103 protein-coding genes, 3 pseudogenes and 1 riboswitch (2 of these 107 only partly in view) are annotated in these 115343 nt (G+C 54.0%); of the genes and pseudogenes, 19 read left to right on the forward strand and 87 right to left on the reverse strand.

Going from position 1 to position 115343, the window contains the following annotated elements:
* Positions 1-153, reverse strand: partial view of a tRNA (uridine(34)/cytosine(34)/5-carboxymethylaminomethyluridine(34)-2'-O)-methyltransferase TrmL gene (gene trmL / locus FLT43_RS09345; protein ID WP_087445141.1) — the beginning only. 315 nt of this gene lie to the left of the window's left edge; the window shows 153 of its 468 coding nt (coding positions 1-153); its start codon is at positions 151-153; the stop codon falls past the left edge of the window.
* A 142-nt stretch (positions 154-295) separates the two neighbouring features.
* Here trmL and FLT43_RS09350 point away from each other — a divergent pair, with 142 nt between their 5' ends.
* Positions 296-1015 carry a response regulator transcription factor gene (locus FLT43_RS09350; protein ID WP_087445446.1) on the forward strand — a complete coding sequence of 240 codons (720 nt, stop codon included), beginning with the start codon at positions 296-298 and terminating at the stop codon, positions 1013-1015.
* 201 nt (positions 1016-1216) lie between these two features.
* Here FLT43_RS09350 and FLT43_RS09355 read toward each other — a convergent pair whose 3' ends face one another.
* The 3 genes from FLT43_RS09355 to murQ are packed head-to-tail and all read right to left on the reverse strand — an operon-like array spanning position 1217 to position 4391.
* Positions 1217-2614: a PTS transporter subunit EIIC gene (locus FLT43_RS09355; protein ID WP_087445140.1), complete on the reverse strand. Its 1398-nt coding sequence runs from the start codon at positions 2612-2614 to the stop codon at positions 1217-1219.
* A gap of 14 nt (positions 2615-2628) precedes the next feature.
* Positions 2629-3483, reverse strand: a complete 855-nt coding sequence (locus tag FLT43_RS09360; RefSeq protein WP_087445139.1) for a MurR/RpiR family transcriptional regulator — start codon at positions 3481-3483, stop codon at positions 2629-2631.
* Between the two features lie 2 nt (positions 3484-3485).
* Entirely contained in the window at positions 3486-4391 is a 906-nt protein-coding gene (gene murQ / locus FLT43_RS09365) for an N-acetylmuramic acid 6-phosphate etherase (RefSeq protein ID WP_087445138.1), read from the reverse strand.
* A 384-nt stretch (positions 4392-4775) separates the two neighbouring features.
* On the opposite strand from murQ, the gene FLT43_RS09370 reads away from it, so the two are divergent.
* Positions 4776-6026, forward strand: coding sequence for a lytic polysaccharide monooxygenase (locus tag FLT43_RS09370; protein ID WP_087445137.1), 1251 nt, complete (start codon positions 4776-4778; stop codon positions 6024-6026).
* Between the two features lie 138 nt (positions 6027-6164).
* Here the strand turns inward: FLT43_RS09370 and serC are convergent, their stop codons facing one another.
* The 20 genes from serC to liaF form a co-directional block, all read right to left on the reverse strand.
* A complete protein-coding gene (gene serC, locus FLT43_RS09375; protein WP_087445136.1) occupies positions 6165-7259 on the reverse strand; it encodes a 3-phosphoserine/phosphohydroxythreonine transaminase in 1095 nt (364 codons plus the stop codon).
* A 662-nt stretch (positions 7260-7921) separates the two neighbouring features.
* The gene (locus FLT43_RS09380; RefSeq protein ID WP_087445135.1) at positions 7922-11434 is read right to left on the reverse strand and encodes a discoidin domain-containing protein; all 3513 of its coding nucleotides are present in this window, start codon (positions 11432-11434) and stop codon (positions 7922-7924) included.
* Positions 11435-11712: 278 nt separating this feature from the next.
* Positions 11713-12375 carry a hypothetical protein gene (locus FLT43_RS09385; RefSeq protein ID WP_087445445.1) on the reverse strand — a complete coding sequence of 221 codons (663 nt, stop codon included), beginning with the start codon at positions 12373-12375 and terminating at the stop codon, positions 11713-11715.
* 65 nt (positions 12376-12440) lie between these two features.
* Entirely contained in the window at positions 12441-13820 is a 1380-nt protein-coding gene (locus tag FLT43_RS09390; protein ID WP_244194401.1) for an alpha/beta hydrolase, read from the reverse strand.
* Positions 13821-13858: 38 nt separating this feature from the next.
* Positions 13859-15205 (reverse strand): alpha/beta hydrolase, encoded by a 1347-nt coding sequence (locus FLT43_RS09395; RefSeq protein ID WP_087445134.1) that lies wholly within the window; start codon positions 15203-15205, stop codon positions 13859-13861.
* Between the two features lie 206 nt (positions 15206-15411).
* Positions 15412-16326, reverse strand: a complete 915-nt coding sequence (locus FLT43_RS09400) for a LacI family DNA-binding transcriptional regulator (protein ID WP_087445133.1) — start codon at positions 16324-16326, stop codon at positions 15412-15414.
* A 222-nt stretch (positions 16327-16548) separates the two neighbouring features.
* Positions 16549-17382, reverse strand: coding sequence for a sugar ABC transporter permease (locus FLT43_RS09405; protein ID WP_087445132.1), 834 nt, complete (start codon positions 17380-17382; stop codon positions 16549-16551).
* Positions 17383-18699 carry a sugar ABC transporter permease gene (locus tag FLT43_RS09410; protein WP_087445131.1) on the reverse strand — a complete coding sequence of 439 codons (1317 nt, stop codon included), beginning with the start codon at positions 18697-18699 and terminating at the stop codon, positions 17383-17385.
* Positions 18700-18831: 132 nt separating this feature from the next.
* On the reverse strand, positions 18832-20121 hold the full coding sequence (locus FLT43_RS09415; protein WP_087445130.1) for a sugar ABC transporter substrate-binding protein: 1290 nt from the start codon (positions 20119-20121) through the stop codon (positions 18832-18834).
* Between the two features lie 198 nt (positions 20122-20319).
* Positions 20320-21744: a type I glutamate--ammonia ligase gene (gene glnA / locus FLT43_RS09420; protein ID WP_087445443.1), complete on the reverse strand. Its 1425-nt coding sequence runs from the start codon at positions 21742-21744 to the stop codon at positions 20320-20322.
* A gap of 1228 nt (positions 21745-22972) precedes the next feature.
* On the reverse strand, positions 22973-24034 hold the full coding sequence (aroF, locus tag FLT43_RS09425; protein ID WP_087445128.1) for a 3-deoxy-7-phosphoheptulonate synthase: 1062 nt from the start codon (positions 24032-24034) through the stop codon (positions 22973-22975).
* A gap of 325 nt (positions 24035-24359) precedes the next feature.
* Positions 24360-24542 (reverse strand): hypothetical protein, encoded by a 183-nt coding sequence (locus FLT43_RS09430; protein WP_115057839.1) that lies wholly within the window; start codon positions 24540-24542, stop codon positions 24360-24362.
* Positions 24543-24638: 96 nt separating this feature from the next.
* Positions 24639-25589 (reverse strand): 4-hydroxy-3-methylbut-2-enyl diphosphate reductase, encoded by a 951-nt coding sequence (locus tag FLT43_RS09435; protein WP_087445127.1) that lies wholly within the window; start codon positions 25587-25589, stop codon positions 24639-24641.
* 48 nt (positions 25590-25637) lie between these two features.
* The gene (locus FLT43_RS09440) at positions 25638-27104 is read right to left on the reverse strand and encodes a sensor histidine kinase (RefSeq protein WP_087445126.1); all 1467 of its coding nucleotides are present in this window, start codon (positions 27102-27104) and stop codon (positions 25638-25640) included.
* The gene (locus tag FLT43_RS09445) at positions 27104-27793 is read right to left on the reverse strand and encodes a response regulator transcription factor (protein ID WP_087445125.1); all 690 of its coding nucleotides are present in this window, start codon (positions 27791-27793) and stop codon (positions 27104-27106) included. The genes FLT43_RS09440 and FLT43_RS09445 overlap by 1 nt, the downstream gene beginning before the upstream one ends.
* 181 nt (positions 27794-27974) lie before the next feature.
* Positions 27975-29621: a S1C family serine protease gene (locus tag FLT43_RS09450; protein WP_087445124.1), complete on the reverse strand. Its 1647-nt coding sequence runs from the start codon at positions 29619-29621 to the stop codon at positions 27975-27977.
* A 243-nt stretch (positions 29622-29864) separates the two neighbouring features.
* The gene (locus FLT43_RS09455; RefSeq protein WP_087445123.1) at positions 29865-30281 is read right to left on the reverse strand and encodes a YugN family protein; all 417 of its coding nucleotides are present in this window, start codon (positions 30279-30281) and stop codon (positions 29865-29867) included.
* 36 nt (positions 30282-30317) lie between these two features.
* The gene (locus FLT43_RS09460) at positions 30318-30971 is read right to left on the reverse strand and encodes a response regulator (protein WP_147834006.1); all 654 of its coding nucleotides are present in this window, start codon (positions 30969-30971) and stop codon (positions 30318-30320) included.
* Positions 30972-30985: 14 nt separating this feature from the next.
* Positions 30986-32119 (reverse strand): HAMP domain-containing sensor histidine kinase, encoded by a 1134-nt coding sequence (locus FLT43_RS09465; RefSeq protein WP_087445121.1) that lies wholly within the window; start codon positions 32117-32119, stop codon positions 30986-30988.
* A gap of 3 nt (positions 32120-32122) precedes the next feature.
* Entirely contained in the window at positions 32123-33088 is a 966-nt protein-coding gene (liaF, locus tag FLT43_RS09470) for a cell wall-active antibiotics response protein LiaF (RefSeq protein ID WP_087445120.1), read from the reverse strand.
* A gap of 299 nt (positions 33089-33387) precedes the next feature.
* Between liaF and FLT43_RS09475 the strand changes: the two genes are divergently transcribed.
* Genes FLT43_RS09475 through FLT43_RS09485 form a run of 3 tightly spaced genes read left to right on the forward strand, consistent with a single transcriptional unit; the run spans position 33388 to position 35267 of the window.
* Positions 33388-33768, forward strand: a complete 381-nt coding sequence (locus tag FLT43_RS09475; protein WP_087445119.1) for a GntR family transcriptional regulator — start codon at positions 33388-33390, stop codon at positions 33766-33768.
* A complete protein-coding gene (locus tag FLT43_RS09480) occupies positions 33765-34622 on the forward strand; it encodes an ABC transporter ATP-binding protein (RefSeq protein ID WP_087445118.1) in 858 nt (285 codons plus the stop codon). Before FLT43_RS09475 ends, FLT43_RS09480 begins: the two co-directional genes overlap by 4 nt.
* A complete protein-coding gene (locus tag FLT43_RS09485; RefSeq protein WP_087445117.1) occupies positions 34623-35267 on the forward strand; it encodes an ABC-2 transporter permease in 645 nt (214 codons plus the stop codon).
* A 91-nt stretch (positions 35268-35358) separates the two neighbouring features.
* On the opposite strand, the gene FLT43_RS09490 is transcribed toward FLT43_RS09485, so the two are convergent.
* From FLT43_RS09490 to FLT43_RS09550, 12 genes are all read right to left on the reverse strand, one after another.
* Positions 35359-35673: a hypothetical protein gene (locus FLT43_RS09490; RefSeq protein WP_087445116.1), complete on the reverse strand. Its 315-nt coding sequence runs from the start codon at positions 35671-35673 to the stop codon at positions 35359-35361.
* A 111-nt stretch (positions 35674-35784) separates the two neighbouring features.
* Entirely contained in the window at positions 35785-36681 is an 897-nt protein-coding gene (locus FLT43_RS09495) for a 3D domain-containing protein (RefSeq protein WP_174818232.1), read from the reverse strand.
* 118 nt (positions 36682-36799) lie between these two features.
* Complete coding sequence (locus tag FLT43_RS09500; protein WP_087445115.1) at positions 36800-37969, reverse strand: FtsW/RodA/SpoVE family cell cycle protein; 1170 nt, start codon at positions 37967-37969, stop codon at positions 36800-36802.
* 63 nt (positions 37970-38032) lie between these two features.
* Positions 38033-39004 (reverse strand): LCP family protein, encoded by a 972-nt coding sequence (locus FLT43_RS09505; protein WP_087445114.1) that lies wholly within the window; start codon positions 39002-39004, stop codon positions 38033-38035.
* On the reverse strand, positions 38991-39533 hold the full coding sequence (locus FLT43_RS09510; RefSeq protein WP_087445113.1) for an FG-GAP repeat domain-containing protein: 543 nt from the start codon (positions 39531-39533) through the stop codon (positions 38991-38993). The genes FLT43_RS09505 and FLT43_RS09510 overlap by 14 nt, the downstream gene beginning before the upstream one ends.
* A 76-nt stretch (positions 39534-39609) precedes the next feature.
* A complete protein-coding gene (locus FLT43_RS09515; RefSeq protein ID WP_087445112.1) occupies positions 39610-41004 on the reverse strand; it encodes a HAMP domain-containing sensor histidine kinase in 1395 nt (464 codons plus the stop codon).
* Between the two features lie 4 nt (positions 41005-41008).
* The gene (locus tag FLT43_RS09520) at positions 41009-41713 is read right to left on the reverse strand and encodes a response regulator transcription factor (RefSeq protein ID WP_087445111.1); all 705 of its coding nucleotides are present in this window, start codon (positions 41711-41713) and stop codon (positions 41009-41011) included.
* Between the two features lie 275 nt (positions 41714-41988).
* Positions 41989-43449, reverse strand: coding sequence for an ammonium transporter (locus FLT43_RS09525; RefSeq protein ID WP_087445110.1), 1461 nt, complete (start codon positions 43447-43449; stop codon positions 41989-41991).
* Positions 43450-43674: 225 nt separating this feature from the next.
* On the reverse strand, positions 43675-45891 hold the full coding sequence (locus tag FLT43_RS09530; RefSeq protein ID WP_087445109.1) for a M1 family metallopeptidase: 2217 nt from the start codon (positions 45889-45891) through the stop codon (positions 43675-43677).
* A gap of 634 nt (positions 45892-46525) precedes the next feature.
* Positions 46526-48481 (reverse strand): threonine--tRNA ligase, encoded by a 1956-nt coding sequence (gene thrS / locus FLT43_RS09540; protein WP_087445108.1) that lies wholly within the window; start codon positions 48479-48481, stop codon positions 46526-46528.
* A 489-nt stretch (positions 48482-48970) separates the two neighbouring features.
* Positions 48971-49888, reverse strand: a complete 918-nt coding sequence (ytxC, locus tag FLT43_RS09545) for a putative sporulation protein YtxC (RefSeq protein ID WP_087445107.1) — start codon at positions 49886-49888, stop codon at positions 48971-48973.
* Between the two features lie 1120 nt (positions 49889-51008).
* The gene (locus FLT43_RS09550) at positions 51009-51830 is read right to left on the reverse strand and encodes an AAC(3) family N-acetyltransferase (RefSeq protein WP_087445106.1); all 822 of its coding nucleotides are present in this window, start codon (positions 51828-51830) and stop codon (positions 51009-51011) included.
* 280 nt (positions 51831-52110) lie between these two features.
* Here FLT43_RS09550 and FLT43_RS09555 point away from each other — a divergent pair, with 280 nt between their 5' ends.
* The 6 genes and pseudogenes from FLT43_RS09555 to FLT43_RS30065 all read left to right on the forward strand — a co-directional run.
* Positions 52111-52788 carry a response regulator transcription factor gene (locus tag FLT43_RS09555; RefSeq protein ID WP_087445105.1) on the forward strand — a complete coding sequence of 226 codons (678 nt, stop codon included), beginning with the start codon at positions 52111-52113 and terminating at the stop codon, positions 52786-52788.
* A 34-nt stretch (positions 52789-52822) separates the two neighbouring features.
* Entirely contained in the window at positions 52823-54262 is a 1440-nt protein-coding gene (locus FLT43_RS09560) for a sensor histidine kinase (RefSeq protein ID WP_087445104.1), read from the forward strand.
* Positions 54263-54335: 73 nt separating this feature from the next.
* The gene (locus tag FLT43_RS09565; RefSeq protein ID WP_087445103.1) at positions 54336-55154 is read left to right on the forward strand and encodes a DUF3919 family protein; all 819 of its coding nucleotides are present in this window, start codon (positions 54336-54338) and stop codon (positions 55152-55154) included.
* Positions 55151-56194 (forward strand): ABC transporter substrate-binding protein, encoded by a 1044-nt coding sequence (locus FLT43_RS09570; protein ID WP_087445102.1) that lies wholly within the window; start codon positions 55151-55153, stop codon positions 56192-56194. The genes FLT43_RS09565 and FLT43_RS09570 overlap by 4 nt, the downstream gene beginning before the upstream one ends.
* Positions 56195-56197: 3 nt before the next feature.
* Positions 56198-57541: an MFS transporter gene (pgtP, locus tag FLT43_RS09575; RefSeq protein WP_087445101.1), complete on the forward strand. Its 1344-nt coding sequence runs from the start codon at positions 56198-56200 to the stop codon at positions 57539-57541.
* A 615-nt stretch (positions 57542-58156) separates the two neighbouring features.
* Positions 58157-58384: pseudogene (locus FLT43_RS30065) on the forward strand (IS5/IS1182 family transposase); the annotation flags it as partial.
* Here the strand turns inward: FLT43_RS30065 and mqnC are convergent.
* The 4 genes from mqnC to metA form a co-directional block, all read right to left on the reverse strand.
* Positions 58381-59520 (reverse strand): cyclic dehypoxanthinyl futalosine synthase, encoded by a 1140-nt coding sequence (gene mqnC, locus FLT43_RS09585; protein WP_087445441.1) that lies wholly within the window; start codon positions 59518-59520, stop codon positions 58381-58383. The pseudogene FLT43_RS30065 and the gene mqnC sit on opposite strands and share 4 nt — an antisense overlap.
* 304 nt (positions 59521-59824) lie before the next feature.
* On the reverse strand, positions 59825-61009 hold the full coding sequence (locus FLT43_RS09590; RefSeq protein ID WP_087445099.1) for a trans-sulfuration enzyme family protein: 1185 nt from the start codon (positions 61007-61009) through the stop codon (positions 59825-59827).
* On the reverse strand, positions 61006-62190 hold the full coding sequence (locus FLT43_RS09595) for an aminotransferase class I/II-fold pyridoxal phosphate-dependent enzyme (protein ID WP_087445098.1): 1185 nt from the start codon (positions 62188-62190) through the stop codon (positions 61006-61008). Before FLT43_RS09595 ends, FLT43_RS09590 begins: the two co-directional genes overlap by 4 nt.
* Complete coding sequence (gene metA / locus FLT43_RS09600; protein WP_087445097.1) at positions 62190-63131, reverse strand: homoserine O-acetyltransferase MetA; 942 nt, start codon at positions 63129-63131, stop codon at positions 62190-62192. Before metA ends, FLT43_RS09595 begins: the two co-directional genes overlap by 1 nt.
* A gap of 117 nt (positions 63132-63248) precedes the next feature.
* A riboswitch (SAM riboswitch) is annotated at positions 63249-63401 on the reverse strand.
* Between the two features lie 504 nt (positions 63402-63905).
* Between metA and corA the strand changes: the two genes are divergently transcribed.
* Complete coding sequence (gene corA / locus FLT43_RS09605; protein ID WP_087445096.1) at positions 63906-64841, forward strand: magnesium/cobalt transporter CorA; 936 nt, start codon at positions 63906-63908, stop codon at positions 64839-64841.
* 97 nt (positions 64842-64938) lie between these two features.
* Here corA and FLT43_RS09610 read toward each other — a convergent pair whose 3' ends face one another.
* A complete protein-coding gene (locus tag FLT43_RS09610; RefSeq protein WP_087445095.1) occupies positions 64939-66000 on the reverse strand; it encodes an HRDC domain-containing protein in 1062 nt (353 codons plus the stop codon).
* A 226-nt stretch (positions 66001-66226) separates the two neighbouring features.
* Here FLT43_RS09610 and FLT43_RS09615 point away from each other — a divergent pair, with 226 nt between their 5' ends.
* On the forward strand, positions 66227-66523 hold the full coding sequence (locus FLT43_RS09615) for a DUF3055 domain-containing protein (protein WP_087445094.1): 297 nt from the start codon (positions 66227-66229) through the stop codon (positions 66521-66523).
* Positions 66524-66552: 29 nt separating this feature from the next.
* Here the strand turns inward: FLT43_RS09615 and FLT43_RS09620 are convergent, their stop codons facing one another.
* The 16 genes from FLT43_RS09620 to FLT43_RS09695 form a co-directional block, all read right to left on the reverse strand.
* Positions 66553-67713, reverse strand: coding sequence for a phosphodiester glycosidase family protein (locus tag FLT43_RS09620; RefSeq protein WP_087445440.1), 1161 nt, complete (start codon positions 67711-67713; stop codon positions 66553-66555).
* Between the two features lie 132 nt (positions 67714-67845).
* Positions 67846-68745, reverse strand: a complete 900-nt coding sequence (locus FLT43_RS09625; RefSeq protein WP_087445439.1) for a 5'-3' exonuclease — start codon at positions 68743-68745, stop codon at positions 67846-67848.
* Between the two features lie 203 nt (positions 68746-68948).
* Positions 68949-69323, reverse strand: a complete 375-nt coding sequence (locus FLT43_RS09630) for an arsenate reductase family protein (RefSeq protein WP_373994938.1) — start codon at positions 69321-69323, stop codon at positions 68949-68951.
* Positions 69324-69454: 131 nt separating this feature from the next.
* Positions 69455-70438, reverse strand: a complete 984-nt coding sequence (locus FLT43_RS09635) for an RluA family pseudouridine synthase (protein WP_087445092.1) — start codon at positions 70436-70438, stop codon at positions 69455-69457.
* Positions 70425-71015: a cob(I)yrinic acid a,c-diamide adenosyltransferase gene (locus tag FLT43_RS09640; protein ID WP_087445091.1), complete on the reverse strand. Its 591-nt coding sequence runs from the start codon at positions 71013-71015 to the stop codon at positions 70425-70427. Before FLT43_RS09640 ends, FLT43_RS09635 begins: the two co-directional genes overlap by 14 nt.
* An 83-nt stretch (positions 71016-71098) precedes the next feature.
* On the reverse strand, positions 71099-71689 hold the full coding sequence (locus FLT43_RS09645) for a bifunctional adenosylcobinamide kinase/adenosylcobinamide-phosphate guanylyltransferase (protein WP_244194399.1): 591 nt from the start codon (positions 71687-71689) through the stop codon (positions 71099-71101).
* Positions 71690-71712: 23 nt separating this feature from the next.
* A complete protein-coding gene (locus FLT43_RS09650; RefSeq protein ID WP_244194398.1) occupies positions 71713-72261 on the reverse strand; it encodes a hypothetical protein in 549 nt (182 codons plus the stop codon).
* A gap of 99 nt (positions 72262-72360) precedes the next feature.
* On the reverse strand, positions 72361-72519 hold the full coding sequence (locus FLT43_RS30070) for an aspartyl-phosphate phosphatase Spo0E family protein (protein ID WP_255321635.1): 159 nt from the start codon (positions 72517-72519) through the stop codon (positions 72361-72363).
* Positions 72520-72770: 251 nt separating this feature from the next.
* The gene (locus FLT43_RS09660; protein WP_087445087.1) at positions 72771-73979 is read right to left on the reverse strand and encodes an aminotransferase class I/II-fold pyridoxal phosphate-dependent enzyme; all 1209 of its coding nucleotides are present in this window, start codon (positions 73977-73979) and stop codon (positions 72771-72773) included.
* 13 nt (positions 73980-73992) lie between these two features.
* A complete protein-coding gene (locus tag FLT43_RS09665) occupies positions 73993-74493 on the reverse strand; it encodes an Lrp/AsnC family transcriptional regulator (protein WP_087445086.1) in 501 nt (166 codons plus the stop codon).
* A gap of 173 nt (positions 74494-74666) precedes the next feature.
* On the reverse strand, positions 74667-75119 hold the full coding sequence (locus tag FLT43_RS09670; RefSeq protein WP_087445085.1) for a spore coat protein: 453 nt from the start codon (positions 75117-75119) through the stop codon (positions 74667-74669).
* A gap of 25 nt (positions 75120-75144) precedes the next feature.
* Positions 75145-75411 carry a hypothetical protein gene (locus FLT43_RS09675; RefSeq protein ID WP_087445084.1) on the reverse strand — a complete coding sequence of 89 codons (267 nt, stop codon included), beginning with the start codon at positions 75409-75411 and terminating at the stop codon, positions 75145-75147.
* A gap of 307 nt (positions 75412-75718) precedes the next feature.
* Positions 75719-76921, reverse strand: a complete 1203-nt coding sequence (locus FLT43_RS09680; RefSeq protein WP_087445083.1) for an MFS transporter — start codon at positions 76919-76921, stop codon at positions 75719-75721.
* Between the two features lie 82 nt (positions 76922-77003).
* Positions 77004-77537 (reverse strand): hypothetical protein, encoded by a 534-nt coding sequence (locus FLT43_RS09685; RefSeq protein ID WP_087445082.1) that lies wholly within the window; start codon positions 77535-77537, stop codon positions 77004-77006.
* A gap of 165 nt (positions 77538-77702) precedes the next feature.
* Positions 77703-78122 carry a DUF350 domain-containing protein gene (locus FLT43_RS09690; protein ID WP_087445081.1) on the reverse strand — a complete coding sequence of 140 codons (420 nt, stop codon included), beginning with the start codon at positions 78120-78122 and terminating at the stop codon, positions 77703-77705.
* 28 nt (positions 78123-78150) lie between these two features.
* Entirely contained in the window at positions 78151-80508 is a 2358-nt protein-coding gene (locus FLT43_RS09695; protein WP_087445080.1) for an endonuclease MutS2, read from the reverse strand.
* Positions 80509-80659: 151 nt separating this feature from the next.
* On the opposite strand from FLT43_RS09695, the gene FLT43_RS09700 reads away from it, so the two are divergent.
* Positions 80660-81013: a phage holin family protein gene (locus FLT43_RS09700; protein WP_087445079.1), complete on the forward strand. Its 354-nt coding sequence runs from the start codon at positions 80660-80662 to the stop codon at positions 81011-81013.
* A 137-nt stretch (positions 81014-81150) separates the two neighbouring features.
* On the forward strand, positions 81151-81522 hold the full coding sequence (locus tag FLT43_RS09705; protein WP_164776603.1) for a cupredoxin domain-containing protein: 372 nt from the start codon (positions 81151-81153) through the stop codon (positions 81520-81522).
* A gap of 112 nt (positions 81523-81634) precedes the next feature.
* Here the strand turns inward: FLT43_RS09705 and FLT43_RS09710 are convergent, their stop codons facing one another.
* The 4 genes from FLT43_RS09710 to pheS all read right to left on the reverse strand — a co-directional run bounded on the left by FLT43_RS09710 (position 81635) and on the right by pheS (position 89161).
* Positions 81635-82246 carry a CvpA family protein gene (locus FLT43_RS09710; protein WP_087445078.1) on the reverse strand — a complete coding sequence of 204 codons (612 nt, stop codon included), beginning with the start codon at positions 82244-82246 and terminating at the stop codon, positions 81635-81637.
* A gap of 55 nt (positions 82247-82301) precedes the next feature.
* Positions 82302-85316: a cell division protein ZapA gene (gene zapA / locus FLT43_RS09715; protein WP_087445077.1), complete on the reverse strand. Its 3015-nt coding sequence runs from the start codon at positions 85314-85316 to the stop codon at positions 82302-82304.
* 329 nt (positions 85317-85645) lie between these two features.
* Positions 85646-88084: a phenylalanine--tRNA ligase subunit beta gene (gene pheT / locus FLT43_RS09720; RefSeq protein WP_087445076.1), complete on the reverse strand. Its 2439-nt coding sequence runs from the start codon at positions 88082-88084 to the stop codon at positions 85646-85648.
* 42 nt (positions 88085-88126) lie between these two features.
* Complete coding sequence (gene pheS / locus FLT43_RS09725) at positions 88127-89161, reverse strand: phenylalanine--tRNA ligase subunit alpha (RefSeq protein WP_087445075.1); 1035 nt, start codon at positions 89159-89161, stop codon at positions 88127-88129.
* 702 nt (positions 89162-89863) lie between these two features.
* On the opposite strand from pheS, the gene gap reads away from it, so the two are divergent.
* Together gap and ppdK are read left to right on the forward strand one after the other, a co-directional pair.
* Positions 89864-90904: a type I glyceraldehyde-3-phosphate dehydrogenase gene (gene gap, locus FLT43_RS09730; protein ID WP_087445074.1), complete on the forward strand. Its 1041-nt coding sequence runs from the start codon at positions 89864-89866 to the stop codon at positions 90902-90904.
* A 136-nt stretch (positions 90905-91040) separates the two neighbouring features.
* Complete coding sequence (gene ppdK, locus FLT43_RS09740) at positions 91041-93719, forward strand: pyruvate, phosphate dikinase (protein ID WP_087445073.1); 2679 nt, start codon at positions 91041-91043, stop codon at positions 93717-93719.
* 163 nt (positions 93720-93882) lie between these two features.
* Here the strand turns inward: ppdK and FLT43_RS09745 are convergent, their stop codons facing one another.
* Positions 93883-94368, reverse strand: a complete 486-nt coding sequence (locus FLT43_RS09745) for a hypothetical protein (protein WP_087445072.1) — start codon at positions 94366-94368, stop codon at positions 93883-93885.
* Between the two features lie 183 nt (positions 94369-94551).
* Here FLT43_RS09745 and FLT43_RS09750 point away from each other — a divergent pair, with 183 nt between their 5' ends.
* Both FLT43_RS09750 and FLT43_RS09755 read left to right on the forward strand, forming a co-directional pair.
* Complete coding sequence (locus FLT43_RS09750; RefSeq protein WP_087445071.1) at positions 94552-95934, forward strand: chymotrypsin family serine protease; 1383 nt, start codon at positions 94552-94554, stop codon at positions 95932-95934.
* A 276-nt stretch (positions 95935-96210) separates the two neighbouring features.
* The gene (locus tag FLT43_RS09755; RefSeq protein ID WP_244194396.1) at positions 96211-97542 is read left to right on the forward strand and encodes an NCS2 family permease; all 1332 of its coding nucleotides are present in this window, start codon (positions 96211-96213) and stop codon (positions 97540-97542) included.
* Between the two features lie 141 nt (positions 97543-97683).
* Here the strand turns inward: FLT43_RS09755 and FLT43_RS30075 are convergent, their stop codons facing one another.
* The 25 genes and pseudogenes from FLT43_RS30075 to FLT43_RS09860 all read right to left on the reverse strand — a co-directional run.
* Complete coding sequence (locus tag FLT43_RS30075; protein WP_244194395.1) at positions 97684-98121, reverse strand: MFS transporter; 438 nt, start codon at positions 98119-98121, stop codon at positions 97684-97686.
* A gap of 26 nt (positions 98122-98147) precedes the next feature.
* On the reverse strand, positions 98148-98501 hold the full coding sequence (locus FLT43_RS30080) for an MFS transporter (RefSeq protein WP_244194394.1): 354 nt from the start codon (positions 98499-98501) through the stop codon (positions 98148-98150).
* An 8-nt stretch (positions 98502-98509) separates the two neighbouring features.
* Positions 98510-99047, reverse strand: a pseudogene (locus tag FLT43_RS30820) (MFS transporter).
* A 158-nt stretch (positions 99048-99205) separates the two neighbouring features.
* Positions 99206-99385, reverse strand: coding sequence for an S-layer homology domain-containing protein (locus tag FLT43_RS30495; protein WP_087445070.1), 180 nt, complete (start codon positions 99383-99385; stop codon positions 99206-99208).
* Positions 99386-99421: 36 nt separating this feature from the next.
* Positions 99422-99839 (reverse strand): annotated as a pseudogene (locus FLT43_RS30825) (glycoside hydrolase family 25 protein); the annotation flags it as partial.
* Positions 99835-99972 carry a GH25 family lysozyme gene (locus FLT43_RS30830; RefSeq protein ID WP_115057836.1) on the reverse strand — a complete coding sequence of 46 codons (138 nt, stop codon included), beginning with the start codon at positions 99970-99972 and terminating at the stop codon, positions 99835-99837. The pseudogene FLT43_RS30825 and the gene FLT43_RS30830, both read right to left, overlap by 5 nt.
* Before the next feature lie 71 nt (positions 99973-100043).
* On the reverse strand, positions 100044-100181 hold the full coding sequence (locus FLT43_RS29305; protein ID WP_164776458.1) for a class I SAM-dependent methyltransferase: 138 nt from the start codon (positions 100179-100181) through the stop codon (positions 100044-100046).
* Positions 100181-100519 carry a hypothetical protein gene (locus tag FLT43_RS09780; RefSeq protein ID WP_087445068.1) on the reverse strand — a complete coding sequence of 113 codons (339 nt, stop codon included), beginning with the start codon at positions 100517-100519 and terminating at the stop codon, positions 100181-100183. Before FLT43_RS09780 ends, FLT43_RS29305 begins: the two co-directional genes overlap by 1 nt.
* Positions 100520-100531: 12 nt before the next feature.
* The gene (locus FLT43_RS09785) at positions 100532-104188 is read right to left on the reverse strand and encodes a pyocin knob domain-containing protein (RefSeq protein WP_087445067.1); all 3657 of its coding nucleotides are present in this window, start codon (positions 104186-104188) and stop codon (positions 100532-100534) included.
* A complete protein-coding gene (locus tag FLT43_RS09790) occupies positions 104189-104473 on the reverse strand; it encodes a ketopantoate hydroxymethyltransferase (RefSeq protein WP_087445066.1) in 285 nt (94 codons plus the stop codon).
* Positions 104470-105057 (reverse strand): putative phage tail protein, encoded by a 588-nt coding sequence (locus FLT43_RS09795; protein ID WP_087445065.1) that lies wholly within the window; start codon positions 105055-105057, stop codon positions 104470-104472. Before FLT43_RS09795 ends, FLT43_RS09790 begins: the two co-directional genes overlap by 4 nt.
* Positions 105047-106159, reverse strand: coding sequence for a baseplate J/gp47 family protein (locus tag FLT43_RS09800; protein ID WP_087445064.1), 1113 nt, complete (start codon positions 106157-106159; stop codon positions 105047-105049). Before FLT43_RS09800 ends, FLT43_RS09795 begins: the two co-directional genes overlap by 11 nt.
* Complete coding sequence (locus FLT43_RS09805; protein WP_087445063.1) at positions 106152-106565, reverse strand: DUF2634 domain-containing protein; 414 nt, start codon at positions 106563-106565, stop codon at positions 106152-106154. The genes FLT43_RS09800 and FLT43_RS09805 overlap by 8 nt, the downstream gene beginning before the upstream one ends.
* A complete protein-coding gene (locus tag FLT43_RS09810; protein ID WP_087445062.1) occupies positions 106562-106861 on the reverse strand; it encodes a DUF2577 domain-containing protein in 300 nt (99 codons plus the stop codon). Before FLT43_RS09810 ends, FLT43_RS09805 begins: the two co-directional genes overlap by 4 nt.
* A 2-nt stretch (positions 106862-106863) precedes the next feature.
* Positions 106864-107832, reverse strand: a complete 969-nt coding sequence (locus FLT43_RS09815) for an XkdQ/YqbQ family protein (RefSeq protein WP_087445061.1) — start codon at positions 107830-107832, stop codon at positions 106864-106866.
* Positions 107833-107843: 11 nt separating this feature from the next.
* Complete coding sequence (locus tag FLT43_RS09820; RefSeq protein WP_087445060.1) at positions 107844-108515, reverse strand: LysM peptidoglycan-binding domain-containing protein; 672 nt, start codon at positions 108513-108515, stop codon at positions 107844-107846.
* On the reverse strand, positions 108515-110545 hold the full coding sequence (locus tag FLT43_RS09825; RefSeq protein ID WP_087445059.1) for a phage tail protein: 2031 nt from the start codon (positions 110543-110545) through the stop codon (positions 108515-108517). Before FLT43_RS09825 ends, FLT43_RS09820 begins: the two co-directional genes overlap by 1 nt.
* Before the next feature lie 264 nt (positions 110546-110809).
* On the reverse strand, positions 110810-111232 hold the full coding sequence (locus FLT43_RS09830; RefSeq protein ID WP_087445058.1) for a phage tail assembly chaperone: 423 nt from the start codon (positions 111230-111232) through the stop codon (positions 110810-110812).
* A gap of 30 nt (positions 111233-111262) precedes the next feature.
* Entirely contained in the window at positions 111263-111721 is a 459-nt protein-coding gene (locus FLT43_RS09835; RefSeq protein ID WP_087445057.1) for a phage tail tube protein, read from the reverse strand.
* Position 111722: 1 nt separating this feature from the next.
* Positions 111723-113039 (reverse strand): phage tail sheath family protein, encoded by a 1317-nt coding sequence (locus FLT43_RS09840; protein WP_087445056.1) that lies wholly within the window; start codon positions 113037-113039, stop codon positions 111723-111725.
* Positions 113039-113212: a hypothetical protein gene (locus FLT43_RS29310; RefSeq protein WP_164776460.1), complete on the reverse strand. Its 174-nt coding sequence runs from the start codon at positions 113210-113212 to the stop codon at positions 113039-113041. The genes FLT43_RS09840 and FLT43_RS29310 overlap by 1 nt, the downstream gene beginning before the upstream one ends.
* On the reverse strand, positions 113202-113633 hold the full coding sequence (locus tag FLT43_RS09845; protein WP_087445055.1) for a phage tail terminator family protein: 432 nt from the start codon (positions 113631-113633) through the stop codon (positions 113202-113204). Before FLT43_RS09845 ends, FLT43_RS29310 begins: the two co-directional genes overlap by 11 nt.
* A 352-nt stretch (positions 113634-113985) precedes the next feature.
* Positions 113986-114126 (reverse strand): XkdX family protein, encoded by a 141-nt coding sequence (locus tag FLT43_RS09850; protein WP_087445054.1) that lies wholly within the window; start codon positions 114124-114126, stop codon positions 113986-113988.
* Positions 114123-114683 carry an XkdW family protein gene (locus tag FLT43_RS09855; protein ID WP_087445053.1) on the reverse strand — a complete coding sequence of 187 codons (561 nt, stop codon included), beginning with the start codon at positions 114681-114683 and terminating at the stop codon, positions 114123-114125. Before FLT43_RS09855 ends, FLT43_RS09850 begins: the two co-directional genes overlap by 4 nt.
* A gap of 13 nt (positions 114684-114696) precedes the next feature.
* Positions 114697-115343, reverse strand: partial view of a hypothetical protein gene (locus FLT43_RS09860; RefSeq protein ID WP_087445052.1) — the 3' end only. Its footprint extends 2026 nt past the window's final position; only the last 647 of its 2673 coding nucleotides appear in the window; its start codon lies off the right edge, out of view; its stop codon occupies positions 114697-114699.

The raw sequence follows: 115343 nt of genomic DNA on the forward strand, positions 1-115343 counted from the left end.
ATCCAGACCGGCACGCTTCAACGTCGCGTCATCCGTCCGGAAGCCCAGCGGCCGCACAAGATGCAGGTGGGTGCCTGTCGCGGCACAGGTGCGGGCGATGTTGCCGGTATTGGCCGGAATTTCCGGTTCCACAAGCACGATATGCAGTGCCATTCTGTTCACCTCACATTCTGAACTCATTATACAACATCATGCCAAAAATCGCGATTTAACATCCCGTTTACGTTTGTTTAATATAACGCTGACGTTCCCCTTGCATAATAGAAGCAGAATGTAATCGATGGGAGGGAAAGTTATGAAGTCCAAAATACTTGTCGTTGACGATGAGCCATCCATCTCTACCCTCATTGAATATAATCTGAAGCTGGCCGGTTACGAGGTCATGTGTGTCTACGATGGAGAAGCGGTATTCGACGTGCTTCCCGCCTTCCGGCCCGATCTGATCGTGCTGGACCGCATGCTGCCCAAGAGCAGCGGCCTGGAAGTATGCCGCAAGCTGCGCGAGCGGAGCAATATGGTGCCGGTCATCATGCTTACCGCCATGCAGGAGGTCGGAGACAAGATCGACGGGCTGAACAACGGGGCCGACGACTATATGACGAAGCCCTTCTCTCCGCAGGAGCTGATCTCCCGTATTCAGGCGGTCATGCGCCGCATCCGTTCCTTGCCGCTGCATGACGACGGCCAGGTCTATCAGATCGGACCGCTCACCGTCATGGCCGATCAGCGGGAAGTGAAGCTGGACGAGCGCTCCATCGAGCTGACGCCGAAGGAATTCGAGCTGCTCGTCTTCCTGTGCCGGCACCGCGGCAAAGTGCTGAGCCGGCAGCAGCTTCTGCAGGGCGTCTGGGACTATCATTTTCTCGGGGATACCCGTATCGTCGACGTCCATATCAGCCACCTGCGCGACAAGCTCGAAAAGAATGCGCGCAATCCCGAATATATTATGACGATCCGCAACGTCGGCTATAAGCTGACCGAGCCAGCCCGGCGCCACCTCGCCGTGGAAGGATAACCCTCTTCCCCTTTCCTATACCGTTATGGCGTGCCCGCTGTTCTCCGGAACAAGCGGGTTTATCGCGTATCGGATAAAAAATAGCGCGGATCGCTTCGATTCAATCGCGATTATATCCGCGCGGGGAACGCTATAGCTCATATTGATGCGTTGGTTGGCACCCGCAACAGCACTGATAGAGCTGCCGGGCTTGATGCATCGTCACTTGAATTGTCCTGCCATCGTTTCTTTAAATCCAAAAAAATACGTAAATAAAAACCCGCAGCCGTAAGCTGTCAAAATACCTGCTGCATAGCCGAACATTCCATTCAACCCGCCGTCTATAAGCGGAAATAAAGACAAACCGGCGACTCCAATCGATATGGAAGCGACCTGGAAATAGGCGATAACAGCTCCGCCAACGCCTGCCCCTAAGCAAGCCGTCAAAAATGGCCGCCCCAATGGTAAGGTGACACCGTATAACAATGGTTCTCCAATACCTAGAAAGCCTACCGGCAAAGCTCCGAGAATCGCTCGTTTCAAGGTTTTTTTCCTAGTTCTAGCGAGGATGGCTAGTGCAGCCCCCACTTGACCTGCCCCGCCCATAGCCTGAATGGTAAAAAGCGGGTCATTGCCCGTCTGATTAATAAGCTCCAAGTGAAAAGGGAAAAATCCTTGGTGCAATCCGGTTGCTAGCAAAGGCAGGAATGACGCTCCCAGAATAAAGCCGGCTGCAATTCCGCCAACATCTAATAAGCCCATTAATAGCTGCGTGATCCCCTTGGCAATAAATCCTCCTACGGGCATAAAAACGAAATAGGTCAACAACCCGGTAATGAAGAGTGTAGTCGTTGGCGTAACAATAATATCTAAAGAAGCCGGCACTTTTTTTCGGATTTGCTTCTCGATATAGGACATGAGAGCAACCGAGAGAAGAACGCTCACGATTCCCCCGTTGCCTGGAACGAGTTTTTCTCCGAATACAGAAATGTCTGCAATCGCCGGATTAATAATTAGCCCGCCTGCGATCGCACCCAGGACGGGAGTTCCCCCAAATTCTTTTGCCGTGTTAAGACCTACCAAAATAGCTAAATAAGTAAATAAAACGCCCCCAATTGCTTGTAAAATCAAAATAAACGTATGTTGCGTAAAATCGATTCCCAGTGCCGTGTTTAAAATTTGTGGAACCGCTTTCGAAATACCGTTAATTAAGCCGCATGCGACAAGCGCAGGAATAATGGGAACGAATATATTGGCTAACCGGCGAATAAATTGTTGGAGCGGATTCTTATGTTTCTTGCGAAAATTTTCTTTGTTTTGTTTGGAAATTTCTTTAATATCGATATCTTCTTCATTTTCTTCTCCATCATTTTTATAAATTTTATCAAGCTCTTCCCGGACATGATTTACTTTACCCGGCCCGATAATGATTTGAAGAGTATCTTCTTGTACCACTCCTGCCACGCCTTCAAGCTGCTTTAAAGCATCGATATCAACCTTTTCTTCGTCAATTACCTTAATTCTTAACCGGGTCATACAATTAAAAAAGGATTCGATATTGCTCTTACCGCCTACCGTCTTATATATTTCACCAGCTAATTGCTTATATTGATCAGCCATCGGCTTCTCCTCCCTTATAAGCTGTCTTTAAATTCCCTGACGATAGTTCTGCTGTTATCAATTGCTTTAATGGAATCGTGGTAATACGTCGATACATAGGAGAAAAACAAGATGTCCATGACAAGCATTTGTGATATTCGTGATATGGTAGCGGCAGTTCTAAAAATCGGCTCCTCTGTAGAAGTTGAATATAAAGAAACATCGGCCATTTTGGAGAGCGGGTTTTTTGAAAACTTTGTCAATGAAATGACCTGGATTCCTTTGTTTTTTGCTATTTCCGCTAGTCTTGTAACTTCTTTCGTTTCTCCTGAAAAGGAAATCGCGAACAATAAATCATTTTTATCCGCATTGGAGATGACACTTGACAACAAATGAGTGTCAGATAAAGAAGTGGAGTCCTTATTTATTTTGGTCCACTTCTGCATCGCATCTAACGCCACCACATAAGATGCGCCGATGCCATAAAAATGAATCCTTTTTGCTTCGTGCATGAGCCGGATCACTTGTTCACACTTTTTCTCGTCTACTAATTTTTTTGTTTGCTCCAGTATGGAATAGGTATTGTTCGATATTTTAGAAATGATATCGCCGACAGATTCGCCTTTAGACACTTCACGGTACTCAACCGACTCCGGCTCCTTGCTCTCGCTTGCGATTAAAATCTTCAGTTCTTGCCAACCGGATAATCCCATCGCCTTGGATAAACGAACGACGCCGGCGCTGCTTGATTGCGTCGCTTCCCCAACCTCTTTCGCGGTCATATGAATCACTTCTTCGGGATGATTAATGATGTAGTCCGCTATTTTTCTTTCAGAAGGGGAAAACTGGTGCAAAATTTGTTTAATTAACGTAATACCGCCATATCCCACAATTATTCGGCTCCTTCCTCCAGCGCCTTTCGAATATGCCCTGCATGCTTTTCTAAATATTTACTGGCTTCCTCATAAGTTACTTGTTTCTTGTGCATGACAATCGCAGCTTTCACTTCGCCGTTGGCTTGTTCAAAAATCTGTTGTGCTTTCTCTTTGGACAACCCTGTAATCGTTTGAATAATCCCGATCGCTCGATGACGCAGTTTTTCGTTGCTGACATGAACGTCGACCATTAAATTCTCATACACTTTTCCAAGCTGAATCATCGTACCCGTTGAAATCATATTCAACACCATTTTATGTGCCGTTGCTGCTTTCATCCTTGTCGAACCGGTTAACACCTCGGGACCTGTCTCTGTCTCAATCCGGATATTTGCTGTATCACCAGCGATTGAATTCGAATTGGCTGTCAGCGCAATCGTTAAGGCCCCAATTTCATTGGCATACGCAAGAGCTGCCAACACATAAGGGGTTCTGCCGCTTGCTGTAATGCCAATCACGCTATCCTCCGGCTTGAGATCGATTTGTTTCAAATCTTCTACGGCAGCATCTTCACAGTCTTCCGCTCCTTCCCCGGCTCGAACAAATGCATTCTTCCCTCCGGCAATAATACCGATGACCTCATCATAAGAAGCGCTAAAGGTTGGAGGACATTCAACGGAATCAATAATTCCCAGTCTTCCGCTTGTTCCCGCTCCAATATAGATTAGGCGGCCGCCTTTTTTTCTTCGTTTCACGATTTCCTCTATGGCCATAGCGATATTTCCCAGCTCTTTCTCAACAGATAAAGCCACTTTTTTATCTTCTTCATTGATTAACTTGACGATTTCAATGGGATGTAAAGAATCCAGATTCATCGTTTTTTCATTTCGCATTTCCGTACATAATCGATCAAGATGTGTCAAAATTTCACCCTCCCAGCGCGGAAATAATATTTCGTGTTTAATTAATATTTCCGTTATTACGTTTAATAAGGAAATAATAATTCATAAACATTTAAATGTCAACAAGATATTCCTTCCCTATAGTCCCACTTCCCCGTAGCGCGCCTAATTCCTCGCTTTTCCTTTCCATCAGGCATAAGACATAAATCGACAAAAAATCCTGAAAGTTCAGGATGATCGAGGGATTGATTCGACAAAAGCGCTGCTTCATCTATCCGGCCTGGTACTATGGGAATCTCTCAAAATGGTTTCATATGTTTATATGAAATCAGACTAATGATCGATAGAATTAAATCGCTTATATCTTTACACTAGTGTCAATACCTAACAAAGGAGTTGACACCAATGGCAAGACAAATCGGCAGCACTCTGCTGTCCAAAGTATCCCCGCTGTTCACCGCATTCGGGCTTATCGTGCTCGGACTGGCTGCAAGCGCCATCTTCGCGGACAGCGCATCGGCCCACGGCTACATCGAATCTCCGGCCAGCCGTGCCTATCAGTGCAAGCTGGGCATGAACACCAATTGCGGACAGGTTCAGTATGAACCGCAAAGTGTGGAAGCCAAAGGCAACTTCCCGGTAAGCGGACCGGCGGACGGCCATATTGCCGGCGGCGGCATCTTCGCCCCGCTGGATGAGCAGTCGGCCGATCGGTGGAACAAGGTCAAAATGCAAGGCGGAACGAATACGTTCCAATGGCATCTGACCGCACCGCATGCGACATCGGAATGGAAATACTATATTACGAAAAAAGACTGGGATCCGAATAAACCGCTCACTCGCGCGGATCTGGATCCGGTACCGTTCTGCACGATTCAGGACGGCGGCAAAAAACCGCCGGCAACCGTCACGCATGAATGCAGCGTGCCGACTGATCGCAGCGGCTATCATCTGATTCTCGGCGTCTGGGAGATCGCGGACACCGGCAATGCGTTCTATCAAGTGATTGACGTCGATCTGGTCAATGACGGTTCGGAAATCGAGCTGCCGGCAGCGCCGGGCCAGCTCGCGGCTTCAGCGCGGACCGAGACGTCGATTACACTGTCCTGGACCTCTTCTTCTTCGGTGAACGGAATAAAGGCATATGAAGTATTCCGTAACGGCGCTTCTGTGGGACAGACGACCGGAACATCGTATCGCGATGCCGGACTGACTCCGGATACAACCTATACGTATACCGTTCGGGCCATCGATCGGGCCGGCAATCTCTCCCCATTGTCTGCGCCGCTCGTTGCTGCGACGCTGCCGCAGGACAATAACGGCGGAGGCAGTGAAGGCGGGAACGGCGGGGAAGAAGGCGGCACCGAGCCTCCACAGACCGGCGATACGACCTGGAAGTCCGACGCTATCTACACCCGCGGCGACCGCGTACTCTACGATGGCTTGGAATACGAAGCCCAATATTGGACGCAGAACAATCGGCCTGACGTATCGGAGGCGTGGAAGCTGGTCAGCAACGTCATCCTCGATTGGAGCAAGGATAGAGCCTACACCGGCGGAGACAAGGTGAAGCATAACGGCGCTGTCTACCAGGCACGCTGGTGGACCCGCGGCGAGGAGCCGGGCGGCGCCGATGTGTGGCAGGCGGTGAAGTAGACATCCAGAGAGCCCGTTCAAGGCGATGCTTTGAACGGGCTCTTTTGGCTTATTGCATGATAAGCGAACATCGCGAGTACCTTGCGCTACACACAACGCCCCGCGAGCAAACCTCGCGGGGCGTCATTAACGTATAGTTTATCCGTTCTTCTGTTGGAATTGCTTCATGAACTGCGCCAACGCCTCGCAGCTCGCATAAGGCACCGCATTGTAGATCGAGGCGCGCAGGCCGCCGACGCTGCGGTGTCCCTTCAGACCGACGAAGCCCGCTTCCCCGGCTTCCTTGATGAACGCCTTCTCCAGCTCCTCATCCGCGAGCCGGAAGGTGACGTTCATTATCGAGCGGCTGTCACGCGCCGCGCAGCCGCGGTAGAAATCGCCGCTGTTGTCGATGACGCCGTACAGCAGCTCCGCCTTCGCCTGATTGTCCCGCTCGACCTGCTGCAACCCGCCGCGTTCCTTGATCCATTGCAGCACCAGGTTCACCATATAGATGGAGAAGGAGGATGGCGTATTATATAAGGAATTATTTTTATAATGAATGCTGTAACGAAGCATGGACGGAATCGTCGCAGGGCTGTTCGCCAGCAGCTCTTCCTTGGCGATGGCGACCGTAACGCCGGACGGACCGAGATTTTTCTGCGCGCCCGCGTAGATCATCCCGAACTTCGACACATCGATTGGACGGCACAAAATGTCGCTCGACATATCGGCGATAAGAGGCACCGCGCCTGTATCCGGGTAAGCGGCGAACTGCGTTCCCCCAATCGTCTCATTGGAAGTCAGGTGAACATAGGCGGCATTCGCCGGAACGATAATCTCCTCCGGTGCCGGCATGCGCATGAAGCCGTCGGATTCGGTCGAGGCGATGACGCGGGTCTCGCCGATAAGCTCCGCTTCCTTGATCGCCTTGCTGGCCCAGCTTCCGGTATGAACGTAAGCGCCCACCTTGCCATCGGCGAGCAGGTTCATCGGCACCATAGCGAACTGCGTACTCGCCCCTCCCTGCAAGAACAACACGTCGTAGCCTTCCGGAATATGAAGCAGTTCCTTCAATAATTGCTTGGCTTCATTGTGAACCTGTTCGTAGACGGCGCCGCGATGCGACATTTCCATGATGGACATGCCATGGCCCCGGAAATCGATGAATTCGGACTGAGCCCGCTCCAATACTTCCAATGGCAAAGCTGCCGGACCGGCATTGAAATTGTACGCGCGTTGATGTTGTTCCATCCGTTTCTCCCACCTTCGTGTTCTTGTCTATCAATATTTTATCGATAATCATAGCAGTAATTGAAGTTCGCTTCAAGGAGGTAACGCAAAAAAGTCTGTGCTCATCAGGCATGCTGCGCCATTAAAAACCCCCGCATCCTTCAGGCTGTTGAGAAAGTCCAAAGGATTATTGGGCACTTTATCAGGACTTGTCTCTCAGAGAAAAATTTTATCTGATCGAAGTGCCTGAAAACTGTACAATGAAATGTCTATCCGATAGGCGAAGTCCTCAAAACTGCACGGTTTCTCAAGACACGTTGATTCGGTAGGCAAAATCCTGCACAAATACAGCAATTCGGTAGGGACGACTTCACCAGAAAGGGAATCTTGTAAAACTGCAGCAATTTCACCCGTTTCTCTTCGACTTAGCTCAAAAGGGCCTAAAATGATGTAGCTGTGCAGCAATTCCTCGAAATGTGGACTCATTGAGCCGAAATTCCTGTAAAATAGCAGCAATTCCCTCCACACGTGAAAACCCCAGGAGATTATGATGTCTCCAGAAGGCGCTGACGCTCTGAATGCCAAGTTTCGATTAGGTACTCACCCCTCCGAAAAAAAAAGGGGGTTTCCAACAGCCTGATCCTTCCTGGACACGGGGACTGTACGGCCGTTCACTCGGCCTATTATTGCATCTGAGCGCGCTGCAGCAGATCCTGCATCGGGCGAAGATCGCGCGTCGCGTCATAAGGATAGCGGTTCAACACTTGCAGCAGCAGCTCGCGCAGGCGCTCCGGCTTCTTCAAGCGCGGGAGCAATTGCTCCATCAGGCCGATGAGCCGCTTATATTCCTGGATATGATCCGGCGCGTACACCTCGAACTCGTAGATGGAGTATCCGAAGACCGTCGCCCGCTTCACGCCCTGGAATTTGACATAGCGCGCCGTCTTCGTATCGAAGGTCACGATGTCCAATTTCCCTTGGGACGTAATTACTCCTCCATCGCCGGATACATTCGTCCAGTTCTTTTGGTCATCGGAGACGAGAAGCTGATACTTCTCCGCGCCCGCCTGCCACTTAATAATGACTTTATTGATCTCTGTCGGCTGGCCCAAGTCTACAAGGAGCCAGGCGTCATCCACATAGGCACTGGACCATCTGGAGTTGATCGAGACGACTCCGTCTACCGCCATATCTGCCGAATAATACGGGAACTCGGTTGCGGAGGACTCGGCCGCTTGATGGAGCGCCTTATTGTCCGCATAGAGCAGCTCAATCGGCTTATTGTACATCATGACATTGTCAAGCACCCCCCGGAACGCATTCGTCTCGCTGCCAATGCGAAGCGCCGGGAGCACGAGCGTATGCAGACGAGGGTACGCATTCTCAAGCCGCTCCACGTACTCATCCACATTGACGAACAGCGTTACGCCCTTATTGTCGCCTTTCAGTAAAATATGTGTCCACTTGTCTTCCGGCACAACATAATCGAACGTGCTGTCATAATGCTCCTTCGTGAACCCGAGCTTGCCTGTCTTGCCCTGCTTGAGCTTCAGCGTTCCGGCCGGAGACTCCATCAGGATCGCATCATCCGGGTTCCCCCGATCCGGCCTCACCCACATCGAGAGCGTCCAGCCGAACCCCAAAGCTTCTATCGGCGTTTCGATATAGCTGGTTCCGCCCTTCAAGCGCACTCCCTGCTCGTATTTCCCTTCCGCCACCTCCACATTGACCCCTTTCCCGTCGAAGCCGTTGCCCGAACTGTCCTTGAACTGGTCCTCGAACAGGTATTGAATAACCTGGTTCTCCCCGTTATCGACCTGAAGCTTGTGGGACAAATTCGCCTTCGGCGCGTCCCCGATCGCCTCCGCCCGCTTCATATAGCGATCGAAAGATCGGTCGTCCCGCGTGCCGGTCCACATTTTCTCCGCGACGACCTGGATTCCGGGCAGCATCCGCTCATGCGAGTCGTCCATCGACAGCCCGTTGGCGTCCGACACATCGTTCCACAAGGCGAACATCCCGCCCTTGACCTGCGGATGCCCGAACGGCAGCGTCGTATTCTCCCACTTGATCGGCTCCCATTCATTGTATAGGAACTGGGAATTCAAATAGTCTCCATATAGGGTAGGCACGATATACATATAAATATTTTGGACGTTCAGCACGTCATATCCGAGATCGGCCGCCTGCTGCGGCGCCCCGTACGGCTCATACCAGATATCCATCGTCGCTTCATTGCTGATCGGCGTCGTCCCGTTGTATTGCGTCAATCCGCCCCATAGATGCGGGTGCTTGCCTTTGTCGTTGATATGCTTAACAAGCGTATCCATGTACCAACGGAAGCGCTCCACATCCGGGCCCCAATATTCATCAGTGCCGATATGCACTTCCGGACCGACGAAGGTCGGATCGCTTCCATCCAAATATTCGTTGAACAGATTTTTCACGAACTCCACGGTTTCCGGCTTGGAAATGTCGAGGGCGTGATCATTCCCCAGCCCGGGATTATAGGAAGTGAAGGCGCGGGAATGCCCGGGCGTGTCAATCTCCGGGATGACGTTGACTCCGTAATCCATGCCCAGAAGCTGGAGCTCCTTGAATTCCTGCTTCGTATAATGCCCGTTCGGGCTGGCCAATCCTGGATACGTAGTGCTTTCCAGCCGGTACGCCGCCCTCGTTCCGTCCGCGAACGGGGTGCCGACATCATCGTTCAAATGAATTTGGAACATGTTCATTTTGTACCAGGACAGCAGCTTCACATAGCTTCTCAGGAAATCGATCGTGTAAAATTTGCGCGCCACGTCGATCATGAGGCCCCGCTTCTCATACTTCGGATAATCTCTCGCTTCTCCGCGGGGTATCGTTAGGTCGGGATGCTGCTTCAGGATCTGAAGCGCGGTTCTCGTGCCGAAGAACGCCCCTGTCCCCGAAGACGAGATGATCGACACGTATTCGCCGGCCTGAAAAAGGTTGCCTTCTTCGCCCAGCCAATCTAACGACGGATCCAGCGACAAGTACAGATCGCCCGTCTGCGGCTGGCCATACACAATCTCAAGCTCATATCCCGTCAGATCCGCCACATGCTCACGCGTCAGCTCCGCCGCCTTGCACAGCACCGCTTCGTCTTGCGGGCGAACGACAATGCGCGACGACGACGTCAACGTATAATTCCCCGACCCGCCATACCATTCCCGTAAGGACGGGATGACATCCGGCTCCGCATTGCGATCCGGGGTCTGCTTGTATTGACCCGGGACCGTAACCGCAATATTATCCGACAGCACCTTCCGGTTCGGATCGCTCAGATCCTCCACCTGCACAATCACATTCACTTTGGCATCGACCAATGGCGTGCGGATATGACCTTCGCGATCGATGACCGGCAGCCGATCGCTGCCATACACGCTGGCGCGGTACCCTTCCGGCACTTCGGCCGCGGACCAATCCAGTTCGGTCTGTCCGGCCTGCACCGTCAACGTCGCCGCGATCCGGTCTGCGATAGATTGCAAGTCATCCAATTGGTACACCTCGAATTCATAGAAGGAGTAGCCGTACAGGATGCCTTCGACAGGCGCCCGCTTCACACCCTGGAACTTCACATATCTCGCTTCAAGCGGCGCGAAATCGATAACCTCGGTGCCTCCCTTGCATTGGATGATGCCGTCGCCTTCCCTCACATTCGCCCACTGCTCGCCGTCATTCGATACAAGGATCTTGTATGTATCGGCTGGCGTCTGCCAGCGGATGACAACGCGATCGAGCGCGGTCCGTTCTCCCAGATCGACATAGTACCATTGATCATCCTGCTTGGCGGAAGACCATCTCGTATTGGCCTTCCCGTCCACGGCCAGATCCGGGGTCAAGTAATCGACCTCATTGCCCGACGAGTAAGCTGGCTTGTTCAGGGCGAGATTCTTCCCGCCGAATGCGGCCGGGAGCAAGCGATCCTCGCTTTCATCCGGGGAAGGATCATTCGGGAATGCGCTTCCATTTTTATCATAGACGGCCTCCGTCACGCTCTCCCTTTCCGGCTCGGCGCCGACTGCCTGCGCGTCCGGCCCTTCCGCCGCTACTGTCGCCTGCCCGTTCTGTTGGACGTAGGCATGTGCAGGCGGAATGCCGGGCAGAACGCTCGCCGTCGCCAATACGATACTAAGCATCCATCCAAGCGCTTTTTTGTTCATCGTTTTCTTCATCTCCCTCCCTATCATCGTGGATTATTCCGTATGCGTTAACGCCATTTTCTACGTTTATCACCTCCTTTTTTCCAATCCTAACCTGTTCAACATCACGCCGCAACCAAAAATAAGCATAAGTAAAGAGATGTATATTCCTCGCTCCGTACTGCCGCGTTAGCAGGAGAAGATATCACTTCCGCTATAGTGATTGGCGCTACCACAATCCATGATCAGCAAAAAGGCATGGGTGAGAAATACTACAACCTTCACCTATGCCCCGTGTACCGAACCGCTGCTCACAGCGTACGGAACTTCAGCTTTGTACAATCGATTAAGAAATGATAGCTTCTCGTTTCCTTCGTTCCCTTCAAGGCAAGACGGAACGACAAGTTCGCAATATCCCGATCCTTCAACCCTTGATGGCGCACCCAGCCATGCAGCTCCTTTTGCTGACGAATCGCCTTGTCCATGAAGTCCGGGTTATCCGCAGCGGCTTCTACCGCTTCAGCTGACTTCCCCTTTACGCCGCTGTTCGCTTCCGCCTTTACTTCATCCAGACGTAGCGTAACGGATTCCAGATCCGAATTGTTCTTAATCGTCACCTCGAAGTCGGTGTTCTGCTCCGTAACCCGGATGGAATGAATCGTTACCTCCACATCGTTCACGGTGTGGGTAAGCGGCAATGACTTGAATTGACGGCCGTCGCTTCCCCCAGAGCGCCGGCCTGGCTGTTCCTTGCCTGGCTTCGCGTCCAGCTTGATGCTGCCATCATCAATGCCAACCTGATCGCCCATCGTCCCGGCCAGCTCTTGCGCCGGAAGAATACTCTGCCCCTTCATGGAGGCAGGTTTGTCAGCCAGCGCCTTTATCCCGGCATTGGCTGTAAACTCCGAGGCAGCGAATCCAATTCCCGAGACAAAGAGAGCTCCGGCAAGGAATCCCATCACCCATTTTCTCATGCTATCCCCTTCCTTTCGTCCATTCCATTGATGCGTTCCATTGCGTTCCGTTTCCTTCCCTTCTTTTATCCCTTCCGCTCGCTCCATCTCTCCACGAATATCTCCAATGTTCCGTCCTTGTCTGCTTGATAGCAGCGTTCAACGGGGACGCCCTCTCCATCAACCTCGACGCTCCCGTCTTCGCGGCTCACCTGGAACACCCACTCCGTATGCAGCGGGATACGCAGGCGGGCTGTAAATGCGCGTCTGCCCTGCTCGCGGGTTAACGGGAACCAAGCGTACAGCTTGAGGCCCTCCGGCGTATCGGACGGCACATGGACGACGATATCCAAGGCGACATGCGTGGGAATCTCCTCCCTGACGCGAAGCGGCAGCGACGCTTCCCGGCCATCGGCTTGAACCGTTACCTCGGTGTCGCCCGGCTGCAGCGGAATAACCGTTCCATCGTCCCGAACCTGCGCGATATGCTCATCCGCTACGCGATATACAGCACGCAATGCAGACATTTTGAATCCGGAATCAAACTCAATGATCGGATTCAAGCGGCATGTAGGCCCCGTGATGCCCACCTCTTGAGCGCCATGCAGCGTCAGAGAAGAAGTCTGGCCCCGATGACCGAAGAAGTGAAGGAGCGGTGCAGATACCCGCTCCTCCCAATCCTTCTCCACATGAGCCGCTCCAGGCTCATAGAGATAGACCAGCTCGTCATCCGCTTCGTACCCCAGATCCAGAAGCTTCTCCGTCACTTCACGCACATGCTTTTCCATGACGAGAAGCCCTTCGCGGCTGCCCAGATCGATCCATATTTTCTTGAGGGGCTGCTTAACGGTGAAGGTATGATACAGCGTCACTTCTTCCAACGTCTCGGGATATACGCAATATAGGTAAGGCGATATCAGTCCGAGCATGCTGAACACGTCGGGACGCAGCAGCCCGATATGATATGTGACCTGCCCGCCCCTTGAGGAGCCCATTAACGCCGTATGCTCCGGCTCCGGTTGCGTGCGGAACAAGGCGTCCACATAGGGCTTCACCTCCTCAATCAGGAAGCGCTCATACAGATGGCCGCGCGGTTGAACCGGGAATTTGTCGTCCTGATAGCGCACGCCTTCCAGGTCATGGGTGAATTCATCGGCCCGCTCCATTCCCATATTCGAGATGCCGACGATAATGATCTCTTCCATGCGCCGCTCGGCAATCAGCCTGTCGGCGGCCGCATGCACGTTCCATGAATAGCCGTTGAAGGCGGGATGGAAAATATTTTGACCGTCATGCATATATAAGACCGGATAGCGCCTATTCGGCTCCCGCTGATAGCTGGGAGGCAGATAGACGAATAGCTCTCTGTCGTTATTCAAATATTCCGAGTGAAACCGTTCCATTCGGAATATGCTTGAGCCGCTTTCCAAGCTCTCCACACTCTTCATGCCTTTCATGCTATTCATACTTTTCACGCTTTTCACGCTATCCAAGCGCTTCACACTCATCGATTTTCCGCCCTTTCTGCCGCAGCATCGACCCAGTTCTCGACTTCGTAATACAGCTCCAAGCCGTCCGTAACCGTAAATTTCCGATAAGGAACCTCTTGACCGTGACGATCGGTCTCATGCATGCCCAGGCCGCGCGAAATCCGAAATTCGAATGCCATGCCCCGCGGCACCTCGAACATGCCCCCATATCGACCTTCGCCGATCATGGGCAGTTCGATTCCGGCATACAGCCTGTCCGTATACGGCGTATGTTCCGGTACTTTTACAACAATCGTTACGGCAACCGTCTCCGAAATATGCGGCACGACAGTGACCTCCGCCTCTGCCTTGAGCTGGTAATGATGATAGGTTACGGCCGTCTTGCCCGGCTGCTTCGGCCAGAGCGTTCCATCCTCCGTTACCTCTACAATGCTCGGATCGGCAACCTCATACCGGGCGTTCAGATCCGTCATCACAAAGCCGCTGTCGAAATGAACGACCGCGTTGAACCTTTGCTGCGGCCCCTGTATCCCAACGACCCCGGATCCGCGCAGCTCAACGCGCACAGGCGTGCCGATATCTCCGAAAAAATATAGGAGAGGCGCATGAACCCTTGCCGCCCAATCCTTCTGCGCATGGCCGGAGCCGACGGCATAGTAATACATCAGATCATGTCCCGGCTTATACCCGATGCGAATGAGGGTGTCCACGACCTGCCGCACATGCTTCTCCATGACCGTGAAGCCTTCCGCATCTCCGACATCCATCCATATTTTGAGATCCTTCTTCTCCGTATAGACATGACTCAGCCAGCGTTCCTCCATCGTATCCGGTTTGACGCTGACGAAGAACGGGCATAATGCTCCGATCATGCCGAACGTATCCGAATGACGGAAGCCGATATTGTAGGACACCAATCCGCCGGCGGATGAGCCCGTCAAGGCGGTATGCTCCTTGCCCGGCAGCGTCCGGTATTCCCGGTCGATATAGGGCTTCACTTCCTGTACGAGAAATTGCTCGTATAACTCCCCTTGATTGGCCGTGTTGAATATATTGTGGCCGTCCGGATTCGCATGCATATATTCCGCAATCCGCGCATCTTCAATATGGGAAATTGCGACCACAATAATTTCCCTCATCCTGCCTTCCGCGGCGAGCCGATCGACCGTGCGGTGAACATCCCATGAATCTCCCTTCCGATCCGCGAAAAACATATGCTGCCCGTCCTGCATGTAGAGCACAGGGTACCGCTGCTGTTCGTTCGTATGATAACTGGGAGGCAAATAAATAAATATTTTTCTTCGATTCGCCAAGATGCTCGAATAAAACCCATAGATTGTAATAAGCCGTGATGAGTCCATTAGGCATTTCTCCTTATAGAGGCGGTTCCAAAAAGTTCGGTTTTGATCACAAGGTAGAACTGGAGGTCACTCGGCATCGAATCTTGCATTCACTCTCGAAGTCCAGTGCTCATGTAGTCTTGCCTGCACTCCGCGCTTCCTTCTTCGGCTTCTTGCAACCTTCTCGGTGCTGAAAACCGACCTCTTTTTGAAACACGCGCATTGATCTACGAGGAGACAGGCAATTTCAGAAACTTCTCCTCGTGCACATATTCCGCATCATGAATAAAGCTGTTCATTACATTGACGAATGCCGCGTATTCATCCAAGCCGAATAAGACCCTCGCCGCAGCTTCACCAACAATTTCAGGACAGTGACAGGTGCACCAGGCAATCAGATGGGGATGGACTTGAACAGCCTCATTGGCCATAAATTCGTTCATGACGATGCCCGGCCGGCCCTCGAACTTCGCCAAAAAGGCCTTCATCCCTTGGCGGTGCTCGTACACATGAATCCGGTCGTCAGGCAAGCCCGATGCCTGCTTGATGAAATCCATCCATTGTTCATTGTTGTAGCGATCCATTACGAGAAATTGCGGCGCTTCACCCAACAGGGCGCTCGATCGCTGAAAGCCCGCTTCCACGTCCGGCATAATTTTGTGAAAAAGCGAATCCTCAATATAACTGTCCACCACAAACACGGGGATACCGAACCCGAAGTATGGCGTGATCGTGGCAAACCGTTCCTGATCCACATTAATTAAAAATACGCCGTCCAAGTTCCGTTCCATAATGACCTTGTAAGACGGTGCCGTATCGTCGATCTGCATAAAGATGACGTGGTAGCCGAGCTCGCTGCATTGCTGTTCGATTTTGCTTATCGTTTTGGCGTATTTGAATTCCGCCCAGGGGCTTTGCCGCTCGTCCTTGAATACTAGAATCCCGATCAAGCCCGTCTTCTTGATCTTTAAGGACTGGGCCGTCCGGTTCGGGACATATTTGAGCTGCTGTGCGACTTTCAGCACTCTCACCCGCGTCTCATTCGATATCGATTGCGTCTTGACATCGTTCAAAATATAGGAGACAGTAGCGATCGACACACCCGCTGCTTTGGCGATATCTTTAATCGTCGTTTTTTTCATCTTATCCGACCTCGCTTGACTTAGACTTAAACGTTTAAGCCAATTAAAGCATACCGCCTATAGGGTGTCAAACTTACCCTCGGATACCGAATGGGACACTAATTTCAACGCTTCCATATCATCCAGCCGGACGCAAGCAAGCTTACGGTCATCTTGTCGTCCTCGATAGAAAACGATCCGTTCCCGAGAAGCATGTTATCCGCTTTTGATCTCTGCTATCCATTAACCCTTGTCCGCGCCAGCCGTCATGCCGTGAATGAGATACTTTTGGAAGTACATATACAGGATCGTAATCGGAAGCGCCACCAGTACGGCGCCGGCAGCGAAGGTCGTGAAGCTTGAATTCGTCTCGTTCGCCACCATATTGTACAAGCCTTGCGCCAACGTCATCTTGTCAGATGATCTCAACACGATCTGCGGCAGGATAAAATCCATGAACGGCGTAATGAAGCTGTTCAGGGCGACAAAGGTAATCGCAGGCAGGGACAGCGGCAGAATGATTTTGAGCATCGTCTGCGCATGACCCGCGCCATCGATGCGGGCCGCTTCCTCCAGACTTTTCGGAATCGTGTCGAAATGTCCTTTCATGACCCATGTCCCCATCGAGATGGAACCGCCGGCATAGATAAGAATGAGGCCCAAATGCGTATCCAGCAGCTTCGTCTGCATCAGCAGCACGAAGATCGCCATGATGGACAGGAAGCCCGGAAACATTTGCAGGATTAGCAAGGTCATCAATCCTTGGCGTCGGCCTTTGAAGCGAAAGCGGGAGAAGGCATAGGCCGTCGCCGCCACCAAAGCCGTTGACAATGCCGCATTGGCAAGCGCGATCGTGAGCGTGTTCGTGAACCACAGCACGAAATCCGTCTTCCGTATCAGCTCCGCATAATGCGCAAACGTAGGCTGGTCAGGAAACATTCGGCTTACCATTAAGGAATTACCCGGATTAAGCGACGTTCCGATAACCCAGATCAAGGGATAGAGCGTCGTCAACAGCAGCACGGCAAATACCGCGTAAATGCCCGCTACGACCAAGTTGTTCAGCAATTTAGACATTTAGACCATATCCTCTTCTTGAGTTATCTTCATCCGCCGATAGTTCCATAGGGAGAATACCGTGATAAAGACGAACATGATGATCGAGACGGCGGAAGCCATATTGAATTGGCTCTGATTCAACGTCATCTTGAATATCCACGAGATTAAAATATCCGTGCTGCCCGCGTAATAATAATCAGGGTGGTTCGGATTACCGTCCGTTAGCATATAGATCAAATTAAAGTTATTGAAGTTAAAAGCAAACTGCATGATCAAGAGCGGCGCCGTCGCCGCCAATACCAGCGGAAGCGTCAGCTTAAAAAACTTCTGCGTCCCCGTGGCCCCATCCACTGAGGCGGCTTCGTACAAATCCCGTGGCATCGTCGTCAAGACGCCGGACATCAACGCCATCAGGAACGGGGTGGAGAACCACAAATTCACGAGCAGAATCGTAAACTTGGCCATCGTCGGGTCGGACAGCCACGGCACCGGCGCGAAGCCGAGCTTGGTTATCATATCGTTCACCGGACCGAATGAGCCGTTCAGCAGCACTCTGAACACCAGAATCGATATAAATTGCGGAATCGCCCATGGCAAGATGAAGATCGTGCGCCAAAATTTTTTGAATTTCACTCGCGGATGATTCACCATCAACGCCAATAGGAGGCCGCTGAAAAAAACGGACAGCGTAGACGCCCCAGCCCAGATGACATTCCAGACCGAAATCCCGAAGAAGGTCGTGCGCCATGCCTCTTGCGCAAATAATTCATAAAACGTGCTCAGTCCGGTCCAATTCACCAAATTGCGGTCGGGAATATGATTCGGAGCCGAATAGTTCGTAAAGGCAATCAGCACATTGAACACCAACGGCACCACCGTCACAAAGAGCACGAAGCAGATGGACGGCAGCAGAAGCAGATAAGGAAAATGCCGAAGCTTCATCTGTTTGGCCGATTCGATAAACCCCGGAGCGAGCCTCCCTTCATCGCGCAGCGCGCCATTTTTTTTCGCATCGTAAATATTCAGCACATAGAACCCGGCAAACAAGAGCACGAGCACCAATGTAATCAGTCCTTCAATCAGCAGGAAAATGGAGTGATCGCCTTTGATCACTTGTCCGGAAACCACTTGCGTAGGCACGTCGCCTAACGTGATCAACCCTCTTATTCCTTCATAAGCGATCGGATAATAGGTCCAAAAAAACAACTGCGCCGCGATCATCCATAGCAAGCCCTTCATATACTGCTTGTTGTACAGCTGGCCTAATCCGATACACACCGCGGAGAATAGAGCCGCTCTCGTCCGATGCCGACGGGCACCTGTTGTCACATCCATAAGGAAGACCGCCTTCGTCGATTTTTTATGCCAATAAAAGTTGTTCCAAAAGTCCATTTGGCTGAAAACCGGCCTTTTTGAACATGTCTCAATAGTGTTGTCCCCTAAGTCTGCTGCAGTTCTCAATCCGAGCTACTTTTTCGCCCGGATCGCCGTGTTGATTTGCTCGACCGCCTTCTTCAACACCGCCTCCGGTTCTTGCCTGTCATTCCAGATCGCAGCCAAGGCCGCGCCTGCCGGCACCCACACATTTCCCATTTCAGGAATGGACGGCATCGGAGCGGAATACTTCGCTTGCTCCAGGAATGCCAGCGCATTGGCATCTTGCTTGATGATCGGCTCCTCCATCATGTCTTGTCTCGGCGGCAGCTGCCTGGTCAACTCGTAGCGCTTGACGATGTTGTGACGTGAGGTCGCATAGCTAGCGAACAGCTTGGCGGCTGCCGGATATTCGGTGTAGGAGCTGACATAGAGCGCGCGGATACCGGACAGGCTTGGCGGCTGCTCTCCGTTAGGCAGCAGCGGCAATGGGGCCACTCCATAATCTAGGCCCGCGTTTTTGACATCCGTCATGAGCCATGGGCCGCCTATAATTGCAGCTGTTTTCCCTTCGATGAAAAAGCCGGTGATGATATTGTCATTGATATCATTGCTGTTGATCGGCAGAATGTCATGCAGCGATTGCAGAAAAGCGGCACCCGCGACCGACCCGTCAGTGCTCAAGCCGATATCGCCTGCATCCTTTCCGCCATTCCCGAATATGTAACCGCCATAGCCAGCCAGGAACGAATAGGATTGATAGAGCTGACCGACATTCCACATGAAGGCGTACTGCTTGTTTTTCGGATCGTTATACGTCTGGGCGAACTGAATCAGCTCTTCATACGTTGCGGGAGCCTGGTTCAACCGTTTTTTGTTGTAGTACAACGCATACGTATCGATCGCGGTCGGGAATCCGTAGAGCACCCCGTCATAGCTAACGCCTTCTAGGGCCGAGTCCATGATTTGCCGCTTCATCGGTTCATCGTACATATCATTTTGCAGCACAAGCCCTGCTATGACCGCATTGCCCAAATGATCATGCGGCGCCGAGAACACATCGGCCCCGATCCCGGCCGGCCCATCCGTCGTCAGCTTCGTAACGGAGTCGATAGCCGGAACGGCTTCAACCTTGACGTTGACCCCATACTCCTGTTCGAAGTCTTCTGCGACCGCTTTCAGAAAATCCAGCTCCGGACCTTTGGATTCCCATACAAGCAATGTGGCGCCCTTCTCCGGCTGCAATCCGGCTTCTCCCGCATGCTGCTGCATCGCAGCCCCTGCCTTCTCGTTAGCCGAATTCGTATTTTGCACGCTGCATGCCGCAAGCAAAAGAAACACCAGAGCTGCCGACAATGTCGAAAAGAAGAAGCGTTTTGACATTCCATTTCCCTCCCATCTGTTTTAACTTAAACGTTTAAGTTGCTTTCGTAGTATATGATAGCGCAAGGCCGGCGAAGCCGTCAACAATGATTCCTCTTCCATTCACAATCATTCCTGCCCCCTTTCATTAATAAAAAAATCCTCCCCATCCAAGCTGGATGCGGAGGATATAGTAGGAGGATACCTGCATCTATTTGATTAGCAGTCGAAATAAAGGCTGTATTCCTGCGGATGAATGCGAATGGCAACGGATTGAGCTTCTTTCCTCTTGATGCCGATATAGTTGTCGATGAACGCGCGGGTGAATACGCCGCCTTCGAGCAAAAATTCATGATCCGCCATCAAAGCGTCGAGCGCCTCTTCCATCGTGGCCGGAACGCGGCGAATGTCCAGCTTCTCCGCCTCGGACAGCTCATATAGATTGCGGTCATATGGACCGAAGCCGGCCGCGGTCGGATCGATCTTGCGCTTGATTCCGTCCAGCCCTGCCATCAGCATCGCCGCGAACGCCAGGTACGGGTTCGCTGTAGAATCCGGCGTGCGGAACTCGATGCGGCAGCCCTTCGGCGTGACGGCAGCCACCGGGATGCGAACCGCAGCGGAACGATTGCCTTTGGAGAAGACCAGATTAACCGGAGCTTCGTAGCCGGGAACGAGCCGCTTGAACGAGTTTGTGCTTGGGTTCGTCAAGGCGATCAGCGCAGGCGCGTGATGCAGAATCCCGCCGATATAATGAAGCGCCATCTCGCTCAGATTGGCGTACCCGCCCTTCTCGTAGAACAGCGGCGTGTCGCCGTTGAATATCGATTGATGCACATGCATCCCGCTTCCGTTGTCGCCGAACAGCGGCTTCGGCATGAAGGTGGCCACCTTGCCGAACTGCCGTGCCGTATTATGAACGATATATTTATACTTCATCAGATTATCGGCCGAGGCCGTCAATGTATCGAAGCGGAAGTTAATCTCCCCTTGCCCTGCCGTCGCCACTTCATGATGATGGCGTTCGACGCGGATGCCGCATTCCTGAAGCAAGCGGCACATCTCGCTGCGGATGTCCTGCTGCGTATCCACTGGGGCTACCGGCACGTATCCGCCCTTTGCCGGAATTTTGCCTCCGAGGTTGCCGCCGGCTTCCTCACGATTCGTATTCCAGGACGCCTCAACCGAGTCGACATAGAAGGAGGAGCGGTTCATCGTATTCTCGTACCGCACCTCATCGAAGATGAAAAATTCCGACTCCGGGGCAAAGAATGCAGCCGTACCGACCCCGGACGTTTGCAAATATGCTTCTGCCTTCTGCGCGATGCTGCGCGGGTCCCGATCATAGCGTTCGCCATCCGGTGTAAAAATATCGCACATGACGATAAGTGTCGGATGCGCCGTGAACGGATCGGCGTAGCAGGAGTTCGCGTCCGGCATCATCACCATGTCAGATTCTTCAATTCCACGGAATCCTTTGATGGAGGAACCGTCGAATGCAACTCCGTTCGTGAACGTGCTCTCATCCACCTCTGAAGCAGGAAGGGTAATATGATGCGCTCGACCGACCAAATCAATAAAGCGAAAATCTACATACTGGATTTTTTTCTCTTGAATAACCATCAAAGCTGGATTTGTCGACATGATGATTCCTCCCATTTCCGAACAATACACGTTCATCACGCACTCATTGTTCCACTTTCAAAATTAAGTTGTTGTCATTATAATCGCTGCGGAGAAATCTCGTCAATATCTATGTCAGGTATTTTTATGTTTCATGTAAGGTTTTCTTACACCAAATGATGGGAAACGGCGGAAAATCCGCTTTTGCCAACACTTTTCCCTTCTTTTCCAAGGGAAGCAATTCGGCCTCTCGGGTCAAGTATTCCTTTGACCTAGTTCGATGGACCCACCCTGTTAAATCGGCTGCGGCATCGCTTTTATCAGCGTGTATAAGCGCCCCCCCTTTTTTTATCAAGCTTCGCTTTCCTCGCTCACTATGGCCTTCCTCGATTTGCAGGGACTCGCCTTTTCTCACTCGCCATTGCCACTTCTTTGTTTTTTGGGGCCTCGCCCTCTTTTTTCACTCTCTATTGCTACTTCTTCGTCTTGTGAGCCTCGCCTCGATTCTCGCTTCAATTTGGGCATATCTCGGCTTGACGTTCGCTTTTTACGCGGTTTGGGCCTTTCCTCTTAGCTCATCCTTGCCCGTCTTTTGAGCGGCTGCTGCATGGCCCTTTCTTGGCTGGGAACTCACTCATTTACTCGGCTTCCGTGTACCCCCTTCTCGGTTTGCAGTTCCCGTCTTTTGACCAGTATCTGCAGTACCTTCTTGGCTGGGAACTCACTCCATACATCCGGTTACTCCCCAATGCTGCAAAAATACAGGATTTATAGAGCACTCAATTTTCGAATAAGTGAATCCTGCAAATGTGCAGGAATTTCGCTAGTTTCGTTTCCAAACGCGACAGAAATGGGGAAATTGATGTATATTTGCAGCAATTTCACAAAATCTCCTTAATAGGGGTGCAAAAAGCTGTAGATTTGCAGTATTTCTTGTTTAACCATGGAGCGGGAGTCGCATATGCAGCTCCACGTTTGCCCGCAGCTGCACATAGACGCATCCGCTATCTGCTTCCCACCCACTCGCATAGGTGCATGCCGCCCAACGCTTTGCCCACAGCGGCCCCGCGACACATGACCGCTGAGCAAGCCTAGCGCACAACTAGCGGTACGGCCGTGAGCGTAAGGCCCCTCAGCGCGGGCCGGCGCGCGGCAATGCGCCATCGAAGCGGCACCCGAATGCCGCTGAAACAAAAAAACAGCCTCTTTCCTCATAGAAAGAGACTGTTCTCCTGCAATTCAATTCGGTTTACTTGACCCATGTCGCGAAATGGGACCGCTCCATTTTCTCCGTATTGAAGGTCTTGCCGCACAGCGGCGCCAGCTGCTCCAGTTCGCGCAGCAGGTTGGCGAATTGATCCGGGAACAGCGACTGCACCCCGTCTCCGGTCATCGAGTTGTCCGGATCGGTATGCATCTCGATAATTAATCCGTCCGCGCCCGCGGCCACCGATGCCTTGGACATCGTCTCCACCAGCTCGCGGCGGCCTGTGCCGTGGCTCGGATCGGAGATGACAGGCAGATGGCTCAACTGCTTCACGACCGGAATGGCGGTCAAGTCCAGCGTGTTGCGCGTATAGGTCTCGAAGGTGCGAATGCCGCGCTCGCACAGCATGACATTCGGATTGCCGCCGGCTAATATATATTCGGCCGCATTCAGCCATTCATCATAGGTGGCGCTGAATCCGCGCTTTAGCAAGACCGGCTTGCCGCATTCACCCAGCTTGCGCAGCAGATCGAAGTTCTGCATATTGCGCGTCCCGACCTGGAGAATATCGGCATACTCCGCACAAATATCGACGTATTCCGGCGTCATGACCTCCGTAATCGTCAACAGCCCGTGCTTCCGGCCAGCCTCGGCCATCATGACCAGACCTTCCACGCCGACCCCTTGGAAGCTATACGGGCCTGTCCGCGGCTTGAAGGCCCCTCCGCGCAAGATTTGTCCGCCAGCTGCCTTCACTAGGCGCGCGATCTCGTCAATCTGCGCCGGCGATTCGACGGCGCACGGACCACCCATGACGACGAGATTGCCGCCGCCGATTTCTACGCCTTTGATATTGATCACCGTATCTTCCGGATGGAAGTCACGACTAGCCATCTTGTAAGATTTCGTAATTTTAATCACGTTCTCTACGCCCTTCATTTGTCTAAGATGTTCAGCCAGTTGAGGCTCTGCCTTACCGATAATGCCAATGACGGTACGGTCCGTGCCCTGCGAGATATGGGCCTGGTTGCCCGCCTTCTCGATGATGCGCACGAGTTCCGCAACCCGCTCTTCCGGAGTCTGATTCGAGACGATAACGATCATGGGGCTACATCCTTTCTGTTCTTTCAATTCATCACTTTCTCATTTCAACGCTTATACGCTTTTAAGCTTTTATCCATTAAAGCAACTATATCGAACATTACAGCATTCGTCAATTCCTTTTTTCATCACTTCTTCATATCTCTTCTTCATATCTCTTCTTCATATCTCTTCTTCATATCTCTTCTTCATATCTCTTCTTCATATCTCTTCTTCATATCTCTTCTCAGTTTTTCATCATCTCTGCTCCGCCTCCATTATGTCCCGGGAAATAGAAGAAAGCCCTTTTCTGCGAGGGCCATTCGGCCGGCAAGAAAAGGGCTCCTCCTTATCCGTGAACGTGACCATGACGGTGGCGGCGCTTCTGCCGGCGCCGCTCCTGCACGGTCAGCAGGATCTGCTTCATTGGAATGTACAGCAGAAGCGCCAGCATCGCGCCGTCAATCATTCCGCCTACAATCAGATTCATATTGATGGTCAGTAGCCGGTTAAACCTGTCCGGCAGCGCCACGCGTTCGAACCAACTTCAAGAACTGGTACTTCAACCATCTTTTCACGTTATTCCTTCTCTCGAAATGTGTCGTCGATCCGTTGATTGCCGATCCTGTTATGACTTCGACTTCTCGCGGACGACCGGAAGCAGCCTCTTCATGTTCACGGTCCGCTTCAATTCCCATGTCTCCGGATCGTTCTGGTCATACTGCTCCAAATAAGCGACGACTTCCTTCGTAATCGGCGTCGGCGTTGAAGCACCGGAGGTCACGCCGACGAGCCCGACCCCATCAAGCCATTCCCGCTTCAATTCCGACAGATCGGAGATGCGGAAGGCTCGCACGCCGGCAATCTCCTCAGACACCTGAGCCAGCCGGTTCGAGTTGTTGCTTCGCGGATCGCCCACGACGATGACGAGGTCGCAGCCCGCAGCCTGCTCGGCTACCGCCGCCTGTCTCTCCTGTGTCGCCATGCAGATCTCGTTATGAATCTCTGCTGTCGGGAATCGGGCGATAAGCCGATTCATAATATGCTTGATATCCCACTGGCTCATCGTCGTCTGATTCGTAATGACGAGACGATCCGTGCCAACCTGGAGAGCCGCGATCTCCGCTTCGGTCTCGATGAGATGCACCTTATCCGGAGCCACGCCGATGGCACCCTCCGGTTCAGGATGCCCTTTTTTGCCGATATAAATAATCTCGTAGCCTTCGGCGGTCTTTTCCCGAATCAGATCATGCGTACGCGTGACGTCGGGACATGTCGCATCCACGGTGGTCAGCCCCTTCTCCCGCGCCTTCTTCCGCACTTCCGGGGATACGCCGTGCGCCGTAAAGATCACCGTCCCGGAATCGATCTGATCCAAAATATCCAAGCGGTTCGCCCCATCGAGCGTAATAATGCCTTCGTCCTCGAACGCATCTGTTACGTGACGGTTATGAACGATCATCCCTAATATATATATCGGACGGGGCAAATCCAGATTGCGCGCCGTCTGTTGTGCCAGCACCATCGCATCCACGACGCCATAGCAATAGCCGCGCGGTGTAATTTTCCTGACTTCCATCGGTACACCTGCCTCCTCATTATACTGCGCCTGACATCGGCTCCTCTATTATACCGGATAATCTCCGCTTCCGTCGACCGTAGCCAGCGGCAGCCACACGATGAACGACGTTCCTTCGCCCGGCTTCGTGACGACCTCGACCGAACCCCGGTGCTCATCGATAATCCATTTGGCAATCGCCAGCCCCAGTCCGGTGCCCGATGTGACGCCGCGCGACACGTCGGCGCGATAGAAGCGCTCGAAGATGTATGGCACTTCCTTCTCGTTCATGCCAATTCCCGTATCATCCACTTTCAGCCCGATCTGATTGTCCTGACGCTGTGCGGTAAGACGGACCTTGCCCTCCTGAGTATATTTGAATGCATTCTCAATGAAAATGAACAACATCTGCTGCAAATAATCTTTGTTGCCGTACACGTACAAATCTTCCAGCACATCGATATTGCCCAGTTCCCATTCGGCCTTACGAGGCAGGAACTGCGCCCGGCGCACGACCTCCTCGACCATCGGCTTCAGCTCGACCAGCACCTTATTCATCACATAGCCGGCATCGGCACGGGCGAGCGATAGCAAATCATTCACAAGATGGCTCATGCGCTGCGACTCGTCCGCGATGTCGCGCAGCGCTTCAAGCGACATCAGCTCCCGCTCGCTCTGGCTCATCTGGTTCGGCTCCTGCTGCTGCATCCACATTTTCTGGAGCAGATCGACATTGCCGCGAATCGTCGTCAGCGGCGTACGCAGTTCATGGGACGCATCGGATACGAACCGGCGCTGGGCCCGATACGCCTCGTCCAATTCGTTATAGAATGTCTCCATCCGGCCCAGCATGCTGTTGATCCGGTCCGTGAGCTGCCCGACCTCATCGTCGGGAGGACCTTCGCGCGGAATGCGGACGCTCAGGTCGGCCCCCTTCTGAATCCGGTCAGTGGCCCGGATAATATTCTCGATCGGCCGCAGCGATTTCTGCGCCAGGAACAGGCCAAGCGAGAAGGCGAGCACGATCGTCACCATCGACGCGATGATAAGGATGCTGCGCAGCTCTTTGGTGAATAGAGCTTCGCGCCCGGTGAAGGCGAATACCTGGAAGGCGCCCTCAACCTGGTCAGCTAGCATGATCGCATTTTCATAGACGAGAAATTCATAGCCGTTGACTACGATTTTGCGGTAGCCTTCGTTGATCTGGGACGCCTTTTGCGGCATCGGTATATTGAGACCGAGCTCCGACAGGTTCGGCGACATGCGCGGCGTTTTGTTGCGGAAGCTTACAATCTGAATGTACAGCTCGGCATCTTCCAGCCGCTTGACATCGGATTTGGGGACATCGAAGTCGAAGCGATTCTGCAGATCGAGCGTCGGAAGCACCTTCAACTGGTTGACCTGTCCCTGGATGCGGGTCTTAATATGCGCATAGGTGTTGTAGTCGACAAAGGTGTAGATGGCGATTCCGAATAATAGCAATGTAAACGCGAGCAGGACGGAATACCATACCGTAAGCCGCAGCCGAATCGACATTAATGATCTCCTCTCAAGACGTACCCCGTTCCCCGAATGGTCTGGATGATACGCTTGCCTCCATGCTCTTCCGTCTTCTGGCGCAGCATGGCAATATACACCTCAAGCACATTCGATTCTCCGCTGTAGTCATAACCCCATATTTTCTCCATAATGACGTCGCGCGGCAGCACCCGCTTCGGATTCTGCATGAACAGATGGAGCAGTTCGAACTCCTTCGCCGTCAGCTCGATCTGCTTGCCGTCGCGAAGCACTTCGCGGGTATGCAGATCAAGCACGACATCCTCGAACGTCAAGCGATGCGTCCCGCCCTCGCCCTCCGTCCGGCGGCGCAGAAGAGCGCGCACGCGGGCCAGCAGTTCCTCCAGCGCGAACGGCTTGACGAGATAATCGTCCGCTCCGAGATCGAGCCCGTGCACGCGGTCCTGCACCTCGTCCTTCGCGGTCAGCATCAGCACCGGCACGCTGCTGCCCGCTTCCCGCAGCCTGCGGCATACCTCCCAGCCGTCCACCTCGGGCATCATCACATCAAGGATCAGCAAATCGGGCTCGCGAATCATCATCTCGCGCAAGCCCTCGCTGCCATTCATCGCCGTCCGGACCTCATATCCTTCGAACACCAAGCCACGCCTCAGCATGGACGTAATTTTCTCATCGTCATCCACGACCATAATCGTCGAACGCGTCATCCTACCAGCCCCTCTTCACCCGTAGATTGATCCTTCTCTTCCTTGCCTCTTCCTTGCTTCTTCCTTACTGCCATTCGCCGCCCGAATAGCGAAAAGGAAGCCAAGAACGGCGCAGGCCGTCCTATGCTTCCTCTCCCGCTGCGCCCGGGCCGCAGCCCTCAGATTCTCATAAGCCGACGGCTTATGGCTGTTGTTGCTGCGACTCAATCTGCTTGTCGAACTTGTTCCGGTCGCCGAGCTTAATCTTTAATTCCATCTCTTTGCCGTTGCGCACAACCTGCATCGTGACGGTATCGTCAACCTTCTTCTTCTGTATCGCTTCGATCAATTCCTCTTTGGTCGCGTACTTCGTGCCGTCCATACCTACAATAATATCATAGGCGCGCAAATCCGCCTCATAGGCCGGCGATCCGAACATGACATTGAGCGCGATCGAGCCCTCCACATTCTTGATGCCCATTTCCTGTGCAATATCGCTGGTCATCGTCTGCAGCGTAGCGCCAATGAACGGAACCGGCTCCTTCTGTATTTCACGGTTCGCCTTCAGATCATCAACGACCTTCTTGATCACATTGGAAGGGATCGCGAATCCGATGCCTTGCGCCTGCTTGCTCACCGCGACGTTCATGCCGATGACTTCGCCCTTCATATTCAAGAGCGGTCCGCCCGAATTGCCGGGATTGATGGACGCATCTGTCTGCAGCAAATGCTCGTATTCGCGGGCGCTTCCGTTATCATCGACATTGATCGAGCGCTCGCGGGCACTCAGCACGCCGGACGTAACGGTATGGTCAAAGCCGGACGGGTTCCCGATCGCGACGACTTGCTCCCCAACCTGCGCCGCATCGGAATCGCCCAGCGGCACCGTTGGAAAATCGCCTTCGCCTTCAATCTTGATGACTGCCAGGTCCAGGTCCTTGCTCTGGCCGAGCAGCGTCCCCTTGAGCGGCTTCTTATAGCCTTCCACCGTAACTTGGATGACTTCCGCCCCAGAGATCACATGCTGGTTCGTCAAAATATAGCCCGACTTATCGAAGATGAAGCCGGTCCCGATGCCAAGCGGCTGCAGCTGCTGGCTCTGGCTCTGGCTCGAGCTGTTGTTCCCGCTGCCGTCGAAGGAATCACCGAAGAACTGGCGGAAGAACGGATCGTTCATCCAAGGATTGTTGCCATAGCCGTTCTGCGTGTTCACGCGGGCCAACGTCTCGATTTTGACCACCGCCGGACTCGTCGTCTTCACCACCTCCGGCACGCTGCTGGCGCCGTTCGGGAACGGAGCCGGCGTCCCGTTGGTCACGACCGCGCTCTCTGACGTGCTGGCCGTGCTCGCCAGTTCCTGTCTTCCCGTGAACAGGTTGGTGGTATCCGCGGCATACATCAATCCGGTGATGACCAGCATCCCTGCCAGGAAGGAAGCGAACATCGCGCGGAAAGAAGTGCCCCGCTTGCGCTTCGGCTCCTTGAACTGCCAATTCCCCTGCGGCGGCTGGGGCGGCATGGTACCTCCGCCTCCTCGGGAATGGAAGCTGGAGCCCGGTCCTTGACCGGTCGCTTGGGAGAATGGCATCGGCTTGATAGGAGCGGGTGGTGTAACCTCTACTTCACTCACCTTGCCGGATGTCTCCGTTGTTGTGCTGCCTTCGGAATGCTTGACAGACTGATAAGGGCCATAAGCGAAATAATAAGCGCCGGCATCCTCCGGCTTCTGCGTCTGAGTATCGCCCGCTTGCGAGACGTCCTGAGCGCTTCGGGTCTCATCCGATGCTGTGGTATAAGAATCCGAATCGGAGTCGGATGTAAAAAATAATTTGCGGCGTTGTTCGTCCATAGTTCTTACCTCCCAATAAGCTGATCTTCACTCGAAGCAATAAGCGTTCTGTGGTGTGAATGATATATTTATATATTGTACCATCAACCTTAAACTCAGCTTAAAAAGATTATAAAACCCAATAAAAAGATAATGCCCCGGCGGCAAGCGGCGCTGGTGCGCACCCAGCTGCCCGCATGGCCGGATATGGACGCAAAAAACAGGCCCATGGACCTGTTTTACGATTCGAACGGGCCGGCGCCGCTAACTCATCCGCCCCAATACATTTTCTGCTTCATCAAGCTTCGCCCGCGCCCGGTGCAATTCGGCCGGAGACAGCGAAGCGTCCGGATTGGATGGCGCCTGGAATTGATTCACGAAGGCCCCGAACAGCTGCACGCCGGCATCCGGATCATTCCCGACCCGGTACTCGTGCTTCAGCACGAACGGCTGCTTCATCTGGACGAAGACCGATTCGTTGGCTTCCCCGTCGAACGGACCGTTCACCGCCGTGAACGGAAGACGAAGCCACAAGGTGCGCTCCTCGTTCAATGCGCAATCGAAGCAGCCCCCTTCATAATTCCAATTGCCGGAGACGGCGAAGCCGATTGGCTCCAGCACGCGGACCAGTTCATCGGTGCCGAACTTGCGGCCGACGAACTTCCCTTCCAACTGCTGCATGGCATGCAACCTCCTTCCTCCTTAGTGTGGACGAAGTCAGTCGCTTTTAACCCAGCCTTTGCGGTGCGCATGGACGGCGAGCTGCGTCCGATCCTGCACCTCGCATTTCATGAGCAGATTGGAGACATGCGTCTTGACCGTCTTGATGCTGATGTGAAGCTCTTCCGCAATGTCCTTGTTCGTCTTCCCATCAGCGATAAGCAGCAGCACTTCCCGCTCCCGCTCGGTCAACGCCTCATCATCCGACTGCGACGCCTGCTTGCGCAAGCCGCGGGTCAGCGCCTGCGAGACCTCTCCGCTCATCACCGGCATACCGCGCAAGGCGCCGCGGAGGGCATAGACCAGTTCCTCGGCGGATACGGTCTTCAGCACATAACTGATGGCCCCTGCCTGAATCGCTTCGAATACTTGGTTGTCCTCCATGAAGCTCGTCAGCATGACGATTTTCAGCTCCGGGTAGCGGCGGGTCAATTCCCGCGTCGCCTCAACACCGTTCATGTCCGGCATCATCAGATCCATCAGGACGAGATCGGGCAACCGCTCTCCCCGCTCTGCCCGCGCCGAGACTGAATGGATCGCTTCAAGCCCGCCTCCGGCTTCCCCGATGACTTCAATATCCGGATCCAGCATCAAATACGTCTTCAATCCCATTCGGACCATCTCGTGGTCATCCACAATAAATACGGTCATCACCGTCTGTTCCACTATGACATCCCTCCGTCTCCGTCCCGCTCAACCTGCTCCGAGGCGCTTCCCCTCTTCAATCCGGTACTTGGCAAGGCTGTCTCCTCCGCCTCTTCCTCTTGTTCGCAAAATAACGGGATATGAACGCGAATCGTCGTGCCCGCGCCGGGCTGACTGATGACATCCAGATTGCCGCCCAGTTTGTCTACACGTTCCTTCATCGTCGTCAGCCCGTAGCTTCCGGTCTTATAGGCCGCGCCCTGCAGATCGAAGCCCTGGCCGTCATCCGCGATGGCCAATATGAGCTGCGCCGGCGTCGCGTGCATCGTAAGGGTAACCTGCGTCGCGCGCGCATGCTTCACGACATTGGCCATCGCCTCCTGGATCATCAGGAAGCTCTGGTGCTCGATCGCCTCGGACAGCTTGATGTTCATGTCGATATCGAACTTGCCCTGAAGGCCGTTCTGCCGGCAGTAGTCGGGGAACCAATGATCGAGCGCCTCCTGGAGCGTCCGCCCATCCAGCTCCAATGGGCGGAGCTGCGCGATCAGGCTGCGCATTTGCCGTTGGGCGATATGCGACATCTGGATCAGTTGGTTGACCACCATTTCCGCCCGCTTCATATCCCGTTCCATTACTTTGGGCAGAGAGGAAGAAGCCATATGCAGCGCGAACAGCTGCTGGCTGACCGTATCATGCAGATCTCTGGCCAGCCTGCGCCGCTCTTCGAGCACAACCGCCTCGCATTCCTTCTCCCGATCCATCACCTGCTGCTCCGACATCTTCTGCAGCAAGCGCAGCTTCTTCTCCATCGCGTCGACCATCGTATTGAAGTCTTCGTAGAGCTGATCGAAGGAGGCCTCATCGCCGAGCGGAATGCGCTCCGACCAATTGCCCTTGATCACCTGCATCATGCTGAGATGCAGCACGTCGAGGCGGCGCTGCAGCCGGACGCCGGCGACATAGCCCATAATGAGCGACACGACGATAACCGTGCTGATGCCGAACAGCCACCAGTTCATGCCGTGGTACCATGCACCGCCGTACACAATGCCAATCCAGAAGACGCTCATAATCAGGCCCCCGGAGATAAGGAAGGTAAGGAGAAGCTCCCATTTGACACTCCGGGAGCGGCGAACCCAATTCATCAGCATCCGTTATCCTACCCTTGTCACCTTCACATCACCGATGAACGTATTGACGATGATGCGAATTTTTTTGCCAGCCTCATAGAAATAAGGAGTCTCCATCTGAACGCTGCTCATAAATCCGTCCTTCTTCTGGTCGAATATTTTGACATCGCCCAAGAAGGAGCTCGACGTTACGATAACCCCCAAATCCATATCGTTCGGAACGAAGACCTTCACGTCTCCGATGAAGGAAGAGACCGTAATCTTCGTCTCTCCGTAAGGAACCTGCGCCTTCGTCAAGTCAATGACCGTATCGCCGATGAAATGAGAGAGATTCGTCGGCTTCAGTTCCCAATAATCGCTGCCCAGGTGCGTATCGCCGATGAACGCCGATTTGTTAAGCGTCTCCCGCTTCAGACCGCCTGACATCCCTCCCATCGGAGGCGGCGGCGGAACCGAGCCGGCGAAGGAGCCCGATTGGCCATGGAAATCATTCTTCTTCGGCTCTTTTTTCGTATAATTCGTGCCAAATTGCTCATCGAACTTGCTGTCGAAATCATAGTCCGTCGGCGGCGGTGGCGGTGGCGGCGGGGCCTGCGTATGGGAATCGTATCCCCAACCGTCCTCCTTCCAATCCTTCCGGCGATGACGCTCCCGGTCAGGGCGCGGATAATCCCGCTTCTTGAACAGCATCCATACCCCGCCTACGATAAGGGCAAGCGGGAACAGCATTTTGAAGAAATCGCCCGGCGACATATAAATGTATCCCAGATTCGACAGCAGGGAGTAGCCGCCGGCGCCAAGCAGAAGAATTCCCCACAAGGCGCCATGCAGGAGCGCATTCAAGCCAACGACGATCAGAATGACCGGCCAGAAGGTGCGGAACATCTCCCCGATACTTATATCGATGTAGCCTAACTGGCTAAGCATAAAGAAAGCACCGAGCGCGATGAGCACCAGACCGCCGAACCATCGTCCACGATTATGTTGCATGTTTCATCCCTCGCTTCTCTACCAAATGCGGCTCAAACTCATGCCGCTTCATGTATCTCTAGTGTAAGCGATGACTCGTCCGGGCGCCAGCGGCGTGAGGTTGAAATCGGCCTCGGTCTCCAGACCGAGGGGCTGGAATCTGATTCCAGCTATTCGAACAAAGCCTGTTCCGTCTCCGGGCAGCCATAGCCGGAGGCAGTTGGGGCCAAGCAGGGGATGAGCATTGTGATTGACAATCATGTGATTCATGTATATGATGTGTATGTTAGACATGCACAGTTGATATTGATGGAGGTCCCATGAAAATTATTATTTCCAACGTATCCGATCCGCCGATTTATCAGCAAATCAAGGACCAGATCAAGGATGCCATCCTGTACGGCGAGCTGAAGGAGGGTGAATTGCTCCCCTCTATTCGGGCGCTGGCCAACGATCTGCATGTGAGCGTGCTGACGACGCGGAGAGTGTATGATGAACTGGAGTCCGAAGGATTTATTACAACAAGGCCGGGCAAAGGCTCCTTTGTTGCGAAGGAGAACCTGGAGCTCTTGCTGGAATCGAAGCGGCATATGGTTGAAGTCAAGCTGACAGAAGCATGGACCACCGCCCGCGCGCTCGGAATCAGCAAGGAAGAACTCGTGGCCATGATGGAGATACTTTTCGAGGAGGAAGACCGATGAATTCAATTTTGGAGGTCGCAGGGCTTCACAAGCAAATAGGCTCATTCCGCCTGGAGGATGTCAGCTTCTCTCTGCAGGAAGGCTGCATCACCGGGCTGGTTGGCATTAACGGGGCAGGCAAGACGACGACGATCAAAGCAATCCTCGGCTTGGTGCCGGCGGATGCCGGGAACATCGCCTTATTTGGCAAGGACATTGCCGCTTATGAGCGGGAGCTGAAAAACCGGATTGGCATCGTGATGGATGAGGGCTATTTTTATGAAGATTTGACTTTGCAGGAAATGAAGAGCATCATTGCACAGGCCTATTCCCAATGGGATGAGGCCGCATTCAAGCAATACCTGTCACGCTTCAACCTGCAGCCCCGCCAAAAAATATCGACCTTGTCGAAAGGAATGCGCATGAAATATGCGCTTGCCTTGGCGCTCTCCCATCAAGCCGAGCTGTTGATTATGGATGAGCCTACCAGCGGTCTGGACCCATTGGTGCGAAGCGAGCTGATGGATATCCTGCTCGACTTTATGCAATCAGGCGGAAAATCCGTCTTCTTCTCCACCCATATCACGTCCGACCTGGACAAAGTGGCCGATGCGCTCATTTTCATGGATAAGGGCAGAATCAGGTTCGTGGAGGATAAAGATGCATTGCTGGATTCGCATGCGGTCGTCAAGGGGGACAAGACGGCACTGAACGAGGAAACGAGGACCTTATTTTTGAGTCTGGATGAGACCCATTACGGCTTTACGGGCCTGACTGGCCACAAAATGGCCGTACGCCAAAAAATGAACAATGTACTTATTGAACGTCCGACGATCGAAGATGTGATGCTTGGTTATTTGAAGGGGGCAAAATAGATGCTGCTTCATCTTGTGAAAAAAGATTTTCTCCTGGCCAAAAAGCATTTAGCCTTCATGCTGGCGGTGGCCTTTGTACTGCCGGCTTTTATTTCCTCGAAGCTTCCTGTGTCCAGCAGCTTTTTGGCGTTTTTTATTACCTGGCTTTATTTTGTGTACCTGCTCTTCAACACCGTGTCGATGATGGAATATAAATTTAAGGGCGCTGCCTTGCTTTGCGCTACCCCCTATACTCGTCAAGCTTTGGTAAAAGCAAAATATTTGTTCATTTGCACACTCTTTGCCGGATGCTATTTGATTTATACGATAATGGCCCTAATACTGCCCTCGAACCTCGAATTATTGTCTGCGGCTTCGTTTGCCGGATCGTTTTTGCTCTTTTCCCTTATATTCGGGATTCTGCTGCCGTTCCAATATCATTTCGGTTACGAGAAATCCAAATATGTATTTATGTTTTTTGTTTTTCTCACGCCGTTTGTGTCGCCGTTCCTCGCTCGGATGGCGCATGATTCCCGCTTCAGTCTGAGCATTGATCTTCCTCTCCCGTCTGCCGTGCAAGCCTGGCTTCCCGCACTGCTCGGGTTGTTGATTGGATGGATGTCGATGCGCTTGTCGATAACCATCTATTCGCGGCAAAACCTGTAATGACTTGGATGCAAAAAAGACCGCCTTAGCGGCGGTCATTGCATCTCTTAATAACAAGGGGACGATCCAGGCGCCCTCCATGGCAGCGCAATTACAATTGCTCAGGCTGTCTTTTGGAGACACGGTTCGCTTGCGGCTTGTTCAGAGCGCTTGCAGCGCCTTCCGATTCAACCGCGAATTCCGTATCCGCAGCTTCGTTACCTGCTGCGAATTCCGTATCCGCAAACGCATTTCCTGCTGCAAATTCCTTGTTCGCAGCAGCATTTGTTGCTGCCATTCCTCCCGTTACTGCAGCCGCGTTTCTTGCTGCGACTCCCGTATCTGCAGCCGTGTTTTCTGCTGCAAATTCAGCGTCAACATATTTCGAATTCGCTGGGGACATTCTGTTCGCTTTGTTGTTTTTCATCGCATTTCACCTCCTGGAGTGTTCGCCATCGTTGGCGAGCATGTCAAGGAAACGTCGTTTCCCACCACAAGTAGTATGCGATGGTCCGCCCGGCTTTATTCGCCTGGGAGGCTACTGCAGCAATTTAGGAATCGAGCCGGTTTTGAAAACGGCTTCGTTCAGTTGATTCAGCATATCCTCCGACACCTTGCCGCTGCCTTCCTGGATAAGCTGAACTTCCACTTCTTTCTTGCCCCACTGCTTATATACCTGCTTCGTTGTATGGAAATACAAGTCGATTTTATTTCCTTTAATTTTCGAACCGATATCCGTCACGATGCCGTAGCCGTAGCCGGGAATATACAAGATGCTGCCCAGCGGAAAAACGGATAGATCGGCGGCGATCGTGGACACGTAATCTCTTCGCACCTTCACGCCGGAATAGGTGATTCCGTATTCCGGATGGCCCGGTTTTTTCCCGGTCGATTCCACCCCTGCCGTATAGCCCGTGGCGATGACCTTCACGCTTTTGATCACCTGCTGCCTCCCCGGCGCCAGGTTGATGTCGGAATACGACGTCGAGGAAGTCGGAACCGCCTTGCGCGGCTCATTCGGCGCCGCTTGGTCCGGACGGGCCGGTGAATTGACATATACGATCGGAACCGGCGAAGACTGTTCGCTCCTTACATTGTATGCCCCGAGCGCGGTGAATCGGTTCCAGGCCATCGAATCTGAACCGTTCATCATCGGCTGATATGTGTCCTGCGGAAGGGTTGAGCCCCCCCATGCCAGCGCAGAAGCGGACAATCTTCCCTGCATGGCGGCAGACATCGGCCCTTGCGCCATCATGTTCGCATAGCGGTACGGATAGGCCTCGGCCGCTCCTCGGTCTGGTGCACACGCAATGGCCAGCATGCCCAGCAGAAGAATGGCCGCCAGTCGACGCCGCGAGCGCTTGGCGCGAGCGCCGGTTGACTGCATCCTCGAACGTTCTGTCCAATTTTGTTCCTTGTTCATTCCTGTCAACATATGGTTACCCCTCCCTTAGTGGGAAGGATGTCCACGGATGATTTTTTTTATGCACCATCGACAAAAAAAGAACACCCTCCGCAAGGAAGGCGTTCTTTCGACAACAGCCAGCGCAGCTCTATTTATGCTCCAATAGGGCAGGTTCAACAGACAAATGGCCGCCAACATCCAGGATCACGTCATCCTTATGAATATGGACGCTCAGCACCAGCCCGATCGATACCATATTCACCAACAACGAGCTGCCGCCGTAGCTGATGAACGGCAGCGACAGGCCGGTTAACGGAACCAGACCAATGTGCATGCCGATATTGACGAAAATTTGAAAGACCAGCATCCCGGCAAGTCCGATAACGAGATAGGATCCTGCCAGGTCGCGGCTCTCGCGTGCGATAAGCGTCATACGGTAAATAAGAAGAAAATAAAGCAGCAGCAGCACCGAGGACCCTAAAAAGCCGTATTTCTCGCCAATGACGACATAAATGGAATCCGAATACGCGTACGGAATGTAGCCGCGGTCGATATAGAATCCCGAATCGCCCCGCAATCCGCCCGAGCCAATCGCATGCATGGCATTGTTGACATGCCATGATTTATCGGGATCGCTAGCGGGATCGAGGAAGGTCTGAATCCTCGACATTTGATGCGGCTTGACCAGCTTGGCCAGCAAATCGTGATCCGCATAATACAACCAGCATATCGTCGCGATCCCCACCGCAATCGTGCCAAGCAGCACCACCATATAGGAGGTGCGAATGTTGCCCATCCATAGCATGGCGAGCAGGACGCCGATGAAGACAAGCGCCGTGCCAAGATCGGGCTGCTTCATAATGATGAACGTCGGGACGAAGAACACGGCCCCGATCGGCAGCAGATCCGGTACGAGACGGAGCGTCCGGCCCGACCGCTTATGCAGCAGATCGGCAGCCACCAATACTGCGGCTATTTTACTCAACTCGGAAGGCTGAAGCTGGAAGCTGCCGATACTCAGCCACCGCACCGCTCCGTTGATATTCTCTCCAACGAACATCACGAGCAGCAGGAGAGCAAGTCCGATTCCGTATAACACGTAGGCAACGGCGCCCATAAGCATGGTATAATCGAACACCGCAACAAGCAGCGTCGGAATCGTGAATACGGCGAACAAGACGATGTTGTTCACATATAAGCCGTCCAGCTTGGTGCCGGCAGTAGCTCCATGCACGGCTATCGTCCCAATGACAATAAGCGCGAGCATGAGGATGACGATCGGTCTATCCATTTTTTTAAGCTTGCGAATATAGATCATATCCACCTCTTGCCATTCAATAAGTTAAAGCGATTAAACTTACATCGCAGACTCAGACGCTCGCTATCCCTTTAACTCCGGATTTAACAATTCCGCGGAAGGCACCTCCGGATCGAGCCAATTGTCAATCAGCTCCCGCGCATAGTCGAGATCCTCTTCATTCAGGATGAGATACCAGATATTATCCATGATTTTCCCTTCTCCATCCAATGAATAGCTGGTGAAGGTGGGGAGGCTGTCCTTCAATAACATCATCTTCGCCAAGCCAATCATATCACTGGGCAAAATATCGGTCTCCAGATTGTCGCCGGCAATCTCCAGAAGCTCCGGAAGATGGCTGATCTTGTCAAGCTGTACCATTCGCTTCATGAGAGCTTGCAAAAAGATACGGTTGCGCTCCATCCGGTTCATGTCCGAGTCTTCGCGATAACGAACATAGTTCAATGCTTCCAGTCCGGTATAGATCGGCTTGTTCGCTTCGATCAGGAATTTGTCATGATACTGGCTGCGATTCTGGATGTTTTCCGTGATCGGCAACTCGACGCCGTCCAGCGCATCGACGACATCCCTGAATCCTTTAAAGTTGATGGCCGCGTAATGATTGACCGAATGCTGGAGCAGCTGTTCCACGCTCTCCACGCTCATTTTGGCGCCTCCGAAGGCATAAGCATGGGCGATCTTGTCTTGCTTGTCCTTGCCCACGATCTCTGCGTATGAATCCCTCGGGATGGACAGGAGCAGAATCCGGTTATCCTTCGGCCTCACGACGGTATAGAGCATTGAATCGGAGCGCCCGACCTCCTTGTCGCGCTGATCGATTCCGAGCAGCAGCAGCGAGAACGGATCATCGTCAATACCTATTATATCCTTCGTATCATAAAGCGGTTTGTATGTCCGATCAAGTGATTTCTCCACCTTATCCGACAGGAACATATCGAAGGCGAATACGGCTAGCTGCTTGCGAAAGAGAAAGCCCCCGATAAGCACAAGGCCTGCAGCAAGCACAATAATCGCCCACTTTTTATTGAATTTCATCGTCCATCTCTCCCAAACTCATTTGGCCGCGGTATGCTGTTTTTCTCCACAGTTCGATGCCATCGTCTTTCCACACATAGACATCCATGCCCTTTTCTCCGCCGCCCAGAGCCCAGCCAAGCACAATATCGGGATAGCCGTCCTGATTAAGATCGGCGAGCCCTGCGTAATCCAGGCCGTGGCCGAACCCCTTCGTATCCCATACGACCCGCCATGCTTCATCCTCCCGCTTCAGCAAGGCCGCCTTCTGCACCTTCTCGTCTTCAATATTCGCTTCATATACGACGACGACCTCATCATTGCCGTCCCCGTCCACATCCCCGACCGAGATGCCGTTGCCCTCCTCGCCGAGAGCCGGAATCAACAACCTGGAGAAGCCCGGAAGATCGCTTAACACAAGGCCGCTGCGCTGATGGGGTTCGGGTCGTGGAGGCTGAACCAGATCGGCCGGGGCGGAAGGCATGCTGCATCCGCCTATCCACAGCAAGGAAGCCGCTGCGAGCACTCCCCATCTCCGTATATCTCTCATTGCATCCCCTTCTCTGCCTGTCTTCCACTCTAGTGTATTGGTTCATAACCAAGAATAGGTTATGAAAAGGTTAAAATTAGCTCATCTGCCGCCGCGGAAGGAACACCTGAACCTTCGTTCCCCGTCCCGGCTCGCTCTCTACCTTCAAATGTCCGCCATGCAGCTTGACGATCTCGTGGCAGATGGACAAGCCCAGTCCGCTCCCTGCTCCGCTAGTGTTTCCTTTATAAAATTTGTGCAGGACATTTCCGAGATCCTCCTCAGGTATTCCCGCTCCGGTATCCTCGACCGTAAGAATAACGTATTCCTTGAGCGCCTCTGTGCGCACAGTGACATTCCCGCCCGGCGGTGTGAACTTCATCGCATTATCCAACAGATTGATAAGCACCTGCTTCAAGCGATTGGCATCCGCATCGATGACAGGCACGGCATCTCCCGCCCTGACTTCCAGATCGAGTCCCAGTCTGGAGGCTCTCGGGGCCAGTTGTGTTCCGACATGCCGCAGCAGCTCCAGAAGCTGTACCGGGCCGCGGGACAGCGTGATCTTTCCATTCGCCAGCTTGGAGAAATCGAGCAGTTCATCAACTAACTCGGTCAATCTGTCGCTTTCCGATTCAATCACATCCAATCCCTCTTCCAGCAAATCCTTGCTGTCGCCCTCAGCTGACTTCAACGTCACCGCCCATCCTTTAATGGACGTTAACGGGGTTCGAATCTCATGGGATACCGAGGAAATGAATTCATTTTTGAGCTGATCGCTTCGCTGCAACCGGGATGCCATTGTATTTAACGTGTCTGCCAAGGCCCCCAATTCGTCCTTGTACCGCTTTCCTGCTCTTGCCGAGAGATCGCCCTCCGCCATCTGATCCGCAGCCAGCTTCAGCTCCTGAATCGATCCGGTAATCGTCCGCGACAGGAATAGGCTGACTACGGCCACAATGGCGACGACAAGCAGGCCAGCCGCAATACATAAAGCAGCAATCCAGCGAATGGTGGCAATCGTGCTTGTCAAGGAGGCCACATACCTGACGACCCCCACCGTCTTGCCGTCCGTCACCAATGGGTAGGATACCGCCAGCAAGGACTCGCCGGAGGAGGCCGATGTCCCCCGCCAGATGCCCATCGCTCCGTCGCGGGCCTCCCGGACATCCGGATAATCAATCCTGCTTCCGATAGCCTGGACGTTGACATTATCCTGAAGCAGCTGTCCCGAGGCATCAATAATTTGCACCTGTGCCGTCGTATTTTGGGAAAATCCCCGCAGCAGCCGCTCCGATTGCTCAGCCACATCCTGCCCCGAGAAATATTGCTGAAAAAAAGCGGCCGAAATTTCCGCTTGATTCACCAGGATGCGCCTGACGCTGTAATGGTAATAGTAATCCACGGACGCAATCAGGAACACTTCCAATATCGAGACCGTAATAAGGATGACCGCCAAGTAGCTGCCTACTAATCTTTGTCGGATTCCCACAATGTCATTCGTCCTTTCTCCAGCGGTACCCGGTTCCCCATACGGTCTCAATCCGCTGCGGCTTCGAGCAATCGTCTTCGAGCTTCTCCCTTAACTTCCGAACATGCACATCTACCGTCTTCGGATCGCCGACGAAGTCCTCTCCCCAGACCAGGTTCAACAGCTCGTCCCGGGATAAAGCTTTATCGGGATGCTCCATAAAGACTTTTACCATCAGATATTCCTTCGGCGTCAAGCCGATCACATCATCCTGCTTGAACAGTCTGTTCGCATCAAGGTCGAGCCGGAACGGGCCGGATTCCACGATCTGTCGCGCAGGTGCGGCTGCTTGCCGGGTCCGGCGAAGCACGGTGCGGATTCTGGCGACAAGCTCCAGCGGATTGAACGGCTTGACGATATAGTCGTCGGCGCCGAGTTCAAGGCCCTTGATCTTATCCAGATCTTGTCCACGCGCCGTGAGAAAAATAATGACAATATCAGGGTCAATCTCTCTCATCCGCTCGCATACAACAAAGCCATCGGTATCAGGGAGCATAATGTCCAGAACTACCGCATCCGGGCGGGTTGCCGCAAATCGATGGAGCGCCGCCTCTCCTTGCGCCGCCTCCGCTACCTGGAACCCGTTCCGTTCCAAATTAATCGTGATAAACCGTCTAATATTATTATCGTCTTCAACGACGAGCACTTGATTGCTGCAGGAAGTATTCATTGCTGCCTCCTTCACTCCCATTCATGCATCGATACGGGAGAATCATTAACTTCTAACAGGCCGCCGGCGCGCCGGCAAGCAGACTGGGCGTCCATTTCCAGCTTTGAGCTTTATCTTCTATTATAACGGGTGAAGGGACGATTCCGCGATCCCTCCCTTTTTCCAGCTCGCCGCAGCTGGCCTAGACCAGATCGGATGAATGGCAAAAAGCCCGAGAAGCCACCCGCGTTCAAGACGCAGACCGCTTCTCGGACCTTTCCTCCCAGACCGCATTCCTATCTTCTCAGAACAACCGGCTTCGCTGGCGAATGGCCGATCGGCTGAGGCACCGGGGAGCGTGCGTGGCGGTGATGCTGCGAATCGTCAAGCTGGCCCATCTGCTCCGGGTAGCCGTATTCGCCATGCTCGCTCAGATCGAGACCTATCACTTCCTGCTCCTCTCGTACTCTCAGGCCCGAGAATTGCTTGATGGCATACAACAGGACATAGGAAGCGAGGAAGGCAAACGCACCGGCTGCCGCGATTCCGTAGGCCTGCACCCCCAACTGATGGAAGCTGCCCGTATCGAGAAGACCTCCGGTTCCGACGCCTGCCTTGGCCGCCAGTTCCGTCGTCGCGAAAATTCCGTTCGAGAGCGTGCCCCAGATTCCGGCCATCCCATGGACGGACAATGCGTAAATCGGGTCGTCAATGCGCAGCTTATCGAACAACTTCGCACTATAGAAGACCAGTACCCCGGCGACAAGACCGATAAGCACCGCCGCCCATGGTTCCACAAAAGCGCAAGAGGCGGTAATGGCGACCAGCCCGGCCAACGTACCGTTCAATATCGTCGGAATGTCCGCTTTCCCATTCATGATCCAGCTGATCGCGAGCGCCGCTACCGCACCGGCGCCGGCACCCAATTGCGTATTCATCGCCACGTAACCGAAGAAGCCGTCATCTACAGCCAACGTGCTGCCCGCATTGAAGCCGAACCAGCCGATCCAGAGAATAAGCACGCCAAGCGTAGTGTAGACCTGATTATGTCCCTTCATCTCCCCGGAAGCTCCCTGGCCGGCAAAGCGCCCGAGCCGCGGCTTGAGCAGCAGGGTCGCCGCCAACGCCGCCATCGCGCCCGTCAAGTGAACGACGGTCGAGCCGGCGAAATCCTGCTTCCCATGCTCCGCCAGCCAGCCGCCGCCCCAGATCCAGTGCGCCACGACCGGATAAATGACAGCCGTGAACAAGACGGTGAACACCACATAGACGGACAGCTTCGCCCGCTCAGCGAAGCCCCCCCACGCAATCGACAGCGCTACGGCCGCGAAGGCGAACTGGAAGGTGAAGAATACGAACGGGGGCAGGCCGTCAGCACTCTGCGGGTTGAAAAAGAAATCCCCCCAGCCGATAAATCCGTTGCCGCCGCTCCCGAAAATGAGGCCATAGCCGACAGCCCAATAGACCAGCGAGCACAATCCGACCGTGAACACCGTCTTGCCTGCGATATGGCCCGCATTCTTCATGCGGGTCGATCCCGACTCCAGCAGAATGAATCCCGCCTGCATGAAGAGGACCAGAACGGCCGACAGCATGACCCAGAGCGCATTCATCCCTGTGTTCAGCATCTCGGCGGACGGACCGTCCGCTGCCGATGCCGCAACCGGTATAGTTAACCCCCAGCCGATCCCGAAAAGCATAGCCATTGTCCATCGTCCCCATCGAATCGTGTTGCGTCTTGATTGGATGCTCTGCATAATCTCCACTCCCTTTTTGTGTCAGATAACATAACACAAATTTGATTTATTATTGGTGATTATAGGGGTGAGATCGCCTTATTTCAATGGGTTTTCAAGATAATGTATATTTTTCTGCAATTAATGTAAATGATTCTTACACAAACACTTCACTTTCTATGTCAGGTTTATAGCAAAATACCGCAGGGGATACTTCCCCCCACGGTATGGATGCCGATTTCGATGTTATTGGAATACTTGGGAAATCGGATTTTCAGTAAATTTCTCTTTATAGATCGTGCCGTCCTGCTTGAATACTTTATACTGTTGGAAATTCTGCGTCGGGAACAGCGTGCTGAAGCCGGCCATTGGCAAAAAGGCCTCTGCCGCCTTGTCATTGACATGATCATCCGTCCAGAAATAATGCACCACGAGCCGGTTCTTGTTGTACGGATGAACCGTGCCGTAAGCGCCATAGAGACCGCGCTTGCTCATGACTTCCTTCCACGGGAAGCCGGATTGCGCCGACTTCTCGACGAGTTGAGGCTTCATCGCTTGCACGAATGCGTTCTTCGACGAATTGCCAATCGCGATAACATTGCTCTTTGCCAGCGTCGTCTCCATATTCTTCTTGACCGCCTGCCGCTCCGTCAACACCGTAGCCTTCAAGCCCGACATATCCAGCATATTAAGGAGGCTGTCCTTCACGATCTCCTGCTGCGCCGCGGCTTCCGGGCTTACGGCATCGCTCAGCACGATCGCGAGCGGCTCGCCATGCAGCGTCTTGGACATGATGCGAACCATCGATTGTTGCGGAAGATCCGGATGCTGCCCAAGTATGCCGTCGTACAATTGGGTCATCGTCGTCCGGTTGAAGTTCGCCTTCTCCGCTTCGGTCAACCGGAATTCAGGCTTGAGCTCATAATTCGGCTTGTTCAGATTATCATCCATCCGCTGGCGAATCTCGGTCCCGAACTGATCCTCTACCGTCTGCAGCAGCCCTTCCACCGTCGCGTTCCGGTAAGCGTAGCGATCATAATACGCCTTCATGAACGCATCGAACTTGGCTTGCCCCACCGTACGGTACAGCTCATAGATGGCCAGACGGCCTTTTTTGTAGAATACGGCATCGGGAGAGTCGCCCACATTGTCATTCGTCGAGTTAATCGTTTCTTCCAGCGGAAATTCATCCATCCGCACGCCGTCGAAGCCGGCCATCTTATTGCCCTGCTCTTCATAGAAATAAGCCATGGCGAAGTCGGCGAAGCCTTCATCAAGGAACGATTCATGCTCCGAATCATTGCCGATGATGGAATGGAACCATTGATGCGCAATCTCGTGCACGAAGGCTGTTTTACTTTCCGGATCGTCCTGCGCACTGACCAGCCCCATCTGAATGAGTCTGGAGAATTCAACAGCGACGCCCTCGACATGGGATTCCACAATGCGGAATTCCGGATAATCGTAAGGACCGAACTTCTCACTGAAGAAGGTAATCGCCTTGAACGCCTGATCGATATATTGGTTAATGATGTCCGTCTTCTTCGGATCATTGTCGTCATTGTAATAATAATATTCCACGGTCAAGCCGTTCACCGTCTTGCTCGCCTTATGGTACTTGGGACTGGCGAAGAAGACCAGCTCCCGGGTGTTGTCGGCCTGGGCCGTGACCGTTTTGCGTCCAGGCTCTGCCACCGCCTCGGACAACTGGCCCGGCATCGCCACTTGAAGCTTATCCGGAACATTCAGGCTGACGCTATAATCAGCCATATCATAATAATCGGATTCGAACGTCTTGCTGTACGGCTTCTTCGCCCAAGTATGCGTCTTCCCGTCATAGACCGACATGACCGGGAACCAATGCGCGCCGTTCACAATGTCTTTGTAATAGGACAGCCTCTGCATGCCGAACGGAATTTTCGTCTTGAACTCCAGCTCCAGCGTGACCGCTTCCCCTTCCTTCAACGCCTTCGCCAACAGAACCGTCAGCGCCTGATTTTCGTTCTTGAAGTCGAGCGTCTGCCCCGTGCTCGCATCCTTCACGCTAATCATATCAATTCCGCCAAGGAAGTCCTCCGGCTTCTTATCGGGATTATCCTTCGCAATCTGCTCATTGTTCCGTTCGAACATGCTCGGCTGGGTCTCCTTCGAGCGGTTCGCGTCGGCGAACAGGCGGAAGACGACATCATGCAGCTGGTCGGATGACGTATTGCGGTAGGTTACCTTCTGCTTGCCGGTAATCGTCATCTTCTCGGTGTCCAGCTTCGCCTGAATATCATATTGAACCTGTGCGGCGGCTTCGCGCTTTGTCTGTCCCGCTGCGGAAGCATTCTGAGCCGCGCCCGGCTTGGCGCTCTCCTGGGCATAGGCAGTGCCTGTCCCAGCCAGAGGAGCCGCCAGCATCGTGAAGGCCATCGCTGCCGCCAAGGTCGTATGCAGCAGTTGGCGTCCTGTCATTTTCATAAATTCCCCACTCCTTTTATCCTTGCTGGTAAGTCTTGCTGTTACTCTTATTGTAACGGAGACAAGAAGCGGCGTGCCAGTGATTTCCCTTATCGAAAACTTACAAACTTGCAACCCAACCGCCGCTCTTTTCATCTTGTCATGCTATAACGAAACAAGATTCGGGATTTTATGAGCAAGCAAAAAATGATCCTCCAGACGGGATCCTTTCACGCACGAAAAGCTTATTTTTCTACTCTAAGCCGAATTACCACTAAGTTTTTAAAATGTTGTTTCTCCAGAAGTTCCAGACCCAAACCACCGCAATCTATAACCTTCTCTATACCGTTGGCGGGCTTTTTCGATGAATGAATCATTTTCAAAATGTATATATCCAGCTAAGTATAATGCCTTTAAGTAGCGACATCCGGTTTCAGTTCCGTTTCTATACCGGGGATCTGCATGGAGCGTCCCTCATCACGATGAATCGGGCTCCGAGGAAGTTGAACAGGGCGAAGCTCCTGCACTGTCAACAAGACCCCAAAGAACAACAGAAGACGCCTGTCAGCGACAGACGTCTTCATTACTTCATATTCGTGATCACTCGGCACGTGAAGCTTCGGCTTCGTCCTCGTGCTGGCGGCCGTGCAGGTTACTATTCCTTCGGCTCCGCAATATAGCGCGTTCGAATCTCTTCCTGCATCAAGCTAATAAGCTCCGCGAGCGGCTTCATGCCCAGATCGCCTTCTCCGCGCTTGCGGACGGAGACGGCGCCTTCATTCTTCTCATTCTCGCCGACGACGAGCATGTAAGGCATTTTCTCCAGCTGCGCTTCACGGATTTTGTAGCCGAGCTTCTCGTTCCGCACATCGGCCTCTGCGCGAATGCCCGCATCCAGCAGCTTCTCGGTTACTTCCTTGGCATACGCCTCATACGTCGGCGATACCGGAAGCACCTTGGCCTGGACCGGCGACAGCCAGAGCGGCAGCGCGCCAGCGAAGTTCTCCAGCAGGAACGCCGTCATGCGCTCCATCGTGCTGATGATGCCGCGGTGAATGACGACCGGGCGATGCTTCTGCCCGTCATCTCCGACATACTCAAGCTGGAAGCGCTCCGGTAGCAGGAAGTCCAGCTGCGCGGTGCCCAGCGTCTCTTCCTTGCCGAGCGCCGTCTTGATCTGTACGTCGACCTTCGGACCGTAGAATGCGGCTTCCCCTTCGGCCTCGAAGAACGGAAGGCCCAACTCTTCGACCACTTCGCGGAGCATGCGCTGGGACATTTCCCACATCGCATCGTCCGGGAAATACTTCTCGGTATCCTGCGGATCCCGGTAGGACAAGCGGAAGCGGTATTCCTTGATGCCGAAGTCTTCGTATACTTTGCGCAGCAGCGTAATGACGCGTGCGAATTCTTCCTTGATCTGATCCGGGCGGCAGAAAATATGAGCGTCGTTCAACGTCATCGCCCGCACGCGATGTAGCCCCGTCAAGGCGCCGGACATCTCATAGCGGTGCATCATGCCGAGTTCCGCAATCCGGACCGGTAAGTCCCGGTAGCTGCGCATCTCGCTCTTGTACACCATCATATGATGCGGGCAGTTCATCGGACGAAGCACGAGCTCTTCATTGTCCAACTCCATCTTCGGGAACATATCTTCCTGGTAATGTTCCCAGTGCCCCGACGTCTTATACAGCTCGACGTTGGCCAACACCGGCGTATAGACGTGGCTGTAGCCGAGGCGCTCTTCCATATCGACGATATAGCGCTCCAATGTGCGGCGCAGCGTCGCCCCGTTCGGCAGCCAGATCGGCAGCCCCTGACCGACTTCCCGGGAGAAGGTGAACATTTTCAGTTCTTTGCCCAGCTTGCGGTGATCCCGTTTTTTCGCTTCCTCCAGGAAATGCAAGTATTCATCCAACTGCGCCTTCTTCGCGAAGGCAGTGCCGTAAATCCGCTGCAGCATCTGGTTGTCCGAATTACCGCGCCAATAAGCGCCGGCAAGGCTAAGCAGCTTGAATACCTTGATTTTGCCGGTCGAAGGAACATGCGGCCCCCGGCACAGATCGAAGAACTCGCCCTGATCATAGATGGTGATCACCGAATCCTCCGGCAGATCGCGAATCAGATCAAGCTTCAATTCGTCGCCAATCTCCTCATAGATCGCCAACGCCTCTTCCCGGGAGACGACGCGGCGTGTAATCGGCAGATTTTCCCCGATAATCCGTGTCATTTCCTTCTCGATCTTCGGCAGATCCTCCGGCGTCAACGAAATATCGAGATCGATATCATAATAGAATCCGTCCTCGATGACCGGACCAATGCCCAGCTTCACATTCGCGGCCTTATAGAGCCGCTTAATCGCCTGGGCCATCAGATGGGCGGCGCTGTGGCGCATCACTTCCAGCCCTTCCTCCGAATCTGCCGTTACGATCGCCACCTTGGCGTCATGCTCAAGCGGCGTCCCCAGATCGACCATTTCGCCGTCCAATTTACCTGCCAGCGCGTTCTTTTTCAAGCCGCTGCTGATGGAACCGGCTACTTCCTCCAATGTTGTGCCCTGCGCATACTCCCGTACGGAGCCGTCGGGCAGAGTTACTTTGACCATAGACATGATGCTGGACCTCCTCATTTCATCTGTTGCGCTGCGATATCGATATGCAACATCCGTGCGGCCCCAGCGGGCCCGCGAGTAACAAAAAACACTCGTCCCTGGAAAGGGACGAGTGTTCAAATACGCAGTTAACCCGTGGTTCCACCCTCATTCAACCGGCAGCGTCCGCACGCTCGCATCACCGCATAACGGTTCCCTGCGATCGGTCTGTCCGGTTCTTGAGCATTCGGTAACGGGAATGATTCGTTGAGCGATACTGTCCGAAGAGCCGCATGTCCGGCTTCCGGGGTTCCTGCCCAATGCTCCGAAGGGGTCAATCGGCGCGGCCTCCGAAGGGACTTGCAGCCAAGGTCCCTCTCTCTGGGCGGTTCCATCTCGCCATCGTTGTCTTCGTCACAGCATGTTGCATCGCGACTGATATCGCATTTTTGATTATGCCATATTATATGGCATTTTCGGCGGGAGGTCAAGCTGGAGCCCTGCCATTCCTCAAAAATCAGGCGCCGTCTCCTGCTTCTGCCAGAGCAGCGTTTGACAGGCGTTGCAGCGGACACAGACATGGACCCGCGATTCGAAAATTTGCTGAATCGTCTTGATGACCTGCGAATCCGGCTCGCGGGTATGAATGACGATATTTTGCGGAGAGACATTGATGAGCGTGCTCACAATCATGTCCTCCATCTCCATATCGCAATCGACCATTTCCACGATCATGCCGTCCATGACATGCTTCGGCTCCAACGGCTGCAGTTCCTCATCCAGCAAGGTAAAATCATGGCCTCCGCTATGCATCAGATGTGCCAGCGGCACCTTCGTTTCCTGAATATAGACAAAATATTTCAACAGCGCGATAAATTCCTGGTATTGCCGTTCGAGCACAAATTCATCCACGGCATAATCGACGACTTCCTGGAGCTCGGCCATATAAGGCTGAAGCCGGAAGCGGATGAATCCGTCCAGATGAAGGCAAGCATGCTCCTCCAAATAACTGCGGATAGCCCGCATCACCTTCTTTTTGCGGCGCCGCCGCGCTTCCTGGCCACCGGTATCGTCACCGCCGCTCAATAACAGCAGACAGTAATCTTCGATTTTGACGCATTCTTCCGGCTCATAGCTCGTATACTTCTGAATCAAGGCCCGCAGAAGCTGCTCTTCTTTGGCGGACAAAATGAATTCGGCCAACGCGCGGGCACTTCGATTCCACACTTCGGCGCCATGTCGCGCCAGTTGAAATTCCGGCAGCACTCCGCTGCATGCAATGGAGCTCAGCTGTTCACCGAACGTGACATCCAATTGGACAATCGTCTGTTCTTTATGTAAATCACCCAGCTCCTGCTGCAGCAATTTGCTTACAGACAAAACCTCTTCCCGTGACGCATTGGGAAGCGTTAACGTGAACAGTTCCATACGCCCACTCCTTTCTGTTCCTTATTCAGTATATGGGGCTGAAGAAACAGATATACGAAGCGGGTTCTGGAAATGAAGGAGAACCGGACAAGCACGGGAGAGTTGTTCAGACAAGCTGGTAAGATACGTCAGACAAGGTTCCGGTGAGGATCAAAGCTCTGCTGTGAGCGGCCCGTTAAAAAAAGCTCGCTTGGCGTGGTGAATTGAGGTATTGCGTATATGACCATACGTATGATGATTTAGGTGTGAAATATGTATGTAGTAACACGGGCGTGATTCAGGCGGTGAGCGATCATTCGTAAGATGAGCGTGCAGGTGATTCGTGTGTGTTTCGGGCATGACATACGATGATTGGCGTGTGATTCATACGTGATTCGAGCATGATTCGCGTGATTCATTCGGTATGCGGTGATTCATACGATGAGCGTGCCAGGGATACGTGCAGGGGATACGTGAGGACTTATCTCTCAGTAGAAAAATTTTATCTGATCGAAGTGCCTGAAAACTGCACAATGAAATGTCTATCCGATAGGCGAAGTCCTCAAAACTGCACGGTTTCTCAAGACACGTTGATTCAGTAGGCAAAATCCTGCACAAATACAGCAATTCGATAGGGACAACTTCACCTGAAAGGGAATCCTGTAAAACTGCAGCAATTTCACCCGCTTCTCTTCGACTTAGCTCAAAAGGGCCTAAAATGATGTAGCTGTGCAGCAATTCCTCGAAATGCGGACTCATTGAGCCGAAATTCCTGTAAAATAGCAGCAATTCCCTCCACACATTAAAACCCAGGACATTATGATGTCTCCAGAAGGCGATGACGCTCTGAATGCCAAGTTTCGATTAGGTAATCACCCCTCCGAAAAAAACAGGGGTTTTCCAACAGCCTGAGAAAGGCAGGAATTTCTATCAATTTCCACTTATGCAGAGCTGGGAATGGAGAATTCCTGTACTTTTGCATCATTCCCCTAAATTCTGTCTGTGAGAAAAAGGTAATCCTGTAGTGTTCCAGGATTCTACACACTCAAGCCCGATCACCCTCCACTACATAACCGGGCCGGGATACGTTCCTGCTCATATCGCGCGTAACTCCCCGTCATATCGCGAGTCCTCTCCCTGTTCACGAATCGGAATCAGAAAGTGTACGATGCTTCTCCATCCATATTGTCGCGTAATCGACAATATCTCGAACAGGAAGGAGCAAGGCGGTTGCATTCGCGACCTTTCCGACTCGGACATGATTCGTATCCCGCGCGAAATCTGCTCCAATCGCATCGAAATCGCTTGAATCTAAATCCACTTCCGTGTATTCAACCCAAGCCTTCTTATTACCTTGCATAATGGGAGCTTTCGCAATCATCTCCTTCTTGCGCTCATAATTGGCCCTGTATTCAGCCAAATGAATGGATGTATTATTGCCGTGACCGACCCCTAATAATAATATCCACCCATCAAGTTCATACAGACGAGCGATCGGCGATTGCTCGCCCAAGCCGTACGCCAGACTATGATTAGCTGTAATATACACTCGGTTGGCGCCCCAGGCAGCGAAGGAAAGCTGAGGATGACTGCTTCGGATGACGCCTCTTTGCTTGCGGAACACCTCCGGTATAGTCCCCATGTCCCAGCAAGGAGTAAAATCATGATCAAAAGCAGGCATTTGCTCCCGAATATCCTTCCACCAAGATTCTCGCACAGGCGGATTGCACCATGTCGAGGGATCAGACAAGTCCGGCGTGTGCGTTGGCATGACAAGCGTTCCTTGTTCTCCCAACTGTTCCTCTAAAGCAAATATGACTGACATGGCTCCTCCTACCATCCAACCGCCTAAGGATTTCATAGAGGAATGAAGAATCAAATTCATTCCTGATTGTACGCCCAGTTTCTCAAAGTCATTTTTCAATAGGGACGGTGTAATTAAATCTCCGCTGATTACTTCCATATGTTCATTCCGCCTTATCTTATGTCGTCATGTTCAAAACGAGCCATCATCCGTCTTATTCCCCTGCTCACATTTTGAATGAATATTTAAAACTCTTGAAGCAGATATTTGATTTGTTTAAAGGATTTACGAGGCATTAACTAGTATTTTTTACCGTTTTGAAGATGAAGCATTTCATGTACAGTTATGGTTATGTCCGTATAATAGAAGAAGGAGCGGCCTTTTGCCAGGCCGCTTTTTTGTGCGAGTAATGATAACGACACCCCAGAAGGAGGACGCGATGAATATTCTAGTTGTCGATGACGAACAGAGCATCTTGAACCTCATCCGTCTCAATCTCGAGATTGAAGGCTACACGGTACACACGGCCGCAAGCGGCCAAGCCGCGCACGAACAATGGCAGGCGCAACAGATAGATTTGATTATTCTTGATGTTATGCTTCCCGATACAGATGGTTATCAATTGCTGCGCGAGTTCCGCAACAGCAACTCAGACGTTCCCGTCATCATGCTGACCGCCAAAGGACAAATCAACGACAAGCTGCTGGGACTGCAATTAGGCGCGGATGATTACCTCGTCAAGCCGTTCCACAGCACCGAGCTGCTGCTACGAATCAAGGTTATCGAAAGACGGATGAAAAAACAAGAGCAGACGAACTCCGGATCCGGCATCATGCATTGCGGACCTTTTCATGTCGAACCGGAAAAGCGCGCGATAGTTGTGAACGGACAGGAAATTACGCTAACGTATCGAGAGTATGAGCTGCTTCTGCTGTTATTAACCAATAAGCAGCGCATCTTCACTCGCGATGATCTCCTTATGAAGGTGTGGAAGCTTGATTATCCGGAAAATACGAGAGCAGTCGATATTATGATACAGCGCCTCCGCAAAAAGCTAGGAAAAGAAGGAGAGCGAATCAAAACCATTTACGGCGTCGGATACAAAATAGATTGTTGATTTGCACGGCCATTTTGAACAAGGTGGACAACCCATGACTTTACAGAAACGCTTTCACTTGGCACTTCTTGCCCTATTCATTCCCGTCATGCTTTTTCTCTATATCGTGCTTGATATTTCTTTGCAGAATAATGTTTATCACTCCGCAGTCAATTCGCTGCAAAAGCTAAGCATAGAAGCTCAGATCTACACGATCAACTATGTGGAACGCGAACAACAAGGAAAACCAGACGTCACGCTTCAAAAAGGCGCGCCGCTCATTGCCTCATATCTGTCCAAGCGCATGGGTGTTCGTGTCCAGCTCATTAACGCGCATCATCTTGTCCTAGCTGATACCGAGCGAGGAGCGTTGTCTTATGTGAATCAGGATATGGAACAAGCGATGCTTGGCAATAAGTCCTATATGATTCAAAAGGCCTCTCCTTCTCCCTTGCTGCTGTTCTCTAGCCCAATCTACGTCGACAATCAAGTCATCGGATTAATTCGATTCCTCCAGCCCTTGGAGGAAGAATCGCAGCTGCTCAAGCGAATGAAGGTCACCTTCGCGGTCGCTTGCTTGCTTATTCTCGCTGCCGCCGTGTTGATTGCGAATCGCTTCGCCAAGTCGCTAAGCAAACCGATCGAACAGCTTCGAGATATGGCGAAGAAGCTTGCCAACGGCCATTACGGCAGCCGTATCGAACTAAGCGGTTATGAGGAAATAAGTCAGCTGGCGCATTCCTTGCATGCAATGGCCGATGCAATCGAGCTTCACATCAAGCAGCTAAGCCGGGAGAAGGACAAGCAGCGCGATTTCCTGGATCGAGTCACTCATGAGCTGAAGACGCCTCTGACCGCGATTATGGGATATTCGAACCTAATTCCACGGCTGAAGGATCCGAAGGATGTTCAAGAAAGCCTGCGCCATATTTCCGTGGAAAGCGAGCGCATGCTTACACTTGTCGAGGAACTGCTCAGCCAATCCAAGTATGGTGACAGCCCGTTCTCGGTTTCTCCTACCATATGCGATATCGCGGCGATTGCGGGCGAAGCCGTCTATATCATGCAGCCACGACTCGACAAATACCAGATTCGGCTGTACAACGAGCTAGTAACTACGATGGTTGTCGCAGATCCGGATAAGACGAAGCAGATTTTCCTAAACCTGCTCGATAACGCAATCAAATATAGCGATGCATCCGAACTAGTGATTCAACAGACATCAAGCGATGATGCAGAGCGAATTACGATCCGGGACGATGGAATCGGCATAAGCCATTCACTCATTGCACGGTTCGACAGTTCTTCATCGGACACAGCCCTAACATCGGACGCAGGCAATGGCTTCGGATTGCTCATATGCAAGCAGCTGATGGCCCTGCAAGGAGGAGAAATGTCCATACAATCCAAGGATGGGATCGGAACGACGATCACGCTCCAATTCCGCTCGCCGGCAGCATTGGATACACATCCCCTGCCAACATGCTCGAAATAATACATTTATGAAACAATTACGAAGAGATTATGAAATGATGATTGTTTATGCTGAGCAAGGAGAGTAATGCAGAATGAACAAGCTTATATGGAGTGCCTTTCTTTTTACGGGAATCATTCTATTGCTGTCTGTTGCCGGCTTCTTCCTGAATGAGCAGGTCTATCAGAAGGTCGGCATTATCAACGATAAGCATGAAGTATTGCGAAAAGTAAGCGATTCCCTTCCTGTTCAAGCAACAATTTCTCATCAGAAATGGGGATCTTTGCATGTCAATGACGAGGTAAGTCTGCACGCGTTCGTATCCTATGTGGATCGGATCAAGCAGGAGTATGAACCGAAGCTGTCTACGGATACCGACAGTGAACAGGCCATTCTCTCGGGACGCATCCAATATTTGAACGGAAGCGAGCAGACCTTTGAGCTTGGCAGCACCTTTACCCTAGGCAAATGGTCTTACGGCCCTGGACATGAGACTCCTCTGCTGTCTGCCCTGGAGACTCAGCTGCAAAGTCTTTATTATACGCCCGAGCATTTCGCACAATTCATACGAACTGCAAAGGGGCTCACTTTCCGCTCTGACGGCGTACAAGGAAATTTGCCTGATCATGAAAAGGGTTACTTGGTGTCCAGCATTCAACAAGCATTGGAAATCAAAGATCTGGTCGAAATTAAGCAATTGTTGCTCCGCAAGCAGAAGCCGCTCGGCTCTATTACTGCATACAAGGAGGACAAGGAGCTGAACAATGACCGCAGCAATATCCTGCATATTGTCGTGTATTCCGACTATGTCGTCATGCAGTATATGGGCGATGACAACGGAAATTCGATCTATTTGCAGGCAGGCTTGGAGAAGCTGCTTCATGGAAAGAACGCAAAGGCGGATATAAGATGACACGATTACTCTACCTATTACTATTCGTCTGTCTAGTTACGCAGGCAGGCTGTTCCAATGATCATCATGCCATTACTGTGGATGAGCATGGTACGCCCGACTTGAAAGGGCGCCATCTCGTTGTATACGTGGCCGCTCGTGAAGAAGTCGGCAGTGCATTACTGTCCTCCTTCTGTCAACAAACAGGATGTACGTACGAATACATTCGGCTGTCGACAGAGGAGATATTGCGCCGCGTGTCGCAAGAATCATCGAAGCCGCAAGCGGATCTCGTCATTGGCGGAACGATCGATGCGCACATGACGATGAAGGAAGAGGATCTATCCTCCCCGATTCGCAGCGCCAATATGGATCTTATCCCTTTCCCGTTCAGGGATGAGGACGGGTATTGGGCTGGTTACGAAGTGGAGCAGTTATCCATTGCGGTTAATCGCGAACGCTGGAATCAAGAATTTGCGCCGCTCGGGTTGAAGTTCCCTGCAACGTGGGAAGACCTGCTTGATCCAGCATATCGCGGCAAGCTCGTCATGCCAGATCCGAATTATTCAGGAACCGCGTACACGTTTATCGCCTCGTTATACGATGCATGGGGCGAGCAGAGAACTACCGATTATTTGCGGCAGTTGAACCCCAATATCGGTCTGCTTACTGTAAACGGCTTCATGCCGGCACAATACGTCAGCTCGGGCGAGTATGCAATCGGTATCAACTTTCTGGGAGATCAGCGCAAGCTGCGCGAGGCCGGGTTCGATATCGTGAGCAGCGTTCCGATCAAAGCGAGCCTATTCGTCAATGGCATATCGAAAATTCGGAACGGGCCCAATGAGGCCGCTGCAGACTGGTTCATCAACTACAGCTTGTCACAAGAGGCTGCAGCTGTCTTGGAACGAGTGTCTTACGGCACCCCGACCGTTCACGAGAACAAGCAGGATGCAGCGAATTCCGCTGTCTTACCTGTACACAGTTCCATGCGTAGGCATGAACAAATCATTGACCTTTGGAACAGAATGCGTGCGGACAAAAAAGGTCAAGGAGAATGAAGAATGTTAGGTTGGTTGAAAAAAGCTCCCGCCATACCTCGATTGCCGGAGCACATGATCGCGAAGATGTACCGAATTTTCCGTATGCGTACATTAATCGGTATTTTTATCGGTTACGCAGGCTACTACTTAGTACGCAGCAACTTTACGTTGTCCACACCATATTTGAAGAGTGAGTTCGGGTTCACCCCTTCTCAAATCGGTATGTTGAGCGCGGCACTTGCCGTTACCTACGGAATAAGCAAATTCTTCATGGGAAATTTGGCGGATAAAGCCCATACGCAGCGATTTATCGCTGTTGGATTGTTCTTGTCTGCCGTCGTTAACCTTATCTTAGGATCTACTTCCTCGTTCGGTCTCATCTTCATGATGCTTGTCGTGAACGGGGTGTTTCAAGGCATGGGCGCTCCTCCTTGCAGTATCGTACTGGCGAACTGGTTCTCGAAGAAAGAGCGCGGTACGTATATGGGAATCTGGAATACGTCCCATAATATCGGCGGAGGCATTATCGCGCCAATCGTCGGTGTTGCATTAGGGATTCTAGGCTCGGCTTACTGGCAAACCGGAATTTTCGTCGTTCCCTCGATTATGGCCATGATTATTGCCATTTTCGTATGGTTCTGCGGCAAGGATACTCCGCAATCGGTTGGTCTGCCGCCAATCGATGAATATCGCAACGATTATGACGATGTGGAACGCAATCCAGACGGCGACAAGCTGTCCATGAAAGAAATCTTGATCAAATATGTACTTAAAAACAAATTCATCTGGTACCTGTGCTTGGCGAACGTATTCGTGTACTTCATTCGCTTCGGCGTTTTGAACTGGGTACCATTATACTTGACGGAAGAAAAAGGCTTCACGCAATCGCAGTATCACGTTGCATTTGCTGTATTCGAATGGGCAGCCATTCTGAGCTCGCTCGTCGTCGGTGTGCTTAGCGACAAGTTGTTCAAAGGCAACCGGATGCCGCTCTGTATTATCAGCATGGTCGGCGTCGTGTTGGCTACGCTCGTGTATTGGCAGTCTGCGAACGTCCTCGTAATTACTATCGCCGTATCCATTATCGGCTGTCTCATCTATGTACCGCAGTTCCTGATTGGCCTTAGCGCAATCGACTTCGTACCGAAGTTCGCTGTAGGTACCACGGTTGGTATGACTGGTTTGTTCGCTTACTTGTTCGGTAACTTGACTGCAAGCGCACTCGTTGGGTTTATCGTCGAATCCTCCGGTTGGAACGGTTGCTTCCTGTTGCTTCTCGCGAGTGGCGTACTGGCCGCACTCTTCCTGACGCTGATTCAGATCGGTCGCAAGAAGAAGCTGGCTAACGCTGCGAACCAAGCGTAAGTCGCAGCAGGATATAAATGATAAAAAATAACCCTCTGATGTCACGCTGCCAAGGCTGGGCATCAGAGGGTTTCCTATTTATTCAACCTTGCGGAAGGTCAAGAAGAACATGTGCTAACGCCTGTGCATACTGTAGCGTAACGATATATGTCAATCCTAATAAGAGAGGGAGAGATCCGTGACTACCTATAGAGCATTCGGTCCATTTTTGCCTTTTCCAATCCCAACGCCAGGCGGGACGCCTGGAATTCCTTCGGCACCAGGGGGAGGGCCTTTCACACCTGGAATTCCTTCCGCACCAGGTGTAGGGCCTGGAGCAGGATTGCCTCCAGGCATTACGCCGCCACCGCCTCAATTGCTGAGTTCGTTTCAGCAGCTATCGCAGTCCCCGTATCAAGTGCAAAGCTTTCTATACCAGTATCCGGCCCAAGGCGTCACAACATTTGCTGCAGGCTGCCAGAACCGATGGACGCTAATTGTCACTCGTACCTTCAATGTTTTTCTTATGTATATCACATCTGCTAACCCATTTGGTTTTACACAGGGCTTCATATTTCCGACGTATTCGTTTGGAAGCTTTCCTTCATCCGCAATTTTATGGTATACCTGTTTCTAAAGCATGGTATGCGGTGGACGACCTTACGAGGACTAAAAAGGGACACCATACAAGCGATGCTTGTTCCTGCTGCCATGAACCTCAAAAAAATGGCGGCCTGGCTCTGGAAGACCGGTCACCCATCTGATAATAAACATAAAAGAACTCCCGCGGTACAGTTTTTTCGCGGGAGTTGGTCAACACTCTGGAACCGGCGTTCGCCGGTCCTTCACTGTCGCCAGAATTAATTCTGCATGACGAAATCGCGATCCACCTTCACGTTCTCATCGTCGAACATCTTCAAAATATTGTACTTCGTGTCCCGCTGCGCCGGAATTTTGCCGGCCTCGCGGATAAGCTGCAGCGTACTGCTGATGTTGACCTTATGCGTCGTCCCTGCCGCGGAGACGACATTCTCCTCGATCATCGTGCTGCCGAAGTCATTGCAGCCGTAGCTCAGCGTCTTCTTGCCGACTTCCGGCCCCATCGTTACCCAGGACGCCTGGAAGTTCGGGATATTATCAAGGAAGATGCGGCTGATCGCCAGCGTCTTCAAATATTCCTCCGGACTGACCGGCTCTGCCTTCATATTCGTATTCTCCGATTGGAATGTCCATGGAATGAAGGCAAGGAAGCCCTTGGACGGATACTTGTTCTCCAGGCACTCGTCCTGCGCGATGCGTACCCGCTCCAGATGAAGAGCGCGCTCCTCTAGCAGCTCGCCGAAGCCGACGACCATCGTCGCGGTCGTGTTCATGCCGACCTTGTGCGCGGTCTGCATGACATCCATCCAATCGCGCCAGGAGCCTTTGAGGCGGCTGATTTTGCGGCGGGTGCGATCGTCCAGTATCTCCGCGCCGCCCCCCGGCAAGGAGTCAAGTCCCGCCTCGTGAATCGCGCGCACCACTTCCTCCAGCGACAGTCCGTCCGATACTTCCTTCATCTTCAATATTTCCGCCGGTGAGAAGGAATGCATGATAATGCTAGGGAAGCGCTCCTTAATCGCTGTGAGCAGATTCGTATAATAGCTGAACGGAAGCTCCGGATTCGTCCCGCCCTGCATCAAAATCTCCGTACCGCCGACATCGATCGTTTCCTGAATCTTCTGGAAGATGACTTCGTCCGGAAGCACGTAGCCTTCTTTGGAACCCGGGGCACGGTAGAACGCGCAGAACCGGCAGTACGTATCGCAGATATTCGTATAATTCACATTGCGTCCGATGACGAACGTAGCGAGCGGTTCAGGATGCCATTTCAACATGATCTGGTTGGCGACATGCCCGATCTTCTCTACCTGATCGGACGCGAATAACGTCACGCACTCATCCGTGTCGATACGTTCACCGCGCAGCGCTTTATCCAAAATGCGATCAATCGGTGACATCGTCACAGTCACTTCCTCTCTCAAAAGTTGCATGCTGTATGAGCGTACATGCAGCACGAAGCGGATGCATCCAGCAGGATGCTCCTCTATTCGCAAGTCATTCGATATCAGCTCCCGACATGCGGCCGTTGCCCGATAGAGCACTTTGGCCATTCATGTCAATGACTTCATAATCGTACCACAATTATGGGCGAAAAAACAGCACCCTCTCCAGCGAAAGCAGGCGCACAACATGGCCGGATCTTACCGCTGAAGAGGGCATAATGCCGTATATATAAGGAAAAATGAAGAAGCGAGCGCCCGGCTAGCGGTTCAACGCTTGATCCAGATCCTGGAGCAGATCGTCGATATGCTCCAGTCCGGCCGAGAACCGCAGCAACCCGTCCGTGATGCCGCGCTCCAGCCGAACCTGTCCCGGCATCGAGGCATGCGACATCATCGCCGGATAGGACAGGATGCTTTCCACCGCGCCGAGGCTGACCGCGACCAGCGGAAGCTTCACCTGGTTCAGCACCCGCTTCGCCCGTTCGCCGGAGCCGACATCGAACGAGACGACCGCGCCATAGCCCGCGGACTGCTTCTCGTGAACGGTGCGGCGCGGATGATCCGCCAGGCCGGGATAATAGACCCGGCTGATGTCGCTTCGTTCCTGCAGCCAGGCCGCCAAGCGGCGGGCGCTCTGCTCGCTGTGGCTCATCCGTGCCCCCAACGTCTTCATTCCGCGCATGAGCAGCCAGCTGTCCTGCACGCCAAGCACCGTGCCAAGGCCGTTCTGAAGCTGCTTGATGCGCGCGCCCAGCTCCTCGGTCGCCGTCACAATCAGACCGGCCAGCACGTCGCTGTGTCCGCTCAGGAACTTCGTCGCGCTGTGGAGCACAATGTCCACCCCGTGGGCGATCGGCAGCTGATGATACGGCGTCATGAACGTGTTGTCCAGGAGCGTCAGCAAGCCGTGCTCCTTCGCCCAGCCGCATACCTCCGCAATGTCGGTAATTTTGAGGGTCGGGTTGGACGGTGTCTCCATATAGACCGCCTTCGTATTCGGACGCAGCGCTGCCTTCACCTGATCGATATCGGTCATGTCGACGAAGGTCGATTCGATCTTAAGCCGGTTCAGAATCGTCGTCAGCAGACGGTAGGTTCCACCGTATACATCCTCGGTTACGATAATATGATCGCCTGCGGAGAAGAGCAGGAAGGCGGAGGAGATCGCCGCCATCCCAGAAGCGAACGCGTATCCGTTCGTTCCCCCTTCCAGCACGGCGATATGATCCTCCAAGGCCTGCCGGGTCGGATTGCCCGAGCGCGAGTAATCGAATTCCGGCGGGTCGTAAATATCGTGATGATGGAACGTCGTCGCCTGATAAATCGGCACGCTAGACGCGCCCGTCGTCTTGTCGCTTTCCCCGCCGAAATGAATCAGCTTCGTTGTAAAATCGAGCGCCTGTCCTTGCTTCAACTCCGGCTTCTCTTTGTCTGATTCGCTCATCCCTGCTCCACCTCCAACCGGGCAGCTTCCAGCGCTTGCGCCAGATCTTCGATCAGGTCGTCGACATGCTCAATGCCGACGGAGAAGCGCAGCAGCCGATCGTCCACCCCGATCCGGTCCCGAATCTCCGCCGGGATATCGGCGTGAGTCTGCACCGCCGGATAGGTCATCAGCGACTCGACGCCGCCCAGGCTCTCCGCGAACGCGATCAGCTTCAGATGGCGCAGAATCGGATCGACATAGCGCGCATTCTTCAAGCGGAAGGAGAAGATGCCGGTGTTGCCGGAAGACTGGCGACGTTGAATCTCGCAGCCCGGATGATCGGCCAGACCGGGATAATAGACCGCTTCGACAGCCGGGTGCTCCAGCAGCCATTCCGCGAGGCGGGTCGCATTGTATTCATGACGCTCCATCCGCAGCGCCAGTGTCTTCATGCCCCGCATCAGCTGGTACGAATCCGACGGGCTCAGCACAGCGCCGATCGAGTTGTGGAGGAAAGCCATCTCCTCCGACAACTCGCTGCCCTTGGTCACGATAAGACCCGCCAGCACATCGTTGTGGCCGCCGAGATACTTCGTCGCACTATGTACGACAATGTCCGCTCCAAGCTCCAGAGGACGCTGGAAGAATGGCGTCAGCAGCGTATTGTCCACAATCGTCAGCAGGCCGTGCTTATTCGCCCAGGCCGCCACCCGCTCAATATCCGTAATCATCATCAGCGGATTGGTCGGCGTCTCGATGAAGACCGCCTTCGTCTGCGGCGTGCGGGACGACTCCAGCGCATCCAGATCATTCGTGTCGACATAGGTTGCGGTGACCCCGCAGCGGGACCATATCCGCTCCAGCAGACGGTACGTCCCGCCGTACAGATCGAGCGACACGATCAGATGATCGCCTTGCCCGAATTTGGCGAACACCGTCTGTATCGCGGCCATGCCCGAGCTGCAGGCGAAGCCGGCATCGCCCTGCTCTAGGGCGGCTGCCGCTTCCTCCAGCACCGTGCGCGTCGGATTCTTCGTCCGGATATAATCGAAGCCCGTGCTCTGTCCCAATCTCGGATGACGATAGGCGGTAGCCTGGTAAATCGGATAATTAACGGATCCTGTGGCCGGATCGTTAACCGACCCGATCTGAGCAAGACGGCTTTCTATGCGGTAATCGGCTTCGTTGCGCTCCACCATTATGCGTTGGCCCCTTCCTTACGCAATACGGCTCTGCCCAGTTCGTACGGCGTTTCCTGATAGACATAGTAGTTCAGCCAGTTCGAGAACAACAGATTGGCGTGCGCGCGCCACGACGAACGCGGCTGGCGTGACGGATCGTTGTTCGGGAAGTAATTGACCGGCAGCTCCATCTCCATCCCTTTGGCGGTATCCCGATCATATTCCCATTTCAACGTGCATGGGTCGTACTCGGAATGACCTGTCACGAAGATATGCTTTCCGTCCCGCGTGGCCGCGAGATATACGCCCGCCTCATCTGACTCGGCGAGAATATCCAGCTCCGGGACGCGTTCCACGTCCTCGCGGCGAACCTCCGTATGCCGGGACTGAGGCACGAGGAACACGTCATCGAAGCCTCGCGTCAGCTTCACATTGTCCAAGGTCGTACAATGCGGATACACGCCGAAAATTTTGCGTTCGAGCGGATATTTCGGAATGCCGTAATGGAAGTATAATCCAGCCTGGGAAGCCCAGCAAATATGGAACGTGGACGTCACATTTGCGGAAGACCATTCCATAATGCGGCATAGCTCGCTCCAATAGGTCACTTCCTCGAAGTCCATCTGTTCAACCGGCGCCCCCGTAATAATCATGCCGTCGAATTGCTGTTCCTCGATTTCATCGAATGTCTTATAGAATGCAGATAAATGTTCAGCGGATGTATTTTTGGACGTGTGCGTCGCTGGATGAAGCAGCGTCACATCCACTTGCAGCGGCGTATTGCCAATGAGTCGCAGCAGTTGCGTCTCGGTCGTTTCTTTCGTCGGCATCAGATTCAGGATGACAATTCGCAAGGGACGGATATCTTGGTGATACGCGCGGGTTTCGTCCATCACGAATATATTCTCCTGAAACAATATTTCTTTGGCCGGCAAATGATCGGGAATCTTAATCGGCATGACGCTCTCCTCCTTCATAAAATCCATCATAGATTGGTTGTCGCTTGCGGTATGAGGGTACAAAAAAACCTTTCCCGACATTCGAGAAAGGTTATGCATAGCCTAAATCATGCGCCTCTCTCATCTGTCAGCAGCAGTCTTCTGACCGCTACCGCAAGAATTAGCACCGTGCGCGCCGCAGATACGTCCTTAACATGCAAGAACGGTTCTGCGCATCTGCCGGTTGCCGGGTTTCATCGGGCTTGTCCCTCCACCTGCTCTTGATAAGATTGCTAACATTGCATATTCGATTGCAGTCCTGTGAAGCCGAATAGGACTTTGTAATAATTTAAAGCTAAGTCAAGCAATAAGTCAAGAGGAAAATCACCTTTTGCTCCTTCCCGCATATCGTATTCCATGCACGTTGCAGCAAGCCGATTTTTTCTTGAAAAAAGGACGTGCCGAGCGGTATACTAAACTGGTGCTTGAGCGGCACTGTTGTCATAAAGCGTTCGAAGATTATCGTAAATCATTTCAATTGGGGTGAATTTCGGATGGATGGCGACCCGAGGCAATGCCGAGGTACGAACGGACAACCGAATAAGGCGATTCGGCGGGACCCCGTGCAGCTTGACGGCTGTCGCGTTCTGTCATTATGCCCATCCCCGAGCATCATGCGCGATTAGCTGCCGTGCCCTGGGGTGAACGGCCCTCATCTGCATCTTCCCTGCGCGAATCGTCTGAACAGACGAAGCAAGCTGCCGCATCCGACATGCGGCCGAAGGGGAGAGAGCAATGAAAATCCGTCTAGTTAACGAAGGCGTCTTTACGCCGGTGGATGACATACAGATGACACTGACTCCGCCGGAGAGCGGCTTCTATTGGTTAGATGCCGATCTTGAAGATTTGGTCGAGCTGCAGCCTTTGTTCTCCATTCATGATCTCGCGGTCGAGGACTGCATGAGCGAGGAAGAGCAGCGGCCCAAAATCGAAATCTATGAAAATCATTATTTCATCGTTCTGAACAGCATCCGGTTCGACGATGAGGAAATATTCCTGCGGGCCTTGAACATATTCCTCGGCAAGCACTACATCATCACCGTCACGAAGCAGAAAATCAATGAATTGCGGATGGTCAAGCCGATGCTGTGGGAGCAGCAGGTAAGCGCGGCCGACCGCATGCTGTACCACTTAATCGATATCTTGGTGGATAATTACTTCTCGGTAGCCGATCGAATCGAAGCCAAGATTGACACCTTGGAGGAAGAGCTGATCGTCAGCGCCAAGAAAGCCCATTTGAACGCGATCATCAGTCTTCGCAGCGAGATTCTGTGGCTGAAGAAAGGGCTGGCCCCGCAAAAAGAAGTACTGATCGTCCTGTACCGGAAGGATCTCCGGCTGATCGATGACGATCTGCAGAAGTACTTCCGGGATATCTATGAAAATGCGGTCAAAGTCTCCGAGACGTTCGAGACATTCCGCGACCTGATGGGCAACTTGCGGGAATCGTATCAGCTCAGCATCGCCAACCGCGCGAATGATATTATGCGCGTATTTACCGCGATTACGACGATCTTCATGCCGCTGACGCTTATTACCGGCATTTACGGCATGAACTTTGAGTTTATACCATTCATGTCATGGGGATACGGGTCGATCTATATTATCGGCTTTATGCTCATACTCGGGGCCCTGATGTTCTACCTGTTCCGCAAAAAAGACTGGATCTAAACAGATTCCGAAATCCGTCCTTATACACATACGCACGATAAAGCGCAAGCCCGCCTCCCGCTCCAAGGGATGCGGGCTTGTTCATGCTTCCCTCGGATTAACCCGCCTTCGCCTGCCGCGCCTCCCGGTTCTTCCGTCTGCGGTGCAGAAGCCGGAGGAGGCGAATTCGTTCATAATTGGTCTGGAGCTCGGGAGCCGGCAGCTCCAGCGCCGCTTCGCCGAATGCCTTAATATAGATCGGCTTGATGTACTCGTCCCCCAGTTCAATGAGGGCGGACTCGACCGCTTCGCGCTCGACGGGAGGCATGGAAGCCAACTCCTCCTCGGCCAGCCCTTCGATCGCGCCGCCTTCCTTCGTAATCTTCTCGATGCGCATAATTAATTCGCGCCGATCCACCTGCAGCCGATCCATCAGCTGCTCGATCCCCATCCCTTGCTGCAGCCCTTCCATCAACAGACGGCGCTCCGATATTTTGGCCAGTTCATTTGCCTGCTTCGCTTCCCATTCCGCATAGACCCATCTGGCGAATTCAGGTTCGCTCACGGCGTCCGCCACCCAATCCAGCGGGAAATCCGTCGTGCGGGCATACTGCTTCGCGATCTGAATAATCTCTTCGCCGAAGTCACGGACCTTCACGACGCCGAAGCCGGGTATCTGCTCCAACTCCTCCAACTGCTGCGGCAAATAGGCGCTGACCATGCGAAGCATCCGGTTCGACGCAATCCAGTAAGGAGCGCGTCTGAGCCTCGTGGCCGCTTCCCTGCGCCATTGGGCCAGCCGATCGTACACTTCCGCATTCGGATGGAGATCGGCATAGCAGGCGATCCACTCCTGCTGCTCCCGCATGCGGCGCTCATGAATGTCCACCTCCGGAACGAAGCCGAGCGACAGCCGGTAGCCTGCGCTCATGAGCCGTGCCATGCCCCGCCGCAGCGATGCCCGCATCTCGGCCCAATCGCCGCCTTCGAACCAGATCTCCGGCTCTGCTCCTTCGGCCTCCCACAGCACCATCCATTGGCCCTGCTCCTCGCCTGCCGTCAGGAGCCCGAAGGGAGCCGTGTACGAGTCTTCCTTCCGCTTGCCGCCACGCTTCAGGCGCTTCTCGCTCCCCTCCTCCTCCATGCCTCGCTCCAATCGCACCATCCATACAACCTGCATGATCTACCTTCCTCCTTCTCGCTTCTCAATGCCACCCATACCTAAAGGCATAAAAAAGAAAGCACCTCTTCCCATGCGGCTTGCGCATCATGAAGAGGTGCTTCCTCGTCCTAGTTATGAGTTTATATTAGATTATAGCATGATTGCAGAATCTGTCAATTAATTATGGCCTTTTCGCGAGCGTGCGGTATAATGATAGCGTTACCGATACAAGGAGGCTCGTCCCATGAGTGCACATGAACTCGATTTTTTGGCCGATCACACCGAAGCGACATCCACGAGGTTCGTTACGTTCATCGGCGGCAGCATGCGCCGCTTCGATCTCGCGCTAACCGCGACCACCCGCTTCTATGGCAAGACGCTCGTCACCGATCTGCAGAGCGGCCTGACCGCCATTCTCGGACAGGACGATCTGGAGGAGGAAGGCTATCTTGAGCACTTCTACCGGTTAACGGATGAAGAGGCCGCCGATCTCCGCCAATTCCTGTCCCTCGTCGTCGGCGCGGCGCATTTTACCGACTGATTCGGATTCTGCGATGGCCGGGCACGAGCTTACTCGGAGAACCAGAGCACATTGCTCAGCTCCCGTCCCGGTCTGGTCACGACCCTGCCGTTGGCGATCAACCCGGAGGAAGCGCCGCCGTCCAGATTCATCGCTTGCACGGCGCCCATCTTCTTCCATATTTCTGCCCACTGCTTCATCGTCGCGGATGGAACCGTCGCCAACAGTATCGATCCGTCGGGCAGGATGCCGATTCCGCTCCGCATCGCCGACTTGGACAATATTTTGTCCTCTTTGAATCCTTCCGCCCGCGGATTCAATGCCACCTTGCCATCCTTCACGAGCCGCGGGCCGCCGCCCAGCGCCACCTGCACGTCGTCCCAATCGATCGGACGGCCCAGCCGATCCGTGTAACGAATCGACATCGAGACTTGATCCCCGACATGGAACCGATCGGCCATCGACTTCTCCGTCCCCGTGAACACAAGCACATATCCGTCCTTCGGGATGGCCACGTTGCGGCCCGCCGTCACCTTCTTCACGACGCCGCCGCGAACGACGACGACCCGGCCATAGGCGAAGCCAAGCGAATTGCCGCGCAGCGGCGTGTACAATACGGCCGCGCTGCCGTCCCGCTTCGGCGTCCGATTGACGAAATAGGCATACCATGACGAAGTGCGTTCGGTGGCCGCGTTCGTCACTTGACCGCTAATCTCGATGCGCAGGCTGTCCATTACGGCCCGCCCGTCCTGACGGAAGCCGATGGCCGTGCCGTAATTGCTTGTATGCTCGACCCGCCCGCGATTGATAATGGTGCCATACGGCTCGGGCCGGCCGCCATACGCCTCGAAGTACGTCCCGTTCACCGCCGCTTTGGCCCCGGTCCGCTTCGCGGTGCGGGTCATCGTCGCGGTCGTGCCGAAGCGGTCCTTGCCGAAGGAGACATGCGGCTGCATTCCTTTCGGCACGCGCACGGTCGTCACGCGGAAGATTTTGCCGCCGAGGGAGACCCGCTTCACCGAAGTGCTCACCTTCTTCACGGGCTTGCCTGCCGCGACGACGACGCCTGGCGCCGGGGAGCGGCCTTCATGCACGTCCGCTCCCGGCGTCCATGCCCATAACAGGCCGAATGCGATCAGGCCCGCAAGGCAGCAACGCCATCGGCTGGCACGGCGTTCGGAAGGAGCCCGGCATACATTGTCCTGATTCAACTCTCTCATTCCCCCAACAATTCGACCCTATCTCTCCCCATGAAGGATTGCCGGATACAGGGAGGATAGGGTCTTCTAGTCATTCGATGCGTATCTCGATATATACTGTATCGGCAGCGGAAAGCCAGATCGTTAGGCCGTCTCGATCAGACGAAGAATGCTTGTCATCTCAAGCTGCTCGAACATGGCCGCGACCGCATCCCGCTGCGGTTGGAACATACATTGACCGGCTGCGCACACGACCGGCGCGTCGCAATGGATCCGCGCCAGCCGCCGCGACAGATGGAGCATCTCCAGATCCGTCTCGATCTTGGTGCGGACGCCTGCCGGAAGCGCGCTCATATTGGCAAGAATTCCGTCTATCGACGAATATTGCTGAATTAGCTTGAGGGCCGTCTTCTCGCCGATTCCGCGGACGCCCGGATAGTTGTCCGACGGATCGCCCATCAGTCCCTTCACGTCGATAATCTGCTCCGGTGTAAGCTGCTTCTCTTCCATCAGAGTCTCAGGGCAATAGACGGCATAATTGCCTTGTCCCTTCTTCATGATGACGACGCGGGTCCGTTCATGCACCAATTGAAGCATGTCATGGTCGCCTGTCAATACATATACTTCCATCTCATCCCGGAACAGCCGCGACAGCGTGCCGATGCAATCATCGGCCTCGTAGCCTTCGGCGGACACATTCGGAATCTGGAAGCTGTCCATGACGTCGCGGATTAATTGAAACTGCGGCACCAGATCGTCGGGGCATTCGGCCCGGTTCGCCTTATATTGATCGAACTGCTCCGCCCGGAACGTCTTGCTCCCCAGGTCCCAGCAGCAGGCGATATGCGTCGGCTCGAACCGCTTGACCGCATCCCAGAAATAACGCATGAATCCATAGATTGCATTCGTCGGCGTGCCGTCCTTCATGCGGCGGATCGACCCGCCGTATGCGGTGGCGTAATACGCGCGGAAGAGCAGAGCCATCCCGTCTACCAGCAGCATGCGCGGCTCGGCCGGTTCGGACATCGTGTCCGTATCCCACATCATTCATGTCCCCCATTCCTAACTTTTCATGACAGAATTTCTATTTTTCTATTCTGCTGACACTGCTATCCATTATAGCATACATAGACTTCCGCTAGTGCCCCACGGCCCAAGCTGGCAAGCTGGCCGGAGCACTGCAAGCCATGCTCATCGAAGCTGTCAGCCATTCCCGCGGGATCTGTCAGCCATTTCCGCCGGAGCTGTCAGTCGTGCTTGGCCGCAGTCGTCCACATATCGCGGTAGTTGTCTTCACGGAAGCCGACCGTGACCCGCTTCCCGTCCGTAACGACAGGACGCTTAATGAGCTTGCCGTTCGAGGCAAGCAGCTTGATCTGCTCCTCACGGCTCATCTGAGGCAGCTTGTCCTTCAGCTTCAGTTCCTTATAGACTTCCCCGCTCGTATTGAACCACTTTTTCAGCTCCAGGCCGCTCCGCTCAATCATCTCCTCCAGCTCCCGCTCGCTCGGCGGCTGTTCCACGATCGGCACCAGATCCAGCTCGAGCCCCTGCTCCTTCAGCCATTGAATCGCTTTGCGGCATGTGCCGCATTTGGCATATTGATAGACCGTTACCTTCACTTGCTCCAACTCCTTCCTTGTCCGTTCCACTTAGTGCAAGCCCGCGCTTGCCGTTGTGCCTACTGTCCTGTCCGTTCTCCTTGGGCGAATCGCGGCGTCAGCGTCCCGGCGCCACGTTGGCTCAGTAACCGTCACTGCTGCTGCCCACGCAACAGGCGCTCCCGCAGCGCCAGCAGATCATCCGGCAGCGGAGCCGTGAAATGCATCGGCTCCCCTGTCATCGGGTGCTTGAACCGCAGCTCGGCCGCATGCAGCGCATGCCGGGTCAGCGGCTCCAGCGTTCCAGCGAGCCATGGCGAGGCCGCCTGCCCGACGCCGTAGAACTTGTCCCCCAGCAGGGGGCATCCCATATGCTTCATATGGACGCGAATCTGATGCGTCCGCCCCGTCTCCAAGCGGCAGGATACGAGGGACGCTTCCTCTCCGTACGTCTCCAGCACCCGGTAATGGGTAATCGAATCATAGCCGTCCTCCGTCACGACACGCAAATGAGGCTCCGTCTTGTCCCGGTCAATCGGAGCCCGGATCGTGCCCTCCTGCGGCGAAGGGACGCCGTAGACGAACGCCTCATACCCTTTCCAGATGTCATCCGTCTGCATCTGATCCGCCAGCTGATGATGGGCATGGCCATGCTTCGCGACGATGAGCAGGCCGGAGGTCTCCTGATCGAGCCGGTTAGCCGGCCGGAATCGGGTCAGCTCCCCCTTGGCGCGCCAGTAGTGCACAACCCCGTTCGCCAGCGTCCCTTCCGGGTATCCCTTCGTCGGATGGACGACGATCCCCGCTGGCTTGTTCAGCACCAGAATATCGTCGTCTTCGTACACGATATCAATCGGGATCGGCTCGGGCGGTATCGATTCAACCGTCTCCTCCTCGATCCGGACATGAACGACATCTCCCGCATGGAGACGCTCTCGTACACTAAGCGGCCTGCCGCTTCGCTCCGTCAGCCCATTCACCGTAATGGCCGCTTCCATCGTCTTCAGCCGGGTCAGCAGTCGGCGCGACAGATTCAGACGCGAGCGCAGCACGGCCCGCAGTTGAATCCCTTCGTCGCCTTCCGGAACAACATATTCGAGCTCCGCGGCAAGCTTCCGTCCGTTAGGCTCCGTCATGACGGGATCTGCGGCGGAAGACTTCCGCGCTCCGCACATATTCTTCATCCGGAACCGAAGCAATCGCATTGGCCCGGCGGGCGGCAACGAAGAAGTAATCCGAGAGCCGATTCACATATTTCATCACTTGCGTGTGCACTGTTTCTTCCCGGGCCAGCGTCACGAGACGGCGTTCGGCGCGGCGGCATACCGTCCGGCACACATGAAGCGCCGAAGCGGCTTCGCTGCCTCCCGGCAAAATGAACTTCCGGATCGCTTCGGTGTGCGCATTATGCTCGTCGATCCAGGCTTCCAGACGTTCCACCTGCTCCGCGTGCACCTTATAGACAACCTCGCCCTGCTTCTTCTCCGCATAGGCGACATCCGATCCGCAGTCGAACACTTCCTGCTGGATCTCGATCAGTTGGTTGCGGAGTTCCTCATAAGCATCTCCCTGGCAGCATGCCGCCGCCCAGCCTATGAACGAATTCAATTCATCGAGTTCCCCATAGGCATCCACCCGCAAATGATCCTTAGACACCCGGCCCCCGATAAGCGATGTCGTTCCTTCGTCCCCTGTCCGCGTATATATTCTCATATGTCTTCCTCCCTATGTTAAGTGCTGACGCCGCGCGGTGCAGCATATCATCCATATCCGGCTCGGCAGCCGCCGGGACTGCATTATCCTCTGAACCTCCTGGCCGATACCTCCTCCGGCATCCCTGCCTCGAGCCGGAACCACTGATGACTGCGGCGCGCAAGATCCCGATTGAGAGCCGCATGCTCGATAATATAGCTCTGTTCCTTCGGATCCGTGAACGGCGTATAAGCCGGAGGATCGTTCGTAATCAGGAACAGCTTCCCCTGAAAAGCAAACAAGGCCTCCTGCAGCCGCTTGCGGGCGGCAACGATCTCCTCTATATATATGGCGTCATATTCTTCATTATCGCCTTCCGGACGCTTCTTCCACAGCTGTGCGTGGACGCCTGCGAGATAGGAGGTGATGCTATCCACGACCACGACCCTCCGTTCCGCGCGGAACAGATTGGATTCTTCGTTAATCCGATGCAGAAGTCCCGGCAGCTCTTCTCCCGCCTGCAGATGCTGCCACCGGCAACGGGAAGAATCGGGCATACCATCGGGAAGGCTTGTATGTAACGTCGACAGGTACAGACCTTCACGGCCGAATCCTGACGCATAGGACAACGCGAACGAAGTCTTCCCGCTGCCATGGCCTCCGGTAATCCCGATAATCACACTGACTCCCTCCATCCGTCCGCATCATCTGCCGGCATTCACTTCGCTTCCTCCATCAGCTTCAAGATCTGGATGGAGCGCTCCTCATTCGGCGTGCGAACCGGAATCGCGACGAACAAGCCCTTCTCCTTGATGCCGAGCTTGTTCAGAAGCGGCAGCTTCTCAGCCGGAAGTGCATATAGATGCTTTTCTTGATGCTCGATATAGCCCTTTTCCGCTTTTTCCAGCACCATGCCGTCAAAATAGCCTTCTTCATATTTGTCCTTGTCGAAATAAGCATCCAACGGAATATGGCCGCCTTGCTTGCTCATCGACTTCACATCTTCCTCGGGCACCACATGCACGCCATTATCGCCCGCTGCATATTCGACAAATAATTTCTGCAAATTGTACATCGGCGACGCGAACACGTCTACTGTGAATTGCCCTTCCAATTTCTGACTCAATTCCGTCTTCAGCGCCTCGGTCAATTCGGATGGCACCGTTGTCGTCGACATCATGAACACGGATATGTCCGCTTTGGACCCGCAGCCTCCCAGCACGAGCGCCAGTGCGAGCACCATCCCCATCCATCCCCATTTCCGCACGATGTATTCCCCTTTCTCCAGCATGTCTATCCGTCTATCACCCACTATATCACAAACGGCATAAGCAAAAAAAGAAGACCCCGCAGGGTCTTCGGTATGCTAAGTTCGCTTGCCGAGCGATTTCATGTACTCGTTAATCTTCAGGTCCAGCATGCTGCTGATTTCAATCATGCTTTCAGCCGTAAATGACTGCTCTTCTTGAAACATCTGCTCCATTTGCTTACGCAAAATCCTTATCTCCTGTTCCAGAGCAAGCATTTTGGACGAAACGTTTCTTGTTTTGCCCGACCATTTGGGATGAGATCCGTCTTCTCTCAGTAAACTACGTGAATACGTCGTCAAGGTGTAGTCCGAACAAAACAAGCCCTTTCCTCCTTTCGCAGCTGGATCCTCGAAGCGCCATCATCGTCCATCTGTTCCATTTGATAGGACAATAAAGCGAGACATGTTATATTATACCAGATGAAGGAAAAGAAAACTAGTTCATTTTAGTTCAATTTGAATTTTTTTCACATTTCCTGCTTAATTTTGTCGAGGAAACGCCCCATTCGATCCAGCGCTTCGTTCAACTGCGCTACCGACGTTGCATAGGAGCAGCGGATGAAGCCTTCCCCCCCTAAGCCGAATACGTCTCCTGGGACCGCCGCCACCTTCGCCTCGAACAGAAGGCGATGCGCGAATTCCTCGGAAGTAAGCCCTGTCGATTGAATCGAAGGGAAGGCATAGAAGGCGCCCTGCGGCTCGTGGCAGTCAAGCCCGATGTCGCGCAGCCCCTTGACGATAAGACGCCGCCGCTGATTGTAAGACTCGACCATATGATCCTTCTCTTCATGCCCGTGCTTCAATGCCTCCAACGCAGCGATCTGACCCATAATCGGGGCGCACATGACCGTATACTGATGGATTTTGAGCATTGCCGAAATGAGGTCCTTGTGGCCGCATGCATAGCCCATGCGCCAGCCAGTCATCGCGAACGCCTTCGAAAAGCCGCTTACCAGAATCGTTCGCTCCTTCATCCCCGGCACGGACGAGAAGCTGACATGCTTCTGATCGTAGGTCAGTTCGGCGTAGATCTCGTCGGAAATGACAATAAGATCGTTCTCCTCCACGATCTTCGCGATCGGCAGCCAGTCTTCATAGGTCATGATGCCGCCTGTCGGGTTGCTCGGATAACAGAGAATGAGGACCTTCGACTTCGGCGTAATTTGCGCCTGCAGCCCTTCGGCGGTGAGCTTGAACCCATCCCTCGCGAACGTCTCGATTCCGACCGGAACCCCGCCGCCGATCGAGACAATCGGCGAGTACGAGATATAGCTCGGCTCGGGTATAAGAATCTCATCGCCTGGAGCGACCAGCGTCCGCAGCGCCAGATCGATCGCTTCCGAGCCGCCAACCGTTACAATAATTTCATCGGCAGGATCATACGCAACTTTGAATGAATCATCCAAATATTTTGCAATTTCCTCCCGCAGCTCCGGCATTCCCGCGTTGGACGTATATTTGGTGCGTCCCCGCTCCAATGAATAGACGCAGGCTTCACGCACATGCCAAGGCGTGCAGAAATCCGGCTCCCCCACCCCTAGGGTGATAATATCCTTGCTGGATACCGCCATATCGAAGAACCGGCGGATACCGGAAGGCGGAATATCCCGGACCAGCGGATTAATATATTGATGCATGGAACGATTCGTCCCCAGCTTCTCCTCTTCCTTAATCATGACCTGTCACCTCTCACGGGGTTACGACGAGACGTTGATCGCCTTCGCGCTCTTCATAGATGATGCCGTCTTGCTTATATTTTTTGAGAATGAAATGCGTCTTGGTCGACAGCACCGATTCGATCGGCGACAGCTTATCCGAGACGAACGACGCCACCTCGCGCAAGCTTTTGCCTTGAACCTCGACCTGCAGATCATAGGAACCCGACATAAGGTAGACCGCCTTGACCTGCGGGAACAGATAGATCCGTTCGGCGATCCCTTCAAAGCCGCGGCCGCGCTCCGGCGTAATCTGGACTTCAATCAGAGCCGTAACCATCTCGTCATCGACTTTGCTCCAGTTCACGACCGTCGAATATTTGACAATAACATGCTTTCGTTCCATTTCAGCGATCGCCGATTGAACCTCTTCCACCTGAACCCCCAGCATCGTGGCGATTAGGTCCGGGGAACGGCGGGCGTCCTCTTTCAGCAATTTGAGTATTTCAATATCAAGCGAGCTTAAATCTGTCATTCCCATTGCCTCCCTCGACGTGCCTTGCAAATCAGCCGATATATTATTTGATATTTCAATATGATACACCTTTTTGCTGATCCACACCAGCACAAACATATGTCAGGCGCGGTTGCCAGAACACACGACAGCCGCCCTTCCATAGAATCGGAAAAGCGGCTGATAGCGGCGTGCTAGGATAGATAATCGGAGTAGCGGCTGCTTCCGGACGACTGCGTCTGGTACGAGCCTTGCTGCTGTTGCTGCGGCTGGTACGGGGCTTGCTGCTGATATCCGCCCTGCCCGTAGTACCCCGCGCCGTAGCTCTGCTGTGCTTGCAGCTTCTGCTGGACGAACTGGTTCGCCTTCTGCATCGCCTGCTCATGATTGCGCAGCTGCTTGTTGACTTCATCCCGCAGTGCCGGGGAGGCGACGGAATACATGTTCTGCTGCTGCATCAGGTTGAAGAGCTGGCCTTGCATCTGCAGGGTGCTGTGTGTCAGGTCGGTGAACATCTGGCGAACGGTTGGACAAGCCGCTTCCGTTACGCCGGTCGCATATTCTCTTGAGGTGCGCTTCAAGTCATTGAGAATCGTATGTAACAAATCTTTCTCGGGCATGAACCCGCTCATCGAAGTGCCGTTCATGGTCATAACCTCCTGTCGATCCTTATTATTGGGACTGGGTCTGCTGCTGAGAATGGGCCGGCGCAATCTGGGCATGCTGCTGCAGCGATTGCACCAACAGGTTCATATGCTGCTGATGAGCTGACACCATCTGGACCAGCGTCTGCTGGATTGCGGCATTGTTCGTGCTCGCCGCCGTCGCCGCGCATTGCTTCAGCAGCAAGTCTTCATTGGAAATGGAATCTACGATATATTCCAATTCTTTCGCAGATAGCGGCTTCATCGAAAGATGGGTTTGTTGTCCGTATGGCATAGTTGGTTTCTGCTCCTTTCAAACGTGAAATGGTTGGTAATCATTTGTATTATGACTCTCTGGCGGAGAAAATATGTAAATCGAATTCGTAGAGCATGTCCGCAGCTGGAACGAGCCCAGGATGAGCGGGAAGGAGTCGGAAGGAAGCTTCCGGCCTAGTCAAAAGGGGCTGGAGAAGGGGACTCGGGCCGGTTGTTCCCCTGTCCTGGCCCGAGCAGGCGAAATAGGTTGGGAAGGCGGCATGCCGCCCGTCAACTCCGGAATTCGTAACGAATTCCAGCGGGCAATCCGGTTCCAGAGCGGCTCGCTACTGCTTCACTCCCTGCTTCACAAGCCGCTGCATGAACAAGGCGCTGAGAATGGGCACGCTTCCGGTAACGGCCAGGAAACCGACAATAGCACCTTGCCCGCTCCGCCAGCTGACGAGTGCAATAAAAGCCGCGATCCCCAGCAGCCTTCCGGTCAGCAAGCCGAATTCGCGGACGACGGTCAGTTCCACCCGCTGCTTGACCGACTCCTCGTCCCGGCCCATAATATCGAAAGTGGAGGAGGTCATCGGCACGATGAACAACGGGGAGAATAGAGATGTGATAACGCCGAAGAGGATGAGCATTGCATAGTTCACTTGGAAAAACAGAGGGACAATGGCCGCCGCCATCGCCACGGTTCCCGCGATCATGCCTGCGGCACGATAAGAAGCGCGGTACAGCCGGCCCGCAAAGTAGAAGCTGACCAGCGCGACAGCCGAAGTAATGAGCGTGTAGTTGCCCAGCTTCAACTCGTTGGTGGTCGTGATATAGACGACGAGCCCGACCAGGAAGTAGTATACGCCTTCACGCACTCCCTGGGCGGCCAGTGCCGGCAGGGCGGCACGCCATGGGCTTCGCTTCGGCTTCCAGGCCGTAAACGGCAGCGACCAGCGGTACGCCCCTTCCGGCGGCCGCCGATGCAGCCAGAAGCTGAATATGCCTGCGGTGACGAACACGATCAGCGAAGCCGTAAAAATCAGCGTATACCCCCGATCTCCTCCCAGGCCGGAGATGAGCAACCCGGATACCCACGGGGCGAGCATGGCGCAGCAAGACCCGATAAAGCCCGTCCAGCCGTTGAACAAATCGCGATTGGACGCATTTGTGATTTCAAAGTAAATCACATTGTACGCCAGCCAGAAGGCTCCGCTGGCGGTTCCGAGGACCAAGCCGAGCGGGAAAATGTACTGCACCGCGGCCTTATCGAGCCATAGAACCGCCGCGTAAAATATGGCGGACAAGCCGATGCCAAGCCGAAGGCAATTCATTTTATTGCCTTCCTTCACCCATTTTCCGGCAACATAGAACATGATGGTCATAGCCGCCTGTTGAGTAAAAGTAAACCAGCCGATAAAGGCGAATTCCGATTTCATCTTCCATAAAAAAACATTGACGAACGTCCCGGACAGGGCGTTCGCCAACGAAAATAGACCGAATACGACCAAGAGCAACAAAGACTGGCCGTCAAGACGCGCTTTCACGAAGGTGAACCCTCCCCGCTTTCAGAGCTGGTAGCCATATGGTTACAGCTTTTAACTTGCCCCAAAGCAGGCGTCTTATTTATTAAGCTTTCGCATTTCTCACATTTTCCATCAGCGCTTCGCGATAAGGGGCCGTCAATATTTTGGATACCTGGAAGCAGGATGTGCACACATAGACGTTCAACTCGAACGGCGGCTGAAGCAATGGCGCCGCCAGCGCTTCCGGCTGGGCAGGCTTGAAGCCCGATCCGGATACCGTCTCCGTCCCGGTAAGCAGCATATATTCACGGCAGTGCGGGCATTCCGGCACTTCCTCCTGGCTGTGCAGGACCTGATCCACGCCTTCCTGGTATCGAAGCGTGTCCGTATCGCTGTACAGCACGCCTCCATCATCCCAACCGAAGTTGGACCAGCCCTTCTCTTCCGACTCTCCGGCTTCTTCCCGCTCCCCGGACGCGGTCACTTCGTCTTCTTCCATCTCCAGCCCGACATTGAGCGTGCGGTAATTGTTCAACTCATTATGGCAATGCGGACATTCTTCCTCCGGGCCCAGTTCCTCGTCCCACACAATTTCCGTATCGCACCAAGGACATATTGTTTTGCCGGTCTCGCTCATCGGCTTCCACTCCTTTTGTATGTTACACGAGATCATCCCATATTCTTCCAATAAATAATCCCGATAATGAAAAAAATCGCAGCCAGCGCAAACAGCGCGCCCCATAAATACTTCATTCCGTATCCCTCCCCGACGTCATGGAGATCAACCCGGCGCCGGGCGGCATCACTTGATGCTCGCCCCGATAATATAGGACAGTGAAATGGAAATAATCATCGCCAACAGTCCGACCGCCCGGTTATCCTTTTCGATCTCTTCATCCAGCCGGAAATAAGGCATCAAGAAGCCGAATAAAAAGTAGGCGGCAAGCAACAGCACGTATCCGAACGCAGCCCACATCAAGGACGCATACAAGGAATCCCTGGCCACGATTCCGAAGCGGAAAATATTGCATATCCCGAATATTTTACCGGACGTGGCCATGGCAACGCTGAGATTCCCCTTGCGGATCTCATCCCAGCACTTGTATTTCGTCACAAGCTCGAAAATGGACAGCAGCAGCACTAAAGCCAGCACGGCTACGGAAAAATAAGCAATCATGGATACATAGGGATTGCTTAGCCATTGTTCAATCATGACTTCCACGGTGCTCCCCCTTTGGTCTCAAGATATTTTACTTCAACTCAGCCACAGTCACTCCCGTACCGCCCTCTCCGAAGCTGCCGATACGGAAGCTCTTGACGTGCTTGTGCTTGCGTAAAAATTCCTGAATTCCGGAACGAAGGACGCCGGTTCCTTTGCCGTGAATAATAAAGACCTGCCCCAGATTGCCAAGCAGCGCCTCGTCGAGGAAGCGGTCGACCTCCATCAACGCTTCTTCCAGGTTCGCCCCCCGAAGATCGAGCTCCGATCGGACCGATTCCCCCCGGGTCCGCTTCACGTTGGCTCCCGACTGCACGGGCTTCGCGGCGGACTTCGCCGAGGAGAGAAGCTCCAGATCGTCGAGCGGCACCTTCATCTTCATAATGCCGAGCTGCACGACGGCTTCCTCTCCGGCCAGCTCAACGACGCTGCCCTTTTGATTGAGGCTGTACACTCTGACGTCATCCCCCGCTTCAATGCGGCGGACCGGCTTCGCGTCCCGCTTCGGCTTCGCTGCCAGCTTGGCCTCGGGCGCGGCCTCATCCAACCGCTTCCGCGCTTCCGTCAGCATATGCTCCTTGACCTGAACTCCTTCCATCGCCAGCTGCCGCAGCTCGCCGATAATCTCCTGGGCTTCGCGGCGGGCCTTGTCCACGATGGCGCGCGCCTTCTCTTCGGCTTGCTCCTGCCGCTTCTCCCGCTCGGCCTCCTGCTTCTCCAGCTCCCGGGTCAGCTTCTGCCGCATCGCTTCCAGCTCCATGCGCAGCTTCGATGCCGTCTCCCGCTCCGCTTCGGCCTTCAGCCGATTATCCTCCAGCGACGCGATCATCGTCTCGACGCGCATATCCTCTTCCGTCACTTCTCCGCGCGCATGATCGATAATCGGCTTCGGCAGCCCAAGCCGCTCCGCAATCGCGAACGCATTGCTTCGGCCCGGAACGCCGACCAGCAACCGATAGGTCGGGCGCAGCGTCTGCACATCGAATTCCATGCTGGCGTTAATAACGCCTTTGCGCTCATAGGCATACGCCTTCAATTCGCTGTAATGCGTCGTCGCGACCATCCGGCAGCCCAGCCGGTGAATATGCTCCAGAATGGCAATCGCCAAGGCAGAACCTTCGGCCGGGTCGGTACCTGCTCCCACCTCATCCAACAGCACGAGGCTCTTCGGCGTCATTTGCTTCAAAATCCGAATAATATTGGTCAAATGGCTGGAGAACGTGCTCAAGCTCTGCTCAATGCTCTGTTCATCGCCAATATCGGCATAGATCGCATCGAATACGCACATCTGGCTTCCATCCTCCGCCGGAATGAACAGCCCCGACATCGCCATCAGGTTCAACAGGCCGATGGTCTTCAAGGTGACCGTCTTACCGCCAGTATTCGGACCGGTGACCAGGATCGAGGTATAGGAATTGCCCAATTCCACATCGATCGGCACGACCTGATCGGCAGGAATCAACGGATGACGTGCCTTCCACAGCTTCAGGAAGCCGCGGTCATTCATCCGTGGCAGCGAAGCCTTCATTTCCCGCGCGAGGCGGGCCTTGGCGAACATGAAGTCCAGCGTCTCCACTGCCCCCGTATCGTACTCCAACACATCCGCAAGCAGGCCGACCTGCTCGGTCAGACGGGACAAAATGCGCTCGATCTCCCGCTCCTCCCGCAGCTTCGTCTCGCGCAGCTTATTGTTCATCGCCACGATCGCCTCCGGCTCGATGAACAGCGTCGCTCCCGAACCGGATTGATCATGGACGATGCCGCCGTAATGACTTCGGTACTCCTGCTTCACCGGAATCACATACCGGTCATTGCGGATCGTAATCAGCTGCTCCTGCAGCATTTTGGCCGCGTTCGAAGAGCGAATCATCGCCTCCAGCTTCTCCCGGATGCGCGTCTCCCCGATACGAAGCTCACGCCGGACAGAAGCCAGCTCGAAGCTGGCCTGGTCGAGAATCTCGCCCTGCTCGTCGATGCATTGGCGGATGTCCTCCTCCAGCTGCTTCTGATCGCTGATCGTCTCCGCCAGATCCTGCAATAGCGGGATCGCTTCTTCCTCATGCACGGCGGCAATATGGCGCTTCGTTCGCCGCGCCGCGAACAGCAGCGCTGAAATATCCCACAGCTCGGTGGAGCTGAGCATCGCTTGAATCCGCGCCCGCTTCAACGCTCCCCGAATATCCTTCACCCCCGCCAGCGGCGGGCCGCCCTTGAGGCGCTCGACCGTCATCGCTTCGTCAGTCGCCTGCAGACGGAGCTTCACTTCCTCCAAGTCCGAGCTCGGCCTCAGATTCAGCGCGGCCTGCTCGCCCAGCCCGGTCGCCGCATGGTTGGCGAGGGAAGCTAGTATTTTATGGTAATCCATCGTATTTAATATTTTTGAATCCACAACAAGTTCGACTCCTCTCGGTGTCCATTATAACGAAACTCGTTTTTGATAGCTATGATGTCTGAACCTGCCACTAATGTTTATCGAGGAAAAGGTTACACTAATTGTTGCACAACCTACACCCTTTCAAACGAGTAAAGGAGGAAAGTCCATGAATTTTCTCGGCCATGTCGTTCGATTTATCGTCGCGGCAATTGTATTGATGGTCACGGGCTGGATTGTGCCGGCGTTTTCCGTAGGCGGCTTCTGGAGTGCCCTGATCCTGGCCTTGGTGATCGCATTATTCGGCTGGATTGTCGAAGGCATCTTCGGCAAAAAAGTTACGCCGTTCGGACGCGGAATTGTCGGCTTTCTGGCCAGCGCCTTGGTCATATATGTAGCCCAATTTTTCGTCGGCGGCGTATCGGTTAGCATTCTGGGCGCCATTCTGGCCGCGCTCGTTATCGGGTTGATCGACTTGTTCATCCCGATTGCGACTCCATTCGAAGCCGGTAAAGAATCGTAACCCGGACTGCAGTCCTTTTCCAAGTCCATACTCTCCCCCTCATCACCGTCATGCCATCATTAGCGGAATTCCTTGTCTGAACAGGCTTGGCAATCCGCCAATGCATCCGCTACACTGGACTGATAAGGGGGATGAGCATGAGACGCAGCAGGCTATGGACGATAGGAGTCACCATTTTGCTGAGCCTTGGGTTGACCGCATGCGGTGGATCGCGAACGGATACACCAGCGGCCGCAACCGAAGCCGCGGATGCCGAATTGGTCATCACCGCGACCAACTACCAGTTCGATCAGCCGGAATACCATATCAAGGCGGGCGAGTCCGTTCGCATCATATTGGAATCTAAAGGCAATCACGGCCTTCAGGTGAAGGAACTGGGCCTGAAGCTGGACCCGAACCAGACCGAGCAAGTCATCACTCCCGACAAGCCGGGTACTTATGAATTCTTCTGCACCATCATGTGCGGGCCGGGCCACAAGGACATGCACGCGAAGCTGATCGTCGATTAGCGTACCTGCCTGGCCAGACAGACAGAGGCCGCCGTTCTGCCCTTCGGGGAGACGGCGGCTTTTGCATGCAGCGCGCTTGCTTCGCTCGGAGGCTGCGGGCACCGTAGCCCAATTACAGCCATTGCGCCCAAGTGACTGCCTGTGCCATCGCATCGGGTATCCATGCCCCGGTCCATTCCATCCAGACCGATGCTGCCGCCCAATCGCGGACAGCGCCGGCCGGCCAAGCCCGGAGCAGCACGTACATGATGCACCAGAGGAAAGCGAATTGCACCAATCCCAAAAGGGCGCCGACCAGCCGATCCACGGCGCGCACCGGCTTCGCAGCGGTCAGCTTCTGGATCGCGAACCGAATGAGCCACAGCCCCGCCATCGCGAAGGTGAACAGCAGAATGAACGCGACAACCGAATGCACCGTGTCCATCAAGGTTGGAGAGAGGGACGATATTGTCCCGCCCGTTCCTGCGCCGTTCCCCGAATTGGGAGAGAACAGCCGCCGGCGCACCCAGGGTACGAAATCTTCGTAATACCGCGAAGCGACAATGAACGACGCGATGCATCCAATGAGGGACAGAAGCTGAGATTTCATTCCCCGCCATGCTCCCCATGCTACCGATGCCACACCTGCCGCCGCCACGAAATAGTCCAACCCGTTCCATGCGGCAAATGCATTCGCGATACCGCCCCACAGTCTATCCAAAAATTCCAAGATGTCTGTATCCATATTTGCTTCCTTTTATCCGTATGTGTTCAAAAAGGCCGCTTTTTGAACATCCCTTTTAATTATCGGCCTGCTCTATCAATTCCAACCATTCATTGAACTCGCTCTGCAGCTTCTGATACTCGTCCTTCAGCTGCAGGTAAGCCTCTTGCGTCTCCTTGGCCTGCTGCCGCTCCATATCGCGCTCTACCTGCGACAGCCGGAATTGATGGGACAGCAGCTCGAATTGTTCCTGAATCTGCTTCAGCTCTTCAAGCTGCTCCTGGCCGCTCTGCTCAGCCGCCTGCAGGTTGCGCAGCTCGGCTTCCGCCTCCTTCAGGCGCAGCTGCAGCTCATCCCGTTCTTCGTTCCAGCCCTTGAATGCCAAGGACCAATCCTGCTCCTGCTCTGCCCACTCGTCGGCCTGAGCCTGCCAAGCGGCTTCGGTCCGCGTCCATTCCTGCTCCCGAGCCTGGAATTGCTGGAAATGCTCCTGCCACTGCTGCTCGCGCTGCTCCCACTTCTGCTCCAGTTCCTGCCAGTGGGATTCGCGAGCCTGCAGCTTGCCCTGCCATTCCGTCTCCAGCCGGCTGTATTCCTCTTGCCACTGGGTGGTCTGCTCCTGCGCTTCCATCAGTTCGCGCCGGACCGCTTCGATCGAAGCCGCAGCCTCCTGCTGGGCAGCCTGCACGGTCTCGGCAGCAGACTTCCAATTGAGCGCCTCCGCTTCAAGCTGCCGGTTCTTCTCCTCCAGCTCGGCGACTAGCTCATCATAGGTCTGCTGCTCCTGCGCTTCCTTCGCGCGCCATGCGCTGCACTCCGCTTCATGCTGCTCCCGCAAGGCAGCGATGGCCAGCTCGCTCTGCTCGCGCCAGGCATCCCGCTCGGCCTGGAACTGATCTTCTAGCTCCCGCTTGCAGCTCGCGAGCTCCGCTTCCCGCTCTTCGGCCGCCTGCTTCCGCCAAGCTTCGAGCAGCGCTTCGCGCTCCTCCGCCTGCCCCAGCAATTCGCGTTCGCGATCTTCCGCCTGCTGCAGCATCTCCATCGCGTCGGACAGCGACTGCTGCAGCTCGGCTGTATTCGCATGGGCCTCGTCGCGAACCCGCATCAGGCGCTCCATCTCCACCTGGCGGGCGCGATCCAGCTCTTCCGCCCGGCTAAGCCGGCCCTCCAGCTGCTGAATGCGCGCCGCCGCTTGCGCCAGCTTCGCATCCGCTTCCTCGCGCAGCGCCTGCTCCTCGGCCAACGCTTCCGCATGCTCTTCCGCGGTCTCGTTCGCCTTCGCTTCCGCTGCTTCACGCAGCGCTCTCTCCTCGGACAGCGCCTTCACATGCTCCTTCGCGGCCTCGTTCGCCTTCGCTTCGGTCGCTTGACGCAGCGCTCTTTCCTCGGACAGCGCCTTCGCATGCTCTTCCACGGCCTCGTTCGCCTTCGCTTCCGCCGCCTCGCGCAGCGCTCTCTCCTCGGACAGCGCCTTCACATGCTCCTTCGCGGCCTCGTTCGCCTTCGCTTCGGTCGCTTGACGCAGCGCTCTTTCCTCGGACAGCGCCTTCGCATGCTCTTCCACGGCCTCGTTCGCCTTCGCTTCCGCCGCCTCGCGCAGCGCTCTCTCCTCGGACAGCGCCTTCGCGTGTTCTTCCGCGGCCTCAAGCTGCAGACTTGTCATCGCATCCACATCTTCCGCATGGCGATGATGCACCTTTTCCAGTTCCTCCGCATGAGCCGCTTGAAGACGATTCAGCTTGTTCTGCCATTCACCGCTGGTCTGCTCCAGCTCCTCTTGATGCGCTTCAAGCCATTGCTCCCGCTCGGCCTCATGCGCGGTGTGCAAGCGCTCGATCTCCGCTTGAAGCTTCTCCAGCTCCGCTGCCGCCAGTTCCTCCGCTTCGCGCTTCGCCTGCTCCAGCGAAGAGGCATGCTGCTCGGCCCAAGCTTCGCGCTCCGCCTCCAGCTTCTCCTCGGCTTGCTTCAATTGGAGCTCATGCGCCGACTTCACGGCGGACAACTGTTCCTGCTGCTGCTCCTTCGTCTGTTCCATGCGTTTATGGAAGCTCCGTTCCAAATGCTGCCGCTCTGCTGCCGCCTTCTGACGCACTTCCTGTAGGGCCGCCTCATATTGCTCCGTCTGCTCGCTCAAGCGACGGTTCAACTCTTCATCATGCAGCCGCGCCTGTTCGGCGAGCTGCTGCTGCGCCTGCTCTTCCCGCTGGCGCGCCCGTTCTTCCGCTTCCGCTGCCTGCGCCGCCAACTGCCCTTCCCAAGCGGCAGTCTGCTCGGCAAGCTGCTCCTCCCAGATCGTAGCTGTCTCCTCGGCAAGCTGCTCTGCCGCCGCGATTTTTACTTTCCATTCCGCTTCCTGAGCAGCCAGCTTGGTCTGCAAGCTCTTCGCCTGAGCGGCCAGCTTCTCGTTCCAGCTGCGCTCCTGTTCGGACAGCTTCTGCTTCATCTGCTGTTCGTGCTTGGCGGCCGCTTGCTCCTTCTCCGTCACGGCCTGCTTCCACTTGCCCTCCAGCTCCTGCAGCTTGCGCTTCGCCTCTTGTTCGCGGGCCGCGGCGGACTGCGCGCTGCGTTCCGCCTCCTTCAACTGCTGGCTCAGCTTCTGAAGACGTTCATCGGCCTGCTTCTTCTGTTCCGACAGCTGCTGATTCGACTCCTTCAGCTTGGCCGACTCCGCGCGCAGACCCGCTGTCTGCTTCTCGGTGTTCTCCTTCTCCGCCGTCAACGCCTGCTGGAGCTGCTTAATCTGCGCTCCTGTCTCTTTCCGCAAATCCTCAAGCGCCCGTGCCGAGTGCGACTTGACCCGTTCCAGCTCCCGGGTCAGCTCCAGGCCGGCCTGTTCCTGCTCCTGCAGTGACTGGCTGATCCGCACATGTTCATCCTGTATTTTCTGCACTTCTTCCGCAATATGCACGGCCGCAAGGACCGCAATGCGCGTCGTATCCAGTCTGGAATTGACATCCGAGATAGTACGCATACGCTCATCTACCATGGCGGCAATGTTTCTCATGTATTCCTTGCTCGTCGTTCCTATCAATTTATACTGCGTTCCATATATGTCAACCGTGACCCGATGCTTATTGTCCGGAGTGGTCATCCTAGCGTCCTCCTTGCCTTCATGTCGCCCTGGCTTCCTGATGCTGCCAAGCGCTGACAATAGCTATACTTCCTTCCCTATTAGGTTCGGCATGACAAGCTTCATTTCCTTCTCCGATTCTATAGGTTGTTCAAAAAGTCCGCTTTTGATCACGCAGTAACTCAAGCGAGAAACTCGACATCGAATCTTGCACTCATTCTCTGGAGACAAACAAAAACGCTTCGGCCTCTCCGTGAGAGAAATGCGTTCCTGCGAGATGATGATATAAAAGCGGACTGCCCGCTCCTCCATTAGACCAGAGGACGGCAATCCGCTTCCATCATTTCGTTCTATTTGCGGAGCTCCGCTTCGAATCCGGCTTCCAGCGCGGACACGACACGTCCGTGAATCTCCGTAATCTCTTCGTCGGTGAATGTCCGCTCCGGATGACGATACGTGAGCGAGATCGCTACGCTCTTCTTGTCCTCCGCAATCCGATCCCCGGTATAGACATCGAATACGCGGACCGACTCCAGCCATTCTCCCGCCGCATCCTTTGCCGTCTGGACGAGTTCGCCGACAGCCGTGCCGCGATCGACGACGACCGCGATGTCGCGATCAACCGCAGGGAAGCGAGGCAGCGTCTTGTAGACGATATCCGCAGAAGCCGCTTCAATCAACGGCTTGAGATGAATTTCCGCGACATAGGTGTCGCCCAGATCTTTGGCCCGCTGCACCTCCGGATGCAATTGGCCGATGATGCCAAGCCGATGCTCTTCCCCGTTCGCCTGGAGATACATCGTCGCCGCTCGGCCCGGGTGCAAGCCTTGCGGCCGGTTCGCTTCATAGCGGATCTGTCCTTCAAGTCCGAAATGCGCCGCCAAGCTGTCGACAATCCCCTTCACATCATAGAAGTCGACCGCTTCCGCCGCGATATTCCATTGCGGCGCGCGGCGCGCGCCCGCCAACAGCAGGCCAAGCACCGGCTCGACCTGAGGAATCTCGGTCAGCGTTTCCTGCGGTGTCATGTACAAGCTGCCCAACTCGAAAATCTGAATGTTATCCGATTTGCGGTTCCGGTTGTATGCCGCGACATCGAGCATGCTCGGCAGCAGGCTCGTGCGGAGCACGCTGCGCTCCTCGCTCATCGGCATGAGCAGCTTGACCGGAACGGCATCCGCCGCGATTGCAGGGAACAGCTTCGCTTCCGCCGGATGCGTGAACGAATAAGTGACCGTCTCATGCAGGCCGTTGTCCGTCAGCAGATGGCGGATGGCGCGGCGTATCCGCTGCGCCTTCGTCAGATGGCCCGGTGTCGTCACCCCTTCGATCGCCGTCGTCGGAATGTGGTTATAGCCATAGATGCGGGCAACCTCTTCAATCAGGTCGACATCGCGCGTAATATCGCCGCGGCGTCCCGGCACCGTCACATGGAATATGTCACCGGACTGTTCCGATTCGAGGCCGAGCCGGTCGAGAATCGCCTTCACGTCATGCGCTTGAAGCGCGGTGCCAAGCAGACGGTTCGTCCGCTCCAGCGTCAGCGTGACGACCGGACGCTCATGCCGCTGCGCGACCGCTTCGACGATGCCTGCAGAGACCGTGCCGTTCGCCAATTGGCGAATCAATTCGGCCGCGCGGTTCAAGGCCGGGATAACCGCTTCCGGGTTCGCTTCCTTCTCGAAGCGGAGCGACGCTTCAGAGCGAAGTCCGAGCTGGCGGGATGTTCTGCGCACGACGCTGCCTCCGAAATGAGCGGATTCCAGCAAAATTTTGACCGTCCGCTCCGTTACCTCTGAATTTTCGCCGCCCATCACGCCTGCCAGCGCAACCGGCTTCGTTCCGTCCGTAATGAGCAGCATGTGCGGCTCCAGCTTCCGTTCCTGCCCGTCCAGCGTCACAAGGGTCTCGTCTTCGCGCGCATAGCGGACTTCGATCGTCCCCTCGTTCAGCTGATCGGCATCGAACGCATGCAGCGGCTGCCCATATTCCAGCATGACAAAATTCGTCACGTCAACGATATTGTTGATCGGACGCACGCCCGCCGCCAACAACCGGTTCTGCAGCCACAGCGGGGACGGCTGAATCGTTACATTGCGGATATAGCGGGCCGCATAATGGGAGCAGCCGTCCGCTGCGCTAATGCTGACGCGGATCGCATCCGAAGCCTGCGAAGCGTCCTCCTGGACCTGCGTCTCCGGCAGGCGAAGCGGGCGCTCGAGCAGAGCGGACGTCTCATACGCTACGCCCAGCATACTCAGGCAATCCGAGCGGTTCGGCGTCAGATCCAGCTCCAGCACATGGTCGTTCAGACCGAGCACATCCGCGATCGGCGTTCCGACTTCGGTGCTCTCCGGCAGGACGAGGATCCCTTCCTGCATTTCCTTCGGCAGCAGCTTGTCGTTCATGGCCAACTCCTTCGCCGAGCAGATCATGCCCTGCGACTCGACGCCGCGCAGCTTTGCCTTCTTGATTTTCATGCCGTCCGGCATGACCGTCCCGATCAGCGCGACAGGTACTTTTTGGCCAGCGTCCACATTTTTGGCTCCGCATACGATTTGCAGCATTTCACCTGTTCCGGCATCCACCTGGCACACGTTCAGCTTGTCCGCATCCGGATGCTTCTCCTTGGACTTGACGTAACCGACAACGATGCCGTTTACTCCTTTGTTGCGATTTTCTATGACATCAATCTCGATGCCGGCTTGCGTCATCCGCGCCGCCAACTCCTCGGCGGTCACGCCGGTCACATCGATATATTCCGATAACCATTGGTAGGATACGTTCATGGCCGTTCTCTTCCTTTCCTGTGAGAAGTAGTCCCTTCCGGCTTACATGCGAGCAAATTGCTGCAAGAACCGCAGGTCGTTCGTATAGAAATGGCGGATATCATCCACTCCGTACTTGAGCATGGCAATCCGTTCTACACCCATGCCGAAAGCGAATCCGGTGTACTTCTCCGGATCGTAGCCGCTCATTTCCAACACGCGCGGATGAACCATCCCTGCTCCCAAAATCTCAATCCAGCCGGTCTGCTTGCAGATACGGCAGCCGCTGCCGCCGCATTTCACGCAGGTGACATCGACCTCCGTGCTTGGCTCGGTGAACGGGAAGAAGCTCGGGCGGAGCCGGATCTGCATATGCGAGCCGAACATTTCGCGCATGAACTGAAGGAGCGTGCCCTTCAGATCGCTCATTCGGATGTTGTCGCCGATAACAAGCCCCTCGATCTGATGGAACATGAACGAATGTGTCGCATCGTCATCGTCGCGGCGGTATACCCGGCCCGGACAAATGATTTTGACCGGCACCTCGCCCTTCATCTTCTCCATCGTGCGCACCTGAACCGGCGACGTCTGCGTCCGCATCAGCAGCTCCTCCGTAATATAGAAGGAATCCTGCATATCGCGGGCCGGATGATCCTTCGGCAGGTTCAACGCCTCGAAGTTGTAGTAATCATGCTCGACCTCCGGTCCTTCCGCGACCGTATATCCCATGCCGATGAAGATGTCTTCAATCTCTTGAATAACCTTTTGCAGCGGGTGTGCCGCCCCTTGCCCCATCGGGCGTCCCGGCAACGTCACGTCAATCGTCTCCGCTTGAAGACGGCGTTCCGTCTCTTCGCGCTGGAATGCCTCCTGCTTCTCTTCGATATACTGTTCGATGGCTCCGCGCACTTCATTCGCCACCTGGCCGATCAGCGGACGCTCTTCCGCGCTCAGGCCGCCCATGCCACGCAATATTTCAGTAAGCGCCCCTTTTTTGCCAAGAAATTTGACGCGCAGCTCGTTCAAATTGTTCGCATCTTTTACTTGCTGCAGCTTCTCCAGCGCTTCGGCGCGCAACGCCTGCAAACGCTCTTTCATGGTGTCAACCTCCCTTTGGTTTTCCAATTCAAATACGTGTTCAAAAAGAAACCTCTCAAAATAAAAAAGCCTTCTCTGTCTCAAGGGACGAGAAGGCCGTGGTACCACCCTTATTAGACATCACGCGCTTCGGCATGGCCGGGGCCGCGAGCTGTCTCACTTGATACGACGATAACGGGTCGTTCGCCGGGAGCCTCTACTGGCACAGGCTATGCCTGCCGTTCAAGGCCCTGCTCCGGAGTGAATTTCGGCAGTCCATGTCTTCAGACGCGCTCTCAGTCGGCGGCGCATCCTCCCTGGGAAGCGGTGCTGCGTACTTGTCTCCATCTAGGCAGTTCCATCGATACATGTGTTAACGATAAGCAATACGTTACATTTCATGTATTATAGTCAACGCGCCGCTGTTTTGCAAGTCTAATTCACGGAGTTGATTGCGCCCGATACATGCTTGATTCCTGACGGCCCCACAACAGGACATCACAGCTATTTTCTCCCTCCTCTTCCCGCTCAGCCGTCAGGCTGCCATTTTTCTTCATAACGCCATGTCCACCTGATATCTATAGAAAAGAACGCCCTATTTTTATTATGACGTATTATATTAAAAATATGCGATTATATATTACACATCATTTATTTATTGTGATATACTGTATCATGAAAATGAAACCAATTATGTATCCACTCTGAAGGAGGAATTCGACTATGGCATTACCTGTTGCCATCAACGGCATGGGCCGCATCGGCCGTCTCGTGCTGCGCCGCGCTATGGATGAAGCGCATTCGCCGTTCGCCATCCGGGCCGTGAACACTCTTTATCCCGCCGCCACCATCGCGCATCTGCTCAAGTACGACTCCATTCACGGAAAATGGAACGCGAACATCGCCGCTGAAGGCAATACACTCCTTATTAATGATACGCCCATACAGGTAGTGGCAGAAGCCGATCCGGCCCGGCTGCCCTGGCAGTCGCTCGGCATTCATACCGTCATCGATGCAACCGGCAAATTCACGGATCGCCCTGGCGCTTCCAAACATATCGAAGCCGGCGCGGAAAAAGTCATCATCACCGCTCCAGGCAAGGATCTCGACTTGACGATCGTGATGGGCGTCAACGAGCAGATGTACGACGATGAGAACCATCACCTCGTCTCGGCCGCATCCTGCACCACGAACTGCCTCGCGCCGCTGCTTCATCTGCTTGATCGCTCGTTCGGCGTCGAATCGGGCTGGATGACCACCATTCATTCCTACACCAATGATCAGAAGCATCTCGATAATCCGCATAAAGATTTGCGCCGCGCGCGGGCATGCACGCAGTCCATCGTTCCGACGACCACTGGTGTAGGCAAGGCGCTGGCCGGCATTCTGCCGCATCTGGCGACCTCGGTGCAAGGCATCTCGGTGCGTGTGCCGACGCCGGATGTCTCGCTCGTCGACTTGACGGCCGAAGTGAAAACATCCGTAACCGCAGATGATGTCCGGCTCGCCTTCCTTCATGCGATCCGCGACGGACATGATCGTTATCTCGAATGGTGCGACGAGCCGCTCGTCTCCACCGACTTCATCGGCAACGACAAATCCGCCGTCGTCGACGGGATGTCACTTATCGCCCATGATCATCACATTAAACTTCTCGCCTGGTATGACAACGAATGGGGTTATGCGGCCCGGGTCGTCGACTTGGCCCGCCACGTTGCACTGGAGGGAGTGAGAGGCTCATGCAAAACGGCAGCTGCCCGGTAATGCTGGGCGCCATTCTGTGCGAACGCTGCGGAACCCTTTTGGAGGAAATCGATACAGAGAAAGTGATCGTGTACTATCATCGGTGCAACGACTGCGCCGTCTGTTCCACATTTGATAAAATCGGGGGCGAATCAGAATGAAGCCGACTTGGATCTGTCACTTCCGGCATGGCGATGCCGGCATGAAAGCGCTGTTGGGCGGAAAGGGAGCCAATCTCGCGGAGATGACGCGCATCGGGCTGCCCGTGCCGCCCGGCTTCACCATTACGACGGAAGCTTGCCGATCCTACTACGCGCTGAACCGGCTGCCTGACGGCCTGATGGACGAGGTAAGTTCCGCTCTGCAGGCCGTCGAGCTGATGCGCGGCCAGCGATTCGGGGACGCCCATGATCCGCTTCTCGTCTCCGTCCGCTCCGGTTCTGTGCATTCCATGCCCGGCATGATGGATACGATTCTCAATCTCGGACTGAACGATGAGACCGTTCAAGGCCTCGCCTCTGCCACGGGCGACGAGCGCTTCGCTTATGATTGCTACCGCCGCCTCATCCATATGTTCGGCAATGTCGTGTCCGGCGTCGAATCAGGTGACTTCGAGCGCATCCTCGCCGAAGTCAAGGCGCATTGCGGGGCGCAGACGGACCAGTCCCTCTCCGCCGACGGCTTGCGGGAGGTTGTCCGGCGGTATAAGCATTATTTGGAGGAAGAAGCTGGCGCCCCGTTCCCGCAAGATGTCCACGTCCAGCTGCAGTTGGCCATCGAGGCCGTATTCCGCAGCTGGAACAATCACCGCGCGCAGGTGTACCGCAAGCTGCATCAGCTCTCCGATGACGAGGGCACGGCTGTCAACATCCAGTCGATGGTGTTCGGCAACCGCGGCGCGGACAGCGGGACGGGCGTGCTCTTCACCCGTCATCCGTCGACTGGCGAGAAGATTTTGTTCGGCGAGTATTTGACCGATGCCCAGGGAGAGGATGTCGTTGCCGGAACCCGGACGCCGCAGCCGATCGCCAAGATGGCCGAGGAAATGCCGGATCTGTACCGGCAGCTGACGGAAGCTGCCGATCAACTGGAGCGCCATTACCGCGACATGCAGGATATCGAGTTCACGGTTGAACGCGGCAAGCTGTTCATCCTGCAGACGCGGGCCGGCAAGCGCACGGCGCAAGCCGCCGTCGCCATCGCGGTCGCGCTCGTGCATGAAGGGCTGATCACGGCGCAGGAAGCGCTGCTGCGATTAGACGTCGCGCAGCTGGAGCATCTGCTGCACCCGTCCATTGCGCCCGATGCCGCGATCGACACCGTGGCGACCGGCCTGCCCGCCTCGCCGGGAGCCGCCTCCGGCCGCATCGTGCTTGATGCCGACGAGGCGGAGCGAATGGCCGCCGCCGGCGAGCGCGTCATTCTCGTCCGGCCGGAGACAACGCCGGAGGATATTCACGGCGTGCTCGTGGCGGAAGGCGTGCTGACGAGCCGGGGCGGCATGACGAGCCACGCGGCCGTCGTCGCCCGCAGCATGGGGAAGCCGTGTGTCTCCGGCTGCGAGGACGTCAGCTTCGACTTCACTCGCAATTGCATCGTGATCGGCGCGCGCACGTTCCTCGAAGGCGACCTGCTGTCGATCGACGGTGCGACAGGACGCGTCATCGCCGGAGCCGTGCCGCTCGTCGCCGCGGAGATGTCGGATGAATTCCAGCAGCTACTGGAATGGGCGGACCGCGAGCGCGAGCTGGGCGTCTACGCGAACGCGGATACGCCCGCGGACGCCGCGAAGGCGCGGGCCCTCGGGGCCGAAGGCATCGGACTGTGCCGGACGGAGCATATGTTCATGTCCCCGGAACGGCTATGCATCGTTCAGGAGATGATTCTGGCCGAATCGGAGGCGGAACGCCGGAAGGCGCTCGCACTGCTGCTGCCGCTGCAGCAGGAGGACTTTGAGGGCATTTTCGAGGCGATGGACGGTTATACGGTCACGGTTCGGCTGTTGGATCCGCCGCTTCATGAGTTCCTGCCGAATCTGGAGGAGCTTGTCGTCCGGCAGACCGAGTGGAAAGCGACCGGCACTGGCACAGAGCGCGAACGGGACGATCTCGAGCGCCTGATCGCCAAGGTACGTGCCCTGCATGAGCTGAATCCGATGCTCGGCCAGCGCGGCTGCCGGCTCGGCATTCTGTTCCCGGAAATTTATGAGATGCAGGCGGAGGCGCTGTTCCTTGCCGCTTCCCGCATGCTGCGCCAAGGCGTGCGCGTGCAGCCGGACATCATGGTGCCGCTGATCGGCCACGCCGCCGAGCTGAAGCTGCTGCGCGAGCTCATCGAGCGCACGGCAGAGCGGGTGCTCGGCGCCGAGCGCCGCGGCTGCGCGTACCGCATCGGCACGATGATCGAGGTGCCGCGCGCGGCGCTGACAGCGGGCCAGATTGCGGAGCATGCCGATTTCTTCTCGTTCGGCACGAACGATCTGACGCAGATGACGTTCGGCTGCAGCCGCGACGACGCGGAGGGCAAGTTCCTGGCCCACTACGTCGACCGCCGCGTGCTGGCGGCGAACCCGTTCCAGGTGCTCGACACGTCCGGCGTCGGCCAGTTGATTGAGCTGGCGGTGCAGCGCGGCCTCGCCGTCAATCCGCAGCTCAAGACCGGCATCTGCGGCGAGCACGGCGGCGAGCGGGATTCGATCCTGTTCTGCCATGCGACGGGCCTCGATTATGTAAGCTGCTCAACGTACCGCGTCCCGCTCGCCCGCATCGCTGCCGCTCAGGCGAAGCTGCTTCTCGGAAGCCGGAACAAAGCTTCCGTGCATTCGATATCTGTGTAACTTAGGTAGGGAGCAGGCTGTCGGAATCATTCCCGGCAGCCTGTCTTAGCTTCCGTCATGAGGAGGTTATGAAGCGGGAAGGAGTCAATTCGCCCGTTGAACTCAAAGTGGCGAGTTTCGAAGGCGGGCTAAACCTAGAAGCGTTTCCTTGAAGCTGAACTGGCTATTCCGTAACCTCTACTTTCTTCGGGGGCGTATGAATTGCGTATGTTTTGCTTTTCCCGTCTATATTTACCGTAAACTCCGCAAGCGCCGAGACTTCATACATACCCGGTTGCTGAATCTTGTACGTGTAATTTTCTGAAATATACGCTTTGCCAGTCAAATTCCGAAGCTTGCCCCCATCCGTAACCGCGTAAGCGTTGATCTCCTTCCCAGTCCCATCCTTAATCGTATATACAAACAATTGCTCCCGACTGGTTATGGCCAGTTTTTGTTCCGCTTCCTGCTGTAATTCAGCTTTGATAGTAAATTCCTCGTTGATTCCCACTTTTTGCGGAAGCGAGATATGTGCTGAAAAGAGGCCTTCTTCCCTATTTTCCAATGTAATAGGATCTCCCCCTGTATCCGAGTCCGCAGATCGCTCCACATTCAAGGACTGACAACCGAGACATACAACAAGAACTATGGCAATCAACCATTTTTTCAATTATTATCCACCTCCTAAAACAACAGACGAACCAGCTTCGTTTTTGTTTCAGAAATAAATATTTTTCCTTTGTGGATTGATAAAGTAGCATGCACTTCATTATTGAACATGAAAAAAAGCACATTAGCTTAGTCCCCATTTTTCAGGATATCTAACTATCCTAAGAAAGGAATGAATGGAGTTATGAAACTCAGAAAATTGGTAAGTTTGATTTTTCTCGCCAGCTTCTTACTTTTCAGTTCAATCATTAGCGCCGCTGAAGATATAGCAGATAAATATGGTTGGATCACCATTAAAGGATCGATTTCAGATATCGCAGAAATCACTCAAAAAAACAATTTTAATAGAATACCCTATCCCTTGGAGTTGACCATCTCCCCTGATAACCTCACCAATAAACTTTTTTTGGAGAACTATGTTGAGAAGCAAAGAATCAAACAAGATTTTCCTGCCATTAAAAAGTTAATCGAAAATGAACCTGCCCAGTACTCAGGCCATTACTATAATGCGGATAAGGGAACTGTAATCATCCAAATAACAGAGAACTTAGATTTCTTAAAAGCACAAGTTCGGAATTCCGTACAAAACTATGATAAAGTTCAGTTTGAAGTTACAAAATATTCTTGGGCTGAAATTGAAAATGCCAAGGAAATTATTATTCAAAATGTTGAACCAGGTACGGTTAGAGCACTCATCCCCGACGTGAAAAATAACAAGTTAATCATTGCATTCGATGAAGAAGCGCTCATAAATGAAGAAACTGTTTCCTCACTAATATCCCACCCGGAGATGCTTGAATTTACTACCATGCCTGCTTCAGCACTTATTGCTGAAACAGATGATACGTCTTACGATTCTCCATTTCCAATCGGCTCCAAAATAGGCGGTGACTATGTCAAAAAAAATGAAAATGAATATGAGTACTATATATGTACAACAGGGTACTTTGGAGCTGATCAAAATGATCAAGAAGTCCTAGTCACAGCCGGCCATTGCCAAAACAAGCCAAGAATAAATACGGAGTGGTATCAACCTACATGGAAAACACCAACCATTGGAAGGTTTACTTTTAGAACCACTTCTGCCGTTGATGGAACGAACGGATATATTAAATTGCACTCAAGTTATAGCGGACGCCCAAGGGTACCGTACCCCTCTTCCTCGAATATGGCAATGATTACAGGGGTTTACACAAGCGATACACCGGGAGATACAATTTATTTTAGAGGTGCAAATAGCGGAACCACTACATCTGGTACAATTTCATACTCCAATGTTGATATTTATTGGGGAAAAGGTGGATATGGATACAAACGTGCCGAGGTTCTTGCCACGGGATATTCTTCTATAGGAGGAGACAGTGGCGGGCCGCTCCTAACAAATTATTCTTATGATAATGATCTTACCGGATGGACTTTTGATTTGGCTGGAACCCACACAGGAGTGGTAACTCTAACGAGCACCGAAAGCCCTATTCCTCCTGGAACCTATAAAGTATATGAACCCATTTGGACAACTTTTAATGATCTAAACCTTACGAGGATAAAAGTTATTGCTAAACCCTGAATAGATACACTCCCCTTCTGACCGGATGGGAGAGTGCTGTTAAGGAGTTTATAGAATAGGCATTTCTCCCTTTTTCACAGAAAAAACCGATCTCCCTTCTCAAAAAACAACAGCGGCAATCGACCGCAAACTATCCTTTTATCAGGAAGTGAAATTCCTCTTGTTTATTTCCTTTCAGGATGTGATACAATAAGCGCAATAGCGGCTTCATGCCGTCTATCTTTCATATTATTGAAAGGGTTGGGTGAGGGGCTACGATGGAAAGCAGGTATTCGATTGGTCCACCAGGAAAGAAAGAGACCGTCGCATGCAAAGGAGAATGCTTCATCTAATCCAGCTGTCCGCCTGAATCCAAGCGATTGGCGGCGGGAGCTGTTAGCGGGAACCGTATCTTTTTTTGCGATCGTCTATATTATTATTGTCAATTCATCGATATTGGCGGATGCCGGGATTCCGCAGGAAGCCGGTATTATCGCTACTGTGCTCGCATCCGCGATCGGCTGCTTCATTATGGGCTGGTGGGGCAAAGCGCCCCTGATCATCGCGCCGGGGATGGGCATCAACGCCATGTTCACCTACACGCTCGTTCAGGGCATGGGATTGACGTGGCAGCAGGCGTTGGCCGTCACCGCGATATCCGGCATTTGCTTCATTGCCATTAGCATGACGTCGCTCGTCGAGAAGCTGAGAACGGCCATTCCAGCTTCATTACAGGAAGCGATCTCGGTCGGAATCGGTCTCATGCTCGTCCTCATCGGATTGCAAAAGGGCGGGGTCATCGTATCGGATCGCTCCTCTATTATTGCCGTGCAATCGTTTGCCAATCCAAGCGTGCTCGTTACGCTGTTAACCTTGGCGTTGACATGCATTCTGTACATGCGCAAGGTTCCGGGGAATCTGCTGCTGGCGATTATCGGAGGAACGGTGCTCGCCTACCTATTCGGAGCCGTGCCGACGAATGCGGCGGCCGGGGGCGGAGGCTTTTCCTGGTCCACCTATGGGGATGTGTTCGGGCAGTTGACCGTGAAGGGCTTATCCGTCATGACCTTGATTGTCGCCGTCTTCTCGCTGACGCTTGTCATCGTGTTCGAGAGCGTCGGACTGATTAACGCACAGTTGAACATGAGCGGCAGACAGGAGCGCTTCCAGCGCGTCGTGCAGGCCAATGCGGCCACCGTCTTTCTGAGCGGCATCCTTGGCACGAGTCCAACCGTCTCGACCGTGGAAGCGGCAGCCGGCATCTCGTCCGGAGGAAGAACGGGCTGGACCTCGATCGTAACGGGCGTGCTGTTCCTGTTGACATTCATTGCGATGCCGGTCATCACGCTCGTTCCGGATCCGGCGGTAGCGCCGATCCTGATCTTCATTGGCGGATTGATGATGCCCGCCGTCCGGAATATTTCCTTCGAACGGCTGGAGGAAGGCCTTCCCGCCTTCTTCATCATCGCGTTCATTCCGCTGATGCACAGTATCGTAGACGGAATCGCGATTGGCTTCATCAGCTATGCGCTGTTCCACCTCGCGGTTGGCAAAGGGCGCCAAGTCAAGCCCCTGTTCTATATCATTTCGCTCCTGTTCGTCATGCATTTTGTGCTGCAGACGATATAAGCGAAGCAATGGCAGAAGCCCGCTTCGGACGCATCGGCGTTCGGGCGGGCTTTGTGGGTTCCTCCGCGAGCAACGGGAGAGCATCGGTATCGGCAAGTATAGTCCCATCCGGAGCCATACGTCCCCATTGGCCGCTTGCAGTCAAGCTTGGATGGCCGCTTTACCGCCTTGACGACGCTTTGCTTCGAGATCCTGGATCATGCGCTGCTCGACATTTTCCAGTCGGTAGAACAAAAGCATTCCGGCGAACAGCATGAAGCAGATGAACGGGATCCAGACGAAATTGAACTGAATGGCTGCCAGTCCGGATGCCGCCTGCTCCTGGTTCGGCACATAATGGCCGATCGCCAGAACCCATGCCGCCAAAGCGCCGCCGAATCCCATGCCGAATTTGACCCCGAAGGAGCTTGAGGCAGTCAGCAGCCCTTGAGCTCTGACGCTGGATCTCCATTCGCCATAATCGACGGTATCGGCCAGCATCGTATACATAAGGCCTGCGGCCAAGCCGAGGCCGACATTGCCGGCAACGAGAGCCCCAACCAGCTTCGGGATCGAGCTTGCCAGCGCTGCCCCGTACATGGCGAGTTAACTGAAGGCGGCCACCGTCAGCCCAAGCAGGGCCGTATTGCGCTTGCCGACCCGTTTCGCCAGCATCGGTATCGCGCGATGCCGGCCATGAGCAGCACATTCAAGCCATTCACGAGCGGAACAAGTTCTTCGCGGCCAAGATTGTATTTCAGGAAAAAGACGGTCGATTGCCCCTTGCTCGTGAACGCGATCCAAAAGAATACGTTCAGGAAGAGCAGCAGCCACCACGGTACATTGCCCTTCAACGCCTTGACACCCTCCTTGAACGGAACGACCTGGCTTCCGCTGGCCGTCTGGACCCGATCGCGCGTATTCGCGAACGTAATGAAGAACAAGACGACGGAATCAAGGTAAACAGCACCATTGTCCATAACCCCCCTTAATGCTGATTGCCTTTACCGAATACGGCTACTAACGGCAGCGTGCCGATGCTTACAATGATCCCTCCCAATTGGCCGAGAATCATCCGCACGGAATTGACAGCCGTACGTTCCTGCGAATTGCTCGTCATGCTCGGCAAGAGCGAGGTCAGCGGCAGATTGATTCCCGCATACAAAAATGCCAAGTGCAATATAAGTGATGTAAGCGCACACAATTTTGTCGGTATCTCCTATATCCGGTGTCATGAACGTCAGCACGGCAACGATGGCAAAGGGCAGCGCCAGCCAGAGGAAATAAGGCCTTGATTTGCCCCACCTCGTGTTGGTGCGGTCAATCAGCACGCCGAAAATCGGGCTGTCGAACGCATCGATAATCCGCGCCACCAGGAACAGGGTCCCGACCGCCGCCACATTCAATCCGTACACATCCGTATAGTAGAGCATGAAATACATCGTAATCATTTGAAAGATAAGGTTGGATGCCGTATCTCCCAGGCCGTAGCTGATTCGCTCTTTCCATGACACTTGATTGCTCATAAGCTGTACCCCTCATTTGTACGTGCCGCGCTGCCTGTCATGAACCGGATTCCATAACGTCGGTGAAGCTCATTCGCTCCCGCCCTCGTTTGTCAGCAGAAGGCGGGAGCCTGCAGTTTTAATTCAACATGACTTCCTTGCCCGTAACAGCCTCCTTTTTATATTCTTTTGAGAATTCTGTTGGCTATAACTGCTGCCTCTGCTCGGGTGAGGGGCTCGTTCGGAGTAAAACCACCATGACTCCGTCCACTCATGATTCCTGCTTCCATAACTTCCTTTATTGCCTGTTCTGCCCAATGTCCCTGGATATCTGAACTCTTCACAAAGTCAGCCTCCATTACATTCCTATCAACATTTCGACGAATTCCATTTACACGTCCGGTCTCGGTAAATTGGAAGACGGACCAGCGATTCCACGTATCATTACGAAGGGGTTGCTGAACACCATAGTGAGCTATCCATAGAGAGATATTGTCCAAGTTCGGGTCCACAATATGTCCTTACAAAACTTGCACCGGTGTATAACATTACATTATGACCTGTTATTTTTTTGACTTCTTTTAACCACTCAACTGCCCATCTAGTAAGAGCCGTTTGTCCTAATTTTGAAGCTGCCCCTTCAAGATCTAACCCATGCGGTAATTCAGCTTTTACTCCGTTTATCGTTTTGGCAAAGGAAGCTGTCTCTGATGCCGCACTATTTCCCGTTTCTGGCCGAGCATAATGGTAAAGTCCTACTTGTAACCCGGCCCGATTTGCACCATCAGCATTTGCTATAAATTTCGGATCAGTGTATCCGACTCCTTTCGGAAGCTTTTATGAATACAAACTTAATTCCAGAAGATATTACGGCTTTCCAGTCAATGCTACCAATGTGATGAGAAACGTCGATGCCTACAAGGTTAGAATCACTACGTTTTTGCATGGTTTGTTCTGCTCAAAATTAAAATCCTCCAGCGAGGGCATAAAAATAGCGCCTGCTCTCTGGCGAGGCGCTTATTGCTTCGTTTCTTCGATGATTTCCCGACACTCTTCAGCCGAAATGTACTTAGGAACATACGAGTGAAGCTTATCTTCATCAGCAAATCCCTTGCGCCAGCAGTCCATAAGAAATGCGAAAAATAGGCTCTTCATTAAGCGTCACCTCCTGCGTCCATCATACCCATTAAAGCCAACTGCATTGCATCAAGCTGCTTTCGTAGCTCTTCATTTTCTGCCTTCAATTGTTCAATCGGCCCGGGCTCGTGCTGACGTTCCCGCTCGGAGTTGTAGGCCTCTTTGTATTCGGCCTCCGTGACAAGGAGGATATCCTCATGTTTCGGAATATCTTCCTGCTCTGTTATGACATAGAAATCTCTTGTTCCTGAAGGGTACACCTGAGACCCGGGTACGAAGCTGTCGATATCTAGTCCTTTGTAATCGTACACGCCTCCGCGTTCTCCAACAACATTTACAATCCTTATACCAATCATGTTATTTCCTCCTTATTGTCTGTATGCGTATGCCGCCAATAATTGTGTGTAATAGTAATCACTTACATAATTTGATTGTACCTCTTGCCACCCATTAGCCAAAGTCCAACGAATGCACAAAACACTACCATTGAGTTGGTACAGCGCCGTGTTAGGGTCAATAAAATAGCCGCCCTTAAAATTTCCTGAGGCCGTCTCTTGGACTGTGGAAGTAAATGCCTTGTTGAAGTTGCTGTCGTATATTGTAGCTCTGAATGCAGTGCCGCCTTGCCACTCAAACGAAGATAGGTAGTAAGTACCACCAATTTCTGTAATGTCGAAAGTGTATGGTAACGTCACAGACACCGGTGGCTGCACGCTAGACACCAAGGTCCCTGAAGAATTACGTATGCGAACTCGCGTTGTTGTAATGGAATCTGGCCGGATAGCGTAAGCATATTTTCCCGGTTTCGCTAACCCAACACCGCCTCGGAACGTATCATACATGTACGCTCCGCTTTCAATAGTTTGCTGTGACAAACGCACCCCTGAAGGGCTTATTTCTCGTAAAACATAGTCATAATTATTCCCACCCTTGGTCGAAACTGCTATACCGACAGCATTCCCATCCTTGTTAAAGTGGAACGAACCGGAAATTGCATCGAATGGTGTGGGCCCAGAGAAGTTTCCTGAAAAATTGTCAAAGAATTGTTTAGTCAAGCCTGTGCTACCTGAAGCACCTTGGTTAGCGCGAATAGCTGCCGCTAACTCGTCGAAAGTATTGTTCGCGGAGACTGGCCCACCTCCCATGTCGTTGATGGCCCCCGCGACTTTCCCTTTCCCATCAACGACAGATTGCTTTAAATCGTCAATATCCCTGCTATCAGCTACTTTATACCAAGGCGTCCAATGGTTGTTGTAGTAGCTCCGCTTATACTGCGCAGCTAAGTTACCATCTCCCGGATTCGATCTATAGTTGTAAAACACTTGGGTAACTCCAGCATGCCGGAACACCTGAAGTGCAAAAGCATCGGCCAAAGGCACGTTTTTCATTGTTTGGACAGTCACGTTTGCTGGGCAATAATAAAGCCCCTCTCCAGTAACGGCGTTTAAGTCTGTTCCTTCACCTAGATATACCGCCTGTCTATATGCAGCAATCCCATTTATATTCACGCCTTGGGCACCATACAAGTTCAGCGAGCCTTTTTCACTGACAACGGACACCCTGTCCGGGTTAGAAGCGTCCCCGACACCGAAGTACCCTTTTCGTTCATTCCCAACATACCATTCGCCAAACGAAGATGTCGTGCCTTTTAGCTGCAAATGTGGGCCATCATTTTTGGACATTGACAGCATTCCTTCAATGACAGAATCCCCATTCTTAACTACAGCATTTTTCTTCAAGTCATCAAACTCATCCTTGGCCGCAGCCCCAACATCCGCCGCAGTCATTGCTACCTCGCCGGAAATGGAAATCTCAGACTCAAGCAAGCTAACCGCTCGAACTAGAGCCGACACAGTCCCACGCAGGTTCGCCGCCACGGTGCCGCTGATTGGAGCCGGAATCGTTGGATCGAGCATCGTATAAGTGACGTGGTAGACTGCGGTTGGGTCGAAATACGAATGTTCTAAGAACACTCTGTCTAAACCATACGCGTCAATATCCACATGCGTCCAATTACTATCAATAGCGTTGTTTGCATAAATGGCGATTTTCTTGGCCTTGTGTTGTAAATAAGACGCAGGAAAGTTGATGTGGTTGACGAGATAATACAAACCTGCGTGATTCACCGGGTTCGCCCGTTCCCGAATGACAATACCGCTGCCGACCTCGACCATGTTCGATCCTGCGCACAGAGTCGCGCCTAGTTCATAATTCCGGACGGGTTCGACGGTTGGCTTCACCTTCAGGTATTGGAGGCGGTATGGAGTCCAAGAACGGTGCTTAACATATACATCTGTGTTTTTTAAACTTGGTATCTCGTTCGGCACGCCCGGGCCCTTATACACCCCGTTATAAAAATTTCCGTTAAAACTATCAAGCGGTGTCCAAGCTTTGATCAACCCATCTGATCGATTATAGGTACCGGTTCCGTCAAGGTTTGTACTTGGGTCGTACATCTTCCAACCCAAGAAATACGCCTTTATCTCATCTTGCGTCGGATTGTAATCCTGCCCCCATCCGCTGTCTGTGTTGGATATGGACACGTAAAGATTGTTATACGCGGCATCCCCCATCTGCCAACAACCACCACTAGTCCACCCACTCACGCCAGCTAAATCATTAGTCAGTGTCACGCCCTTGTAATCGACCATAATACCTTGCGGAACTGTTTTAATCGCAGGTGGAAGTCCTGTAACTGTTACGATTTTAAAGTCACTCTTAACGGTTCCGTTTAATTTCCAGTCCAACGCTCCATCCAGCGTGATCTTCTTCCACGCCCCCAGTACATACGGTAGCCCATCGTCTCCCATCAATAGCGTATCGGGATTGCTGCCGTCTACTGGATGAGCGGCCAGCTCCGCCTCGAAGGCGATCATGCTGCGCTGCTGCGGAGCGAAGGGCCTCGGTTCGGTGCCGATGGTGAGCATCGGGTTTTTGAACGTGAAGTTGCCTATACTTGGCGTCTCACTTCCTATTAAAAAATTTGACACGTATACTCTAATCGTATTTCTATCTCCACTATTAAACTTTGCCGAAGTAGCAGCCGTATTATCTACTATTATTGCTCCATCTGCACCACCAGTAACCGACATTGTAGCCCCGTTTTGGTCGATACTTAATATATAGTCAGTATTAGGCGAAGTCGGAATATCGCACCAAAGTGCTGTAACCTCGTTCGTCGTAGGGGTTAATTCAGCTTCATACGGTGATGTCACTTTTACAACGCCTTGTGGCGACCACTCATAAAACGGCGGAAGCAGATTGCCTCCCGTCACGATGGCATATGGGTTCTTGACGTTGGTCATGCTGTCTACGTATGGATAGCGTTCGGCAACCTGAGCAAACTTCATCTTTCCAATAGCTTCATACTCGGCCTGTGAAATCTCGTAGATTCCGAATGCGCCGATCCGGAATTCTGCGCCTGCTGTCCCTTCTCCACGGAAGTAAAAAACAAGCTTTTCCTGTGTCTCAAGGCGATCCGGGGAAATATCAATGTATCGATATTGCATCCCTTTCCCCTTTTTGACATTTCCCGATTTGCGGATCGTATAGTATCCAGTGCTTTTCCATTCCGCAAGGGAGAAATAAACAGGTTCATCACACGAAATGTTGTCCAGGTACGCTACCGCCACATAATGCTTCGAGCGGTCAATGTTCAGTTCGTACCTGGCGCCAAAGTGCCCCGGGCTGTCTGCCGCACGATCACATACGATCTTCTGGACTTTCGTTCCGACGGGAGTAGATGCGGGAATGATCTCCCCGGTCCCGAAAAAGGTGAATAGCGGCGATGTCCGATAGTCAAAGTTACCTTCTCTACCGGACAAATTCATGAGTGTCCGTCCCTTCACCTCCCCCATCCGGAACGGCGTGTCTTGTTCGACCTCCACCACCTGGAGGCCGGGGTTCAGCGTTAGCGGCTGGTGGGCAGGAACATGGGCGTCCTTCAGACCCTGCTCAATGCGGTTCATGTCCTTCTCGGTGACGAGGTCGTCGTATTTCCAGTCCGTCTTTGCCTCGTATGGCATCTAAGCCACCTCCTTGATTGCAATTGGATGCTTGATGAGCGTGTCGGTTGTGAGCGGAATGAATACCGGATTCGAGGTCAGGACCGTGCCGGCTTCATCCTGCAGTTCAATTAGCGTCACAGTCTCCGCCGCCCCGGCGGGGATAATGTATTCCATCAGCACTTCCTGCTCCGATACATCCTTGATCTGAAAATCCGTAATTTCCACGGATTGGTTCAGCACGACCTTGGCGATTCTCCGGTTGACGTGCCGCGCCATTTCCTGCAATAAAATAGAACTAATCATTTCAATACGACCTCCTGTCCCCGTTCGGCAAACGGCGCCCGTCCCAGCCTCCAGCCTGTCGACAGCTTCGTCCGGCGTTGCAGCGGGATACGGCTCAATTGCTCCTGAACCTCAATCCGGTCCGACAAGGACGTAGCCTGCCGGTACAGCAGGTTGGCTGGCTTCATGAAGCGCACCGTATGCTCTACTTCCTTGAAAATCGCCGCATCGGTCAGCTTCGCCCGAACGGTCAGCTCGAAGCGGCCGACGTCGAGTTCCACCTTGGCCCGATCGCCGCCCAGCAAGAAGTCGAGCCGCTCCTGCAAGTACCGCACCGTGAACGGCGGCTTGGTGGAGTAACGGTTCATAACCCGCTTTTTTCTGAAATCCAACGATTCCAGTGTCGGGTCGGCCTGAATGCCGAGCTCTTCTTCCCTCCGCTTCAACGAGGCCTCGCTGGCCGTGAGCACAAATTGATCGTTCAGCCATTTGTCGGCCCCGGCCGCGACGCCCTTAAGTTCTGCATCGACGGTCTCTCCCAGCCATTCGAACTCGCGAATGCCCTCATAATAGGGAGGCAGATAGGAGCAATAGTTACGCTCCATTGAGCTTCACCTCCCGCAGCACAGGCACTTCCTCCTCGCTGAGCTCCAGATTGGCCGCGGCTCCGTTCAGCGTCGTGCCGCTTACATCCGCGACCCCCGGCACAGTGAGTATGCGGGCTTCCATTTGGCTGATACGGGCGATCAGCTTCTCCTGATCCTTCCACGACTCCCGGAGCAACTGCATATATTGCTGCAGCACCTGCTCGACGTCGCCCTGCACCTGGCCAAGCGTCATTCCTTTGTCCAGTTGAAGCGTCGTCTCGACCTTCACTTCCACGGGACGGACCGCCGTAATCGTCACCTGATGCCCGATGGGAGCGAAGCCTCCGCCCAGGCCGGCCGCCGCCTTCGGATCTGTCTGCTCCTGAACCTCGGCAATCAGCTCCGCCGACGGAACTTGATAATCCGACGAGATGAGCGTACACTTCAACGTCCCGCCCCCTTGCCAGGCCGGGAATACCTTTACCCCGCCTACGCCCGGCATCACGGTGAGCTTCGTCCGATAGTCGGACACATTGCCCCCGAACGGCTGCTCGTTAATCGCTTCAAGATAGCGAGCTCGCAGCGCGTCATCGGATTCCGTGTCCTCCCCGGGAACGAGAATGTCCCCCAATTCTGCCCGTGCCAGACCGGCAACATAGTCGATCGGCGTCAGTTCTCCATAGAGCCGATTGCCTTCCACTCCCTCGGTCTCGCAAGTAAGCTCGCTTTCCCCGGGGGATAGCGATGCCGTTACCCGCCACGTCAGATCTTCAATCGCAAAGCGGCTGCCGACCGGCACGCTCCTAGGCGCGCCGTCCGCAGCGTAGAATCTCCCGCGCCGCTTGGCAGCGACGGCGGGGAGACGCCGTACGCCGAACTCGGCCGTTCGCCGCTCCAGATAAGCGCCTGTGGCCGTATCGGCATAGGATAGCTCGCGGTTCAGGCTCATCTCTTGGTACCACTGCGCCATTTCGGCCGCGACCGGCGCGAGCGCATCGTAAATGATGCTGCCTTCGCGCTTGTCGACCTCGTTGGGAACCCGCTCCAGCATGCGCGCCAAAATATCCTCATACCGCGGCGTCTCCTGCAAGCGCGCTTGTCCTCCAATTCCATTATCCATTGACGGTCACCTCCTTCATCGTCTGCACCGTCCCTTCCGTCGTCTCCACCGTGAAGCTGACCAGCATGGCATCCTCTGCCGAATGGAATTCAAATGACGTCACGCTCCGCACCCGGTCATCCTGCATCAGCGCTTCGGTAATCGCCCGTTCCAATTCAGATTGAACGAAGCCCGCGCCATATCCGAGATTTGCTCTCAGCTCGGTTCCGTAATTCGGACTATAGATGAGATGCTCATACCGTTCCGTCTGCAGCAGCTTGGCGATCGCCTGCTTCATCGCATCCAGACCATCGGTTATGCCTGCAACCCTGCCCGTTCTGCGGTCAATTCGGTAGGTCCTTGCCGGCTGGCTGGCCTCGGCAACTTCAAAAGTATCTTCCATATCCATCAGCACTTGTGGAATCACATGCCCACCACCCTGTCGATGGCAATATACATCTGGCCGCCCTGCGCACGGGCGAGCAGCACCTTGTCACCGGCCTTCAACCCTTGCCGGATGACGACCTCCTCCGTGCCGATCCGTATCTTATACTCGGTCAGCCGCTCGGTTACGGCAATGGCGCTGGCAGGAAGAGTGAACCGCTGATCGACCTGAATGCGCAGCGGCGCCCTGCTCAGCACCTCACCGAACAGCAGCGAGACCGGACTGGATGCCTCGACGGCGCCCACTCCGGCTTTTTTGATAATATCCAGCATCCCCATATCTAGATCACCTTCAATGTTAGTGACATCTTATGTCCCGAACCGTCCCAGCTGTGGGAGCATTCATCGATGAGCATATATTGCTGAATCTGTTGTTCGGGCAAATAAAGAGGGATGTACATTCCGGCCCGAATGCGAACATCCCCTACGGCGTCTACTTTTAATGTTTTTTTCTCGCGGTTGTGAAGCTTCATATAGGATGCGAGAAGCTCCTTGATTTGGGCATCATTCATGCCCTCTTCGAGTTTGTCGGACAACTGCAGTCTTCCCCATCTCGCGATGTTCGCGCTGTCTTGCATAATGAACGTCTCACGCTTGCCTGACGCCTTGTTGTCCCGGAACAGCTTCACGCGGTTGTAGGTCTCATCGTCAATCGACCGCTTGTGCGAGAACCCCCGCATCTGGCTCTCTTCGCCGATAATGATATCGGTTGTCCACGTTTTCGCATCCCGCAGCGTCAGCTTGCCGAAGTCGTCATAAAATATGAAAATATTGCGCGTCGCAATCAGCGTCTTGTCCAGCGCGCGGCAGATTATATCGAGCAGCTTTTTGTTATCCTCCAACACGCGAGGAATGACATGCTTCGTGTCGGACAGTTCGCCGATCTTCAGTTCGCAGTCCTTCGCTATCCGCTTGATGAGATCCGTGGCCGTCACATTTTCGAGTACATACGTATCGTTAGTTAGCAAGTACCGGATCTGGTCATAGGCGGTCAGCTTCACCTTATCGTCCTCACTGGTCTCGATGGTGAACACATATCCGTAAAATACGGGCTTGCCGTCGACCTTCACCCGCACGACATCACCATTGTTGACGGTGAATTTACGGCTCTGGAACAGCGCTCCGGATACAAAAGTCAAGGACATCTTAGCCGGCTTGCCGGAACGGGCCGTCGACCAGGTCATATCGGTAATCAGCTCGGAAATATCCCACATCGTCTTATTGCGGTTATCAATAATGACTTCGATCATGCCTGCACCTCCTACCGCAGCCGCAGCTTCCGGCCTTGCTCCAGATCCTTGACTTCATCGCTCCGAAGGCCGTTCAGGCGCTGAATCTCAACAGCCTTGCTCTCATCATTGAAAAACCGTTTGGCTACCGCCCATAGCGATTCGCCCGGGCCAAGGGTATAGGTGGAAGGAATCATGCGCTCATCCGGCCGCTCCGGAGGGGCCTTCTGGATCGTGACGGTGCTGTCCGTGTTCGCGGACTTCGTCATTTTGTGCGCATGGAAAAAGCGATATTCCTTCAAACCGAGCTCATAATCGATATCCCCTACGCTGCCGGACGACTCCGACCAGGTGAACTTCTCGATAACCATTGCGAGATTAATGCGCATGGAAGGCGAGGTCAGCACGAAGCGTATCGGGCGCTGGCGCTTCATCCAGCCGCGCAGCATCTCGACATAGTCCTTCGGCTGGAGCAGCCGCTCAGGGGGAACATGAACATACGGGGCCGGTCCTGCGGGGAACAGGCTGCTGAATTGCAGCTCAGCCAGCTTCATCGGCTGAATCGCGTTCACCTCGCCCAATCCGATAATGTCGAAGGAGGACAGATTCCCGGATTCGCTTACCTGCAGCTGCGGCGGATTGACGGGCAGCTCCATCACCTGCTCCTGATTGTTGATGCTCAGAAAGATACGGTACTCATTCATCAGCCGTACACCCCTTCCGCCGTCGAGACAAACTCTTCTTCCAGCTTCTGTTCGATGCGATTGATGAGCGTATCGAAGTCAAAGCCTTGGTGGATGTCGCCCGTGGATACCTGCACCGTCGGTGTCAGCGTCACGAAATTTTGAATGCTGTCCATCTCCGCCAGCTCACGCATCATCATCAGCTTCTCATCGGAAATGTCAACCTCGCCTTCGACCTTGCCAATTTTGCCGACTTCTCCTACCTTCGAGATTTGTGGCGCATTCATGCCTGTAGCGATGGGTTTGAACTGATCCGTTCCCGTTGGTCCGGGATCGGTTATCTTTTTGAACAGGTCGCCCGTGAAAGCACTGTTATTCTTGATGAAGTCCTGGCCGCTTTTGAAAGCCGCGTCAGTAGCGGTCTGCTCCATTCGGAATTTTGAAAAGTCAGCCAAATCATCCCGTTCGGTTGTCGGCTTTATTTTTTCTACCCAATCCGTACTCCACTCATTAACCGTTTCTATGCTAGAGTCAGTCAATTTGTTAATAAAAGAAATGACTTTGTTGATACCGCGAAGGATTGTATTAATCATATTAGCAACATAATCGACAACGTTTTTCATCAAATCGTAAAATAATTTTTGAAGTGAATAAATAGGGGATTTGAAAAAATTAACAAGAAATTCCCCGAATGCCACGAGTATATTCCAGATCAAAGCTATATTATTTTTTATTGATGCAGCCATAGAAAAAAAAGCGCCAACAATAGCTCCGATTGCTTCTCCTGTAGTCAAACCGAAATTTTTCAGGTTTCCGATCAGTAATCCAATCGCCCCTATAATCACAAAAATCGGCCAAGCCGCAATCAGCCACTGAACGAGCCAAATCGCAGCGACCATGGCAACAACGATGCCAATGGCAGCGAGAGCAGTTTCCACCAAGCTCCAATTCTCTAACAGGAAACTCACGACCGCTTCCGTGATGGAGCCAAGCAAGCTCAATCCGCCATGAATCGCTTCGAAAAATCCATTGAATCGTCCTTCCTCAAATGCCTGATTCAATAATTGCAGCACCGGACCAAACGCCGTCATGGCCGTCTCGCCCATCAAGGCCAGCATGCCCTGGAAGCGATTGACGGCAAGCTCCCATTGCTTCACCGGACTTTCCATTAAGAGAGCAAGAGATTCCTGACTCATCCCGGCCTTGGTCATCAGTTCATCGAAGGCTTCCAGGAAGCCGTCCAGATTCCCAGTCTGGCCGAAAGACTCCATTTTTTTCTGCAGATCCTCATTGATCGGCAGATTCAACTGCTGAAGCAGGCCATCCGCCTTCCCGAAGTACGCCTCCTTCATCGAGCCTGCGAGTCCAGCGGCATTTTCATTCGGCCGGAAGGCGGCTAAGCGCTGCACCATCTCATTCATTTTGGTGACATCATTGGCATTTTTCGAAATCGCAGTCAGCACAAGTCCGGACTCCAATGACTGGTTCACATCACGCCCCGACTTGAGCGCTTGGGATCTCATGGTCTCGAACACGGCCGCTCCCTGCTGCGCATTGCCATATTGCGCTTGGTAGCGGGAACGGAAGTCTTCCGCCGCAGCCGCATTCTGAATTGCATGGATGCCCATCGTCTGGAGTGCGTTCAATATTGGAAGGGCCGCGCTTTTCATTTTCTGCCCTACCGTTTTCTCTTCTTCGCCCTTGCCCTTCTTCTGTTGCTGTTCCTTGCCTTTCTCTTCTGTGGACCCTCCTGCTTCCACTGCGGAGGCGCCTGATGCTTCAACCGTTTTAGTGAAGCTGTGGGCCGCATCGCTCCATTCCTTGCCCGCGTGTGCAGCAAGCTGCTTCCATGACTCCGTCATCGAATGAAATGACTTCTTAACGACTTCATCAATGGAGGCCATAATCCTCAGATGCGTCATCCCCATCATTTTCAGAATCGGGTTGAATTCAAAGCTCCAATCGTTGCGCATGCGGTTGACACGCTGGGGGAGCACGATAGGAGCCGGCGGCTGTGGCGGCTTGAAAATGATAAGCTGCTTCTCGTTCATGAACTCTCCTCCTTTCCCCGGCAGAAGCTAAGCCTTCCCATCTACTGTCTCATTCGATAAGAGAGAGAAGGCTCTGCCATCTGCGAATGTTCTACCGCTTCTTCATCTTGCGCTGCGCGCGGCGTTCTTCTTCCACGCGGATGTCGATCATCGCATAGATGGCTGCCCGCTCGCGCTCGGGCAGGTCGAGCAGCTCATGCGGCAGAATGCGAAGCTTGTGGAGGGCGTAATAGGCATAGTTCGCTTCGCCGTCGCCCTCCCGAATTAGTTTTTTACTTCATCAATGAGTTCGTTCATGTCCTGATTGAATCCATTCAGTGCCTGAACCTCTTGCAGCAGCGCCGCATATTCTCCCGGCAGAAGCATCTTGCGAAGCAGCGCCTCCGCGCCCATGACGCCATACGATTGCTGCAGCTCCGAGTTTTTCAGGTCTGGAAAGACGACGCTCGCCACGATCAGCTTCGCTGTATATTCATTGAAATCAATCTCCGGCGTCACAGCGCCTCCCTTGCCCTTCTTCTGTTTGGTCGCGGCCTTGCGGCACTGCTCGTTCTCAACCTCGCTGATACTGCGAAGCTGCCATGGCACCGGCTCTCCCTGTTCATCCTTGAAGCGGGTAGAGACGACATAAGCCGTCTCCGTATTCGCCTCCGCATTTTGGGCCAAAAAATATCGCAATGAACTCATTGCTGCTTTCACCTCGCATGTTATTTATAATTACGAAATGCTATTGAAGTTATTTAAAATATCGACGTCGTCAAACGTAAACTCGACTTCCTCTTCCAGCACGTCGCTCTCTGTATCCAGCTTCGCCATGACGACGCTGTTCAGGTTGACGTTCTTCAAGCAGACCGTCTGCGTGCCAATCGAGGACATCGGATCTTCATTCGTAATCTGGATAATGAAGTTCGTGTCTTTGCCATTCTTGACATATTCAAGCATCATATTGCGGAACAGCGGCGTCATATAGTAGATCGTCATGCTGCCGGTTCCCGTCCAGCCCGCTGCCTTATGCTGCACGCTGCGGCTGCCGAGCACCTTGACTTCCGCTTTCTGCTTCTCGATCTTCGCCTCCAGCGTCTTTACATAGAACATTTCCTCGTTTTTACCGTCAATTTGGGCAAATGCCCGCCCTTCGCGGCCCGAAATCGTATCCTTCGCCTGCAACAATGCCATGTTACTTCACCTTCACTTTCATATAAATTTTCTCTACGGCGTCAACCGGCTGCACCGCCAATTGAATGACGATGCTGTCGCTCATATCGCCAGGCGTAACCTGTACATCGGTCTGCGCATCAAAAGGCTGAATCGCGGACAAGCGCACGAGCTGATCAAGGTAAGCGATACATTCGCCGCGGAACAGCTGGCGACCGTCGCCGTTGTTGTTCACCTTGCCAACATAGGACGTCTCGAACAACTGCTTCATATCGTTGGCAATCCCGTCAAGCACCCGAACAACCCGGTTTTTGGAGAAAACACGGCCCTTATCCGGGGAATGAGACGTAAAGCTGTTGATGTCCTGTTCGACGACCGCACGGCCCCGCTGATGAACGAATACGAATTCGCCCGCCTCCAGCGCGGCTTCGACCTGGCGGTTCGTCAGCCGCACATCCGCGTCGATCGCATCCTCATACGCGGTATAGGTCAGCGACTCATTCATCGCCGCCGCAGCCGTAGCCGCAGCCACCCACACGCACGCTTCGGGAGCGCCGAGCACAGTGCCGTCCGCCAGCTTGACCCCGTTTTTCACGCTGATCACGCCTTCGCTGTCCGCCAGCGGATAGTTCGCCAGCACCGCCTGTACCTTTTTCCCTTCCTCCTCGCGCATCCGCTTGATGAATGCCGTATAGACGGAAGCAAGTGTCTTGTCCTCCGACGGCACGGCCACCGTATGGAAATCCTGCACCGCCAGCGCATCAAGGAAGTTCATATGATCTTCATTCGTCGCCGTGCCGTCCTCGCCGCCAGTCAGCGGCAAGCCTGCGATCGCTTCCAGCACACCACTGCCTTCGAATTGCACCCAAGCGTTCGCCTTCAGCTCCTCTGCCTGGGCGACGGTCTGAAGATCAACCTCGCGCCCGGCAACCTTTGTGATAACATCCATCTTCGTATCATCGAGGACGTTCGGACGAACGACGAGTACGATGTCGTTCCCGCGAACGCCGCTGCAGCGGGCACTCGCCTTCCATTCCTTGTGAGTGGCCTGCGCCATGGTACCTTCGTTCAGCCGGTACAACAGTACCGTCTTGGCCCGTTTGAATGCTTCACGCACCAACAGCAGCGCCTTGTCCGTCACCTCATAGCCGAGAAGCTCGAAAGTCGCTTCTCCAGCCGGCAGTTCCAGCACCTGGCGAGCAGGTCCCCAGCTCAGCTTCAGCGGCAGGGCCACAACCCCGCGTTCTCCCATCGTCCCCATCGGGCCCGCTTCCGAATCGAAGCGGACATATACGCCCGGTCTCACCTTGTTCTGCGTCATCCATGTTCCTCCAGCCATCACAATACCTCCTGAATCATAAATTGGTGAAGCAGCGCAGCAACCTGCGCCTTCGCATACATGCCGTCCTCCCGGAGCAGCGCATGCAGCATGTCCCGCTCCCGTCCGCTGTCCGCCTTCGCTTCCAGCCATTGCGCCTTCGTGTAAGCCGTCTCTTGCCCATCAATGCTCATCTCGAATCCGCTCCTCCTGCTTCATTGCTTCCATCTTGCTGCTTGTCTCCCGCTCCCGCAGCAGCGTGATCGCATACTGCACCCGGAAGCGCAGCATATGATCCGGGTACTCGTGGCTCATCTCGGCGCCGCGGCAGCGCATCGTCCCGAAGTCGACGAGTTCCAGCGCGTCATACAGCGCATCGGCGACCTCATCGGGATGCGGCCGTTCCCCGGCCTCTCCAGGCACGTAGTCGACCTCCACTTGCCATGCTGCCGCATAGCGCCGCTCCCCTGTGCGCTGCCGGCTTCCGCTTCGAATACGGACGGCGCAGTACGGCGCAGTCGCGTCCGCTGCCGCCTCGGCATCCAAGACCGCCATTTCGGGGAAGATCTCCCCAAGCCGCCGCATGATGCCTTGCCGAATCTCGGCACTGTGCACGTTTTCTCCCCCTCTGCAATCCGGCATAAGAATCCGTGAGTGGTCCGAGGCTGCAGCCCCAGCTTGCCCACCAATAATAAAAAAACCACCCGGCATCATCATCCGAATGGTCTCTATTCATGGGCTGCCTCCGATCCGCCTTCGTCACGGGTTCATTGGCACACCACTTCACGCTATTATCTTATCATCGGAAGCCGACCGTTAGCGTGCCAGCATCCGGCCAAATCGAGGACAGGTTGAAGGCCAGGGACGGATTGGCGGTGCCACGGCATGTGGGGAGATTCCAAACCACCGTTCACTTCCAGACCAGGAAGTTCCATTGCACCACGCGCCTTATACAGGGAAAAGTCCTCTAGTTAAAATCAATTCCTGTAATCTGTTTGTACTCTTCCGGTGTGATTTCTCCGAAAGGGTTGGACTCTGTTTTCACGGCTGCGCGCAGCCCCTCCGCGTCGATCCATTTGCATTCAAACGCAAGCTTCCAGAAAGTCATGCGGATTGTCCTCCTTTGAGCTTGATCAGTTCAAGTTTTGCCTTCGCCAACTCCGCGCCCAAGCTGTCGATGACGCTTTGCTGTTTAATATTTTTGATTTTCATTTGTGTCAGTTCTTGGCCCAGCACATCGGATTGTGAAGGACGAGGCGGGGGATTGAGCGCTTCTATCTCCTCGTCCGTGAGGCCGTTTCGCCAAAAGCTTGTGCCGTCCACAGGCTGCGGCGGTTCTGGTTGCGGATCGTCGCTCTCTGGGTCATGCTCGGCCATGGCGGCCAGGTATTCGGAGTATGCGGCATTGAAGTCTGCCTCGGCCTCCCGGTAGCCTTCTATATCGAATATAGGTTGATATAGTCCATCCGGCATCGGTATGGCGACTGTGTAGCCTACGAGTATGGTTTCCGGTTCGGCTTGTTGAGCGTCGTCCTGTTCCGGCTTGGGAAATACTTCTTTCGGCTCAACCAGTTCACGCCGGTCAAAAATGCCCGTTACGGAGTCCGTAACGAGCATCGGTTCGATGTAGCGTCCGGATAGGTCGGTTATGATTGCTTCTTTCATAGTGCGTCCTCCTTCAACTATCAATTGGAAAAGATATTCCGTCCAAGAATAGACTACCATTTAATCCTTCCCCATAATACAAGTACACCTCTCCTGTTGGGTGTACACCAATCGAAATTAATGCGGTATTCTGAGCCCCTTGTGACGTGAAACTTACCTGCTTTACAAACCTTTTTGGCCTGTAGCCTGCAGGTAGTTTGAACAGCAACGTGCCCGAGGTTGCTGTTCCGCCTTTAACTCTTCCCCTAAACCTCACCAATTCGTTTTCTTTACGATATCCAGCCTCGAAGTGTGGGCCTAAGGATCCCCACCCACTCAGTAACGTTGGAGTAATCCACTGCGGAGGATTCATATCCTTCTCCGCCTTCTGATTCTCAACCACGCTCAACCGCCGCTGCACATCGCCTACACCCTGTACCAAGTCCGATACAGTCCCGCGCAGGTTCGCCGCCACGGTGCTGCTTATCGGAGCTGCAAGCGTTGGGTCGAGCATCGTATAGGTGATGTGGCAGACTGCGGTTGGGTCGTACTCGGCCCCTCCGTACATGTATAAGCGTTGCTTACCGTAAGCATAGGGATGATTTGCTTCGAAACTCCAGGAGGCATTGTCCAACAAGCTATTTTTATATATTCCCAGAAACTCACTAACTTTGTGTTTAA

Origin of the sequence: Paenibacillus thiaminolyticus, from assembly GCF_007066085.1 — a bacterium.
In the GTDB taxonomy this organism is placed as follows: Bacteria; Bacillota; Bacilli; order Paenibacillales; family Paenibacillaceae; genus Paenibacillus_B; species Paenibacillus_B thiaminolyticus.

Coding starts and splice junctions, on each gene's coding strand:
- metA (WP_087445097.1), bottom strand. CDS start 63,131: ATGCCGATTAAGATTCCCGATCATTTGCCGGCCAAAGAAATATTGTTT.
- serC (WP_087445136.1), bottom strand. CDS start 7,259: ATGGAACAACATCAACGCGCGTACAATTTCAATGCCGGTCCGGCAGCT.
- FLT43_RS09700 (WP_087445079.1), top strand. CDS start 80,660: ATGAATTTTCTCGGCCATGTCGTTCGATTTATCGTCGCGGCAATTGTA.
- glnA (WP_087445443.1), bottom strand. CDS start 21,744: ATGTCGACAAATCCAGCTTTGATGGTTATTCAAGAGAAAAAAATCCAG.
- FLT43_RS09790 (WP_087445066.1), bottom strand. CDS start 104,473: ATGATTAGTTCTATTTTATTGCAGGAAATGGCGCGGCACGTCAACCGG.
- FLT43_RS09795 (WP_087445065.1), bottom strand. CDS start 105,057: ATGGAGCGTAACTATTGCTCCTATCTGCCTCCCTATTATGAGGGCATT.
- FLT43_RS29310 (WP_164776460.1), bottom strand. CDS start 113,212: ATGAGCATTGATGGGCAAGAGACGGCTTACACGAAGGCGCAATGGCTG.
- FLT43_RS09455 (WP_087445123.1), bottom strand. CDS start 30,281: ATGCAGCAGTTGGAAGGGAAGTTCGTCGGCCGCAAGTTCGGCACCGAT.
- FLT43_RS09855 (WP_087445053.1), bottom strand. CDS start 114,683: ATGAAAGAAGCAATCATAACCGACCTATCCGGACGCTACATCGAACCG.
- FLT43_RS30830 (WP_115057836.1), bottom strand. CDS start 99,972: ATGCAAAAACGTAGTGATTCTAACCTTGTAGGCATCGACGTTTCTCAT.
- FLT43_RS09570 (WP_087445102.1), top strand. CDS start 55,151: ATGACACGATTACTCTACCTATTACTATTCGTCTGTCTAGTTACGCAG.
- FLT43_RS09390 (WP_244194401.1), bottom strand. CDS start 13,820: ATGAATAGCATGAAAGGCATGAAGAGTGTGGAGAGCTTGGAAAGCGGC.
- FLT43_RS09810 (WP_087445062.1), bottom strand. CDS start 106,861: ATGGGGATGCTGGATATTATCAAAAAAGCCGGAGTGGGCGCCGTCGAG.
- FLT43_RS09475 (WP_087445119.1), top strand. CDS start 33,388: ATGAAAATTATTATTTCCAACGTATCCGATCCGCCGATTTATCAGCAA.
- FLT43_RS09495 (WP_174818232.1), bottom strand. CDS start 36,681: ATGTTGACAGGAATGAACAAGGAACAAAATTGGACAGAACGTTCGAGG.
- FLT43_RS09840 (WP_087445056.1), bottom strand. CDS start 113,039: ATGGCTGGAGGAACATGGATGACGCAGAACAAGGTGAGACCGGGCGTA.
- FLT43_RS09830 (WP_087445058.1), bottom strand. CDS start 111,232: ATGAGTTCATTGCGATATTTTTTGGCCCAAAATGCGGAGGCGAATACG.
- pheT (WP_087445076.1), bottom strand. CDS start 88,084: ATGAACGTATCCTACCAATGGTTATCGGAATATATCGATGTGACCGGC.
- FLT43_RS09560 (WP_087445104.1), top strand. CDS start 52,823: ATGACTTTACAGAAACGCTTTCACTTGGCACTTCTTGCCCTATTCATT.
- thrS (WP_087445108.1), bottom strand. CDS start 48,481: ATGTCTATGGTCAAAGTAACTCTGCCCGACGGCTCCGTACGGGAGTAT.
- FLT43_RS09405 (WP_087445132.1), bottom strand. CDS start 17,382: ATGTCTAAATTGCTGAACAACTTGGTCGTAGCGGGCATTTACGCGGTA.
- FLT43_RS09825 (WP_087445059.1), bottom strand. CDS start 110,545: ATGAACGAGAAGCAGCTTATCATTTTCAAGCCGCCACAGCCGCCGGCT.
- FLT43_RS09400 (WP_087445133.1), bottom strand. CDS start 16,326: ATGAAAAAAACGACGATTAAAGATATCGCCAAAGCAGCGGGTGTGTCG.
- ytxC (WP_087445107.1), bottom strand. CDS start 49,888: ATGGAACTGTTCACGTTAACGCTTCCCAATGCGTCACGGGAAGAGGTT.
- FLT43_RS09670 (WP_087445085.1), bottom strand. CDS start 75,119: ATGAACGGCACTTCGATGAGCGGGTTCATGCCCGAGAAAGATTTGTTA.
- aroF (WP_087445128.1), bottom strand. CDS start 24,034: ATGATCGTTATCGTCTCGAATCAGACTCCGGAAGAGCGGGTTGCGGAA.
- FLT43_RS30075 (WP_244194395.1), bottom strand. CDS start 98,121: ATGTACGGGGCAGCGCTGGCAAGCTCGATCCCGAAGCTGGTTGGGGCT.
- FLT43_RS09590 (WP_087445099.1), bottom strand. CDS start 61,009: ATGAGCGAATCAGACAAAGAGAAGCCGGAGTTGAAGCAAGGACAGGCG.
- FLT43_RS09500 (WP_087445115.1), bottom strand. CDS start 37,969: ATGATCTATATTCGCAAGCTTAAAAAAATGGATAGACCGATCGTCATC.
- FLT43_RS09835 (WP_087445057.1), bottom strand. CDS start 111,721: ATGGCATTGTTGCAGGCGAAGGATACGATTTCGGGCCGCGAAGGGCGG.
- FLT43_RS09820 (WP_087445060.1), bottom strand. CDS start 108,515: ATGAATGAGTACCGTATCTTTCTGAGCATCAACAATCAGGAGCAGGTG.
- FLT43_RS09550 (WP_087445106.1), bottom strand. CDS start 51,830: ATGGAAGTAATCAGCGGAGATTTAATTACACCGTCCCTATTGAAAAAT.
- FLT43_RS09635 (WP_087445092.1), bottom strand. CDS start 70,438: ATGACGGAGCCTAACGGACGGAAGCTTGCCGCGGAGCTCGAATATGTT.
- FLT43_RS09385 (WP_087445445.1), bottom strand. CDS start 12,375: ATGAGAAAATGGGTGATGGGATTCCTTGCCGGAGCTCTCTTTGTCTCG.
- FLT43_RS30495 (WP_087445070.1), bottom strand. CDS start 99,385: ATGGAGGCTGACTTTGTGAAGAGTTCAGATATCCAGGGACATTGGGCA.
- pgtP (WP_087445101.1), top strand. CDS start 56,198: ATGTTAGGTTGGTTGAAAAAAGCTCCCGCCATACCTCGATTGCCGGAG.
- FLT43_RS09485 (WP_087445117.1), top strand. CDS start 34,623: ATGCTGCTTCATCTTGTGAAAAAAGATTTTCTCCTGGCCAAAAAGCAT.
- FLT43_RS09665 (WP_087445086.1), bottom strand. CDS start 74,493: ATGACAGATTTAAGCTCGCTTGATATTGAAATACTCAAATTGCTGAAA.
- FLT43_RS09850 (WP_087445054.1), bottom strand. CDS start 114,126: ATGACTTTCTGGAAGCTTGCGTTTGAATGCAAATGGATCGACGCGGAG.
- FLT43_RS09800 (WP_087445064.1), bottom strand. CDS start 106,159: ATGGATAATGGAATTGGAGGACAAGCGCGCTTGCAGGAGACGCCGCGG.
- FLT43_RS09525 (WP_087445110.1), bottom strand. CDS start 43,449: ATGCAGAGCATCCAATCAAGACGCAACACGATTCGATGGGGACGATGG.
- FLT43_RS09350 (WP_087445446.1), top strand. CDS start 296: ATGAAGTCCAAAATACTTGTCGTTGACGATGAGCCATCCATCTCTACC.
- FLT43_RS09415 (WP_087445130.1), bottom strand. CDS start 20,121: ATGTCAAAACGCTTCTTCTTTTCGACATTGTCGGCAGCTCTGGTGTTT.
- FLT43_RS09395 (WP_087445134.1), bottom strand. CDS start 15,205: ATGGACTCATCACGGCTTATTACAATCTATGGGTTTTATTCGAGCATC.
- FLT43_RS09555 (WP_087445105.1), top strand. CDS start 52,111: ATGAATATTCTAGTTGTCGATGACGAACAGAGCATCTTGAACCTCATC.
- FLT43_RS09355 (WP_087445140.1), bottom strand. CDS start 2,614: ATGGCTGATCAATATAAGCAATTAGCTGGTGAAATATATAAGACGGTA.
- FLT43_RS09480 (WP_087445118.1), top strand. CDS start 33,765: ATGAATTCAATTTTGGAGGTCGCAGGGCTTCACAAGCAAATAGGCTCA.
- FLT43_RS09460 (WP_147834006.1), bottom strand. CDS start 30,971: ATGACCGTATTTATTGTGGATGACCACGAGATGGTCCGAATGGGATTG.
- FLT43_RS09815 (WP_087445061.1), bottom strand. CDS start 107,832: ATGATCGAAGTCATTATTGATAACCGCAATAAGACGATGTGGGATATT.
- FLT43_RS09685 (WP_087445082.1), bottom strand. CDS start 77,537: ATGAGCGAGACCGGCAAAACAATATGTCCTTGGTGCGATACGGAAATT.
- FLT43_RS09505 (WP_087445114.1), bottom strand. CDS start 39,004: ATGAAATTCAATAAAAAGTGGGCGATTATTGTGCTTGCTGCAGGCCTT.
- FLT43_RS09510 (WP_087445113.1), bottom strand. CDS start 39,533: ATGAGAGATATACGGAGATGGGGAGTGCTCGCAGCGGCTTCCTTGCTG.
- FLT43_RS09660 (WP_087445087.1), bottom strand. CDS start 73,979: ATGATTAAGGAAGAGGAGAAGCTGGGGACGAATCGTTCCATGCATCAA.
- pheS (WP_087445075.1), bottom strand. CDS start 89,161: ATGAAAGAGCGTTTGCAGGCGTTGCGCGCCGAAGCGCTGGAGAAGCTG.
- gap (WP_087445074.1), top strand. CDS start 89,864: ATGGCATTACCTGTTGCCATCAACGGCATGGGCCGCATCGGCCGTCTC.
- FLT43_RS09610 (WP_087445095.1), bottom strand. CDS start 66,000: ATGCAGGTTGTATGGATGGTGCGATTGGAGCGAGGCATGGAGGAGGAG.
- FLT43_RS09440 (WP_087445126.1), bottom strand. CDS start 27,104: ATGTCGATTCGGCTGCGGCTTACGGTATGGTATTCCGTCCTGCTCGCG.
- zapA (WP_087445077.1), bottom strand. CDS start 85,316: ATGACCACTCCGGACAATAAGCATCGGGTCACGGTTGACATATATGGA.
- FLT43_RS09450 (WP_087445124.1), bottom strand. CDS start 29,621: ATGGACGAACAACGCCGCAAATTATTTTTTACATCCGACTCCGATTCG.
- ppdK (WP_087445073.1), top strand. CDS start 91,041: ATGAAGCCGACTTGGATCTGTCACTTCCGGCATGGCGATGCCGGCATG.
- liaF (WP_087445120.1), bottom strand. CDS start 33,088: ATGCAACATAATCGTGGACGATGGTTCGGCGGTCTGGTGCTCATCGCG.
- FLT43_RS09780 (WP_087445068.1), bottom strand. CDS start 100,519: ATGATTGGTATAAGGATTGTAAATGTTGTTGGAGAACGCGGAGGCGTG.
- FLT43_RS09750 (WP_087445071.1), top strand. CDS start 94,552: ATGAAACTCAGAAAATTGGTAAGTTTGATTTTTCTCGCCAGCTTCTTA.
- FLT43_RS09705 (WP_164776603.1), top strand. CDS start 81,151: ATGAGACGCAGCAGGCTATGGACGATAGGAGTCACCATTTTGCTGAGC.
- FLT43_RS09710 (WP_087445078.1), bottom strand. CDS start 82,246: ATGGATACAGACATCTTGGAATTTTTGGATAGACTGTGGGGCGGTATC.
- FLT43_RS09435 (WP_087445127.1), bottom strand. CDS start 25,589: ATGGAAGTCAGGAAAATTACACCGCGCGGCTATTGCTATGGCGTCGTG.
- FLT43_RS09465 (WP_087445121.1), bottom strand. CDS start 32,119: ATGCTGATGAATTGGGTTCGCCGCTCCCGGAGTGTCAAATGGGAGCTT.
- mqnC (WP_087445441.1), bottom strand. CDS start 59,520: ATGTCACCGATTGATCGCATTTTGGATAAAGCGCTGCGCGGTGAACGT.
- FLT43_RS09615 (WP_087445094.1), top strand. CDS start 66,227: ATGAGTGCACATGAACTCGATTTTTTGGCCGATCACACCGAAGCGACA.
- FLT43_RS09445 (WP_087445125.1), bottom strand. CDS start 27,793: ATGACGCGTTCGACGATTATGGTCGTGGATGACGATGAGAAAATTACG.
- FLT43_RS09785 (WP_087445067.1), bottom strand. CDS start 104,188: ATGCCATACGAGGCAAAGACGGACTGGAAATACGACGACCTCGTCACC.
- FLT43_RS09675 (WP_087445084.1), bottom strand. CDS start 75,411: ATGCCATACGGACAACAAACCCATCTTTCGATGAAGCCGCTATCTGCG.
- FLT43_RS09490 (WP_087445116.1), bottom strand. CDS start 35,673: ATGAAAAACAACAAAGCGAACAGAATGTCCCCAGCGAATTCGAAATAT.
- FLT43_RS09625 (WP_087445439.1), bottom strand. CDS start 68,745: ATGTGGGATACGGACACGATGTCCGAACCGGCCGAGCCGCGCATGCTG.
- FLT43_RS30070 (WP_255321635.1), bottom strand. CDS start 72,519: ATGCTTGCTCTGGAACAGGAGATAAGGATTTTGCGTAAGCAAATGGAG.
- FLT43_RS09370 (WP_087445137.1), top strand. CDS start 4,776: ATGGCAAGACAAATCGGCAGCACTCTGCTGTCCAAAGTATCCCCGCTG.
- corA (WP_087445096.1), top strand. CDS start 63,906: ATGAAAATCCGTCTAGTTAACGAAGGCGTCTTTACGCCGGTGGATGAC.
- FLT43_RS29305 (WP_164776458.1), bottom strand. CDS start 100,181: ATGAAGAGCCTATTTTTCGCATTTCTTATGGACTGCTGGCGCAAGGGA.
- FLT43_RS09380 (WP_087445135.1), bottom strand. CDS start 11,434: ATGAAGAAAACGATGAACAAAAAAGCGCTTGGATGGATGCTTAGTATC.
- FLT43_RS09645 (WP_244194399.1), bottom strand. CDS start 71,689: ATGGAGGGAGTCAGTGTGATTATCGGGATTACCGGAGGCCATGGCAGC.
- FLT43_RS09640 (WP_087445091.1), bottom strand. CDS start 71,015: ATGAGAATATATACGCGGACAGGGGACGAAGGAACGACATCGCTTATC.
- FLT43_RS09595 (WP_087445098.1), bottom strand. CDS start 62,190: ATGGTGGAGCGCAACGAAGCCGATTACCGCATAGAAAGCCGTCTTGCT.
- FLT43_RS09520 (WP_087445111.1), bottom strand. CDS start 41,713: ATGAATACTTCCTGCAGCAATCAAGTGCTCGTCGTTGAAGACGATAAT.
- FLT43_RS09565 (WP_087445103.1), top strand. CDS start 54,336: ATGAACAAGCTTATATGGAGTGCCTTTCTTTTTACGGGAATCATTCTA.
- FLT43_RS09530 (WP_087445109.1), bottom strand. CDS start 45,891: ATGAAAATGACAGGACGCCAACTGCTGCATACGACCTTGGCGGCAGCG.
- FLT43_RS30080 (WP_244194394.1), bottom strand. CDS start 98,501: ATGGACAATGGTGCTGTTTACCTTGATTCCGTCGTCTTGTTCTTCATT.
- FLT43_RS09410 (WP_087445131.1), bottom strand. CDS start 18,699: ATGGATGTGACAACAGGTGCCCGTCGGCATCGGACGAGAGCGGCTCTA.